Raw genomic sequence first — 110,835 nt, forward strand, 5'->3', positions numbered from 1 at the left:
CGCCGGGATGTGCGAGGTCGTGGTATCGGGAAAGTACTCTTGAATGCCCTGTTGGCCGAGGTAGAAGCACGCGGATTCTGGAAAGTCCTTTCTCGGATTTTCACCTTCAACGAGGCGAGCCTCGCGCTCTGCCGCTCCTGCGGGTTCAGACAGGTAGGCGTCTACGAGAAACACGCTTGCCTGGAAGGCCGCTGGCTGGACTGCGCCATCGTCGAGCGGGTCATCTCTTCGAATCAACCTGCCTCTGGAGAATCAGCATGAGCCTGACTGACCTTCCCGTTGTCGTTATTGGCGCCGGCCCAGTTGGACTGGCCGCTGCTGCCCACCTCCTGGCTCGTGATCTGAATCCGCTGGTCATTGAGGCAGGAAATCAGGCTGGAGCAAGCATCAGCCAGTGGGGGCACGTCAGCATGTTTTCGCCCTGGGAATACAACGTAGACAAGGAGGCGGCCAAGCTTCTGGCCGCGACTGGCTGGGAAGCTCCGCGTCCTGACACATATCCCACCGGGCGCGAGCTGTTGGATCGCTATCTCCTTCCGCTCGCTGCTCTTCCGGTGATCCGGGAGCGGACACGTCTGAATACTCGCGTCCTCGCGGTGAGCAAGGCAGGGGCTGATGCGCTGAAAACCAAGGGGCGTGCCGCTTCACCGTTCCTAGTGCGCATTGCTGGCCCCAACGGTGAACAGGACATCCTCGCTCGCGCCGTGATCGATGCCTCCGGTACCTATGAAACTCCGAACTGGATGGGCGCCTCGGGTATTCCCGCATTGGGCGAGCTGGAAGCAAGCTCGCATATTGCCTATGGCATTCCCGATGTAACCGGCGGTGCACGTGAGCGCTATGAGAGCCGCCGTGTACTGGTCGTGGGTGGCGGCCACTCCGCCTTCAACGCCCTGCAGGATCTGGTTGGACTGCTCGGCACCAAGGTGTTCTGGGGCATCCGTGGCCACTCTCTGGAGAGAATTCTGGGCGGTGGTGCCAACGACAAGCTCGCCGAGCGCGGCAACCTGGGCCTTCGAATTCGAGCCTTGCTCGAACAGGAAAAGATCACTCTGTTCCAGGGCATATCGATCAACCGGGTTGATGCCACTGGCCAAGGACTCGTCGTTCACAGCAATGGCGAAAAACTGCCGGAAGTCGACGAAATCATCGTAGCCACGGGCTTCCGGCCCAACCTTCAGCTGCTGGGCGAGCTAAGGCTGGCAATTGATCCTGCCACTCAAAGCCCAACCCAACTGGCCCCGCTGATTGATCCGAACGAGCACAGCTGCGGGACGGTTCGCCCACATGGCATCGATGAACTCTCTCATCCTGACGAGGGGATTTTTATTGTCGGAATGAAGAGCTACGGCCGGGCCCCTACCTTCCTGATGCTAACGGGCTACGAGCAAGTTCGCTCTGTAGCGGCAGGGCTCGCGGGCGACTGGGAAGCTGCTCGGCGTGTCGAGCTCGAACTACCCGAAACGGGAGTCTGCAGCCTTCAGTTCGAAGAACAGGAGCAGTCGTCGAGTTGCTGTGCACCCGCAGCACCGGCGCAGGCCAGTTGCTGTGGTACGCAAGAGTCTCCCGCTGCAGTTGTGGCCCAGAAATCGACCTGCTGCACACCAACGAGTCGCTCATAAGAACTCGTTTCCCATCGACGCTTCGCCGGCGTGCCCTTGATCAAAACCGGCGAAGCGAAGCTGGCATATAACAACCACAAGCCTTGGTGCTCTTTGACTTTTCATCAGTCGTCATTGGAGAACCAGCATGCATCTCATCCAGATATACGATCCCGCCTTGTGCTGTAGCACAGGCGTTTGCGGGGTTGAAGTGGATCAGTCCCTTGTCACCTTCGCGAGTGATGTCGAGTGGGCAATCCGGCAAGACGCCAATGTTCAGCGTTTCAATCTGGCGCATGAGCCTCAGGCCTTTGCTGAGCAATCCGCTGTTCGCGACTTCTTGCAGCGTTCCGGCCAAGGCAGCCTGCCGTTGACCCTGGTGGATGGCGAAATCGTTATGGCAGGCCGCTATCCGTCACGCACCGAGCTGGCTCACTGGGCCGCCGTTCAAGCCTCACCCTCTACGGACTCGGAGAGCAACGGATGCTGCTCTTCTGGTCGTTGCTGCTGATAGGAGGATTCCATGCAATTTCTTCAATCCCCACCCCGCTTCCTCTTCTTCACTGGCAAAGGCGGCGTCGGCAAAACATCTATCGCCTGCGCTGCTGCCGTCCAACTGGCCGGCGAGAACAAGCGCGTTCTGTTGGTCAGCACTGATCCAGCGTCCAATGTGGGCCAAGTTTTCAGTACGGAAATCGGCAACAAGGTCACCGAGATCAGGGAAGTCCCCCGTCTCGCTGCACTGGAAATCGATCCCCAGCAGGCAGCTCAGGCATACCGCGACAGAATTGTCGGGCCGGTGAAAGGTGTCCTGCCCGAAGACGTCGTGAAAGGTATCGAGGAGCAACTTTCCGGAGCCTGCACCACTGAGATCGCAGCCTTCGATGAGTTCACCTCACTGCTCACCGATGACGCGCTGATCGCTGAATTCGACCACATCATTTTTGACACCGCGCCGACTGGGCACACCATCCGCCTTCTGCAGCTTCCTGGAGCCTGGAGCGGCTTCTTGGAGAGCGGTAAGGGCGATGCCTCCTGTCTGGGGCCTCTCGCAGGGCTGGAAAAGCATCGCGCCCAGTACAAGGCGGCTGTAGCAGCGCTGGCTGATCCCGTACGTACTCGCCTCATACTCGTTGCACGAGCCCAAAATGCTGCGCTTCGCGAAGTTGCGCGCACCCATGAGGAGCTTGCCGATATCGGCTTGAAGCAGCAGTACCTGGTGGTGAATGGCGTGTTGCCGGCCGCCGCTGCAGAAGGCGACGAGCTTGCCGCCGCCATCTACCAGCGGGAGCAACAGGTTCTAGCGAAAATACCGGAGGTACTTCGTAGCCTTCCGCTCGATCAGGTGGCACTCAAACCCTTCAACCTGGTGGGGCTCGATGCGCTGAAGCACCTGTTCCTTGATGTGGCCATTGGGCCAGTCACGGAGACCGAAACGAACACCGAGCTGCACCTACCGAAGCTGTCGCCGCTCGTTGATGACATCGCCGCCGAAGGGCACGGTCTGATCATGCTGATGGGCAAAGGCGGTGTAGGAAAGACCACCATGGCCGCAGCGGTGGCAGTCGACCTGGCCCGCAGAGGCCTTCCGGTGCACCTCACGACTTCTGACCCGGCAGCGCATCTCGCGGAGACGCTTGAAGGCGTCATGGAGAACCTCACGGTCAGCAGAATCGATCCTCAGGCAGAGACCGAGCGATACCGTCAGCACGTGCTCAAGACAAAAGGCGCCAGTCTCGATGCGGAAGGCCGTGCCCTGCTGGAGGAAGACCTGCGGTCGCCCTGCACCGAAGAGATCGCCGTGTTCCAGGCCTTCTCCAGAGTCATCCGGGAAGCTGGCAAGAAGTTCGTCGTGATGGATACGGCACCCACAGGACACACCCTGCTTCTACTGGACGCCACAGGGGCCTATCACCGCGAGATTGTCCGCCAGATGGGCGACACGAAGGTGGGCTATACCACGCCGATGATGCAGTTGCAGGATCCGAAGCAGACCAAGGTGCTCCTGGTAACGCTTGCCGAAACCACCCCCGTTCTGGAGGCGGCCAACCTGCAGGACGATTTGCGCCGCGCAGGAATCGAGCCATGGGCTTGGGTGATCAACAACAGCGTCGCGGCAGCAGCGCCAAGATCCGCATTGCTGCTCAGAAGAGCAGAGAATGAGCGCCGCGAGATCAATGCGGTTGCTACCAAGCACTCTTCCCGCTACGCGGTTGTCCCGCTGCTGAAAGATGAACCTGTCGGCATAGATCGTCTGCAATCGCTGGTCGGACACAGCTAAAGGCTGCGCCGAGCACCACCAAGGCTGAGAGGCTTCTGGGGTGCTCGGCACTAATGTCGAGTCAAACGTGGCAGTAGACGACCTATTGCCCCAACCTCGCCCCAACAAGTCACGTCAGGCTCTCTGCTCCAAACGTCGCCTCACGGCAACCGTCACAGAATCGTCACTTGAAATTTATGCGGAAAAACGTATATTCGAAAAAACATATACGTTCGAGCACTCAGAGATGACTGACAAAATCCGCGTCCTGTTTATTTGTACCGCTAACGCCGCTCGCTCCCAACTTGCGGAAGCGCTGCTTCGGCATACCGACAGTGAGCACTTTGAGGCTTTCAGTGCTGGCACTCAGCCGGGAATGATCGATCCGCGAACCTATGCGGCCCTCGATCATCTCGCCATCGATACCAGCGGACTGCGCAGCAAATCCATCGAAGAGTTCGCAGGTGAACGCTTCGACTACGTCATCACCCTTTGCGACAAAGCCGCTCAGGAATGCCAAACCCCTCCAGGGGCTGGCGAGGCATTGGAATGGAACTTCGAAGACCCGGTGACCAGCAATCACCACGACGCCTTCCGTCACACGCTTCACGAGATTCACGAGCGCATCAAGATGTTCGTCCTTGTGAAGACCAAACACTGAGAACCGCCATGACTGACTCCCTGACTCCGACCCAGGTTTTCAAATGCCTGGCTGACGAAAACCGCATCCGGATGATGCTGTTGATCGCTCGCGAGGAAGAACTCTGCGTCTGCGAACTGACCTGTGCCCTGGATGAAAGCCAACCGAAGGTTTCTCGCCACCTGGCTCAGTTGCGTACCTGTGGGCTACTGGAAGACCGCCGGCAAGGCCAGTGGGTGTACTACCGACTGCATCCAAACCTGCCCGCCTGGGTACGCGAGATTCTCGTAACGACGCTTGAGGCCAACCGCCATTGGTTGAGCACGAGCTCCAAGCGACTGGACACCATGGGCGACCGCCCCGAGCGTGTTGCTGCCTGCTGCTGAAGACTGCCGAGAAGATTCGATGAAAGTTCTGTTCCTCTGCACCGCCAATAGCTGCCGAAGCATCTTGTCTGAGGCTGTCTTCAATCACTTGGCCCCGGCCGGCATGAAGGCGTACAGCGCCGGTAGCCAACCCAAGGGGGAAGTGAATCCGCTGTCCATCACAGCCCTGCAGCGCGCCGGCATCGCCACTGATGGTCTAAGCAGCAAGTCCACCGACTCACATGCCGACCTGGCACCGGACTTCGTAATCACCGTCTGCGACAAGGCAGCCGGCGAGGCGTGTCCCGTGTTCTTCGGGCCCGCTGTGAAGGCCCATTGGGGACTTGCCGACCCGTCCGATCTGCAAGGTAGCGAGGAAGAGATGGATGCTGCCTTCGATGCCACGCTCGAGCACATCAAGCAGCGCATCTCGGCGTTTCTCGCACTGCCCTTTGAACAACTCGATGCCGCCCAGCTGAAGGCAGAACTGGCACGCATCGGCACGCTCTGAAGCTACGGAGACCCATCATGAGCAAGAGTCGTCTTTCTTTCCTGGATCGCTACCTGACGATCTGGATCTTTCTCGCCATGGGGCTTGGTATAGCGCTCGGCAGTTTCTTTCAGGGGCTGCCGGCTTGGCTCAACAGCCTGTCAGTGGGCTCGACCAATATCCCCATCGCCATTGGCCTGATCGTCATGATGTATCCGCCATTGGCGAAGGTGAAATACGAGGAGCTGCCGCAAGTCTTCAAGGACAAGCGCATTCTTGCCTTGTCACTGATTCAGAACTGGGTGATCGGCCCGGTACTGATGTTCGTGTTGGCCGTGGTGTTCCTCTCCGACAAGCCCGAGTACATGACGGGGTTGATCCTCATAGGCTTGGCGCGTTGCATCGCCATGGTGCTGGTGTGGAACCAGATCGCGGGCGGTAATAACCAGTACGTTGCGGGCCTGGTCGCCTTCAACAGCATCTTCCAGATTCTGTTCTTCAGCGTGTACGCCTGGATCTTCCTGGGCGTGTTGCCGCCCCTGTTCGGCCTGGAAGGCAGCGTCATTGAAACGAGCTTCGTCGACATCGCGCAGTCGGTACTGATCTACCTGGGCGTCCCGTTCCTGGCTGGCTTCCTGACCCGGAAAATCCTGATCAGCCGCAAGGGTGCAGCCTGGTACCAGGATCGCTTCATTCCGAAGATCAGCCCTCTGACGCTGGTAGCTCTGCTGCTGACCATCGTTGCGATGTTCAGCCTCAAGGGCGACATGGTGTTGCAACTGCCGTTGGACGTGTTGCGTATCGCGATCCCGCTGACCATCTACTTCGTGGTGATGTTCTTCATCAGCTTCTGGATGGGCAAGCTGCTGGAGGCCGACTACCCACGCACCACCGCGCTGGCGTTCACCGCCGCGAGCAACAACTTCGAACTCGCCATTGCCGTGGCCATCGCCACCTTCGGCCTAGCCTCCCCCGTCGCCTTTGCGACCGTGATCGGGCCGCTGGTTGAAGTACCTGTACTGATCTCTCTGGTCGGCGTTGCCTGGTGGCTCAAGCGTCGCTGGTTCGATCAAGCCTCTGGCGCCCTTTCCCAGGAGTGAAATCATGGCCAATGACCATATCCCCAATATCGACAGCGAACTGATCGATCTGCCGTCCCCGGACAAACTGGCTATTGAGCAGAAATCGACTCACAAACCGCGCATCCTCCTGCTGTACGGATCGACGCGCGAACGCTCCTTCAGCCGTTTGCTGACCGAGGAGGCCGCTCGCTTGCTGGAGCACTTCGGAGCCGAGACGCGGATTTTCAATCCGTCAGGTCTGCCGCTTCCGGACGATGTGTCCGATGACCATCCCATGGTCAAAGAACTGCGTGACCTGGTGCTCTGGTCGGAAGGCATGGTCTGGTGCTCGCCGGAGCGCCACGGCGCCATGACAGGAGCGTTCAAGTCGCAGATCGACTGGATTCCGCTGAGCATGGGCGCCGTGCGCCCCACTCAGGGCAAGACCCTGGCGGTGATGCAGGTCTGTGGCGGTTCGCAGTCGTTCAACGCCGTTAACCAGATGCGCGTGCTTGGCCGTTGGATGCGCATGTTCACCATCCCCAACCAGTCCTCCGTACCCAAGGCCTACCTGGAGTTCGACGAGGCAGGTCGCATGAAGCCTTCTCCGTTCTACGACCGAGTCGTCGACGTGATGGAGGAACTGGTGAAGTTCACCCTGCTACTGCGTGATCGCGCCGACTACCTGGTCGACCGCTACTCCGAGCGCAAGGAGTCGGCGGAAGAGCTATCCAAACGTGTCAATCAACGATCCATCTGAGGCTTTCTGAACGTGCAATCGCATCCGTATTCCGTTCTTACCGCGTCCGATATGAGCGGCCAACTGATCTTCACTCCGTGCCCCGGCACCAAGGACACGTCGGTGTCCGAGGCGCTGGCCACGCTTCGCGATGCCGGCGCGGTAGCTCTGGTGACCCTGATGCCAGAAGAAGAACTGCTGCAGAACGAAGTCGATCTACTTCCCGAGGAATGCCAACTGCAAGGGATCGAATGGTTCCACCTGCCCGTGGAGGATGACCAGGCGCCCGGTGAGGCTTTCTCCACAGCGTGGGAAGCCAATCGAGATCGCCTCAAGGAGCTGGTCAATGGCGGCCAGAAGATCGCCATCCACTGTAAGGGCGGCTCTGGTCGCACAGGCCTGATCGCAGCCCAGCTGTTGATCGAGTGCGGCATGTCCATGCGCGAAGCCGTTGCCCAGGTACAAGCGCTTCGGCCCCGTGCGATTCAGCACCCTGCACACATTAACTACATCAGCCAGTTCGACAAAAAATCGCCGAACGCTCGCTAACCGCACTCGAGAACAAAAACATGGCCATCAAAGTAGGCATCAATGGTTTCGGACGTATCGGTCGCCTGGCGCTGCGCGCGGCATGGGACTGGCCTGAATTTGAGTTCGTACAGATCAATGACCCGGCGGGCGATGCTGCGACGCACGCACACCTGATCAACTTCGACTCGGTTCACGGTCGTTGGCATCACGAAGCGAGCTCCGACGGTGACTCGGTGGTTATTGGTGGTAAGCGCATCAAGATCACGGCGAACAAGGCCATCGCTGACACTGACTGGTCGGGCTGCGATCTGGTCATCGAGGCCAGTGGCAAGATGAAGACCGTTGCCGTGCTGCAGGCCTACCTGAATCAAGGTGTGAAGCGCGTTGTCGTGAGTGCGCCGGTCAAGGAAAAAGGTGCGCTGAACGTCGTTATGGGCGTCAACCAACACCTGTTCGACCCGGCTCAGCATCGCATCGTGACGGCAGCCTCCTGCACCACCAACTGCCTCGCGCCGGTGGTTAAGGTGATCCACGAAAACCTTGGCATTCGCCATGGTTCGATCACCACTATCCACGACCTGACCAACACCCAGAGCATCCTGGATCAGCCGCACAAGGATCTGCGTCGTGCTCGTGCGTCCGGTATGAGCCTGATCCCCACCTCTACCGGATCCGCCACCGCGATTGCGGAGATCTTCCCGGAGCTGCGCGGCCGCCTGAATGGCCACGCTGTTCGCGTCCCGTTGGCAAACGCTTCGCTAACCGACTGCGTCTTTGAAGTAGAGCGGGAAACCAGCGTGGACGAGGTCAACCAGTTGCTCAAGCGCGCCGCCGAGAACGAGCTGAAGGACATCCTCGGCTACGAGGAGCGCCCGTTGGTTTCCATCGACTATCGTACCGACCCGCGCTCCTCGATCATCGACGCACTTTCGACCATGGTTGTGAACGGCACGCAAGTGAAGCTGTATGCGTGGTACGACAACGAATGGGGCTACGCCAACCGCACTGTCGAACTGGCGAAGCTGGTCGGCCTGGCTGGCTGAAGGAGCAGGGCTCGATCATGAAGGCGCTATCGTCGCTCTCACCAGAAGTTCGCCAGTACCTGCTGGTAACGGGCAACTACTGGGCTTTCACGCTCACCGATGGCGCCTTGCGCATGCTGGTGGTACTCCACTTCCATTCTCTGGGGTACTCGCCGCTACAGATCGCAGCCCTGTTCCTGTTCTATGAGTTCTTCGGTGTCGTCACCAATCTGGTTGGCGGTTACCTGGGGGCGCGGCTGGGACTGAACCGCACCATGAACATCGGACTCGCCATGCAGGTCGTGGCGCTGCTGATGCTCACCGTGCCGTCTGCCTTGCTCACGATACCGTGGGTTATGGGAGCCCAAGCGCTCTCCGGGATTGCCAAGGATCTCAACAAGATGAGCGCCAAGAGCTCGATCAAGCTCCTGGTTCCGGACGCGCAGCAAGGCAAGCTCTACAAGTGGGTGGCGATCCTTACAGGCTCGAAGAATGCGCTCAAAGGCGTGGGCTTCTTCCTGGGTGGCGCGCTGCTGGCCTTGCTCGGTTTCAAAGGCGCCGTGCTGGCCATGGCCCTGGTGCTAGCCCTCATCTGGATCGGCAGCATGCTGTCGCTGAAAAAAGACCTGGGCAAAGCCAAGGCCAAGCCCAAGTTCCGCGACATGCTCTCCAAAAGCCGAGCAATCAACATTCTCTCTGCTGCACGGATGTTCCTGTTCGGTGCTCGGGATGTCTGGTTCGTCGTCGCGCTCCCGGTCTATTTGAGCGAGACGCTGGGTTGGGACTTCTGGCTGGTCGGAGGCTTCCTTGCCGCGTGGGTGATCGGCTACGGCATCGTGCAATCCTTCGCTCCGGCATTGACCGGCAAGAAGCGCGGCCACGTCCCTGACGGTCGTGCTGCCTTCATCTGGGCGCTGATGCTTGCGGTGCTGCCGGCCGCCATCGCCCTCGGCCTAAATATGAATCTATCCGCTCAGGCCGTGCTCCTGGGTGGGCTGATGCTGTTCGGGGCACTCTTTGCCGTGAACTCCTCGCTGCACAGCTATTTGATCGTCTCGTATGCCAAGGAAGACGGCGTATCGCTGGACGTGGGGTTCTACTACATGTCCAACGCCATGGGCCGCCTGATTGGCACAGTGCTTTCAGGATGGGTATTCCAGGCATACGGGCTGGTGGCCTGCCTGTGGATCTCTGCAGCATTCGTTCTCCTGGCCGCGCTCATTTCAATCGCCTTGCCCAGGCATGCAGAGGTGGTGACCACCCCGAGCTGACAGGGGGTGTGAATGCGTGAGACTCCTGCCTTCCTAGGCAAGGCAGGCCCGAACACCTGATGCAATGTGGAGGCACATCATGAACAGGTTGATAGGGTTGCTACCGCTTCTCGTCTCCGTACTGTGGCTAAGTGCGTGCGACAAACCGAGCGAGGCCCACAAAACCGTCGCAGGGATTGAGCAACCGATTGCCGGCAGCTGGTTCGATGGTCACTGGCGGGCCGAAGCATCCTCCGCATCGAGTCCTGCCCTCCTCACGATCTCTGCAGACGGGCTGCGCTGGGGGGACTGCAAGGCCTCTGGCGACGGACAGGTCAGCATCAATGGAAAGCAGGCGACCTATGCGGTCACGGGCGGATTCGATTGCATCAGCAGGGACGCGACATTGACTGGCGTGGTGTTAACCCAACGAGGCAATTGCGAGCTTCTGTTGGAAGCGTATGCCTCCGATGTGGAGATTGAAAATGGAGCTCCCGCTATCCGGAGCAACTACCTCAAGGGTGGCTGTACGCCTTAGCGGCAAGGGGGCGTTGTGGTTTGGGTCATAAACTTCATGTGCAACTTATCGTCAGGCTGACACGTTCACCATGGCACCAAACCAGCTGCTGATCGGGAAATCGGCATTCATCGTCAGGGCGCAGTCTTTGCCCAATGGCTACAACCAGCGCCCTGGCATGACCCTGTTGCTGGCTGACGGCGAGCCGCTCGAGTTGGAGATCGATGGTTTACCAGCCGTCAGCTCGGAGGCTTGGCTGTTGGCACCCGAGATACGTCGCCGTTTCCTGCGCCCGCAGCCGCATACCAGCATCACCGTAGAGCCAAGCCACCCGTCGTATCTACGAATGTTGCGCTGGGCCCGTAGCAGCCCTGATGCGGCGCTTCGAGTCGACGTACCAGCTGGCTCTCGCTTCAGGCTGGCCTCCGCAACCACGCAGCAGACCTTCGATGACGCGTTGAATGAGTTGCTTGCTCTGCATGAGCAGCCAGAGATCACACCAAGCCCGCGCCTGGAGTATCTGTTGTCACTGGTCGAGGCATCAGGCGAAGACAGCACCGCAGAGCAGATTTGGGGAGCATTCCGGTCTCGCTATTCCAGTACCCAAGCACACTGCTCGCACTGGCTACAGGAGTCGCTCGGTTTGCCACTGCGCAAATTGCTGCTGTGGCGAAAGCTCCGGCGTGCCCTGGAGGGGCTCAATGACCCGAATGGAGCCACCGCCGTCGCTCATGAAGCAGGTTTTGCCGACTCAGCCCACCTGTCGCGCATCTGCCTGCGGACTTTCGGGCTTCGCCCTTCAGAGGCGAACAACAACAAAATCCTTCAAGTAAGCTGGCTGCAGGATTGCTGAAACTCTCCCTCACATCTTGAGGGAGACATTAGATGCCACATCTGGACACCTGGGCTGTCAGCGGCCTTCTGGTTTTACTGGGAAGCTTCGAGTTGCTCGCCGGACGCATGCTGAACAGGCGCCAATCCGACGAGCTTGCCGTTGACGCTATCAGCCTTGCCCAATTTGCACTGCTGATCAAACCAGCAATCATTGCCGGGGCTGCATTGATCCTGGCCCAACTGGCACCTGGCGCAGTTGGCCAACTGAGCACACTTCCACTTTGGCAGGCTGTTCTGCTGGTCATCATCCCTGCTGACTTCATGCACTACTGGTACCACCGACTAGGCCACACCATTCCTTTCATGTGGCACATGCATCGTACCCACCACACCGCAACGGCAATGAGCATCAGCGTTGCCTACCGGGAGAACTGGCGTTGGTTCTTGTTCATGCCGGACATCTGGTACGCCGGGGCTCTCGTCTATCTCGGCCTAGGCGAGGCGGTGCTCATCGCACACCTGATTTTCGGTTGCGCCAACGTATTGGTGCACAGCGCGTTCGCCTGGGACAAGGTGCTCTACAAATGGCGCTGGCTAGCTCCCGCTACCTGGCTGCTAGAGCGACTGGTTCAGTTGCCTAGCACGCACCGCGCACATCACGCCGAGCTTGATGAGCACGGCAAGCCGCCCCATCACAACTTCGCCCAGCTGCTGTTCATCTGGGACACGCTGTTCGGAACGGCGAATTTCACTCGCGACCGATATCCAGAGCGATACGGCATTCCGAATGATCCTGGTGATCCGTGGTGTGCCCAGCTGTGGTGGCCCTTCTGCAGGTCACGGAAAGCAGATAGTGAATACAGATGAGATCGGCAATGAGGTGTTCGGAAACGTCCGCTATGGGTCGTTAGCTGCCTGTCAGTCGCTGCCACATCCATGGCAAAAAAGTGACGCCGAAACTTCACACGTAGGCAAGATACTGAGCGCAGTTACTCCAATGGTGCGTCACATATCCATGCTGCTTGTGTTCAAGCAGCATTTTTTTGCCCAGGAACTTCGACAGACGCCCGCCCAAGGACGAAATGACACGTTCCGCTTCGACCAGCGCTTTCGCCTCAGCGGTCCCCCACTCTGTTACCAAGGGGTGCAGGTCAGCTTCATGCTGTGCCTTCAGGCACCACTGGTGACGGTCGTGCCAGTCACCCAACGCTCCTTGCAGTTGCTTCAGGCCTGACATCAACTCGGGCGGCACAGGTAGTAGCTTCGGGAACGACTCCAGAGAGTAGCGAGCGCGCTTCACCAGCAACCGAATTTCGTGGCGGTCGTGCCCAGGATCATTCAAGGCATCACTGAGTCGCCGCAATTGCTTGCCAATGCGCTTGGTCGTACGCGCCTTCAGCCCGTCACTCTGTTCAGATAGCAAGGCCAATCGGAAGGTGGCAGGCCAGTCGCTGAACGCCTCAAATAGCCGGTCGATGATGAGATGCTTGTCGAGGCTCCGATAGGACTTCGATACTGCTAGGCGACGTGCATGAGCCGCCCGCAGAAGCCCATGCGACTGCAGCTCCTCCGCCATGACCTCCAAATCTCTTATCGGCGTGGTCAGCCTGCCCGCTTCGGCGGCGGCACCGTTGAGTGTCGAACACGCTTCATTCATGCCCAGAGGGTTCAGCAAGCTTCTCAATCGTCGTAGAGCAATGCGGAAGTCGTGTAATGCTTCAGTGTCCGTCTCATAGATGATTCGGGCGTAAGCTTGATACAGATCGACCTCGATTTCCAATACTCTCGCAACGACCTTGTCAGAGAAGTTCACAAGTCGGCTCCATAAGAATGACCACTGTAATGTAGCTGCAATCTTCTTATTGGTACCTACCGCAGATGTACAGTTTAGATATTTCGCGGGGATGACCAACCGACGGATCTGCTATCTCCAGGGCCCTAAGTAGGGGTCGTCTCAGAAAACGGAAAATAAAGCACGCTAAGCCGGTTGCAGCGGCCGTAGCGGCCTGAACTTGCCCGCGCCGATCTTGGCGCTGCTGCGCCAGAGGTAATCGCCGGTCAGGTTGATGTGCTCCCAGCCGAGCGGCGACAGGTACTGCAACAGGCCGTCATCGACGGCTTGACCGTGGCCACGCAAGGCGTTCGCGGCCCGCTCCAGATAGACCGTGTTCCATAGCACGATGGCCGCCGTCACCAGGTTGAGGCCGCTGGCCCGGTAGCGCTGCTGCTCGAAGCTGCGGTCGCGGATTTCCCCCAGGCGGTTGAAGAACACGGCGCGGGCCAGCGCGTTGCGCGCCTCGCCTTTGTTCAGCCCGGCATGCACGCGGCGGCGCAGCTCGACGCTTTGCAGCCAGTCCAGGATGAACAGTGTGCGCTCGATGCGTCCCAGCTCACGCAGGGCGACGGCCAGGCCGTTCTGGCGCGGGTAGCTGCCAAGCTTCCTGAGCATCAGCGAGGCCGTCGCCGTGCCCTGCTTGATCGAGGTGGCCATCCGCAGGATTTCATCCCAATGGGCGCGGACGTGCTTGATGTTGAGCGTGCCGCCGATCATCGGTTTCAACGCCTCGTAGGTGGCATCGCCCTTCGGGATGTAGAGCTTGGTGTCGCCCAGGTCACGAATGCGCGGGGCGAAGCGGAAGCCCAGCAGGTGCATCAACGCGAAGACGTGGTCCGTGAACCCTGCCGTGTCGGTGTAGTGCTCCTCGATCCGCAGGTCGGATTCGTGATACAGCAGGCCGTCGAGCACGTAGGTCGAGTCGCGCACGCCGACGTTCACGACCTTGGTGTGGAACGGCGCGTACTGGTCGGAGATATGGGTGTAGAACGTCCGCCCTGGGCTGCTGCCGTATTTCGGATTGATGTGGCCGGTGCTCTCGGCCTTGCTGCCGGTGCGGAAGTTCTGGCCGTCCGACGATGACGTGGTGCCGTCGCCCCAATGCTCGGCGAAGGGATGTCGGAACTGCGCGTTGACCAGCTCGGCCAGTGCCGCCCCGTAGGTTTCGTCGCGGATGTGCCAGGCTTGCAGCCAGGCCAGCTTGGCGTAGGTCGTGCCGGGGCACGATTCCGCCATCTTGGTCAGGCCCAGGTTGATCGCGTCGGCGAGGATCGTGGTCAGCAACAGGTTTTTGTCCTTGGCCAGGTCGCCTGACTTCAGGTGGGCGAAGTGCCGGGTGAAGCCCGTCCATTCGTCTACCTCCAGCAGCAATTCGGTGATCTTGACGTGCGGTAGGATCATCGCCGTCTGGTCGATCAGGGCCTGTGCGGTATCGGGCACCGCCGCATCGAGCGGCGTGATCTTCAGGCCCGACTCCGTGATGATGGCGTCCGGCAGCTCGTTGGCCAGCGCCATGCGGTTGACGGTGGCGAGCTGCGTTTCCAGCAGCGTCAGCCGGTCATGCAGGTACTGGTCGCAATCGGTGGCCACGGCCAGCGGCAATTCGCTGGCCTGCTTGAGGCTGGCGAATTTCGCGGGCGGCACCAGGTAGTCCTCGAAGTCCTTGAACTGGCGCGAGCCTTGCACCCAGATGTCGCCGGAGCGCAGCGCGTTCTTCAGCTCCGACAGCGCGCACAGTTCGTAGTAGCGCCGGTCGATGCCGGTGTCGGTCATCACCAGCTTCTGCCAGCGCGGCTTGATGAACTCGGTCGGCGCGTCGGTGGGCACCTTGCGGGCGTTGTCGCTGTTCATGCTGCGCAGCACCTCGATGGCGTCGAGTACGTCCTTGGCGGCGGGCGCGGCCCGCAACTTGAGCACGTCGAGAAATTCCGGCGCGTAGCGGCGCAGCGTGGCGTAGCTCTCGCCGATGCGGTGCAGGAAATCGAAGTCCTCGGGTTGCGCGAGCCGCTGCGCTTCGGTGACGCTCTCGGCGAAAGCATCCCAGGACATGACGGCCTCGATGGCGGCGAACGGATCGCGGCCCGCTTGCTTGGCCTCGATCAGCGCCTGGCCGATGCGCCCGAACAGCCGCACCTTGGCATTGATCGCCTTGCCGGATGCCTGGAACTGCTGCTGATGCTTGTTCTTGGCGGCATTGAACAGCTTGCCCAGGATGCGGTCATGCAGGTCGATGATTTCGTCGGTGACGGTGGCCATGCCCTCGATGGCGAGCGCCACCAGGGTCGCGTAACGCCGCTGCGGCTCGAACTTCGCCAGGTCGGCGGGCGTCATCTGGCCGCCCTCGCGGGCGATCTTGAGCAGCCGGTTCTGGTGAACCAGCCGCTCGATGCCGGAGGGCAGGTCGAGCGCCTGCCACGCCTTGAGGCGTTCGATGTGTTCCAGCATGTGCCGCGAGTTCGGTTTGACCGGGGATTGCCGCAGCCAGGCCAGCCACGTCGTCTTGCCGTTGTCGCGGCGCTTGAGCAGATCGTCGAGGCGACGGCGATGCACGTCCGTCAGCGGCTCAGCCAAGGCGTCGTAGAGACGCCGGTTGGCGCGGGTAATCGCTTCGGCGCTCGCCCGCTCGACGGCGTTGAGGGCGGGCACAATGACCGACTGCCGCCGCAGGTGCTCGATCAAGGCTCTGGCCAGCACGATGCCCTTGTCGGTTTGCATGGCCAGCTCGGTCAGCAACTGGACAGCCTGCCGGTAGTGGCCAATCGTGAACGGCTGGAAGCCGAACACCGTTTGCAGCTCGACCAGGTGCTCGCGTCGGGTCTGCTCACGCTGCCCGTACTCGTCCCAGCTTTCGATGCCGACCTTGAGCTGGTTGGCGACCAGTCTCAGCAATGGCGGGAACGGTGGCTCATCAGCGCCAAGGATGACGCCGGGAAAGCGCAGGTAGCAGAGCTGCACCGCGAAGCCCAGCCGATTGGCCGGGCCGCGCCGCTGCCGGATGATGGAGAGGTCGCTTTCGCTGAACGTGTAGTGACGGATCAACTCATCCTTGGTGTCCGGCAACGCCAGCAGGCTTTCGCGCTCGGCGGCGGAGAGGATCGAACGGCGGGGCATGCGGTTTCCTTCTTCTTGAAAACGTAGGTTTGTGACAAGCCCGCCAAGGCAACCGGCGCGGCACGGGAATCAAGGCATTGCGATTCTCGAAAATAGTTCTTGAAATTCTATTCTTGATTGCATATCATCTCAACGAGTTTCGATAAGAAAGGATGCCCATGCGACCGTCTGTTGTGCTTGACATGAAGCGAAGCGCAGTGCGTGAAGCGGTAGGCCGCTTTCGCGCCGCGAACCCGCGCGTCTTCGGCTCGGTGCTGCATGGCACCGACCGGGATGGCAGCGACCTCGACCTGTTGGTCGATGCGCTGCCCGGTGCCACGTTGTTGGACTTGGGCGATTTGGAAGAAGAACTGAAATCGCTGCTCGGCGTTGACGTCGATCTGCTGACTCCCGGCGACCTGCCGCCGAAGTTCCGGGCCAAGGTGCTCGCGGAGGCGCAACCGATATGAGCGAGAACCGCCTGCCCGATTACCTCGACCACATTCAGCAGGCCGCAACCGATGCGCGCAGCTTCGTGGAAGGGATGGCCAAGGACGACTTCTTGGCCGACAAGCGCACCCAGCAGGCCGTCATCATGAGCCTGATCGTCATCGGCGAGGCGGCCACAAAGGTGATGGATGGCTACGTCGAGTTCACCCAGGCGCATGCCGACGTGCCGTGGCGCAGCATGCGCAATATGCGTAATCGCATGGCTCACGGCTATTTCGACATCAACCTCGATGTGGTGTGGGAGACGGTACAGGAATGGCTGCCGGCGTTGCTCCAGCAATTGCCCGCCGTGCGTCAGGATGCCGACGATGAAGACCGTAACGACAAAGGCATGGAGCCATGACCAATCAAGCCGCCGATGTTCGGCCCCTCTGGCGTGTTCGATCCCGCGACCTATGAGCCGCGCTCGGGCAAGACCTTCTGGATGGCCGCAACGGACGTGAGTTCGCTGGTGGGCAAGGAGGCAGCAGCCGACACGCTCATCGGCAACTGCACGACCGCACGACCAGCCTCCCGTTCAAATTCGAGTTAGAACTCATCTCCAGCCTGTCTGGGGGCACTGTGAAAGAGGGATCTCCGATGACTGTTGAATCGAGAATATTTTCTGTAGCCGAGTATGTTCAGCCGTCCGAAGGCGAGCCTATTCGTTCCGTTGTGCTTGAAACCCGAGACTCAATTATCGTGGTTTGGCATGTCCATCCCGGGCAGGAAATTGCGGCTCACATTCATCCTCACGGCCAAGACACGTGGACTGTTTTGTCGGGAATGGCTGATTACTTTCAGGGCAATGGGATTGTTCGTGCCCTCAGGGAAGGTGAGATAGCCGTGGCAAGACCGGGCCAAGTGCACGGGGCGCGAAATACAGGTACCGAGCCATTTGTGTTCGTCTCGGTTGTGGCATCAGCCAATGCCGGTTTCGTATTGGCTGAGCGATAGAGCCCAATCTCTGGAGTTGGTCCAATGAGCGGTCGGGGAGATAGGTAACAGACATGCAGCGGACACGGCTGCTAAACCAGGTCGCAAACCTCCTTGCGTCGCAGCGTGCCGCAAGCGACGCGATCAATCGAATGGGGTCGGCATGAGACTGAACACCATCCAGTTCCCGACCGCGTAGCCGCCTGTCCTGCCGATCAGGTCTTGACCATCGACGCCTGGGATCAGTCCTGAATGTTCTTGGAGACCACTACGTTATGAGCCGCAGCCGCCGCAAAACACCCATCGTCGGGCACACGACCTGCGGCAGCGAGCGCGAGGACAAGAAGCTCTGGCATCAGCGCTGGCGCACCCGTGAGCGCACGGCGCTGACCAGCGCGTCGCCCGAAGCCCTGAGCGCCCATCTGCCCCTGCTGGAAAACCAGGCCAGCAGCGTCTGGTCGATGGGCAAGGATGGCCGCTCCTACTGGCCCGTCAAGCGCCAGGCCGCCACGGCGGATCGCATCGCCAATCACAAGGGACGCAACCCGCAAGAACGCGCCTCCCTGAAAAAGCGCCTGCTGCGCAAGTGGATGAGCAAATGAAGCTCTCCTTCCATCAGCACATTGCGCTGTTCTGGATGATCGGTGCTCCGGGCGTCTTCGCGCCCGTGATCGAGAACGCCAAGCGGCCCGATGCCGGCGCCGTCATGGCGTGGGGTGTCGCGATCGTGGCGGTGATGATCCTCTTCACCCCTTTGCTGCTGCGCTGTCCACCATTCCGGCGCTGGTATGGCCGGACGGATGCGCTGTCGGAGCGGCAGCGCCAGGCGCTTGCCGAGCGCGGCCTGCGCCGCTACTACCAGACCGCTTTCGATGACGGCTACGTGCCCCGCGTGATGCCCTACGTGTGGCGCATCATCTGGACGGTCGGCGGGTTGATGGCTGTGACCGCCGTACTGCCTACCAACACCGGACGGCCAGCCTTCGATGCCTTGGTGGTCTTCTCGACCTGGTATCCGATAGGCGTGATGCTGCTGGTTTTCGCGTCGAGGCCCCTTGGCCGGTTGATTCGCCAAAGAGCACAGGAGCGGCGGAAATGAGCACGTCAACCATCGAGGCGCTGGCCAGCGCCTGGGCAAGGATTGCCGAGGAAGCGGAATTCCCCGCTGACTACGAGGGGACTGCCACACCACAAGCGCATCGGGCTAGCGAAGCTATTCAGGAGCAGATTCGGGAGCGCATCGTCGCCACCAACGACATGCGGCTGTTCAGCCTGCTGCACCTGCTGGGTCAGGCGTCGCTGCGCATGGAGCAAGCGCTGTGGCCGGAGGATTACGAGCGGATGACGCGCGAGGTTGAGGAAGCCCTGCGGCAAGCCACCGACGCCAACGCCAGATCGTACACCCACGAAGAAGTGATGCAGGCGATGCAGGAACGCATCGACCGGGCGCGAGACAAGCCATGTTGATTGGCTATGCGCGCGTCTCGACGCAGGATCAGAACCTGGAGCTGCAACGCGAAGCCTTGAGCAAGGCCGGATGTAAAAAGGTCTTCGAGGACAAGGTGAGTGGCACGCGGGCAGACCGGCCTGGCTTGGCCAAGACGCTCGAAATGCTGCGCGAAGGCGATACTTTGGTCGTCTGGAAGCTCGACCGGCTGGGCCGGTCGGTCAAGCAACTGGTCGATCTGGTCGGCGATCTGCACAAGCACGGTGTCCAGTTCAGGAGCCTCACCGACTCCATCGACACCGGCACACCATCCGGGCGGTTCTTCTTCCACGTCATGGCGAGCCTTGCCGAAATGGAGCGCGAGCTGACCGTCGAGCGCACCCGCGCCGGGCTGGAAGTCGCCAAGCAGCTCGGCCGCAAAGGCGGCCGCAAGCCGAAGATGACCGACAGCAAGATCGAGTCGGCCAAGAAGCTGCTGGCCAGCGGGGTGCCGCCCAAGGACGTGGCCAAGAACCTCGGCGTGTCCATTCCGACGCTGTACCGCTGGGTGCCAGCCTCCACGCACGCTTAGCGTGCTTTATTTTCCGTTTTCTGAGACGACCCCTAAGTAGCGCTTGCCTCAGGAGATCGCTGCTCCTACTGGCGATGCTGATCGGCAAGTTAGCTATATTCAACCCGGCACGGTTACATACCCATGTAGCGTTGGTGCTGCATCATCTGCTCCATCATCCTCTGCTGCATCCCCATGTACTGATCCATCATGTACTGGCGCTCTCTCATTTGATCCGGAGTGAGGTTCGAGTAACGTAAGCGTCTAGCTAACTCACCTTGCGTATCTGTATCACAGGCTGCACGGGTAGCTGTATCACACGCTGAACGCTTACCGTGTATCACATCGTGAACGCCCAAAAAATCAGTGCGAGACTATTACGGGTAGGCTGTTTGGGGTGATACACCGCTGTGGTTACATGCCTGCTTCAGGCTGTATCCACTGATGCGGCAGCAGTTGACTGATTTCGCTTGCCCGCTGCGTTGGTAGCCGCATGAGCACGTCCTTCAGGTAGGCGTACGGATCGTGACCGTTGAGGCGTGCTGACTGGATCAGGCTCATGATCGCAGCCGCCCGTTTGCCGCTGCGTAGTGAACCGGCAAACAGCCAGTTCGAGCGCCCCAATGCCCAAGGCCGAATCTGGTTCTCGACCTGATTGTTGTCGATGGGCACGGCTCCATCTTCCAGATAGCGCGTCAGCGCTAGCCAGCGTTTTAGGCTGTAATCCAGGGCTTTTGCCGTGGCTGATCCATTGGGCACCCGATCACGCTGGGCCAGCATCCAGTCATGCAGCGCATCGAGGATCGGTGAAGACTTTTCCTGGCGTATTCGCCAGCGTTCTTCATCGCTCATGTGCCGTGCTTGCCGCTCGATTTCATACAGCCCGGCAATGGAGTGCAGCGCCTGTTCGGCTAACTGGCTTTTGTTCGCTGAGTGCAGATCGAAAAATTTGCGGCGGGCGTGGGCCATGCAGCCAATTTCGGTGATGCCCTGCTCGAAGCTGGCCTTGTAGCCGGCGAAGTCGTCGCAGACCAGTTTGCCATTCCACTGACCCATAAAATTGCGCGCATGCTCACCTGCACGGCTTGGGCTGAAGTCATAGACCACGGCCTTCAGGTCGGCGAAGGGTGTGGTGCAGTATGCCCAGACGTAAGCCCGGTGGGTTTTCTTCTCGCCAGGGGCCAGCATTTGCACGGGGGTTTCGTCGGCATGGATCACGCCTTGCGCCAGTACCGCCTCGCGCAGGGCATCGACCAATGGTTGGAGCTGTACGCCGGTTTGTCCGACCCACTGCGCCAATGTCGAACGCGCGATAGCCAGACCCGCACGGCCAAAGATCTTCTCTTGCCGGTACAGCGGCAGATGATCGGCGTATTTGGCCACCATGACATGAGCCAGCAAGCCGGCAGTCGGGATGCCCTTGTCGATCACCTGGGCTGGTACCGGCGCCTGGATCAATGTTTCGCACTGGCGGCAGGCCCACTTGCCACGCACATGCTGTTCGACGGTGAACACGCCAGGCGTGTAATCCAGCTTTTCGCTGATGTCTTCGCCGATGCGTTGCAGCGGGCAGCCGCAGGCGCATTGAGTGTTCTGCGGCTCGTGACGGATCACAGTACGCGGAAACTGGGCTGGCAGCGGCGCGCGCTTGGGCTGTTGGCGGGGTTCAGCCGGAGCCGCCGGAGGATTGAGGGTTTTCAGTTCCGCCTCGATGGCGGCGATGTCCGTGTCGAGCAAATCATCCAGCAGGCTGCCCTGTTCAGGGCTTAGTTGCTCGCTACGCTTGGCGAACTTGTGGCGCTTGAACCAGGCGATTTCGTGGGTGAGCTGCTCGATGATGGTTTGATCACGGTGGATCTTTTTGCCCATCGCATCGACCTGCGTGAGCAACTGGGCGGCCAGTGCGCGCAGTTGCTCAGGTGTTAGTTGGTCGAGATTGGGCAAGGAAGTCATGCCGCTGATTGTGCCAGAGCAGGCGATCCGCGCAGATAAAGCGATAGGCTAATGGCCGGCGCTACAGCATTGTGATCGCACCGGCTGCACCAACCCGCTGCCAGGGTAAACCGAGCACCAAAGCCTGAAGCTGCTCGGTGTCGAGTTCAACTTCCAAGCCGCGGTGGATGCCTGGCCAGTGAAACTTGCCTTGGTTCAATCGCCGCGCGGCCAGCCAGATCCCTACACCGTCATGCACCAACACTTTCATGCGGTTGGCGCGGCGGTTGGCGAACAGATAAGCACAGTGCGGCTTCGCCGCACCGAATACCGCCACTACACGGGCCAATGCGGTTTCGGTGCCGGCGCGCATGTCCATCGGCTCGGTGGCCAGCCAGATGCGATCGATGCGAATCATGCGAGCAGCCCGCGCAGCAAGCGTGTACAGCCTTCGCCGTCCTGCACCGGCCAGTGCACCGACAGACTGCCGGCGTGGTAGGGGATTTCGATTCGTATCGTCAGCTCTTCAGAGCTGGCCTGCTCTGAAGGCAGGATGCCGAGCGGCACCGGGATAAAGCGTGCAGATACGACCGGTAGCGGCTCGCGCTGCTTACGAATCCATTTATGCACCAGGTTGGCATTGAGCCCGTGGCTGAGCGCCACGCCGGCGACGGAAGCACCGGACTGGGCGCACTCTTCGATGACCTGGGCCTTGAAAGCCTTGGGGAATGTACGGCGCTGTCGAGACACGAAACCCTCCAGAAAGTGGCTTGAAATGGTGTCCACCAAAAATAGGTGCACACCATGCCGCTATCTGGAAGAAGCGGGGAGATGGGTTCGGCGGACGGTTACCGAGTAACGCCCTTGCATCTGGCTCCATCCGTTCATGTGGCTATTTCCCATCATTTCGCTATGCATCATGTGATGCCCCATCATCCCTTTATTTCCCCAGCAGCCCATCATGCCGTCACCCCACATTTGGCTCATCATGCCCATGCTGCTCTGAATCATCGCTTGATGCTCTTGTAGCAACCTCTGGCGCTCTTGAGGATCCTTGGTCTTCTGAATTTGACTCATTTGCTGCTGCATCTTATTCAGGCGATCCTGCGCCTGAGCCATCTGCATATCGAACTGTTGGATGTCTACAGCTGGCTGTTCAATTTGAGAAGGAGCGACCTGTCCACTTTCTTGGGCAGAGAACGCAAGAGCAGAAAAAAGCGAGGTGGTGGCTACGAGAGCTTTAAGAATTCGCGTCGTCATGGCTAAGCTCCACTGGAGTGGATTGCGCAACTCGACTAGCTTGCGCAAGGAGGTTTCCTCTAGAAACCTACATCAGCCCCAGGCGTACGGATTGATATTCGTCAACGTATCCAGCTACGGAGCCTCAGCTGGAATTCTTCACTAGGTGAATCAATCATCACAGCTATGTGCAGGGGCCAGTGCTGCCTCCTCGGCGAGGTGCTGTCCGCTGTTACTTAGATGCTGAAGTATCCGGCAGTCCGCAGCTTCACGACCTTTTGCACAGCTTTTCCTTAAATCTGTCAGCTGTTTGTTGAGGGCCTGAAGGGCTGCAATTCTGGTAGCCACAAGCTCGATGTGCTCATCGATCAGTTCATTCACCCCGTTACAATCATTCTCCGGGTTATCTCGGTAGCTCAGTAATTGCCTCACCTCTTCGACTGTCATGTCGAGAGTTCGGCAGTTGCGGATAAACGCTAAGCGCTCGGCATGAGTGGGGGTATAGATGCGATAGTTTCCGCCGGTCCGCTCTGGCGGTGGCAACAACCCCGCGCTCTCATAGTATCGAATGGTCACAACCTGGCAATTTGCCCACTTCGCCAATTCGCCGATTTTCATTGCCGTCTCCAAACACAGGCTTGACTCTATAGTGACTATAGGGTGCTCACTAGGCAATGGCAGAGGAGACACCGTATGGCTAATTGTTGTTCTGACACCCCTAAGGATGGCTCCTGTAGCGGCACACCGCCGCCAAGTTGCTGCGACACGGCTTGCTTAGCGCCTTCGTTACCAGCAGCTCAGTTGAGCATGTTTCGCATTGAGCAGATGGACTGCCCCACTGAGGAGGCGCTCATCCGCAGCAAGCTCGAGAAGCTCCCACAGGTGCAGGACTTGCAGTTCAATCTCCTGAACCGCACTCTCAGCGTTCGCCATACACCTCTGGCCAATCAGGTCCTCGTCGAGGTCATCGCCTCCGTGGGCATGCGAGCGGAACCTCTCGCGACCACCGTAAGCACTCGGGTTTTAATCGCCCAAATGGACTGCCCTACCGAGCAGCAGTTGATCACCAACAAACTGTCTGGGATGCCGGGCATCGCCGCGATGCAGTTCAACCTGCTGCAACGCACCCTCACGATTAACCATGATCCGGACACGCTTGCACGGGCCCTGAGTGCAATTCGAGAGCTCGGCTTCACTCCCCAATTGGAAACAGAGGCAAAAGCATCGGCCGAAGCACCCTCGCCGGGAAAAAGTCATTGGTGGCGCCTGGGGCTGTCAGGAGTGGCGGCAGTCTCGTCAGAGATTCTCCATTTCTCCAATTTGGTACCCGAATGGGTGGTAGCGGTCATCTCCGCTGCAGCCATACTGCTTTGCGGGCTGGCGATCTATAAGAAAGGCTGGATAGCACTCAAGAATCGCAATCTCAACATCAACGCCCTGATGAGCATCGCCGTTACGGGCGCAGTTCTGATCGGCCAATGGCCCGAAGCGGCCATGGTCATGTTCCTGTTTGCAGTCGCCGAGTTAATCGAAGCCAAGTCCTTGGATCGCGCGCGAAACGCCATTCGTGGCCTGATGGACCTTGCGCCCGAGACAGCAACCATCCAGCAAGTCGATGGGCACTGGGTAGAAACGGAAGTGACCGGTATTGCAATTGGAAGTGTGGTCCGGGCGCGTCCCGGCGAGCGCATCAGCTTGGACGGCGAAGTACTAAGAGGGAACTCGACGATCAACCAGGCTCCTATTACTGGTGAGAGCCTGCCCGTGGAGAAGACCGTGGGTGATCCAGTGTTCGCTGGCACCATCAACCAAGCCGGGGAGCTGGAATATCGGGTAACGGCAGAAGCGAACCACTCCACTCTGGCACGAATTATCCATGCGGTCGAAGAAGCGCAAGGGGCTCGCGCACCAACACAACGTTTCGTTGATCAGTTCTCTCGCGTCTACACGCCAGCAGTATTCGTCTTCTCCCTGACTGTAGCGATCATGCCGCCGTTACTGATGGGCGCCGAGTGGTTCGAGTGGATCTATCGGGCCTTAGTACTCCTGGTTGTGGCCTGTCCCTGTGCGCTGGTGATTTCGACTCCTGTCACCATCGTCAGCGGCCTGGCTGCTGCTGCCCGTAAAGGCATTCTGATCAAGGGTGGCGTGTACCTGGAAGTCGGTCGCAAAATCACCTACTTGGCATTGGACAAAACTGGAACCATCACTCACGGAAAACCTGTCCAAACCGATTTTATGCCTCTAGCTGACGGAGCACCTAGAAACTATCGCGCCGTCGCGGCCAGCCTTGCGGATCGCTCAGATCATCCCGTATCACAGGCCATCGCTATGCAAGCGGCCGAACAGTTCGTGCCATTATTGAATGTAGAGGGTTTCGAAGCACTGCTCGGTCGCGGCGTCCGCGGCACGATTGATGGGCATCGTTACCACTTAGGCAATCATCGATTGTTGAATGAGCTAAGTCTCAGTTCGACGGCAATCGAGGCCGCGCTTGACTACTTGGAGCGACAAGGAAAAACGGTAGTCATTCTGTCCGATGAAACCCAGGCACTGGCGTTGTTCGCAGTAGCAGATACGGTCAAGGAGACCAGCCGTACGGCAATCGACAAGCTCCACGACCTGGGGGTAAAGACGTTGATGCTGACGGGTGATAACCCGCATACCGCAGAGACCATTGCTGCTCAGGTTGGCATCGACGAGGCAAAAGGCAGCCTGCTGCCGAACGATAAGCTCAACGCAATAGAAGCCCTCATCAAACGTCGGCACACCGTCGGGATGGTTGGGGACGGCATCAATGACGCTCCTGCGCTGGCTTGTGCCAATGTTGGCTTCGCCATGGGCGCTGCTGGCACGGATACTGCGATCGAGACCGCCGATGTCGCGATTATGGATGATGACCTGCGTAAGATACCGGCCTTCATTCAGCTCTCACGCCAGACCGCCGCTGTGCTCACGCAAAACATCGGGCTCGCCCTAGGCATCAAAGCAATTTTTCTGGTGGTCACGCTGACAGGCCAGGCCACTATGTGGATGGCCGTATTCGCTGACATGGGGGTAAGCCTGATAGTTGTCCTGAACGGCCTGCGCCTATTGCGCAAATGAGCACGGAACTTACGGTGTTCTGCACGCCGTTTTCGACGAAATCTATTTGAACGCCTGATTGGCCTTGGGGGCGCGAAATCCCCAGGCCCTATCTTCGGCCAGAGCGGCACAAATCCTCACCCAGTAGAGGCCACTGCTGCACACCCACAGCTGCCAGCACACCATGATTAAAGGCAATCAATCTTAACCAATGGATGTATTTCGCGGACGGAGCAGTCTAGCTACAAATCGACACGCATCTTTGTTCTTGTTGCCGCGGCAAATGAGTGCACATACACTGAAAGAACTATGCTTCGTCACCTCCGATTTCTTACCGCCTTGTTTCTCATTTTCTCGCTTCCCCTAACGGGGATGGCAGGATTCGAAGCACCGGCAGAACCTTGTCCGATGCAAAGCCAGGGCATGAGCCAAATGGCGGGTATGGACCAGGATTGCTGCCAGGACTCGGGTAAGATGACCGAGCATGGCAAGAAGACCTGCAAGACCGGGCAGGAATGCAAGACCAGTAGCTTGCTCCAGGTCAGCGTCCTGAAGTCTCCACACCACCCTGTAGCCCCCCAGACCCCGTCCGTCTATAACGACCTCGTCCTGAGCCAGACTCCCGCCGATCTCTGGCGACCTCCCTGCGCCTGATTCCTCTTCCGACCTGAACCCTACCCGCGGCCCTGAAGGCTGCCGGGTGGCTTGCGCTCACGCGCTGGTTTTCTAGAGGAATCCTCATCGTGACTCACGTCCGACTCCACCCCGGCTGGCTGCTGCTCGCACTGCTGCCCGGGCTGTCGGCGCAGGCGTCGTCCCTGTCACTGGACGACGCCCTGTTGCTGGCTGAACGTAACGCCCCTTCATTACTCGCACAGAGCGAGAAAGTCTCCGCGGCCAAAAGTGCCGCCATTCCCGCCGGAGAGCTGCCAGACCCCAAGCTCAACCTGGGTTTGCAGAACGTCCCCATTGAGGGGGATGAGCGCTGGAGTACTCAGCGCGACAACATGTCCATGCAGGTTGTCGGCCTGATGCAGGAGATGCCCAACAGCGACAAGCGCAAAGCGCGCATAGATACCGCGCAGGCCGCCGTCGAACGCGCTGATGCTGAAGCGGGCGTAGAGCGGCTGAAAGTCCGCAGCGCCTCGGCCCAGGCCTGGATCGCGGCCTATACGCTGCAACGCAAGCTGGCGATGTTCGACGACTTCTACCGCGAGAATCGCCTCCTGGACACCACCGTCCGCGCACGTCTGGCCGGGGGGAGCGCAAGCACAGTTGATGCGGTAGCCCCACGTCAGGAGGTAGCCCTACTCGACGAGCAAAAAGACGATCTGCTGCGCCAATCCGCCCAAGCGCGGGCGGCGCTGAAGCGGTGGATCGGCCAGGACGCGCCGCAAGACCTGAGTGGTGACTTTCCGCATTGGTCCATCGACGCCTCCCACTCGTTGCAACACCTGCATCAGCACCCGGAGCTCGCCGCCTACGAGCCAATGACCCGAGAAGCTGAAGCCCTGGTGCGCGAGGCCGTAGCGGAGAAGAAGCCGGATTGGAGCTGGGAGGTTGACTATCAGCGGCGAGGTCGCGAATTCGGCGATATGATGACGCTACAGGTGAGCTTTGACCTGCCGCTGTTCGCCGGTACCCGCCAAGATCCGAAGATCGCCGCGCGGCGCGCCCAGGTCCGGCAGCTGGAGGCCGAGCGCGAGGCGCTGGCCCGCGAGCACGAGCAGGAACTGGAGGACGACCTGGCCGAATATCGGCGCCTGCAACGGGCGGTCGAGCGCAGCAGCGCAACCCTCGTGCCGCTGGCCGAGGAGAAGGTTCGCCTGGCCACCGCCGGCTACCGAGCAGGCAAGACCGATCTCGACGAGGTAGTTAGTGCTCGCCAGCAACTGGTCGAGGCCAGGCTCAAACAGATCGACCTGCAAGGCTCCCTTGCACAGGTCGCCGCGCGTCTCTACTTCACCTATGAGGAGGGACGCGAATGAACCGCTTCCCCTGGAACACGTCCGCGCTATTGATTCTCGCATTGGCCGTCGGCGGCGCTGGCGGCTACTGGCTTGCCCGGCAGGCTCAGGTGCAGGCACCGTTGGCCTCGGCCGCCACGGAGCGCAAGCCGCTGTACTGGTACGACCCGATGGTCCCGCAGCAGCACTTCGATGCGCCAGGCAAATCACCTTTCATGGACATGCAGTTGGTGCCCAAGTACGCCGATGCTGCCAATGCCGCCGATAGTGCTCCAGCGGTGCGCATCGAGCCAGGCATCCAGCAGAACCTCGGCGTGCGCCTGGCCAGCGTCACCCGCGGCACGCTTAATCGCACGCTGCAGGTCTCCGGCGTGCTCGCCTTCAATGATCGTGATGTGGCTGTGCTGCAGGCGCGTGCCGGCGGCTTCGTCGAGCGCACCTATTCACGTGCGCCGGGTGATGTGGTGGCCGCTGGGGCTCCGATGGTCGACGTCCTGGTGCCGGAGTGGGCTGCGGCGCAAGAAGAGTTCATTGCCTTGCGTCATGCAGGCGAGCCGGCACTAATAGCGGCGGCACGACAACGCTTGCTGCTGGCAGGCATGCCGAGCGGACTTGTGCAGCAGATCGAGCGCAGCGGCAAGGTTCAGCCTGTGATCACGCTGAGCGCCCCGATTGCTGGGGTGATCCGTGAGCTCGATGTGCGCCCCGGCATGTCGCTGGTGGCCGGCGCGCCCTTGGCAAGGATCAATGGGCTGGGACATGTCTGGCTGGAGGCCGCCGTGCCGGAGGTGCAAGCGGCGGGCCTACAGGTCGGCCAGCCCGTCGCAGCCCGCCTGCCAGCCTTACCCGATCGCCCGGTGAGCGGCACCCTGGCCAGCATTCTGCCGGAGAACGATCAGCAGAGCCGCACCCTGCGACTGCGCATCGAACTACCCAATCCGGACGGGCAACTACGCCCCGGAATGACTGCCCAAGTCAGTCTGGACCTGACCGGCCAGCGCGGTGTGTTGCAGATCCCCAGTGAGGCGGTGGTCCGCACGGGCAAGCGCAACCTGGTGATGTTGGCGGAAGAGCAAGGGCGGTTTCGCCCTGTAGAGGTGCGTCTCGGCCAGGAAAACGATGGGCTGGTAGCCGTGCTGCAAGGTCTGGACGAAGGCCAGCGAGTGGTCGCCTCAGGGCAGTTCCTCATCGATTCGGAAGCCAGCCTGAAAGGTATCGAGGCGCGCACGGTGGATGAATCAAAGGCGCAGATGACGATGCCCTCTGTGCATGAAGCGGATGGCCGCATCGTGGACATCACCGCACAGGGCATGACCATCAGCCATGGTCCATTCAATACGCTGGGCATGCCCGGAATGACCATGACCTTTGCCCTTGCTCGTCCTGAACTGGCAGCCGGCCTGAAACCTGGCGATCGCATCCGCTTCGGCGTCAGCCAGAGAGATGCAGGGCTGGTAATCGAACAGCTGCGCAAGCAGGAGCAACAGCCATGATCGCGAAGCTCATACGCTGGTCGGTGGCCAATCGTTTCCTGGTACTGCTGGCCACCCTGTTCATTGTCGCTTGGGGCGTCTGGTCGCTGCGCAGCACGCCTGTCGATGCATTGCCGGACCTCTCCGACGTGCAGGTGATCATCCGCACCAGCTACCCGGGGCAGGCGCCGCAGATCGTAGAGAATCAGGTCACCTACCCGCTGGCCACCACTATGCTGTCGGTGCCCGGCGCCAAGACTGTGCGCGGGTTTTCCTCCTTCGGCGACAGCTTCGTCTACGTGCTGTTCGAGGACGGCACGGACCTCTACTGGGCGCGATCACGGGTGCTGGAATACCTGAACCAGGTGCAGTCGCGCCTGCCGCCGACTGCGAAGACGGTGCTCGGCCCGGATGCCACCGGTGTAGGCTGGATCTACCAGTACGCCCTGGTCGACCGCACGGGCCGGCATGACCTAGCCCAATTGCGAGCCCTGCAGGACTGGTTCCTCAAGTTCGAGCTCAAGACGGTGCCGGATGTCGCCGAGGTTGCCACGGTCGGCGGCATGGTTCGGCAGTACCAGGTGCTGCTCGACCCGGTGCGTCTTGCCAGCCTCGGCATTACTCAAAGCCAGGTAATCGAGGCCATCGGCAAGGCAAACCAGGAGACCGGCGGTGGCGTGCTTGAGCTCGGCGAGGCGGAGTTCATGGTTCGGGCCTCGGGCTACCTGAAGACCCTGGCGGACTTCCGCGCGATCCCCCTGCGCCTGGCCGCCAACGGCAGCCCGGTGACCCTGGGCGACGTTGCCAGCATCCAGCTCGGCCCGGAAATGCGTCGCGGTATCGGCGAACTGGACGGCGAAGGCGAGGCGGTCGGCGGGGTGATCGTCCTGCGCAGCGGCAAGAACGCCCGCGAAGCCATCACGCGGGTGAAGGACAGGCTGGAGGAGCTGAAGAAGAGCCTGCCCGAGGGCGTGGAGATCGTCACCACCTATGACCGCAGCCAACTGATCGACCGCGCGGTGAGCAACCTCGGCCACAAGCTGATCGAGGAATTCCTCGTGGTGGCGCTGGTGTGCGCGGCCTTCCTCTGGCATCTGCGCTCGTCGCTGGTGGCCATAGTCTCGCTGCCGGTGGGCGTGCTCATCGCGCTCATTGTCATGCGCCACCAGGGGATCAACGCCAACATCATGTCCCTCGGTGGCATCGCCATCGCCATTGGCGCAATGGTGGATGCAGCGGTGGTGATGATCGAAAACGCGCACAAAAGGGTCGAGGCCTGGCAGGAGAAACACCCCGGTACGCCGTTGGTGGGCGAACAGCACTGGAAAGTGATGACCGAGGCGGCGGCAGAGGTCGGCCCGGCGCTGTTCTTCAGCCTGCTGATCATCACCCTGTCGTTCATTCCGGTGTTCACCCTGCAGGCGCAGGAAGGCCGCCTGTTCGGCCCGCTGGCGTTCACCAAGACCTACGCTATGGCCGGGGCTGCCGGGCTTTCCGTGACCCTGGTGCCGGTGCTGATGGGCTACTGGATTCGCGGTCGCTTGCCCTCGGAACAGCGCAACCCGCTCAACCGTTGGCTGATCCGCCTTTACCAGCCTGCACTGGACGCGGTACTGCGCCATCCCCGGACGACACTCGCAGCCGCGGCAATAGTCTTCCTCACCGGTCTGTGGCCGCTGTCCCACCTGGGCGGCGAGTTCCTGCCGCCGCTGGATGAGGGCGACCTGCTGTACATGCCCTCCGCGCTGCCCGGCCTGTCTGCGCAGAAGGCCTCGGAGCTGTTGCAGAGCACCGACCGGTTGATCAAAAGCGTGCCGGAGGTTGCCAGCGTATTCGGCAAGGCCGGGCGCGCCGAGTCCGCCACCGACCCGGCGCCGCTGGAGATGTTCGAGACCACCATCCGCTTCAAGCCGAAGGACGAGTGGAGACCGGGCATGACCAGCGAAAAGCTGGTGGAGGAACTGGACCGTGTGGTGAAGGTGCCGGGCCTGACCAACATCTGGATTCCGCCGATCCGCAACCGCATCGACATGCTTGCCACCGGCATCAAGAGCCCCATCGGGGTGAAGGTTGCCGGCACCGACCTCGCCGAGATAGATCGCGCTGCCCAGGCGGTGGAGCGGGTGGCCAAGGGCATTCCGGGCGTAAGCTCGGCGCTGGCCGAACGCCTAACCGGCGGGCGCTACATCGACGTCGACATCGACCGCCAGGCGGCAGCCCGCTTCGGCATGAACATCGCCGACGTGCAGGCCATCGTCAGCAGCGCCATCGGGGGCGAGAACGTCGGCGAAACGGTGGAAGGCCTCGCGCGCTACCCGATCAACGTGCGCTACCCGCGCGAGTGGCGCGACTCGGTCGATGCGCTGCAGCAGTTACCGATCTACACCGCCCAAGGCGGCCAGATCACGCTCGGAAGCGTGGCGCAGGTGCGCATTAGCGAAGGTCCACCGATGCTCAAGAGCGAGAACGCTCGTCTTTCCGGTTGGGTTTACGTCGACGTGCGCGGTCGCGACCTAGCGTCGGTGGTGGCAGACCTGCGCCAAGCAGTAGAGCGCAACGTGAAGCTCGCCCCAGGTATGAGCCTGAGCTACTCCGGCCAGTTCGAATATCTGGAGCGCGCCGACGCCCGGCTCAAGCTGGTAGTGCCGGCGACCCTGGCGATCATCTTCGTGCTGCTCTACCTGACCTTCGGCCGCTTGGACGAGGCTCTGCTGATCATGGCCACGCTACCTTTCGCCCTCACCGGCGGCGTATGGCTGCTCTACCTGATGGACTTCAACCTGTCGGTCGCCACTGGGGTCGGCTTCATCGCCCTAGCCGGGGTCGCGGCAGAGTTCGGGGTGATCATGCTGGTCTACCTGAAGAACGCCTGGGCCGAATGCCCGGATGCCAGCGGTCCGGATGCACTCCTGGCGGCCATCCGCGAGGGCGCGGTGCAACGTGTACGTCCCAAGGCCATGACTGTCGCCGTGATAGTTGCCGGGCTGCTGCCGATCCTCTGGAGCAGCGGTACAGGCAGCGAAGTTATGAGTCGCATTGCCGTACCTATGGTCGGCGGCATGATCACCGCCCCTCTGCTTTCGCTTTTCGTCATCCCTGCTGCTTACTGGCTGATGCGTCGTCGTCAGTCCAGTGAGGCCGCACATTCTCACAAAGGAGTTACCGCATGAACACCCCACTCATTACCGCTGGCGCACTGATGCTCGCCCTGTCTTTTTCCGCCATCGCCGAGGATATGCCTGGCATGAAGATGGATGGAATGAAAATGGACAGCAGCCAGGCGGCTGCACCTGCCAGCGCGGAAGGCACTATCAAGGCCATCGACGGCGAGCGGCACTCCGTTACCCTCGCTCATGGCCCAGTCGCTTCATTGCAGTGGCCGCCGATGACGATGGGTTTCAAAGCGACCGAGGAGCAACTGAAAGGGCTGCAGGTCGGCGATACGGTGGATTTCGAGTTCCTCTATGAAGGCGGAGCATCGAAAATTGTGAGTATTCGGAAGAAGTAACTCTGAAATTAGGCCCAGTCGAGCAGGTATGCCGGCTGGGCTGTCCTCAAGGGCCAAACGTCAGCTATGGGTTGTGGATTCAACCGATCGACGCAACAGCCTGGTTAAAACACTCGGCAGGGGTCGAGTACCCCAGGGTCTTTCTGGGTCGCTCGTTCAACCGCCGAGCGACCTTGTCCAGCGCGTCCTGCGAGTACAGCGAGAGATCAGTTCCCTTCGGAAAGTACTGCCGTAGCAGGCCGTTGGTGTTCTCGTTCGTCCCGCGCTGCCAAGGGTTCTGTGGGTCACAAAAGTAGACCTGGATATCCGTCGCCAGAGTGAATCGCTTGTGAGCAGCCATCTCCTTGCCTCGATCCCAGGTCAGGGATTGGTAGAGCTCCTGAGGCAATCGCTGAACATTCTCGATCAGTGCATTCACCACTGTCTCGGTGTCCTTTCCATTCACTTTCACCAGCATCACATAGCGGCTGTGGCGCTCAACCAGCGTGACGATCTGACTGTTTTTGCTGCCGCACAACAAATCGCCTTCCCAGTGTCCTGGTACTGCACGATCTTCAACGATGGCCGGCCGCTCGCTGATGGAAGTCGTATCGCTGATACGGCCATGGTTACCGGTTTTCTGGGTGTGATGACGTGACCGGCGCATAGCACGACTACGGCGCAGATACTCCAGTAATTCTTTCCTCAATGCGCCACGGGCCTGGATGAAGAGGCTGCGGTAGATGGTCTCGTGCGACACCTGGTAGGCCACGTCCGGGTAAGTACGCTTCAACCACCCAGCGATCTGCTCGGGCGACCACTGGATCTGAAGCTTCTCCGCAACAAGCTGCGCCAACTTTGGGGACTGGACAAGCTTGCAAAGCTTTGGGCGACGAGCCCTGTCCCATGCCGCCTGATCAGCCTGGTTGGCGCGGTAGCTTCGGCAACCACCGTTACGATTGATCTCGCGGCTGATGGTGGATGGGGCTCGCTCCAGACACATCGCGATATGCCGAATCGACTGGCCAACGGCAAGTGCTCTCGAAATCTCCTCGCGCTCAACCAGTGTTAGCGCCAATCTGGAACGTCGTCGGGCGATTGGGCGGATGCCCCCTGTCTCCGCAAGAATCCCTTGGATCGAGGAGTGGTTCCGATCGAACAGCTGCGCAATCTGCTGGAGCGAGTCACCTGCCTTCCAGCGATCCCACATCAAGGCCTTCTGGCTTTCGGTGTAGTAGATCCGAGGTCTTTGCTTCATCTGCAACACTCCTCCTTTACACAGGGTTCAGTGTGTTGCGTTCACCGGTTGAATCCACAGTCGAAAGCCGTCCTGGATGAGGGCTGCTTCGGGGCGGATTATGGGCTTGCCTGCATCACGCGCTTCGCGATCGTCTCGAGAATCGCGGCGACGGTGGCGGGTGGCATCTGCGTGATATTGCTGTTCAGGTAGCTGGGCAGATCGTTGATGTGGACGTAGATGCCCTTGGACTCGAGCTCGTTGAGGACCATTCGGCCATCGGGCTGGAAGCTGAGGATGAAGCGAGCTGCTGCGGGTTGTTCCTATATATAGAAGCTGCGGTATATAGAAGCTGCGGTCGAAGCCAACGAGGAGCTTGATGTAACATCGACAAGACTTACTCATCGGAAGAGTTGAGAAATGGACTTCACTCCTATCACTGCGCAGATCTGGAGTGTAACGGGCTGGCTGATCCCGTTCATGCTGGTGATCGGTCTGCTCAAATCGCCCTGGGCCAAGGGGCAGATCGGCGAATTGCTGGTCAGGCTCTTTGCTCACTGGCAGCTAGATCAGTCGACCTATCGCCGCCTGCATAACGTCACGCTGAATACTCCTGACGGCACCACCCAAATCGACCACGTCTTCCTCTCGCCTTACGGCATCTTCGTGCTGGAAACGAAGAACATGAGCGGCTGGATCTTCGGCACGGAAAAGCAGGCGCAGTGGACGCAGAAGATCTACAAGCGCACCTACAAATTCCAGAACCCGCTGCGCCAGAACTACAAGCATCTCAAGGCCCTGGAAGCCACCCTGCAGGTCGATGCCGTGCATCTGCATTCGGTTATCACCTTCGTAGGCGGCAGCACGTTCATGACGGAAGTGCCGGCCTGTGTCACCCTGGGCATTGGCTTCATCGACTACATCAAGTCATTCCAGAAGCCGGTCTTTAGCCAGGCCGAGGTCGACGCCATGCTAGAGCTTCTCCAAAGCGGCCGTCGTTCGCCCTCGCTCGCCACACACCGTGAGCACCTGCAAAACCTCAAACGCCGCAGCGACCCAACTGCCGAGCGGCTGTGCCCTAAGTGTGGAAGTGCATTGGTGATCCGCACGAGAAAGGCCGGCCCGAAAGCTGGCCAGCAATTCTGGGGTTGCTCGGGGTTCCCCCGGTGCCGGATTATTCAAGATCTCTAGTGGGTGATCGACCAAAAGCAGCCTATCGCCAGCATCAGCTCTAGCAGCCAATATCATTCCTTCAAGTAGAAACGCATGGCGGTGTCTACGAAATCGGGGGCGATTCAGACCTAAGTGTCTGAGTCACGCAAGATGACTCGAACAGATGCTTGCTGATGCTTTAGACCGCCGCCATTCCTGGGTCAGTTTTTCCCTAAGGTGGCTCGCCAGTTCCTTATTTCTTCCACGCCCATCGAGTAGATCGAGGTACTGGATGTATGGGCTGGCGAAGTAGGCTGGATACACAGGATGCAGCTCTCGAAACTGCAGACTTGTGCCGACACGCTCGATGATCGTGACGTTGCTGCCTTTCTGAGCAGGCTTCATATTCAGGGCAGCCCCCAGAGTGGCCGCATACCCAGGTGGAACGATGATTTCAGCTGAGTCCACGCTGGTGAGCAACGGAGCATAGATGTTTGCCGCCGCGGCTCCAGTAAAGGCCCACGGAAAGTCGACTCCGGACGCCCTTACCAGATCGGCAAGCCGATCGATCAACGTGCGAGGATGCTCGACGAAGACATACCCGCGATTTTTGCTTACGCCTCTCTGCTGCCAATGTGCAGCCCAGTCATCCAAGAGCAGAGCCGGCTGAATGAGTCTGCGCCGCTTGGCTCTACCTGCACCTTGGGTTTCGCACCACTCGCGGCGCTCTAGCTCCTGTAAAACAACCGAACTGGTGTAGGTGGAGGCCTGTGATTGCTCTGCGAGGCCTGCCCCTGCCACCCACTGAAAGGCGTTTTTGAGCAATCCATGCACTGCACCTTCACGGGCCTCCGTGAACAGATCAATTGAGCCTGGCCGCGGTGGCGACTTCGATGGACGCTCGACGTTGATGAGCATTTTATCCGTACGCAGAAATAGACTTCCGCTGCGTTCGAAGAAGGCATAGCCCTTGGCTTTGAGTGTCGACTTCGCTCCAGGGCTGAGATGCTCTGCTGCGACCAACTTGATGAGAGTTCCTGACTTTGCATTTCCCGAGCGCAGTGCCAGTCCATCGAGGTGCCAGATCATTCCATGGATATCCCGCGGATACGCGGTTCGAATGACCTTTATCGCCACAAATGCAGGTTCTCCGGCCCACCCGATCTTGAGCAGGCCATCGAGTCGCCCTGAGGGGATGATCGTGGATCTAGCGGCTACTTGGACGCCTCCATCGATAGCATCTGTCAGGGCCTGTCTGACCAGACCAATCATCTCTCGCTCGAAGCAAGATTGCTGGTGTTTATCCGAGGAGTACGCCATCTCAGATGTAGTCGTCCTGATTGATTAGTTAGCCAGAAGAGCGAGCTAATTCAACAGTTAGTTTAGCTATTTTTCATTGATTAGCTGTACAGCTAATCAATGAAAAATAGCTAAGAAACGTGAGAATAGGTTTGCTGGCTAACGATGTATCAGACGCCTCAGGCAGCCTTACTGTGGTACCGAGCATTGGCTCGCTACCGGGCTTTGCCCATGGCCTAATCGGAGCCCAGGGAGTGCTCCTCAATCGAGGGAGGTCTACCAATCCCCTGCCTGCTGGGGCGCTCATCTGCAAGCGGCTTCAGCATCGATCCTTGGTCATCGCGACGATGGTTAGGGCCACTCCGGCTACACGCGCTAAGGCCCGCAAAGTCAGATGTTGTCGACCTCTAAAGACTTAAGCTCGCGCACGATCCTTAGCCCCATCTCTTCCGCTCCCTCACCTTCCTCTATGCGTAGATAGGTTGCAGCAAGTAGGGTCAGGGGGTGGACGGAAAGGACTCCTGCCAATTGCTCTAGCTTCTCGATCGTAGGCGCCTTCATACCCCGTTCCAGGGTACTGAGGTAAGTCCGGCTACTGACTCCGGAGAAGTCCTCTTGGGTGAGTCCTTTCCGTTTCCGGATCTGCTTTAGCGCGAGGCCGAAGGCTGTATTCAGTTCCATTTTGCCGAATCCGCAAAAGGAACGATGAAGCCCGCATGAACACTATAGGGCTACAATCTATAGTGTTCATTTCAAGCTCATGAGGGCGTTGCAATGTTCACCACATACCGTTCTGACGACGTACATCTCCAGCCCAAAGCCTCACGCGCCTACCTCTGGCCTTATGTGGAGCAAGAATTCATTTGGCCCTGGTTCTACCTGCAGATAGTCCGCTGCGAGGGCAATGAGGCTTTCCGCGGCATCATGATGATCCACCATGCGGAAGACCTGAAAGCGATCATCGATGAACAATCCCCGCTTGCTTGGCTTGAGCAGGTCCAAGTGGTCACACCTCCTCATATCAACGGTCAATCTCGATGGCTCATGGAGCCCCTGGAAGCGATCCATGTCATCGACGACAAAACTGGTTCAGAGGATGTCCTCTATATCCTCAGCAATGGCAGCAGCTACTCGATACACCTGAAGCAGCAGCCGCAAGAATACGTCGTAGTCCAGACGCTTTTCTCGGCGAAGAGAGACTTGAGAAGCTGAACGCCAACTGGTGTCTGCATCGAGCCGGAAGCGGGCGGTCATGCTGGCGAAAAGTGGCAACGATGGGGGCATTAACCTGTGGGCGGTCTAATCTCCCTATCTCTGCCAAGGTGAGCAGTGGGACTAGAGGTCTTGTCAGCACAGGGGGCGCCAGATGGAGCTTGTGTGGGCGACTGAAGATTTTGTACTCGCTGGGCAACCCTATCCGAGGTTCCCCATTCTGCTTTGGGACTCGATGGAGAGTTGCGTCCAGGCCAATCAATTCTTTCGTCACTACCTGCTTCGCGGAGCCATTGGCTCTGAGCGATCCTGGCCCAGCACCGGGCGTGCTATGTATGACTTCTTCAGCTTCCTCCAGGTCCATGAGTTGGACTGGCGCGACGTTGATCGTGGCGAAGCAAAGAGCCTTGTTGCAGCCTATCGAGACTTCTGCCGCGTCACGTGCAAACTGGCACCGAGTACCATTCGCCAACGTCTGCACTACATCTGCAAATTCTATGAGTTCGCGCTGACGGAACGGTGGGTGACTCGCCTCCCCTTCGCCTACGAAGAGCGCACCGTGAGGCGAGAACCAAGCTTCCTAGCGCATGTCGACGCCAGTGGCGGTAAGGCCATGATCAACGATGTGATGCCGCGTAGGCCCAAGGACCTGCCCAAATTCTTGAGAATGGCGGACGTCAAGGTGCTCCTCGCTACAGCGGACAACCCCCATCACCGAATGCTAATGCGTCTAGCGCTGCATGTGGGACTACGTCGCGAGGAACTCGCCACATTTCCACTGGCCTATGTCTTTAACCCAGACGAGACAGCGCGAACCGAGCGCAACCTCTGCATTCGTCTCGATCCATTCGACGGCAGCGGCATGATGACCAAGGGTCGCAAGTCGCGAGATGTTTACATCAGCCGCAACCTCATGGCCGAGCTCTATCGCTATGTGACCACAGTGCGAGGCGAGCGTGCATCGCTGAGCAAAACTCCACAACGAGCGCTGTTTCTCAACCAGTTAGGGGAACCCTATGACGATGGCGGTAAAAGCCTAAACCGGATCATCCGCAAGATCGGCAAGCGGGCCGGAATCAAGGTCCATACACACATGCTCCGCCATACCTATGCCACCTATACCTTGGCCAGCCTTCAACGCAATCCTGCGAGCGGCGTGGAGCCGCTGGTTTTCGTTCAGCGGCAACTCGGTCACGAATCGATTCAGACGACCATGGTGTATCTGCATCTGGTCAACGAAATGGCCGACTCAGCGGTGCTGGCTTATGACGACGAACTAAACGCGCTGGCAGAAGCATCCTGATGGGCAAGCGCAAAGTATTCACTAAGACCGACCTCACCATCCCGCAAGTCGAACACAGCCTCGACACGGCAGGTAGTGTGCTCATTTTCCCCGAGGTCATGCCTCCAACGAACACTAGGGTTAAATTCGGACGGAGCGCCAGTCACGCCCGGAGCTTCGAATTTGCCAAATGGTACGACGCGGGTATTGACTCTATTACCTACGCCTGCCAGCGCCAGATCGAGCGCTTCCTGGTTGGTCAGGAGGGTGAAGTCACGGGCAGTACAATAGCCAGTTACTGCATAAATGGGCTACGCCCTTTTCTTGACTATTGTGAACTACGAGCGACGGCTTTTGGCCGTGACATGACTTTAGCCGATATAAATCGTGACTTGATCGATGGCTATCTCGCTCATCTGGCCAGCTCGAACATGGCAAGTACGACTCAAAAGAGCCGTTACCAACATATCAAACCCGTGCTGCTCGCCTTGGGGAAGCGTGGCCTGATCCCACTGGTCAACGCCGGCGATGCAGCCACCTTTCCTCGTAATCCCTTCCCAAACAATAACCGTAAATTCAAAGGCGAGACGGCGCTATCCAAGAGCGAGCGGCAAGCCTTCTCGCTGGCGCTGCGGCAGGCAATCCAGCCACTCTGGGCTGACGAAGTCGCTGTGACTAGCGAACTTCTGGCCTACGCCCTGCTGATCGTGGCGTTGCACACAGGACGCAATACTTCACCGCTGCTAGAAATGAGCCGCGACTGCCTGCGCCAGCACCCAAAGGACAACATCGAATTCCTAGTACTGTGGAAACGGCGCGGCTACTCCACTAGTAAGGTGGCGCTGCGCACCAAGACAGGCGCCGAACGTCTTCTGGAGTCTACGCCGAGTGTGGGAACCAACGTGGTGGACCTGATCCACCGTGTGATGGCTCTGAGCGCCCCCCTGGATGCAGAGGCCCCGCACGACCTCAAAGGGCGTTTATGGCTATATCGCTCGCGCAGCGTAAAGACTCTTGGCCAAGTCACGGCATTGGCAGGTGGAGTGCTAGCCATAGCGATAAACCTACTCGTAGCCGAGTACGGCCTAACTGACAGCAATGGAGAGCCGCTGCGCATCAATATCTCGCGCCTGCGCAAGACCTTTGCCAACCGCATCTTCGAGCTTACCGATGGCGATTTGGCGACCACCGCCGCGGCCCTCGGCAATACCCCGCAGGTAGCCGGCCAAAGCTACCTGGCGCCCAACCAAAATTCTCGTCGCAACTGGCAGTTCATGGGCGAGGTTCTAGTGCAGGAATTGCTGACTCGGACTATCGGTGAGACCTATAGGGATACGCCAATGGGCCACTGTGTCGATCTAGAAAACGGCCAGTACGCACCGAAGCGCGAGGGCGCGACATGCATGAACTTCATGAACTGCCTGCGCTGCAAGCACTACGCGGTGACCGCCGAGGATCTGTACAAGCTCTTTAGCTTCTACTTCCGCGTGTTGGCCGAACGCTCACGCATGGAGAAGCGGCGCTGGGCACGGGAGTACGCCCACATCCCTCGCTTAATCGACCACTACATAGTGGCCGAGGGGCTACGACGTGGGATCTTCAAGGCGTCAGCCGTGGAATCTTCACGTGAGCGTGCCCGCAACCAACCACATCCATTTTGGTCGGTAGATCTGATCGACAGCCTGGACGTCTTTGCATGAGTGACAACAGCTGGATACCTATTGCCGCCCAGCCGGAAGATGTCCGTGGACTCCCCGAGTCCGAACGCAACGCCCTGCTTATCAGCGCCACACAGGTTAATGGGCAGTGGGTCATCCTCAGCCGCTATGGCGACGACATCTGGCAACTCGACGGTTTTCCCAGCAACACACCGCCCAACCGCAAACGGATGGACTTTGGCACTGTGCCGTCAGCCTTTCGGGCGGTAATGAAGGCAATGATGTACCGCTACCTACGAAGAGGTCGAAACGGGACCGGTCGGCCTAAAGGCAGCATGATTAAGCAATCCTTCTCTGAGGCACTGCAATTTCTGCGCTACCTGGAGACGCTCAAACTCGATCGCCTAAGTGCGGTTTCCCGTCTGGTCTGCGCATCCTATGTGGCCGCCTGCAGGACGCACCGTCAGACCAGGCGATCTAAGGGAATGCCGTTGTCACAGCGCGGGCTACAAGGCCGCTTCACTGCTATCGAAGCGCTCCATGACCTGAGCCAGTACACCGACGACCCGATACCTCAGCATCCCTGGCCTGAGACCTCCGCGAGGGCTATGGCAGGACTCACGGGCTCCCACAGAAAAGGCGGCAAAACGCCACTAATACCCGACGACGTGTTCTGCGTACTATTCGAGCAGGCATACAAGCAAGTTGAATGCGGCAAACAACTGCTTGACCTCCGCGATGAGCTAGATGCTCTCGCAGAGAAGCGAAAGGAACTGCCAGCCCACACCAAGTGTCGGGCTAGGAGTCACCAGTTGAGCACCCTTGGCTGGGACGGCAGTCTGGGAGCATTCAAAAGCGCACTGCACAACCTGCGCACGGCCTGTTACATAGTCCTGGCCAGCACCTCGGGCTGTCGCAATCACGAGTTGGCCCACGTACAGTCGGGCGCACACCTCCGCACTCTGGACGACGAGAGCACCGTCTACCACTGGATGCGCTCACGTTCGGACAAGACTGATACCGGCATGCACGACTGGATGATTCCCGAAGCTGGCGTGCGCGCTCTCCGGATAATGGAGCGCTGGGCCGCCCCCTATCAGGCCATGGTCGCCGCAGAGATCGAGCAGCGGCGCCGAGCCAACCCACTTGATCCAGAGATAGCTGAGGCCCAAAGGCACCGCCACGCACTATTTCTTGCCGCAGATATGAAAGTGACCACTCGGGCACGCACGCTTGGAAATGTTACTTGGAATATAAACCTCAAATTATTTGCCAAGGATTGTGGGCTGAGCTGGGATCTTGCCAGCCACCAGTTTCGCCGCAAGTTCGCCAACTATGCCGCGCACAGCCGCTTCGGCGACCTGCGCTACCTCAAGGAGCATTTTGCACACTGGTCGCTGGACATGACCTTGGGCTACGCCATGGACGACCGTTGGGGGCAGCATCTGGACCTTGAGCTTTACGAGGAGATTCAGGCGGAGTTGGAAGACATCAAACTCGGCACCGTGGATAGTTGGCTGGGTGAGGCCGTTCTGGCCGGCGGCTATGGCCGCGCACTCAAGCAGTGGCAGCGGGAACCGCAGAATCTCCTGATTTTCAAGGATCATGCCTCAATGCTGAAATCTATTGCCGAGAGCACTGCGATGCGCAGCAACGGCCATGCCTGGTGCACGGCGGACAATGGGGGATGCGTAGGCAACACGCTCGAGCGCACGCGCTGCGGCAACTGCACCCATGCAGTGATCGGCGCCCGCCACGTGGCCATCTACAAGCGATTTTACTGCGATCTGAAAGAGCTATTAGATTGCCCGGACATCGGTGAAGGCGGACGTCGGCGCGTTGAGCGCGACTTAAATCGCTGCCGTGACGTATTTGCCCAGTTGGGCATAGACTCAGAGACTTTGATTACATGATGCCCAAGGACAAGCTCGCCAACTACAAGCCGGCTGAACAACGTGAAAAGGATCTACGGCTTGCCCTCCTCCGCATCCAAAAGGGCCGTGCCCATACCAGGGAAACCAAGGTTAGCATCGCTGCTGTCGCCCGCGAGGCGGGCGTATCGACGGCGCTGATCTATAACCACTACCCAGCCATCGCTGAAGCTATTCGAGACGCACAAGGGCGCTCCAGTCGTGCCATGCGAGATGTGAAACATCAGGACTTGCTTGCCGAGCGCAAGAAGTCCAAAGCCTACCGTGAGGAGATCGCAGAACTACGGGCCAAGATCGCCCATCTCGCGTCAATCAACGAGGTGCTATTGGACGACAACCGTGTGCTTAAGGCTAAGATGGCCGACCCCAAAGTGGTCGATCTGACTACAAAGGCGCCGCACGGTTAAATTTATGTCGTCCGAGTTTGCAGTCACACACTCATTCTGCACAAAACTCCAAAAAAGTAAGATTAGGTAAGCTATTGAATTATGGATGATAAGAAACCTCTAACAGTTAGCAGGGATCCGGAAAGCCTGAGCGAACAGACGCCCGAACCCAGCGCCACCCCCTCCGCCAACCCGGCGGCCCAGCGCCAGCGCGCCAGCCAACTGGCCCAGGCCCTGCGCCACGAACTGCAGAAGGCCCTGATCGGCCAGGTCGGGGTGATCGACGACGTGCTCACCGCCCTGCTCGCCGGCGGCCACATCCTGGTCGAAGGCGTGCCGGGGCTGGGCAAGACCCTCCTGGTGCGCGCCCTGGCCCGTTGCTTCGACGGCGCCTTCGCGCGCATCCAGTTCACCCCCGACCTGATGCCCAGCGACGTCACCGGCCACGCCGTGTACGACCTGGCCAGCGAGCAGTTCAAGCTGCGCAAGGGCCCAGCCTTCACCAACCTGCTGCTGGCCGACGAGATCAACCGCGCCCCGGCCAAGACCCAGGCGGCGCTGCTGGAAGTGATGCAGGAACGCCAGGTCACCCTGGAAGGCCGCGCCCTGCCGGTGCCGCAGCCGTTCATGGTGCTGGCCACGCAGAACCCCATCGAGCAGGAAGGCACCTACCCGCTGCCCGAGGCCGAGCTGGACCGCTTCATGCTCAAGCTGCGCATGGACTACCCGCAGGAGGCCGAGGAACAGACCCTGGTGCGCCAGGTGACGCGCTCGGCGCGCAGCGACATGCTCGACGTGGCGCCGCTGCGCCCGCTGCTCAAGGACAAGGACGTGCTGGCGCTGCAGAAGATCGCCGCCGACCTGGCCATCGACGACCAGGTGCTCGACTACGCCGTGCGCATCGCCCGCACCACCCGCAGCTGGCCCGGCCTGGCCCTGGGCGCCGGGCCCCGCGCCTCCATCGCCCTGGTGCGCTGCGCCCGCGCCCGCGCGCTGCTGCGCGGCGGCGACTTCGTGATTCCGGACGACGTGAAAGGCTGTGCCCTGGCCGTGCTGCGCCACCGCGTGCGGCTGTCGCCGGAGCTGGACATCGAAGGCCTGTCGGTGGACCAGGTGCTGCAACAGCTGCTCGACCAGGTACCGGCGCCGCGCCTATGAAGCCATCGCGCGTCCTGCTCGCGCTGCTCGCCGCGCTGGCCCTGGCCGCCATCGGCCTGGGCAGCGCCACGGCCCTGGGCAGCCCGGCGCCGGCCTGGCTGCAACAGCTGTGGTGGGGCCTGCTACTGGCCCTGCTCGGCCTGGCCCTGGGCGATGCCCTGTGGCTGCGCCGCCTGCCCAGCCCGCGCCTGCAACGCCAGCTGGCCGGCAACCTGCCGCTGGGGCGCTGGAGCGAGGTGCGCCTGCAACTGCAGCATGGCTTCGATCAGCGCCTGCGGGTGACGCTGTTCGACCACCTGCCTTCGGGCATGGACTTCGAGCACCTGCCCCTGGCCGCGGAACTGCACCCGGGCGAGACCACCCTGCTCGGCTACCGCGTGCGGCCGCTGCAGCGCGGCCACTTCGTCTTCCCCCGCTGCGAGCTGGAACTGCCCAGCCCGCTGCGCCTGTGGCGCGGCCGGCGCTTCCTCGAGGTGCGCGACGAAACCCGCGTCTACCCCGACTTCGCGCGCATCTACGGCGCCGAGCTGATGGCCGTGGACCACTGGCTAAGCCGCATCGGCGTGCGCCCCGGCCAGCGCCGCGGCCTGGGCCTGGAATTCCACCAACTGCGCGAATTCCGCGACGGCGACACCCTGCGCCAGATCGACTGGAAGGCCACCGCGCGCAAACGCACGCCCATCGCCCGCGAGTACCAGGACGAACGCGATCAGCAGATTCTCTTCCTGCTCGACTGCGGCCGCCACATGCGCAGCAAGGACGGCGACCTCTCGCACTTCGACCACGCCCTCAACGCCAGCCTGCTGCTGGCCTACGTGGCCCTGCGCCAGGGCGACGCCGTGGGCCTGCAGACCTTCGCCGGCGAGCGGCCGCGCCACCTGCCGCCGGCCAAGGGCAATGCCCAGCTGGGCGCGCTGCTCAACGCCGTCTACGACCTGGACAGCAGCCAGCGCCCGGCGGACTACGCGGCCGCCGTGCAGGCCCTGCTCACACGCCAACGCCGTCGTGCCCTGGTGGTGCTGGTGACCAACCTGCGCGACGAGGACGACGAGGAACTGCTGGGCGCGGTGCGCCGCCTCGGGCGCCAGCACCGCGTGCTGGTCGCCAGCCTGCGCGAGGAAGTGCTCGACCAGTTGCGGCAGACACCGGTGCAGGGCTACGAGGAAGCGCTGACCTATTGCGGCGCCCTGGACTACCTGAACGCCCGCGCCGGCCTGCACGAGAAATTGCTGGCCAATGGCGTGCCAGTGCTGGACGCCAGGCCCAGCCAGCTGGGCCCGGAACTGGTCAGCCGCTACCTGGGCTGGAAACGCGCCGGGACGCTGTGACGGGCGCCTTGCATTGCGCGTAGGTTCCAGGGAAGCACGGATGTAGGAGCGGACTCCGTCCGCGATTGGATTCACCGGCCCCGCCGGACGTCCCGATGGCACGGCCGACGGTGGCGATGGGTATCGCTTCGCTCAACACCATCCTACGACGGCGTTTCTCCCGCACTCGTAGGAGCGGACCTTGTCCGCGATAGCCTGGCGTATCGGCGCGATTCGCGGATGAGATCCGCTCCTACGGGTCGCCCCACACGCCACGCCCATGTAGGAGCGCGCCCTGCGCGCGAATCGCGGGCAGGGCCCGCTCCTACACGTATCATTCGCGTACCGCCGATGTTTCCCTTTCCTTCACTACCGCCCAGGTCGGTTCAGCGCATCCCGCGACTCAGACCGACTCCACCTGGCGGCGAAAACTGAAATAACGGCGCAACGCTTCGACCAGCTCGACGTACTCCGCCGGCGGCGCCACCAGGCTGAAGCCGGAGTCGAAGCTGCCCGGGGTGACGTCTTCGTGGCACCACTGGCAGGTGCCGCTGAAGTCGATGTGCTGGAGCTTGCCGTCCTGCCCGGGAATCTTCAGGCGCATGTCGAATCGCCCGCCCACCAGCATCGGCAGCTGGCTGATCAGCAGCATGCCGTCCAGCGATACGTTGCCCAGGTAGCCCATGGGCTTGTCGGTGATGCTATTGAACACCTTCAGGTAGTACGGCAGCTGATGGCGCTCTATGTGTCGTTGATGACGCATAATGGCTATTCGCTATGATTTTTGCCCAGTATGACGTTGCGACCGCCCTGCGGCCAGCACTAACGGCAACCTTCGGCCACCCGCTCGGCCAGCGAGCGACGAGCGGCATCGATCTGCTCGTCGCTATAGTAGAGGCGTTCACCCTTGGTATCTGTGGAGTAGTAGCGACCTCCGCGCTGCAAGGTCGCCAACTGGTCGCGCAGGCGGTCGCACTCGGCGCCCGCCTTGGCCTGCTGCTCGGCGGCACGGCTGCGCGCCGCGGCCTGCTCCTCGCTGCGCGCCTGGTAGAACTGGCGGGTACGCTCCTCGCGCTCGCGCGTGGCGGCATCGCGCTCGACCACCTGCGGCCGGACTTCGACGCGCTGGGCGCCGGGCGGCGGGGTTTCGCTGAAATGCACCTTGCCCTGGGCATCGGTCCAGCGATAGATGTCGGCCGCTGCCAGCAAGGGGGCCAGGGCCATGCACAGGCACAGCAACGCACGCATCGCAACCTCCTCCTTGAAGGCAGCCTCTTGAGCTTAGCGAGCACCCGGGTCCGCTCAAGGCGGCAACGACCGGCGGTCAGGGACGCGCCGGCAACGGTTGGGCGGCCTCGCCCGTCAGGCGCCCATTCTGGCGCAGCGTCTCCAGGCGCGCCTTGGCGCGGTAGGCATATTCGCTGCTCGGGTAGCGGGCGATGATGAAATCGTAGGTCTGCGCCGCGTCGACGTAGTACTTCTGGCGCTCCAGGCACAGGCCGCGAAGCATCGAGATCTCCGGCTGCAGCCAGGGCCGCGCGCGGCTCTTGCGCTCGGCGCGCGACAGGTCGAGCATCACCTGCTCGCAATCGCCGCGCTCGTAGGCGCGGTAGGCGTTGTCCAGGTTCTTGTTGGTCGACCAGCTGTTGCAGCCGGTAACACTCGCCGCCAGGGCCAGGATGCACAGGGTTCGCATGGGGCATATCCTCCGTTGGGAACTGTATCGGCGCGCCTTGGCCGCGCTGAAGGGCATCACTAGACTGCGCAGGGAACCCGCCCCGGCGCCAAGGAGATGCCATGCGCTTGCACCCCGCCCTGCCCCTCGCCGTCCTGCTGGGCCTGCTGGCCGCCTGCTCGCCGACCACCCCGCTGTTCGTCGCCCAGGTCACCACCGGCGAAGTCGCCGAGTACAAGAAGCTCAAGAGCGACCGCATGACCGCCGCGGTGGAAGAGGAAGGCGACCTGCTCACCTACAGCGCCCAGGCCATCCGCGACAACCAGAGCGCCGAGGCCGAGCGGCTCTACCTCAGCGGCTACGACAATAGCCGCTACAGCCCGGACGTGCGCGCCATCGCCCTGTACCAGATCGGCCTGATCTACATGAGCCGCTACAACGACCAGCGCGACGACGCCAAGGCCCTGGACTACTTCCAGCGTATCGACCGCGAGTTCCCCGGCACCGCCGCGGCCAGCCACGCCGACGCGCGCATCCTGATGATCCGCCAGCGGGCGAAGGAGCCGGTGCAGAAGAACGCCCGCGAGCTGCTGGCCACCTGGAAGCCGCAGCAGAACCTCGACCTGAACAAGACCAGCCTCGACCCGGACATGACCCTGCTGTCGCGCCGCGCGGTGCTCAAGGACCGCGTCGCCGAGGCCGAGCAGCTGTACCTGCTGGCGGTCAACGACCCGGCCATCCCCGCCGACATCAAGCAGAAGGCGCTGTACCAGTTGGGCCTGATGTACATGGCCCCCGACAACCCGCACCCCAGCCGCGCCAAGGCCATCGGCTACCTGCGCCACCTGCTGGTGGACTACCCCGACGGCGAGCTGGCGAACAAGGCCGCGCGCCACCTGGACCAGGCGCTGAACCAGGGCGGCGACTGACGCAGGTCAAGCCGGGCCGGCTACGCTTGCACTGCAATGGCAGCAGCCAAGCGAGGAGCCGACCATGAAACTGCAGCACCTGCTGGTGGTCATCGACCCCACCCGCGACGACCAGCCAGCCCTGACCCGCGCCCAGTGGATCGCCGAACGCAGCGGCGCCAGCGTGGCGCTGCTGGTGTGCGACTACAACCCGGCGCTGGACAACGGCCTGCTGATCCCGCAGCACGAACTGGAACGGGTGCGCATCCTGCAGCAGACCGAGCGCCTGGACTGGCTCGACAAGCTGGCCGCGCCGCTGCGCCAGGCCGGCCTGGACGTGCGCTGCCACACCCGCTGGGGCAAGCCGCTGTACCGCGAGATACTCGCCGCGGTGGCCGAGCACCAGCCCGACCTGGTGCTCAAGTCCAGCAGCCGCCACGGCCTGCTCAAGCGCCTGTTCCTGACCAACACCGACTGGCAGCTGATCCGCCATTGCGAGGTGCCGCTGTGGCTGGTCCACCACGGCACCTGGGAAGGGCGCAAGCTGTGCGCCGCCCTCGACCCGCTGCACGAAGGCGACAAGCCGGCGAAGCTGGACCGCCGGCTGATCGCCACGGCGCTGGAGCTGAACCGCCGCCTGGGCCTGCACGCGAGCTACCTGCACGCCTACGTGGCGTTGCCGCAGACCCTGGCCTTCGACGCCCAGCTGCTGGGCAGCTACGACGAACACCTGAAGGCCACCGAAGCGCACCACCGCCAGGCCCTGCACATGCTGATGGCCGCCCATCCGGCCATGGCCGCCGGCGACACCCACCTGCTGCAGGGCTTCCCCGAGGAGGTGATCCCCGAGTTCGTCCGCAACCAGGGCATCGACCTGCTGCTGATGGGCGCGGTGGCCCGTGGCCAGCTGGAGAGCGCGCTGATCGGGCATACCGCCGAGCGCGTGCTGGAGGAAGTCGAGTGCGACCTGCTGGTGCTCAAGCCGGCAGGCGAACCGTCATCGGAAAAGGGGTAAGATGGCCGCCGGGCCGGCCCGGCTCCCGCCGCCGGCCCGCACGCTCGTCTTCCAAGGAGTTCCGCATGTCCGTCCGCCGCACCAAGATAGTCGCCACCCTCGGCCCAGCCAGCCAGTCCCCCGAAGTCCTCGAGCAACTGATCCTCGCCGGGATCGATGTCGCCCGCCTGAACTTCTCCCACGGCACCCCCGACGAGCACCGTGCCCGCGCCCAACTGGTGCGCGACCTGGCCGCCAAGCATGGCCGCTTCGTCGCCCTGCTCGGCGACCTGCAAGGGCCGAAGATCCGCATCGCCAAGTTCGCCAACAAGCGCATCGAACTGGCCGTGGGCGACAGCTTCCGCTTCTCCACCAGCCACCCGCGCGACGCCGGCACCCAGGAAGTCGTGGGCATCGACTACCCGGACCTGGTCAAGGACTGCGGCGTGGGCGACGAGCTGCTGCTGGACGACGGCCGCGTGGTCATGGTGGTGAAGCAGGTGAAGGCCGACGAGCTGGTCTGCGAAGTGCTGATCGGCGGCCCGCTGTCCGACCACAAGGGCATCAACCGCCGCGGCGGCGGCCTGACCGCGCCGGCCCTGACCGAAAAGGATAAGGCCGACATCAAGCTGGCCGCGAGCATGGACCTGGACTACGTCGCCGTGTCCTTCCCGCGTGACGCCAAGGACATGGAATACGCCCGCAGCCTGCTCCAGGAGGCCGGCGGCAAGGCCTGGCTGGTGGCCAAGATCGAACGCGCCGAAGCCGTGGCCGACGACGAGGCGCTGGACGGCCTGATCCGCGCCAGCGACGCGGTGATGGTGGCCCGCGGCGACCTCGGCGTGGAAATCGGCGACGCCGAGCTGGTCGGCATCCAGAAGAAAATCATCCTGCACGCCCGCCGCTACAACAAGGCGGTGATCACCGCGACGCAGATGATGGAGTCGATGATCCACAACCCGATGCCGACCCGCGCGGAAGTCTCGGACGTGGCCAACGCCGTGCTCGACTACACCGACGCCGTGATGCTCTCGGCCGAGAGCGCCGCCGGCGAGTACCCGGTGGAAGCGGTCCAGGCCATGGCGCGCATCTGCCAGGGCGCGGAGAAGCACCCGACCACCAAGAAATCCAGCCACCGCCTGGGCCAGACCTTCGAGCGCTGCGACGAAAGCATCGCCCTGGCGGCCATGTACACCGCCAACCATTTCCCGGGCATCAAGGCGATCATCTGCCTCACCGAAAGCGGCTACACCCCGCTGATCATGTCGCGCATCCGCTCCTCGGTGCCGATTTTCGCCTACTCCCCGCACCGCGAGACCCAGGCCCGCGTGGCGCTGTTCCGCGGCGTCGAGACCATCCCCTTCGACCCCGCCGCGCTGCCGCCGGAGCGCGTCAGCCAGGAAGCCGTGGACGCGCTGCTGCAACGCGGCGTGGTGACCAAGGGCGACTGGGTGATCCTGACCAAGGGCGACAGCTACACCACCCAGGGCGGCACCAACACCATGAAGGTGCTGCACGTGGGGGACCTGTTGGTCTGAGTGGGATGGTGAGTGATGGAGGCCGCCTTTGGGCGGCCTTTGTTTTTGGGGATTTCGCCGGGGGTATCGCGGCGTTGGCTCGGCTCCGTTCCCTCTCCCCAGCCCTCGGCTGCGCGCCCCGCCCTGAAGGGAGAGGGGGCCGTCCGTGCAAGTGGGAAATAATGGTTTTCGCCGGCAACACCGAAGTTGCCGGAAAGCACCGCGGTTACAGTTCGCGCCGAACCAGTCCCCTCTCCCTTCAGGGAGAGGGTTAGGGAGAGGGCAACGGCCAAGCCACACGCCAAGAACAACCGGCATACGCCCCCATCGCCACGACCGCATGGGCTTCGCAAGCTCAACCCATCCTACGAGAGCACCTCGGCGCAGCCTTCAAGTCAGTTGATCAAAACCCGGCCAGAGCCGCCCAACCCTAGTAACCACGCACCCCCGGCCCTTCCACCCCAAGCTTATCCACAGCCCTTCCCACAGTTATTGTGGGCAAGCCGCGTGCGCTGATCGCACAACCCTCTCCACCGGCCAGCTGTAGGACAATCCCAGCAAATCAGGCACTTACGAATGCCCCGGCCGGCAGCGGAACGGGCGATGGATCAAATACCGCACAACATCGCCCAACCCAGGCCCGGCGGGCGCCCGGGCAGTTGGCCCCAAGGTTATGCACAGCTCTGCCCACAGTTTCTGTGGGCAGTTGGCCAGCTCAGGCGAGGCGCGAGAAGTCCGGCTGGCGGCGCTGGGTGAAGGCGCTCAGGGCCTCCAGGGCTTCCGGCGAGCTGAGGCGCTGGACGAACAGTTCCCCCTCTTCCGCCACCACCTTGCGCAGCTCGTCCATGTAGGGCGCCTTGAGCAGGCGCTTGCTCAGCGCCAGGGCTGCCGGCGGCAGGGCCTGCAGGCTCTGGGCCACTTCGCGGGCGCGTTCGAGGGCGGCGGCGCCGTCGGCCAGGGCTTCGTTGGCTATGCCGAAGGCAACCGCCTGTTCACCGCTGAAGCCGTCGCCGCGCATCAGCAGGCTGGCGGCGCGGACGTGGCCGAGCAGGCGCGGCACCAGGAAGCTGGAGCCGAATTCCGGGCACAGGCCGAGGTTGACGAAGGGCATCTTCAGCTTGGCGCCGCGGGCGACGAAGACCTGGTCGCAGTGCAGCAGCAGGGTGGTGCCGATGCCCACCGCCGGGCCGGCCACCGCCGCCAGCACCGGCTTGCTGAACTCCATCAGCGCGCGCATGAAGCGGAACACCGGGCTGTCCTGGCCGCTGGGCGGGTACTGGAGGAAATCGTGGATGTCGTTGCCGGCGGTGAAGCACTCGGCGTTGCCGGCGATCAGCACCACGTGCACGCCGCGATCGTGCTCGGCGGCCTCCAGGGCGTCGGCCAGGGCCGCGTACATTTCCCGGGTCAGCGCGTTCATCTTGTCCGCGCGGTTCAAGCGCAGGGTCAGCAGGCCCTGCTCGCGCTCGACGAGAATCTGTTGGCTCATGGCAACTCCTTGGCAGCAGGCTGTGGCGGCCGGGCTCTGCGGCCCGGCTCAGGCGTGGGAGAGGAACAGGTCGGCCAGGGTCTGGCCGCGCGGCACCCCGGCCAGGTACAGGTGGCGGGCGAAGCGCTCGACGCTGGCGGGCTGGCCGCAGAGTAAGGCGATGCTTCGCCGCGAGACAAGGCGGAATTGCGCCAGATGCGCGTCCAGATCGGCCGGCAGCGCCAGCGCCACTTGCAGGTCGGGATGGGCCGCGGCCAGCGCCGCCAGCTCCGCCGCCAGGTAGTGCTCGACCGGCGTGCGCGCCAGGTGCAGCAGGCGGATCGGCCCCTGGTGCCCTTCGGCCAGGGCCTGGCGCAGGATGCCCCACAGCGGCGCCAGGCCGGTGCCGCTGGCCATCAGCAGCAGCGGTCGCTCCTGCCATTCGGCGTCGTAATGCAACGCGCCGCCGCGCAACTCGCCCAGGCGCAGTTCGTCGCCCACCCGCAGCTGGCGCGCCGCGTCGCAGAAGGCGCCGGGGGCCTGGCAGGCGATGTGGAATTCCAGCCAGGGCTCGGCGCCCGGCAGGCTGGCCAGGGAATAGGGCCGCGCCACCTCACCCAGCCACAGCACCAGGTGCTGGCCGGCGCGGTAGCGCAAGGGGCGTTGCGGCTGCAGGCGCAGACGCAGGATGTCCGCCGCTGGCCAATCCAGCTCGGCGACCGTCGCCGGCAGGCCGTCGCGCAGGGGGTCGAAGACCTCGACGGCGCAGTCCTCTACCACCCGACACTGGCAGGCCAGGCGCCAGCCCTCGGCGCGGCGCGCGGCGTCCAGCGCCTCGGGGCGTTCGTCGAGCAGCTCGCCGCCGCTGCAGCGCACCAGGCAGGCATGGCAACTGCCCGCGCGGCAGCTGTAGGGAATGGCGATCCCCTCGGCGCGCAGGGCATCCAGCAGGTTGCTTCCGGTGGCCACTTCCCAGTGTCGGCCGCCGGCACGCAGTTCAGGCATCGCTCTCCTCCCATGCCGCCTCGCAGCGATTGCGTCCGCTGCGTTTGGCACGGTAGAGCGCCTGGTCGGCCCGCTGCAAGGCCTCGTCGAGATCGTCGCCGCTCTGCAGCAGCGTCATGCCGGCGGAAAGGCTCAGCACCGGCACTTCCACGCCCATCGGCTCGGCCGCCGCATAGGCCTGGCGCAGGCGCTCGCAGCAGGCGGCGAGGCGGTCGCTGTCGGCCTCGGGCAGCAGCAGCACGAACTCCTCGCCGCCGTAGCGCGCCAGCACGTCGCCCTCGCGCAGGCAGGCCCGCGCCACCGCGGCGAAGGTCTGCAGCACGCGGTCGCCGGCGGAATGGCCGTGGACGTCGTTGATGCGCTTGAAGTGGTCCAGGTCGATCAGCGCCAGGCCATGGCGCTGCCCCTCGTCCAGATCGTCCAGCGCGCGCCCGGCCAGGCGCAGGAAGTGGCGGCGGTTGAACAGCCCGGTGAGTTCGTCGGTGGCCACCAGGTCTTCCAGCTGGCGCATCATCCCGCGCAGGGTGTCCTGGTGCGCCTGCAGCGCGTAGCGGCGTTGGCGCATGCGTTGGCGCAGGGCCTGCACGTAGCCGGCGAACAGCGTCAGCCAGACCAGCACGATGAACAGCACCAGCAGCTGCAGCACGGCCTGCCCGGGCAATTGCAGGCGCTGGCGGAAGGCCTCCCAGAGGTTGAGGCCGGCGAAGGCGATGAAGGCCAGGCCCGCGCAACGGGCGAACACCCGCGGCTGCAGCTGGAACACGCCGAACAGCAGGATCAGCACGTAGAGCACCATCAGGGTGCCGCGCACGCTGTCGACGTGGGCCAGGAAGAAGGTGGTCCAGACCAGCGCCACCAGCACCTGCGGCTCGGTCAGGCTGGCGTCGACGAAGCGCTGGTTGCGGCCGCTGGCGAACAGCCAGAAGAACACCGCCTGGCTGGCCACGGCGCACAGGGTGGCGGCCAGCGCCAACGCCGGGGAGCCATGGTAGAAGTCGCCGATCACGGTCAGCCAGAGCAGCAGCAGGGCCATCGCGTAGGTGCCGAGGGCCATGCCGAACCGCCTGAACAATAGTTTTTGGAGGGCGCGCTGCTTCAGCGGGGAACTCGGTGTGCTCATGGGGGCTCCATCCCGTAATGGCACTTGGCCCTCACTCTACTATCAAAGCCACAGCATGCCTAGCCGACCGGAAAGTGGGCGCTTGCCGCCCCTGCCGACCAAGGTCGGATCGCCGGCGCGTGCGCCCGGCCCTGGCACGGCGCTATACTACGGCGCCCTTTTTGCGCCGGTGCCTGACCGGACGCGTTCGGTGTACGTGGCTTAGCCGCCTGAGATTCCCGCCTGACATACCCGCCTGAAGAGGACCGTGCTCCATGGCCGTGATCAAGCAAGACGACCTCATCCAGAGCGTCGCCGATGCCCTGCAGTTCATCTCCTACTACCACCCGGTCGATTTCATCCAGGCCATGCATGAGGCGTACCTGCGCGAAGAATCGCCGGCCGCCCGCGATTCCATGGCGCAGATCCTCATCAACTCGCGCATGTGCGCCACCGGCCACCGCCCGATCTGCCAGGACACCGGCATCGTCACCGTGTTCGTCCGCGTCGGCATGGACGTGCGCTGGGACGGCGCCACCATGAGCGTCGACGACATGATCAACGAAGGCGTGCGCCGCGCCTACAACCTGCCGGAGAACGTCCTGCGCGCCTCCATCCTGGCCGACCCGGCCGGTGCGCGTAAGAACACCAAGGACAACACCCCGGCGGTGATCCACTACTCCATCGTCCCGGGCAACACCGTGGAAGTGGACGTCGCGGCCAAGGGCGGCGGCTCGGAGAACAAGTCGAAGATGGCCATGCTCAACCCGTCCGACTCCATCGTCGACTGGGTACTCAAGACCGTCCCGACCATGGGCGCCGGCTGGTGCCCGCCGGGCATGCTCGGCATCGGCATCGGCGGTACCGCCGAGAAGGCCGCGGTGATGGCGAAGGAAGTCCTGATGGACCCGATCGACATCCACGAGCTGAAGGCTCGCGGTGCGCAGAACCGCATCGAGGAACTGCGCCTGGAGCTGTTCGACAAGGTCAACCAGCTGGGCATCGGCGCCCAGGGCCTGGGCGGCCTGACCACCGTGCTCGACGTGAAGATCATGGACTACCCGACCCACGCCGCCTCGCTGCCGGTGTGCATGATCCCCAACTGCGCCGCCACCCGTCACGCCCACTTCGTGCTCGACGGCTCCGGCCCGGCCGAACTGGAAGCCCCGCCGCTGGACGCCTACCCGGAAATCGTCTGGGAAGCCGGCCCCTCCGCGCGCCGCGTCGACCTGGACAAGATCACCCCGGAAGAAGTGCAGAGCTGGAAGCCGGGCGAGACCCTGCTGCTCAACGGCAAGATGCTCACCGGCCGCGACGCCGCGCACAAGCGCATGGTCGACATGCTGAACAAGGGCGAAGAACTGCCGGTGGACCTGAAGGGCCGCTTCATCTACTACGTCGGCCCGGTCGACCCGGTAGGCGACGAAGTGGTCGGCCCGGCCGGCCCGACCACCGCCACCCGCATGGACAAGTTCACCCGGCAGATCCTGGAAAGCACAGGCCTCTTGGGCATGATCGGCAAGTCCGAGCGCGGCCCGATCGCCATCGAGGCGATCAAGGACAACAAGGCCGTGTACCTGATGGCCGTCGGCGGCGCCGCCTACCTGGTGGCCCAGGCGATCAAGAAGTCCAGGGTCCTGGCCTTCGCCGAACTGGGCATGGAAGCGATCTACGAGTTCGACGTGAAGGACATGCCGGTGACCGTGGCGGTCGACACCAACGGCGAGTCGGTGCACATCACCGGCCCGGCGATCTGGAAAGACAAGATCGCCCACAGCCTGGCGGTGGAAGTGAAGTAAGCCTTCGCTTTCGCGCCAGGAAGAAGCCCGGCCATGCGCCGGGCTTTTTCATGCCTGCGGAAACCGTAGGGCGCATAACGCCCCAGGCGTTATACGCCACCGCGCCAACGCCAACGGCGGATAACCGCGAACGGTCATCCGCCCTACGATCCGATGGGTTGGCCGATGCAGCGCGCGAAGATGCGTTCCAGCGCCCTGTAGTCGCAGAGCACTGCGTCGATATTGGCGCCAATCCACTCGTTCTCTTCCACCGCCCACCAACTGACCTCGAATCCGACGTTGACGATCAGGTGCTCGAACAGGATGCGCTGGGCCCGGCCATTGCCCTCGCGGAACGGGTGGATCATGTTGAGGTCGCCGTAATGCTCGGCCACGGCCACTATCAGTCGCTCATGCTCGTAGCCCTCGAACCAGTTGGCTCGCGCCATGGCGCGGAAGATCTTGTCGGCCTCCGGTTCGATGCGATTGACGTTGCAGAAATGGGTGTCGCGCTTGGAGATATCCACGCTGCGAATCTGCCCGGCCCAGTCGTAGAGGTCCTGGAACAGGGCATGGTGGATGCGTTTCAGGTATGCCAGGTCGTAAGGCGGCGGTTCGAAGTCGAGATGGCTGGCGGCGATTTCGGAAAGGTCGCGCTCGGCGCGGGACAGCAGGTCATCGCTGTGAAGATCGAGGCGATTGCGCAGGACGTTCGTACCCGGATAGCAGTACGGGTCCTGGCCGGCGCCGTACTTGTCCAGGCTCAGGCCTGCTTGCGGTAGGCGCGCAGGACCGCTTCGCGGCTGGGCAATTCGCGGGCGGCGTCGCTCTCAGTAACTTCGTAGCCTTCCAGACGCAGGCTGGCCGCGTAGTTGGAACGACGGGTCTTGGCGCAGTAGGCCTTCTTGGCTTCCAGGCTGGGGGTTTTCACCAGTCGATGCCTCGCTTCAGGGGCTGAAATTCCATTATACGTGAGCTGGCGCGACTTGGCCGCGTATTCCCCGGCGCGGATTCCTCCGCGATTGCGCCAAGGCGCTCTTCGTAGGATGGGTTGAGCTTGCGAAACCCATGCGGTTGCGCTGATGGGTATCGCTTCGCTCAACACCATCCTACGAAAAGCCATGCTCGCTGGATTCATACGCGATTGCGCCGAGGCGCTCTTCGTAGGATGGGTTGAGCCTGCGAAACCCATGCGGTTGCGCTGATGGGTATCGCTTCGCTCAACGCCATCCTACGAAAAGCGCCGCCCGCGGCATTCCCATGTAGGAGCGCGCCCTGCGCGCGAAATCGCGGGCAGGGCCCGCTACAGGAGCGGGGATCAGGCGCTGCGCGGCACCCGGCTCAGCTCCACGATGTTGTCGCGGCGCTGGGCCAGGTAGCGGGTGCAGCTCACGCGCAGGAAGGAGGCGAAGTTGACCACTTCGCCGCGGTAGTCCATCACCTCGTCGTAGAGCTTGGCGATCAGTTGGTTGGTGGTCATGCCGTCCACTTCGGCAATCTCCCGCAGGATGTCCCAGAACTGGTTCTCCAGGCGCAGGGTGGTGACCACGCCGCGGATGCGCAGGGACCGGGAGCGCGACTCGTAGAGGATCGGGTCGGCCTTCACGTAGAGTTCGCACATGCTCTGCCTCCTTCTTTTTTAGGCGCGCTCGCCAGTCTACAGGCTGATCTTGGTGCCGAGCACTTCGAGGAACTTCGCCAGCCACGCCGGATGCGCCGGCCAGGCCGGGGCGCTGACCAGGTTGCCGTCGACGTGGGCGGCGTCCACCGGGATGTCCACGTATTCGCCGCCGGCCAGCTTCACTTCCGGGCCGCAGGCCGGGTAGGCGCTGCAGGAACGGCCTTTCAGCACGCCGGCCGCGGCCAGCAGCTGGGCGCCGTGGCAGACGGCGGCGATGGGTTTCTTCGCGGCGTCGAAGGCTTTCACCAGTTCGATCACCCTGGCGTTCAGGCGCAGGTATTCCGGGGCGCGGCCGCCGGGGATCAGCAGAGCGTCGTAGTCTTCAGCACGAACCGTGGCGAAGTCGGCGTTGAGGGCGAAGTTGTGCCCCGGCTTCTCGCTGTAGGTCTGGTCGCCCTCGAAGTCGTGGATGGCGGTGCGCACGCTCTGCCCGGCCTTCTTGTCCGGGCACACCGCGTGGACGACGTGGCCGACCATCTGCAGCGCCTGGAACGGCACCATGGTTTCGTAGTCCTCGGCATAGTCGCCGACCAGCATCAGGATCTTCTTCGCGGCCATCGCAGCATTCCTCCGGGCAGAGGCCCGGCCATGGGTGGCCGGGCATGCCAGACAGGTTAGCCACTCCCCGCCGCGGCGGGTAATAGGCCGCTACTACACCGCCAGGCGCTGCGGCACTTCGGCCCGGACCTGGCGGGCATCCTCCAGGATCAGCTCGGCGCCCTTCTCCGCCACCATCATCACCGCCGCGTTGGTGTTGCCGGAGGTGACGTTGGGGAAGATCGACGCATCCACCACGCGCAGGCCCTCGATGCCGTGCACCCGCAGGCGCTTGTCGACCACGCTGGACTGCGGGTCGGCACCCATGGCGCAGCTGCCGCACAGGTGGTAGATGGAGCCGCAGTTCTCGCGGAAGTACTGCAGCATGGCCTCGTCGGACTGCACCGCCGGGCCTGGCAGCATTTCCTCCACGGTCACCGCCTTGAGCGCCGGGGCGTTCATGATCCTGCGGATCAGCCGGCTGCCCTGGATGGCCTCGTCGATGTCCTTCTGCGTGCTCAGGTAGTTGGGGTCGATCAGCGCCGCGTCGGCCGGGTTCTTCGAGGCGATGCGCACTTCGCCGCGGCTGGTCGGGCGGCATGGGTTGAAGCACAGCAGGAAGCCCGAGTACGGCTCCGGCTTGAGGCTGGCCTTGCTGCTCTTGGGAATCTGGTAGGACAGCGGGTTGAAGTACAGCTGCAGGTTCGGATGCGCCTGCTCGTCGTCGCTGCGGAAGAAACCGCCGCTCTGGTTGACGCTCATCGACAGCGGGCCCTTGCGGGTGAACAGGTACTCCAGGCCCAGCTTCGCCTGGCCCAGCAGCGAGCCGAAGTCGTCGTTGAGGGTGCGCACGTTGGCCTTGTAGTAGTAGCTGACGCACAGGTGGTCCTGGAGGTTCTTGCCCACCGCCGGCAGGTGCAGCACTTCCGGGATGTGATGCTGGCGCAGCAGCTCGCGGTCGGCCACGCCGGAGAGTTGCAGCAGCTTCGGCGAGTCCACCGCGCCGGCTGCCAGTATCACTTCGCGGCGCGCGCGGAATTCGCGCTGCACGCCATGCTGGCTGAGGCTCACGCCGACGGCGCGCCTGTTCTCGTCGAACAGCACGCGCTCCACCTGGGCGTGGCGCTCGATGTTCAGGTTCGGCCGGCCCAGCGCCGGGTGCAGGTAGGCGAAGCTGCTGGAGCAGCGCTGGCCGTCGCGGGTGTTGACGTCGTAGATGCCGGCGCCTTCGAAGTGCGCGCCGTTGAAGTCCTCGCTGCGTGGGTAGCCGAGTTCCTCGCAGCCCTTGAGGAAGGCGTCGCAGATCGGGTGGGTGTGGCCCTTCATCGGGCTGATGCGGATCGGCCCGCTGCCGCCGTGGTACTCGCTGTCGCCCAGCGGGTGCGATTCCAGCTTGCGGAAGTACGGCAGCACCTCCTTGAACGACCAGCCGTCGTTGCCGTTGGCCGCCCAGTCGTCGAAGTCGTGGGCCTGGCCGCGCACGTAGATCATCGCGTTGATCGAGCCGGAGCCGCCCTGCACCTTGCCGCGCGGCGCATACAGCTGGCGGCCGGCGAGCTGCTGCTGCGGCTGGCTGTAGTACATCCAGTTGAAGGTCGGGTTGTAGTAGAGCTTGGCGAAGCCCACCGGCACCTTGAACCAGGGCGAGGAATCCTTGCCGCCGGCCTCCAGCAGCAGGACGTTGTATTCGCCGGACTCGCTCAGGCGGCTGGCCAGGATGCAGCCGGCCGAGCCGGCGCCGACGATGATGTAGTCGTAAGTCATGAATCTCGTACCGCAAGTAAGGGGGCCCGCGCCGGCCGGCGCGGGCGCGGGTGTCAGCCCTTGGCCGGGGCGTTGTCCTTGACGTCGACCGGGTCCGGGCCCATCTGCAGGTGCAGGCGCTCGCCGGTGTAGGGGGAATGCCGGCACACCACGTCCATGTCCAGCTCCACGCCCAGGCCGGGCTCGCTGGAGGGGATGATGTAGCCGTCTTCCCAGTGCAGCGGTTTCTTGAGGATTTCCGCGTGGAAGCCGTCCCAGGTGCCGATGCTTTCCTGGATCAGGAAGTTCGGCGTGCAGGTCGCCAGCTGGAAGCTGGCCGCCGCGCCGATCGGGCCGTTGTACAGGTGCGGGGCGATCTGCGCGTAGAAGGCTTCGGCCATGGAGGCGATCTTCTTGCCTTCGAGCAGGCCGCCGCAGCGCCCCACGTTCATCTGCAGGATCGACGCGCCGCCGGCCTGCAGCAGGCGGAAGAACTCGTACTTGGTGGTCAGCCGCTCGCCGGTAGCGATGGGGATGCTGGTCTTGGCCGCGACCTGGCCCATGGCCTCTTCCTGGCCCGGCGGGATGGGTTCCTCGAACCACAGCGGGTCGTACTTCTCCAGGCGCCTGGCCAGGCGGATGGCCGAGGACGGCACCATCTGCCCGTGGGTGCCGAACAGCAGGTCGCACTTGCTGCCCACCGCTTCGCGGATCTTGCGGCAGAAGGTCTCGCAGCGCTCCAGCACCTCCAGCGACAGCTGGTGGCCGGAGAACGCGGTGTAGGGCCCGGCCGGGTCGAACTTCAGCGCGCTGAAGCCGAGGTTCATGTTGTGCACCGCGCATTCGGCGGCCAGGTCCGGGTCGGAGTAGTCGTACTCGCCCCGGGCGTTCTTCGGGTACAGGTAGGTGTAGGAACGCAGGCGCTCGTGGACCTTGCCGCCGAGCAGCTCGTACACCGGCTTGTTCGCCGCCTTGCCGACGATGTCCCAGCAGGCCATCTCCAGGCCGCTGACCACGCCCATCATGGTCAGGTCGGGGCGCTGGGTGAAGCCGCTGGAATAGGCGCGGCGGAAGAAGCGCTCGATGTGGTGCGGGTCCTGGTCCAGCAGGTAGCGCTGGAACACGTCCTCGATCACCGGGACCATCGCCCTGGGGTGGAAGGTGGCGGCGTAGATTTCGCCGACGCCCTCGATGCCGCAGTCGGTCTTGAGGGTCACGAACAGCCAGTACATGCCGCCGATGTGCGGCGGCGGGACGGCGACCACGTGGGTCTGCAGGGAGACGACTTTCATGCTTGGCGCGCTCTCTTGTCGATGCGTTTCTTCAGGATCAGGGTGGCGACCACGCCCAGCAGGCCCACCGCCACGACGTAGGAGAAGTAGATCTGGTAGCCGACGAAGCCGGGGAAGCGGTCGGTGATCCAGCCGTTGAGCAGCGGCAGGAAGACGTCCGGCGAATAGCCGACCAGGGAAATGATGCCGATGGCCAGGCCGGTGACGCGCAGGGGGATGTGGCAGTCGTCGAGGATGGCCCAGTACAGGCCGCGGATGGCGTAGGTCATCAGGCCGATGAAGATCACCAGGAACACCAGCACACTCAGCACGTGCAGGCTCGGCAGCAGCACCAGGCCGAGCATGCCCAGGGCCGAGAGCAGCATGGCCCAGGTCAGCACCCCGGTCTTGGAGAAGCGGTCGCCCAGCCAGCCGCCGCCGATGCCGCCGACCGGGCGCATCCACAGCTTGATGGTGGTGATCAGCCCGGCCATGGTCGCGCTGAGGCCGAAGCCGCCTTCCTGCAGGTAGGCCGAGAAGCTGTAGGTGGCCCAGAAGAAGTGGTAGCCGCAGAACACGATGGCGGTCACCAGCCACAGCTCGGGGATGCGCGCCAGGGTGCGCAGGTCTTCCAGCAGGTTGCCCTTGCCCGAGGCGGCGCGCTCGCCCTGCGCGCCTTGCGGGTCGCGCAGCATCATCAGCACCACGCCGAGGACGATGCAGCAGGCGGCATAGAGGTGGATGACCAGTTGCAGGCCCTCGGCGTTGCGCTCGCCGCGGGTTTCGGTGACGTAGGCGAACAGCGCGATGGCCACGGTGGCCAGCAGCGCCTCCACCAGCCCGCGGCCGCCGTCGAGTACTCCGAAGAAGCGGCCCTGCTCGGCCTCGCCGGCGAGCATGTTCACCCGCTTGATCAGCGAGGCCCAGAAGGTCAGCCCGGTGGTGATGCCGAAGCCGCAGAAGATCGCCAGCAGCGCCTGGAAGCCGGGCAACTGCGCGTACCACAGGCCCAGCACGCCGGTGCCCAGCAGCGAGAAGCTGATCAGGTAGCGCGGCGCGATGCGGTCGGCCAGCCAGCCGCTGGGCAGGTAGCTGACCAGGAAGGCGCTGCCGAGGATGGAATACAGGTAGCCCAGCTCGCTGTTGCCGATGGCCAGGGCCTCGAGCATGGTGCTCTGGTACACCTGGCGCAGATAGAGCATGGGGTAGATGGCGCCGGCGGCGAGCACCAGCAACGCCAGTTGCAGGTAGCGCGACAGGTTGGCGCTGGACGGAACGGCCATGGGCATGGCCTCTGCACTTATTGTTTTTTTCATCATGCGTCTCGTGGCCGGCGCTGGCACCGGCGGGTTGTCGGAAAAGCGCGGCGCGCGCCGGGCGCAGGCAGGCGCCCGGCGCGGCTCGTCAGTACTTCAGGACCACCAGGCGGGTCTGGGTGAACTCCAGCATCCCGTGCTTGCCGTCGTCGCCGCCCAGGCCCGAGCGCTTCCAGCCGGCGTGGAAGCCCTGGTAGGGGTCGGCGGGGGTGCGGTTGACGTACAGCTCGCCGGCCTCGATGGCGTTGGCCACCTTCATCGCCGTGCGGTAGTTCTCGCTGTAGAGCACCGAGGACAGGCCGAACTGGTGGTCGTTGGCCATGGCCAGGGCTTCGTCGAGGCTCTCGTAGCGCAGCACCGGCAGCACCGGGCCGAAGATTTCCTCCTGGACGATCTCCATGTCCTGGCGGCAGTTGCTCAGCAGGGTCGCCGGGTAGAAGTGGCCCGGCCCTTCCGGCAGCACGCCGCCGCATTCCAGCCGGGCACCTTCGGCCAGGGCGCGTTGCACCTTGGCATGGATTTCCTGGCGCGAACGCTCGTTGACCAGCGGGCCCATGCGGCTCGGGTCCTCGCCGCGGTCGCCGCTGCGCACCGCGGCGAGCTTGTCGCGCAGCAGGGCGAGGAAGCGGTCGTGCACGCTGGCCTGCACGTACACGCGCTCGATGGCGGTGCACAGCTGGCCGCAGTGGGTGGTCTTGGAGGCGGCGATGGCGCTGGCCGCCTGCTCCAGGTCGGCGTCGGCCTCGATGATCGCCGGGGTCTTGCCGCCCAGCTCCAGCGACGGCTTGGCGATGTTCGCCTTGCAGTAGTCGAGCACGGTGCGCCCGGCGCCGACGCTGCCGGTCAGGGTGATCATGCCCACCGCCGGGTGCTGGCAGAGCGTGGCGGCGACCTCGTGGACCATGGTCAGCACGTTGAACACGCCGGCCGGCAGCTCGGCCTCGGCGGCGGCGCGGGCGACCTCGAAGGCCGAGGTCGGGGTGTTGTTGCTCGGCCGCACCACCACCGTGTTGCCGGTGATCAGCGCCGGGGCGACCTTGCGCAGCAGGGTGTAGACCGGGTAGTTGAAGGGGATCAGGCAGGCCACCACGCCGATCGGCTCGCGTTGCAGCAGGATGGTTTCGTCGCGGGAGTCGCTGGGGATCACCTCGCCCTCGATGCGCCGCGCCCACTCGGCGTGGTAGCGGGTGATCTGCGCGGCGTAGACCGCCTCGTTGGTGGCGTCCTGCAGGCTCTTGCCGGACTCGCGGGCCAGCGCCTCGCCGATGCGTGCGGCGTTGCGCTCGATGGCCTCGGCGAAACGCCGCAGGTATTCGCCGCGCTCGATGGCCGGCAGCCTGGCCCAGTCGCGCTGGGCGCGTTGCGCGGCTTCCACGGCCTGGCGCACCTCGGCCTCGCTGGCGGCCGGCACCTCGGCGATGCAGGCCCCGGTGGCCGGGTCGGACACGGCGATGCGGGCGGCCACGGAGCCGTCGCGGAAACGGCCGTCGATGAAGTTCTGGTCAGTACGCATGGGCATTCCTGTGGTTCAAGCAGCGCGGTGGCGGAGGAACGACAGGAGCGACGCGGGGCGGGCGCTAGGCCGCGCCGGCAGGCGGGTGCGGGCAGGCATGGGAAACACTCTTGTCGTTCTTGGATGGCCAAGTTTCGACAGGCGCGGCAGGTCGGACAAACGATTAATAATGCCGGGCAACCTGCGTTTTCCGCATGTTACCCGGCGGCGTTTCAGCGCGGGCTGACGATGTGCGCGGCGCTGTCCAGGCTGCGCTCGGCCAGGCGCACCTCTTCCAGCAGCCAGTCGCGGAAGCGCTCCACGTGCTCCGGCAGTTCCTGCCCCGGGCGGCTCACCCACCAGTAGGACTGGTGGCCGTCCACCTGTACGTCGAGCAGTTGCACCAACTGCCCGGCCACCAGCTCGCGGGCCACCATCTGGCGGTCGGCCATGGTCACGCCCAGGCCGTCGATGGCGGCGCGGATGGCCATGTCCAGCAGGTCGAACTCGTAGCCGCCCTCCAGGTCGACGCCCTGGATCTTCGCCGCATCCAGCCAGTGGCGCCAGGTCAGGTAGCGCTGGTCGTCGCGGGCCAGCACGTGCAGCAGGGTCATGCCATTGAGCGGCATCCCCTGCTCCGTTTCCTCGCGCTGCGCCAGCAGGCTCGGCGCGCATACGGCGATGTGCTTCTCGTGCATCAGCAGCGAGCTGTCCAGGCCCTCCCACTCGCCGTTGCCGAAGCGGATGGCGCAGTCCAGGGTGCCGGTCTCGGCCAGGCTGTCCTGCAGGTGCGTGGTGAGGGTCACCTCCAGCCCCGGATGGGCCTCGCGCAGGCGCCCCAGGCGCGGCAGCAGCCAGCGGCTGGCGAAGGTCGGCGGGGCGTTCAGGCGCAGGCGGTTGAGGTGCTGGCGCTGCTGGATGCCGCGCACCGTCAGCTCGATGCGGTCGAACGACTGCTGCAGCGCGCGCAGCAGCATGCGCCCGGCGTCGGTCAGTTGCAGGTGGTGGTGGCGGCGCTGCAGCAGCGGCTCGCCGAGCTGCTCCTCCAACTGGCGCACCTGGCGGCTGACCGCGCTCTGGGTGACGTTGAGCAGTTCGGCGGCGCGGGTGAAGCTGCCGGTGCTGCCGGCCACCTCGAACGCCTTGAGTGCATTGAGCGCCGGGATCTTGCGCTTCATCGCTGGCCCTCCCCTCGCGCCCCCGTTGGACGCGGCATGCGCATTGGAGTATGGCAGCGGCCGCGGAGTCACCGCGGCCGCAAGGGCTCCTCACTCAAAACCTGTTTACGACCTCGCGAGCTAGAGCAGAACAAGGCGAAGACAGGCGAGGAAGCGGAGTTTAGGCCGCTAAATGAGCATTCCTCGCCTGTCTTCAACGCAGTTATGCCGACGCGCAGCAGGTCGTAGACAGGTTTTCAGAAGTAATAACCGACGTTGGCGTACAGCTGGTTCTCCCAGTGGTCGGTGCCACCCTGGGCCAGGCTGTCGGTGTAGCTGCTGCCGCCGATGTAGGGGTCGTTGCGGCCGTTGAGCCATTCCACGGCGATGTAGAAGGAACGCACTGAGAACGAGGTGCCGAGGATGAAGCGCTCGGAGGCGTCGAAGCCGCTGGCCGACTTGTCGAAGCGGCTGTAGTTGCCGTACACCTTCAGGCCGCTCACCCAGCCGCCGACGAAGGTGCCGGGGAAGCTGTAGCTGAGGTCGCCGACGTAGAGGTTGCCGCGGCTGGCGACGTTGAAGGTGCCGTCGTAGCCGCCGAAGCTGACCACCTCGTCGCTGCCCGGGTTGCGCGGCGACATCTGCTGGCGCCCGGCCTGCAGCTGCACGCCCCAGGGGCCGTTCTGCCCCAGGTAGTGCAGGGCGTAGGCGTTGCGCCGGCCGGCGTCGTGGGTGTCCTTGTTCTCCAGGCGCGAAGTCAGGGCCGACACGCCCACCTCGGACTTCCAGTCGCCCAGCTGCAGCGAGCGCGCCAGGCGCGCGACCACGATCTGCCGTTCCTGGTTGCGGGTGCCCTCGGGCACGTAGTCGTCGGCCGAGGTCACCACGGTGGAGTAGGTGCTGCCGTTGCTGGTGCCGCGCCCCGGCCAGGCCGGGCGGCCGTACAGGCCCGCCTGCAGGTTCCAGTCGCCCTGCTGCTGGATGTACTTGGCGCCCACCGCCGAGACGTCCTCCAGGCCCACCACGTTGCCGAGGGTCTCGTAGAAGGTGCTGCCGAAGAACGGCTGCAGGCCGAAGGGAATCTGGTTGAGGCCGACCTGCACTTGGCGCTCGGCGTCGAAGCGGTAGCCGACCCAGGCGTACTCGGCGAAGGCGACGTCGCCGATGTGATCGGTGTACTGGTAGGGGTACTGCTTGCCGTAGAAGCGGTAGCGCGCCGCGCCTATCCAGCTGTCGGAGGTATAGGTGGCGCGCAGCATCAGGGTGTCGAAGCCGGCCTTGTCGATGTCGCGGTCCGGGTCGTGGTCGAAGCGCGCGCGGATGGCGCCGCCGACGTCGAGTTCGTCCGTCACCGGCACCGCCAGGGCGGCGGCGCTGCAAGTCAGCAGGACGGGAAACAGCAGGTGCGCACAGCGGCGCGGCAGGGGAAATCTGGCCACAATGAAAAGCCTCGGCGAAGTTCTTGTCGTTATTCGGCGCACCGGCGCGGACACTCCCCCCACACCTTGTGCGCGGCCGAAACTAGCCCCTGGCGCGAGCCGCGCACAAACGACTAAATCGCCGGGCGAACCGGAGAAAAACGCATGTTTGCAGGACCGGCCCCGGCGCTAGAATCGGCGCACCACGACCAGCCCGCGCGCGCCACCCCGCGCGCCCTTTCGGAAGCCGCCCCATGCGCAGCCTGCCGCCCCTGAACATGCTCCGGGTCTTCGAGGAAGTCGCCCACCACCGCAGCTTCAACCGCGCCGCCGAGGCGCTCAACGTCACCCAGGGCGCGGTCAGCCGGCAGATCAAGCAACTGGAGGACTACCTGGGCGTCAGCCTGTTCGTGCGCACGCCGCGCGGCCTGACCCTCACCGAGACCGGCAGCGCCCTGGCGCCGCACCTGGGCGAGGCCTTCGACCGCATCGAGCGCGCCCTGCAGGCGGTGCGCGTGCCCAACCTGCGCCAGCGCCTGCGCATCCTCGCACCGCCGACCTGGGGCACGCGCTGGCTGTCGCCGCGGCTGCGCAGCTTCCTCCAGCGCTACCCGGACATCAGCCTGAGCGTGACCAACGCCCAGGACGCGGACAACCCCGGCGAACTGGACTGCCGCATCCGCTTCGGCCTGGAGGCCGCCGCCCACTGCCACAGCCAGTTGCTGGTGATGGAACGGCACATCGCCGTGGCCAGCCCGGAGCTGTTCGACGGCGAACGCCCGCCGGAGCTGCACGCCCACCCGCTGCTGCACATCCTCCACGAAGGCAAGCGCCTGAAGGTCTGGGAGAACTGGCTGGAAGCCGTGGGCCGCAACGACGTCGACGCCGGCAGCGGCATCGAGTTCAGCACCCTCGACCAGGTCATCCACACTGCCCTGGCCGGCGGCGGCCTGGCGGTGATCGACCGGCAGATGATCGAACGCGAACTGGCCGCCGGCAGCCTGCTGCCGATCACCCCGGTGGAAGTGCTCGGCCCCTATGGCTACTGGCTGGACATCCCCGCCGACAAGCGCGGCCTGTCCAAGGTGCAGCGCTTCCAGGACTGGCTGGAACTGATGAGCAACCCCTAGCCGTTTTGAGGATTTGCCGACAGCTTCGCCCCTCGCGTGGAAATCTCCCCCGTCCGACTCGGAGGAATTGCACAGACCTTGCCGCTCCTCCCAAAGGCATGGCGGTCCAAGATCATGCGCTGGAGTCCGCCCCCGCTCACGGACGCCGGAAATCGCCACCGCAAGGACCCGATCATGTCTATCAAGCACACACTGAACCTGCTGGACGAGCGACTGCTGAAGGAGTTGCTCGACGCAGCCCAGGAAGCCCTGAACGATACCGCCACCGCCAAGCGCGTCGCCCACGTACTGGGCGTGGAACCCGCGCGGGTCCACGCCCTGGCCAACGTCGCCCTGGGCCTATCGCAGGCGGACGACGAACGCGCCCACGACGTCGGCACCCTGCGCCAGCTGGACGACCTCACCCGGCGCATCCGCGGGCTGATGAGCCCCTAAGGCCACGCGGCCGTCTCCCGGTGCCTAGCAGCCCTGGAGGGCACCCTCGGCGTGGCCCTCTTCGACCAGGCGCCTGGAGCAGGACATCCCCCGACCGTAGGGCGCATAACGCGAAGCGTTATCCGCCGTTGCCGGATGGCACCTCCAGAACAGCCTGAGGTGCCTAGCGGTATCTACTTACGGATGCCGGTAGCTGGGGGCCGCCCGCTCGAATCCTGATGGGCAAGCTCTTCAAAAAGAGGCGCTGTCGGATACACCAGGCGTAACCGGTCCATATCGGAAGATTCGAAACCCAGCGACTTGTAGTACCTTGCCGCCGCCTCATCCTTGGCGTCGACTGCCAGGAAAGCGATACCGGCATGCTTCGACATTGCATAGAGGCGGCGAAATACATCAGCGAGTAGTCGTTGCCCCAACCCCTGCCGTTGGCACGACCTATCCACTGCCAGACGACTCAGCAGCACTGCCGGAAGCGGATAGCGCGGGAGCCGTTTCCGCTCCTGCTCGGCCACGTCCTCGAGGCGAACCGACGTACTCGCCAGCGTGTAGTACCCGAGGAGCGTTCGCTCCCTTCCCAGCGCCAGGAATGTCCTGGACAGATGGCGCTTCTGATCCTGGGAGGCGTATTTGACGATGTAGTCGTTGAGGTCTGGAGAGACGCAGTCAAACGTCCTGCGGTTCACCGACTTGTCGAAGTCGACAGTGATGAAATCCATTCATTCTTCTTAGCGCCAGCAGTCAGCGCAGCGAGAGGATCTTCTTCAAGGCCTTGTTAGCCTTCGGTGGGTTCTCCAGCATGTCCAGTGCCCGTCGGACATTCAGAACCGTCTCACCACAAGCTGCGAATCGATCGGTATCCCGTGACGCATCCCTCGCCTGGAGCGATGCCACGTGCATCGGCTCATGACCTCTCACCGCTTCGGACAAGGCGCTCGCAATCCGACTGCTGCTGTATTGGAAACTCCGCATGGCATGATTGTATGGCTCGATATGTTCCGCCACGATTTCCGGGCTTTTCATGTCCGCGGCACGAATGATGGCGGCATAGAGATTCTTCTGCTCTTCCTCGTCGTCCAGATGGACATGCAGGTAGCGTCCGGTCTCTTCAGGATCGGTAACAGGCACTTCAATGGGAACAGCTCCGGGCTGGATAGCCTTTCTTTCCTTCCCTGTCTTCGCTTTTGCAGTCATGAGCACCTCGTGCAGTGCTCAATTATTGCACAAGCTCATACAGCGCATGCATCCCCGCTCCATGTCCGAAACGTCCCGATCGGGAATGGGAGAAAAGCCATTTCGCCTCCCAACCTGAACAGGGAGCCCCTTCACCGCAGGCTCCCTGACACGGCCGGCTAGAGTACTGCCATCACCTTCGCCGCCGGCTGCGCCGGCCCCGCCTCGCCTTCGCCCCTGCCGGCGTCGGTCAGCGTCAGGTACTTGGTCTCCGGCGCCCAGGCCATGGAGATCAGCGCGCCGAACAGGAGGATGCCGGCGAGGATGGCCATGGTCGGGTTGAGGCCGATGCCGGCCACGCTGACCGGCAGCAGGAAGGTGCTCAGCGCCGAGCCCAGGCGGCTGGCGGCGGTGGCCAGGCCGATGCCGCCGGCGCGCACCTCGGTGGGGAAGCTTTCCGCCGGGTAGACGCCGACCAGGTTGCTCACCGCCGAGAGCACCAGGGTGAACAGGCCGAAGGTCGCCACCATCAGCCAGGCCAGGCTGCCGGGCAGCAGCACCAGCAGGAAGAGCGCGGCGGAGAGGATCAGGAAGGAGCCGATGAGGAAGCCGCGGCGGGTGAATTTAACCGTGCACCAGATGCCCAGCAGGGCGCCCACCACCAGCAGCGCGTTGAGCAGCATCTCGGTGCCGAAACCCTCGGCCAGGCCCATCTTCTGCAGGATCGACGGCAGGAAGGTGTAGATGGCGAAGTACGGCATGACGATGCAGATGAAGAACAGGCAGTTGAACGCGGTGCGCTTGCGGTACTGCGCGCTGAACAGCTGGCGGAAGCCGCCCTTGTGCTCCTCGGCGATCTCGTCGTCGAGCACCACGTGCGCGCCCAGGTGCTTGCGCACTATGGCCCGCGCTTCTTCCACACGGCCCTTGTGCACCAGCCAGCGCGGCGATTCCGGGGTGCCGATGCGGGCGATCAGGATCATGGCGGCGGGGATCGCCGAGGATGCCAGCATCCAGCGCCAGGCGTCGTCGCCCAGGCCGAGCATGGCGGTGCCGACGAAGGTGGCGGCGACGTAGCCGAAGGTCCAGATCACGCTGAAGGAGCCCAGCAGCACGCCGCGGTGCTTCTTCGGCGAGAACTCGGCGAGCATGGCGTGGCCGACGCTGAAGTCGCCGCCCAGGCCGATGCCGATCAGCACCCGGCAGAGGAACAGTTGCAGCGCCGTCTCGGCGAAGAACTGCAGCAGCGAGGCCAGGGTGATCAGCACGAAGCTGATGAGGAAGATTTTCTGCCGCCCCAGGTGGTCGGAAATCCAGCCGAAGAACAGGCTGCCGAAGAACAGGCCGAGCAGCGCCGAGCTGCCGATCAGGCCCTGCCAGAAGGGGTCGAGGTTCAGTTGCGGGTTGATCAGGGTGAAGGCGATACCGATCAGCCCGAGGATGTAGCCGTCGGTGAAGTGGGCGCCGAAGGTGAGGCCGGCGATCTTGATGTGGAACCTGCCGATGGGCAGGTCATCGATTCTGACTGTGTTACCCGACATGATCGTCTCCGAGTTTTTTCTTGTTGTCTGAACGGAAGGATGACCGCCGCACCGGTCGGGGCGGCGGCGGTTGGCGGAACTCCTTAGCGGCGTGGCCGCGGCTGCATGCGGGGCGGCGTCAGTCGGACAGGCCGCCGAGCAGCAGGTACTTGATCTCCAGGTAGTCGTCGAGGCCGTATTTGGAGCCCTCGCGGCCCAGGCCGGATTCCTTGATGCCGCCGAAGGGCGCCACCTCGGTGGAGATGATCCCTTCGTTGATGCCGACCATGCCCGCCTCCAGGCCCTCGGCCATGCGCCAGACGCGGCCGATGTCGCGGCTGTAGAAGTAGGCGGAGAGGCCGTAGGGCGTGTCGTTGGCCAGGCGCAGCGCCTCGGCCTCGTCGCGGAAGCGGAAGCAGGCGGCCACCGGACCGAAGGTTTCCTCGCCGGCAATGAGCATCCCGGCGTTCGCCTCGGCCAGCACCGTGGGCTCGTAGAAGGTGCCGCCCAGGGCATGACGCTGGCCGCCGCAGAGCAGCCGGGCGCCCTTCTCCAGGGCATCGCCGACGTGCTGCTCGACCTTGGCCAGGGCCGCTTCGTTGATCAGCGGGCCCTGCTCGGTGTCGCCTTCCAGGGCGTTGCCCACGCGCAGCGCGCGCACCGCTTCGGCGAGCTTGGCGGTGAAGGCTTCGTACACCTCGTCCTGCACGTAGAAGCGGTTGACGCACACGCAGGTCTGCCCGGTGTTGCGGAACTTCGAGGCCATGGCGCCGCGCACCGCGGCGTCCAGGTCGGCGTCGGCGAAGACGATGAAGGGCGCGTTGCCGCCCAGTTCCAGGGAGACCTTCTTCAGGGTGTCCGCGGCCTGGCGCATCAGCAGCTTGCCGGTGCGGGTGGAGCCGGTGAACGACAGCTTGCGCACCACGCCCGAGGCCTGCAGCGCGCCGCCGATGGCCGGGGCGTCGCCGGAGACGATGTTGAACACCCCGGCGGGGATGCCCGCCTGCTCGGCCAGCACGGCCAGGGCGAAGGCCGACAGCGGCGTCTCTTCCGAGGGCTTGAGGATCAGCGTGCAGCCCGCCGCCAGGGCCGGGCCGACCTTGCGGGTGACCATGGCCAGGGGGAAGTTCCACGGGGTGATGGCGGCCACCACGCCGATCGGCTGCTTGGTGACGACGATGCGCGCGTCGGTCTTGGGCGAGGGGATCACGTCGCCGTACACGCGCTTGGCTTCCTCGGCGAACCATTCGAGGAAGCTCGCGGCGTAAGCCACCTCGCCCTTCGCCTCGGCCAGCGGCTTGCCCTGCTCGCGGCTGAGCAGGCGCGCCAGTTCGTCCTGGCTGGCCAGCATCAGTTCGGCCCAGCGGCGCAGGCGCGCCGCGCGCTCCTTGGCCAGCAGAGCGCGCCAGGCCGGCAGGGCGCGCTCGGCGGCGGCGATGGCGGCGTTGGTTTCCTCGGCGCCGCCGCGCGGCACCTCAATGACCACCTCGCCGGTGGCCGGGTTGCGTACCGCGTAGGTCGGGCCGCCGCTGTGCCACTGTCCGTCGATGTAGTGGCCGGCTTTCAGCAGTGCGCTCATGCCACGGCCTCCGTCAGCGAAAAGGTCTCGCGCATCGGCCGGGCCACGCGGAGGATGCGCTTGCCGGCGGTGTAGTCGTTGATCAGGTCGCAGGGTGTGTAGTTGCGCTCCAGTTCGTAGAGTTCTTCCTCGTCCAGGCGCGTCTCCAGGGCGGCCAGGGCGCTGTCGAACTGCGCCGTGGTGTCGGCGCCGACCAGCATGCAGTCCACGCCGGGGTGATTGAGCACCCAGGCCTGGGCGACCTGCGCGTTGCTCACGCCGCGGCGCCGGGCCACGCGCTGCACCGAGCGGGCGATCTCGAAGGAGGCCTCGTCGGCGTACATCTGCTGGGTGAAGAAATCGGTCTGGTTGCGCGTGGATTGCGCATCGCCGGTCAGCAGGCCGCGGGCCAGCGGGCTGAACACCGAGACGCCGAGGCCCTGGTCGCGGCAGAAGGGGATCATCTCGCGTTCTTCCTCGCGGTAGGCGCAGTTGAGCTGCAGCTGCATGTTGATCGGCTTGACCCAGCCGTTGCGCTCGCAGGCCATGAGGATTTTCGCCAACTGCCCGGTGAGCATGGTGGACACGCCGATGTAGCGGGCCTTGCCGGCGCGGACGATGTCGTTCAGCGCGCCCATCGCCTCTTCCACCGGGGTGTTCAGGTCATAGAAATGCAGCATGTAGATGTCGACGTAGTCCATGCCCAGCCGGGCCAGGGAGGCGTCGATGCTGTCCAGGATGTGCTTGCGCGAATGGCCGCTGGCGTTGATGCCCTGGCGGGTGCCGTAGCCGACCTTGGTGGTGACCACGATGTCCTCGCGGCGCACCAGGCGCTTGAGGATGCGCCCCACCACTTCCTCGCCGACACCGGCGGAGTAGAAGTCGGCCAGGTCGATGAAGTTCACCCCGGCGTCCAGCGCGTGCTTCACGATCGGTTCGCTGCGCTGTTCGTCGAAGATCCACGGCTTCCAGTCCGGGGTGCCCATGTTCATGGTGCCCAGGCACAGCTTGGAGACCTGCAGGCCGGAGTTGCCGAGACGGATGTATTGCATGGCGGCGACCTCAGGCTTTGGGGGTGTAGAAGGGGTTGGCGATCTGCCCGACCACGTCGGCCAGCTGCGCGCGCTCGGGCTTGCAGGCCAGCGCCGCGCGGATGGCGGTGCGGCAGGCGTTGTAGTTGTTCAGGTAGACGGCATCCAGGTCGTCGCAGGCCGGGTTGACCCAGTTGGCGGTGACGATGGCCCACTCGTCCTCGGCTTCGGCCGGCAGGGTGCCGTCCAGCAGGGCCTCGGTGACGGCCTTGGCGATGCCGGCCTGGGACGCGCCCCAGGTGGCGTTGGCGTGCAGGTCGCCGCCGATCGGGGCCTTGTTCACGTAGAGGGTCATCGGCTTGACCGGGAGGTTCGGCTGGGCGATCACCATGAACGGGCAGTGGCCCTGGCTGGGCGAGGCCAGGCTGCCGGCGAAGGCCTGGCCGGCGGGGCCGTTGCGCGGGCCGAGCAGGATGTTGATGTGCGCGGCGTTGACGCCGGGGCCTTCGAAGCCTTCACCGATGTAGAGATCGAGCTGTTTCATGGGTACCTCGTGGGATCGTCAGGGCGAGCGGGGGCGCGGACCGCGAAGGTCCGGGCGCAGGGCTGCGGGGCAGCCGGGTTCAGTAGGCGGTTCGCGACGGGGTTGGAGGAGGAACGAGCGGGAAGCGGGAAAGCAGCGGGAGGAATGAAGGCATGGCGCAATCGCTCGTTGTTGTTGTCGGGAGCCGTTGCGCGATTTTTTAGCACCGGCCCGTTGCGGGCCGGTAAGCATAAAAACTCAAGGAGCTATGAGTTCAACTCATAACCTGGAGGGGTTCAGATGCCGACCTTGTCCAGGGCCTTGCCGACACCTTCCCAGAAGCGCCGTTGGCGCCGCACCTCGTAGCCGCTGGCGGCGATCTGCGCCGGTTCCTGGACCAGGCGGGTGCTGGCGATCTCGGGCTCGGCCAGGCGCGCTTCGATCAGTTGCAGCGGGCCGTCGCCCTCGCTGTGGCTGCGCTTGGCGGGCACGCGGTCCTCGTCGTAGCGCAGGTAGTAGACGCCGCCGGCCTTGGCTTCGAGCATGAAGCTGGAAATACGGGTGAAATCCAGCGGGCCGTCGGCGAAGAAGGTCCAGAAGCTGCCGAACAGCGGCCGGCGCATTTCCAGCTTGAAGCTGCCCGGTTCGAACTCCAGGGCCAGGTAGCCGTTGCTCGGCAGGCTGCCGATCAGCTCGTTGTTGAGGAACAGGCCGGGGGCTTCCAGTTCCTCGTCGGCCCACTGGTTCTGCGGGCGGTAGAGGTAGACCAGGGCATGCTGCGCGTCGCCGGGTCGCAGCGGCGCGAAAGCCTGGCCGTCGGTGGCGCCGAAGAAGGCGCCGGGGGAACTGCAACCGGCCAGCAGCAGGAGAACCAGGCCCAGCAGCGATCGCAACATGCGTCAGTCCCTTCTTGTGGTCATGCCGTGAGCATAACCAGCGCCGGCCGCCGGGCCACCCGCCGAAAGTCCGGGTGGCGGCGCCTCAGGGCAGCGTGGCCGGGCGCCTCTGCGCCGCCTGCGGTAACAGGTGACGCACCAGCCACTTCCGAGTGGGTACCACCAAGCGCTCCTGGAACAGCACGCAGCTGACCACCATGAACAGCAGGAACAGCGGGTACAGCCACAGCGACAGCTGCTGCTCGGTGGCCGCGGTGATGCAGTAGGCCCAGTCGGCCAGGCAGTCGCCCGGCGCGCGGATCAGCTTCTCGGCGCGGGAGAACAGGGTGAACAGCGGCACGTGCAGGGCGAACAGCGACAGCGAGGCCGCCCCCAGGCGCGGCGACCAGTGGCGGATCGCCGGGCTGTGCGGGTCGCGCGGCAAGGCGCTGATGTACACCAGCACCAACTGCGCCGGCAGCAGCAGGCCGTTGTGCAGCAGGAAGTACCAGTGCCGCGCGCCCTGGGTGTAGAGGTAGTCGGCGGCGAGGAAGTTGGCCACCACGAAGGCGCCCAGCGCCAGCACCGCGCCGGTGCCGGGCAGGCGGCCGCTGTCCTTGTGCTCGCGGAACAGGCCGTAGGCGAGGATGCCGCCGAGGAACTCCGGCAGGCGCAGGATCGGGTTGCGGTGCAGCAGGCCGGTCCAGGGCATGCCGTACTGCTGGTGCAGCGCCAGCAGCAGCGGCGGCACCAGGTACAGCAGCCACAGCGCCAGCAGCGCCCGCCGCTTGTTGCCGATGCGCATCAGCCGCGGCGCCAGCGCCGGGAAGCAGAGGTAGAAGAAGAACAGCGTGGACAGCGACCAGAGCGGCGCGTTGAAGGTCAGGTACAGCGGGTTCCAGGCCTGCAGCATGGTCAGCTGGAGGATGCTGTTGAGCAGCAGCTCGCGGTCGCTCATCCAGTGGCGGAACAGCTCCGGGTGGCTCTGGCCGAGGCGCTCGTGGGTGTCGTAGACCACGAAGCGCGGGGTGGCCTGGTCCAGGTCCGGGCCGATGCCCAACTGGCTGATCAGCAGCAGCACGCCGATGGTCAGCAGGATCGAGAAGATGTGGATCGGGTAGAGGTTGGAGAAGCGCTTGGTGAGGAAGCTGCGCGGGCTCTCGCGCAACTGGCCGTCGGTGACGTAGACGTGGGCCAGGAGGAAGCCGGAGAGCACGAAGAAGGTGCTGGTGGCGAAGAAGCCCAGGCTGGTCAGCTCGTCCAGCCCGCGGAACTTCTGCTCCGCCGGGTAGGCATGGAGGGTGTGGTAGACCACCACGTATATCCCGAGCAGGAAGCGCAACCACTCCAGCCCGATGAACCTTTCCTTGCCGCTCTTGTTCACGACCTTGCTCCCGTTCTCCCCGGGGTGCCTGCCCCGGCGGACTGCTCAACGGCGACGATCGAGGAAGTTCACCACCACCCGGTCGAGCCAGCCCCACAACCGCTGGTGCAGGCGCATCCACAGGGAGCGGCCGTGCCACAGCGTGAAATCGATCTCCCGGCTGGCGGCGAAGTCGGCGATCAGGCAATCGGCCACCGCCGCCGTGAAGTCGGCGTCCAGTATCTCGATATTGGCATCCAGATTGAACCGCAAGTTCCAATGATCGAAGTTGCACGAACCGACGCTCGTCCAATCGTCCACCAGCACCACCTTCATGTGCAGGAAGCGCGGCTGGTATTCGAAGATGCGGATGCCGGCGCGCAGCAGGCGCGGGTAATAGCGCTGCCCAGCATAGCGCACGGGGGCGTGGTCGGTGAGCCGGCCGGTCAGCAGCAGGCGCACCTCCACCCCGCGCCGCGCGGCCTTGCGCAGGGCCCGGCGGACCTTCCAGGTGGGCAGGAAATATGGCGTGGCCAGCCAGATGCGCTGCTGCGCGCCGTTCAGGCTGCGCACCAGCGACTGCAGGATGTCGCGGTGCTGACGGGCGTCGGCGTAGGCCACCCGGCCCAGGCCGCTACCGCCCACGGGCGTGGGCGGCAGGCGCGCCGGCGGCAGCATCTGCTGCGGGCGCCAGGCCTTGGCCTGCAGGCAGGCATGCCACTGGCGCTCGAACAGCACCAGCCAGTCGGCCAGCACCGGGCCCTGCATTTCCACCATCACCTCGTGCCAGGCGCTGGCGTTCTCCGGCACCGACCAGAACTCGTCGGTAGCGCCGGCGCCGCCGACGTAGCCAACATCCTGGTCCACCAGCAGCAGCTTGCGATGGTCGCGGAACAGGTTGCGCCAGCCGCCGCGCCAGCGCAGCGGGTTGTACAGGCGCAGCTCGCCGCCGGCCTCGCGCAGCCGGCGGCCCCAGGCGCTGCCCAGGCGCAGGGCGCCGAAGCCGTCGAACAGGCAGCGCACCGCCACGCCGCGGCGCAGGGCGTCGATCAGGGTTTCCAGCAGCAACTCGGAACAGGTGCCGCCCTCCACCAGGTACAGCTCCAGGTCCACCTGGCGCTGCGCCCGGGCGATGGCCGTGAGCATGCTCGGGAAGAAGTCCTCCCCGTCCACCAGCAGGGCGAAGCGGTTGCCGCTGCGCCAGGGGAAGACCGGCCCGCTCACCGCTGGGCGAAGATCAGCACGGCGCCCACCGGCACCGCCAGGTTGATGGTCTGCAGGCCGGCGAGCTTGCGCAGTTGCTCCACGCCCGGCGTCAGGCCGAAGTCGGCGGCGTCGAGGATCAGCGGCGACAGCGTCACCACCTGGAAGCGCCGTTCGTCCAGGCGCGTCACCAACACCTCGGCGCGGTAGGCGCGGCTGGCGCCGTGCAGGTCCAGGCGCAACGGCAGCGGCATTTCCAGCTGCGCGCCGTTGGCCAGGCCGAGGATCGGCCCCAGGTCCAGTTGCGCCTCCACGCTGGCCTCGGGGTAGCGTTCGGTCTCGAACAGCAGCTCGCGGATGCGCTCGTCGCGCAGCGGCACGCCGCTGAGCACCGAGTCCAGCTCGATGCGCAGGCTGGCCTTGCCGTGGTCGTCGACGCTGCCGTGCATGACCAGGAAGCGGTTGTTGTCGGCGCCGGCGGCGCCGCGGCCGGTGACGAAGTTCAGCCGCGAGGACTCGTAGTCGAGGTACCAGGCCGCCTGGGCGGAGGCGGCGAAGCAGGCCGCGAAGAGGAAGGCGAACAGCGAGCGCATGAAATCCCTTACATGGAAAACGGCTGGATCAACGGCCAACGATAGCCGCCCGCCGTCGGCTTGCAAACCGGCCGGCGAGCCCATTGGGCAGGCGGCAGCGCCATTGGTTCAGACGTAGGGCGTATAACCGTTCGCGGTTATCCGCCGATACACCAAGGCCACAGCCAACGCCCAGGTCAACCCAGACGCCGCCGGGAACCAAGGCCAAGCGGCGGATAACGCCGTAGGCGTTATCCGCCCTACGGCTGCGGCAGCAGCCGGCAGCCCTCGCGCGGGCCGAGCCAGGCGGCGGTCTGGGTGCTGCCCAGGCCGCTGGCGGTCACGCGCTTGTGCTCGGCGTCGTCGAGGAAGGCGCTGGTGGGCACGTACTGCTTGGTGTAGCCCTGGCAGTACTCGGCGCTGTTGCCCATGACGTAGCGGCAGGAGCAGTACTCCTTGGCCGTGTAGGCGCCGATGATCGGCGGGAAGGACTCCAGGTGCACGCGGTTGGCCCAGGCCCAGCCGGCCAGGGCGACCAGCGCCAGGAGCAGCAGGCTGAGCAGCGGGTGGCGGCGGATCATGGCTTGGCCTCCGGCTGGGCGAAGGCCGCGAGGGCCCGCTTGAGGAAGTCGTCGTGGCGGTAGCTGCCGTCGCGGTCGTCGGCGTAGCGCACGATCACCAGCTTCTGGTCGGGCAACACGTAGAGCGCCTGGCCCCAGTGGCCGAGGGCGGCGAAGGCGGTTTCCGGGGCGTTCGGCCAGGGCAGGCCGGCGCCGGCCGGGGCGCGGTTGAGCCACCACTGGCCGCCGGGCACGCCGTCGCTGGCATCTTCCGCGCTCGGGCGGTAGTTGGCGAACGGCGTGAGGGCGAACTGCATCCAGGCCTGGGGCAGCAGCTGGCGCTCCTTCCAGCGTCCGCCGCGCTGCATCAGCAGGCCGATGCGCGCCAGGTCGCGGGCGCTCATGTAGGCGTAGGAGGAGCCGACGAAGGTGCCGCTGGCGTCGCGTTCCCACACCGCCGAGCGGATGCCCAGGGGCTCGAACAGCGCGGTCCAGGGGTAGTCCGCGTAGGCGTCGCCGACCATCTGCTTGAGGCTGGCGGCGAGCACGTTGCTGTCGCCGCTGGAGTAGCGGAAGCGCTGGCCCGGCTCGGCGTCGGCGGGGAAGCCGGCGACAAAGCCGGCCATGTCGTCGCGGCCGCGGGTGTAGAGCATGGCCACCACCGAGGATTTCAGCGGGGCGTATTCGTAGTCTTCTTCCCAGGCCAGGCCCGAGGCCCAGTTGAGCAGGTGGCGCATCTTCACCTGCGGGTGCGCGGCGAAGGGCGCGAAGTGCTGCGCCACCGCGTCGTCCAGCTGGAAGCGGCCCTCGCCGTAGGCCACGCCGAGCACGCAGGCCATGATGCTCTTGCTCATCGACCAGGCCAGGTGCGGGGTTTGCGCGCGGGTCGGCCCGGCATAGCGTTCGTAGACCAGTTGACCGTCGCGGATCACCACCACGGCGTCGCTGCGCACGCCCTGGCGGGTGGCGTCGTCGCGCGCCGGGAAGGCATAGGCCTCGAAGGCCTGCAACGCCGGGCCACTGGGCGTGGGGCCGGACTGCCAGTCGGCGTCCGGCCAGGTTTCCGCGTGGGCCGGCGCCAGCAGGCACAGGCCGGCGGCCAGGGTGAGGCCACGCAGCAGCGGGCGCAGGGAGGGCATGGGCATCGGCGGGCCTCTTGTCGTCAGCTCCGGCGGAACCCTAGCACGCTGCCATGACGGCTATAAGCGCCGATCACGCCGGAATGGCGGACGGATTCAGCGCGGCACCTGGTAGTCGGCCGGGCCGAGCAGGTCCATGCCGCATTCCAGGCCGCTGATCCAGTCCAGGAAGGCGTCGATCATCGGCCTCCCGACGAAGGGCCGGCCGTGCTGCGGCACCATCATCTGCACGTCCAGGCCGCGCACCATGTCCGCCCACAGCCGGCACACCTTCTTGCTGGCCATGTAGCGGCGGTGGAAGCCGAGCATGTGCGGCAGGTGCTCGGCGAAGTCCTGCACCGGGCTGGCGTCGTCCACCAGGGAGGCGCCCATGTCGCCGGAGAAGAGGAGGCGGCTGACCGGGTCGTAGATCTGGAAGTTGCCCACCGAGTGCAGGAAGTGCGCCGGCAGCACCTTCAGCTGGCAGCGCCCGAGGTTCAGCAACTGGCCGCGGTCGGGCACGGCGATGACGCGGTCGTAGGTGGAGATGCCGTGGCTGACCGCCAGGTAGCTGGCCGTCAGGTGCGGCAGGAAGCGCGCCCAGAGCTTGGAGCAGACGACCTTGGCGCGGGTGTGCAGCAGCCACTTGTCCAGCGCGGCGATGATGTCCGGGTCCTGGTGCGAGGCGAAGATGTAGTCCAGGTCCTGCAACGGCATCAGCTTCGACAGTTCCAGCGACAGCGGCGTGTAGGTCAGGTCGCCGCCCGGGTCGAGCAGCAGGTACTGGCCGTGGTCGACGATGAGGAACTGGTTGGACTGCACCCCGTCGCCACTGACGAGGTCGTCGAAGCACAGGCATTGGTGGGTGCCGTTGTCGAACAGCACTATGGGTTCGCGACGCATGGAGCTTCCTGCGGGTCATGCCGGTGGGGCGGCGGAATGTCGCGCAGGGTACCCAGGCGCGCGCGCCGGCCTCACTGACCTGGGTCAAGCCCCAGTGCCGCCCAGGCCTTGTCCAGGCGCCTGGCGCGGGCGCTGCCGCCCAGGGCGAGCACCGCGCGGTCGCGCTTCCACAGCTGCGCCCAATGCTCCGGGCCCTGGCCGATGGCGGCGTCCAGCGCCGGGGTCAGGGCGTCGAACTGGGCGAACAGGCCGCCCAGCAGCAGGTGCGTCGCCGTGTCGCCCACCGGGTGCCGCGCCACTTCGGCGCAGCCGGCCAGCAGCCCGGCCAGGCGCAGGGGCAATTCCCGCGGCCAGCGGCTGGCCAGGCCCACGCCGTACAGCCAGGCCAGCAGCGCGGCCATCACGTGCAGGTCTTCCAGGCCGCGGAACGGCTTGCTGTAGGCGTCCCAGCCGTCGCCCGGCAGGCGCTCGCAGTGGGCGCCCTCGAGGATCAGCCGGGCGTGGGGGATGTCGGGGATCAGCGGCATGACCGGCATCGGCTCCAGGCGCGCGCCGGGGGCTCCGGCCAGCACCACGGTCATGGCCAGGCGCGGGGCCTCGCCGTCCGGCTCGTCGCGCGCGGCCACCAGGTACCAGGCGGCGCTGTCGGCGGCGGTGGCGAAGTCCTTGCGGCCATGCAGGGTCAGGCCGTCCAGGCGGGTGGCCAGGTCCGCCGGGCGCAGGCTCTTGCCCTCGCTGACGCAGAGCGCGCCCAGCCCGACCGGGGCCGCCGGCCACAGGGCGCGCAGGGCCGCCTGGTAGCCGCCGAGGAAGGCCAGGCCGGGGGTGGCCGCCAGGCGCCCGGCGAGCACCGCCAGCTCCAGCGGCCCGGCGCCTGCGGCGCAGGCCAGCAGTTCGGCGTACCAGTCCTCCAGCGCCAGGCCGGCGGGCAGTGGCTCCAGGGGGCCGAGCAGGCGGTTCCAGGGCATGGGGCGATCCTCATCGGGGGTGGTGTTGTCATACAAGCATCACGCCAGGGTCACAAGCGTGACACCGCCGCTTCCTAGCCTGAGCTTGCACAACAAAGGCGACCGGCCGCAACCCGCCTGGCCGGCCCATGGAGGCCTCCGCATGAGTCAGACCGCCCACGCCTGCGACACCCCGCGCGAAGAACGCCGCCTGAAAGCCGTGCGCCTGCGCGGCGCCCGCGCCCTGCGCGAAGCCCAGGCCCTGCGCTTCCGCGTCTTCAGCAGCGAATTCGAGGCGCGCCTCAAAGGCGCCGAGCTCGGCCTGGACCTGGACGACTACGACAGCCACTGCCAGCACATCGGCGTGCGCGACCTGGCCAGCGGCGCCCTGGTGGCCACCACCCGCCTGCTCGACCACCGCGCCGCCGAGCGCCTGGGACGCTTCTACAGCGAAGAGGAATTCCACCTCGACGGCCTGGCCGAGCTGCAGGGCCCGGTGCTGGAGATCGGCCGCACCTGCGTCGACCCGGCCTACCGCAACGGCGCCACCATCGCCGTGCTCTGGGGCGAGCTGGCCGAGGTGCTCAACGAGGGCGGCTACCGCTACCTGATGGGCTGCGCCAGCATCCCCATGCGCGACGGCGGCATCCAGGCCCTGGCGGTGATGCAGCGCCTGCGCGAGCGCTACCTGTGCCGCGAGAACCTGCGCGCCGAGCCGAAGACGCCGCTGCCGGCGCAGGAACTGCCGGACAACCTCACCGCCGAGCTGCCGCCGCTGCTCAAGGCCTACATGCGCCTGGGCGCGAAGATCTGCGGCGAGCCCTGCTGGGACCCGGACTTCCAGGTCGCCGACGTGTTCATCCTGCTCAAGCGCGACGAGCTGTGCCCGCGCTACGCCCGCCACTTCAAGGCGGCCGTGTGATGCGCGGCGCCTGGCGAAGCGCCCGCCTGCTGGCGGTGATCGGCCTGGGCCTGGCGCTGGCCGCCGGGGTGGCGCTGCTCGAACGCCTGCCCGGCTACGACTGGACCGCCCTGCGCCAGAGCCTGACGCGCTGGTGGCTGGCGCGCCTGCGCCGCGCCCTGCCGCTGCGGGTGAAGGTCTACGGCGAGCTGCCCCAGGGCCCGGCGCTGTGGGTCAGCAACCACGTGTCCTGGCTCGACATCCCGCTGCTCGGCGCCCTGGCCCCGCTGACCTTCCTGTCCAAGGCCGAGGTGCGCCAGTGGCCGCTGGCCGGCTGGCTGGCGGAAAAGGCCGGCACCCTGTTCATCCGCCGCGGCTCGGGCGACGGCAGCCGCCTCGGCGAGCAGATCGCCGGGGCCCTGCAGCTGGGCCGCTCGACGCTGATCTTCCCGGAAGGCACCACCACCGACGGCCGCGGCCTGCGCAACTTCCACGGGCGCCTGCTGGCCGGCGCCGTCCAGGCCGGGGTGCCGCTGCAGCCGGTGGCCCTGCGCTACCTGCGCGACGGCGAGCCGGACCACCTGGCGCCCTTCATCGGCGACGACGACCTGCTCAGCCACCTGCTGCGGCTGCTGCGCAACGACCGCGGCTGCGTGGAGATCCACCTGCTCGCGCCGCTGCCCAGCCTGGGCCGCGACCGCGCCCAGCTGGCGCAGCAGGCCCACGCCGCCATCGGCACGGTGATCTACGGGGAAGTCGCTCGGGACCAGGCGCTGGCCGCCTGAAAGAGCCTGAAAGAGAAAGTCGAACCTGCCGGGCGCCACGGCTGGCAGGTTCCGCCCCGGACGGCGGCGCAGGCTTGAACTCCAACCGGAAAGCACGGCGCCCGCCATTGGCGGGCGCCGTCGCTCCAGCGGCGCGCAGGGCCTGCGCCGCGCCGTCCTACACGCCGGTTTCCGGCGGCACGACCAGGATGTCGCAATCCAGTTCGCGCAGGGCGTAGTCGGCAACACTGCCGATCAGGGCACGCTTGATCCCACCCATGCCCCGGGTACCCATCACCAGCAGGTCCGGCCGGTGCTTTTCGGACATGCGCTCCAGCACGTTGCCCGGCAGGCCGACGGCGACCAGTTGCTCGTCGATCCAGGGTTCCAGTTGCTGGTCGCGGAGGAACGCCTTGAACTCGTCCACCGCCTGGCGCGTCTCGGTGCCGACGAACTCGTCGATGCGTTCCTCGCTGACCCCGGAGTACTGCATCATGCCCTTGGCCAGCGGGCTGAAGGCATAGATGGCGCGGCGCACCGCGCCCTGCAGCAGGCCCAGGCGCTCGGCGACGCGCACCGCGTTGGCCGAGGCCGGCGAGGTGTCCAGCGCCAGCAGCAGGTCGCGGTATTCGCCGACCGCCGGCTGGTTGACCATCAGCACCGGCAGCTTGCCGGCGCGCACCACGCGTTCCACCGTGGTGCCGACGAAGATGTCGCGCAGCACGCTCTTGCGGTGCGAGCCCATCACCAGCAGGTCGACGTCCTCCTCCAGCGCGCAGCTGACGATCTTCTGGTTCGGGTCGCCGACCTCGACGCGGATGCGCGGGCAACCGCCGCCCAGGGCGGTGAGTTCGACCAGGCGCGCCTCCAGCAGCAGCCGGACCTGCGTCGCCTCCTGCTCGACCAGCGCCACCGGCTGGTCCTCGTCCACCACGCAGAGCACCGTCCACGGGCAGCCGAAGCGCTTGGCCAGGGCGCCGGCGCGTTGCAGGGCCTTCTCCGAGCGCGAAGACAAATCCGTGGCGATCATCAATGATTTGAGCATGCTGCACCTCCCTCTCCGTCGTGGGTTCTATTGCATCCTTTCATGGCTTTCCTACGTTTGATGCATATCAAGCCGGGGGCGATCCCCAGGCAGATTGTCGCGCCGCCCGGCCAGCGCCAGCAGTTGCGGGTAGAACGCGCGGAAGTCGTCGCTCAGCGGCTGGTAGCGCTCGGCCAGTTCCTCCCAGGCGCCGTCCAGCAGGCCCGGGCGCGACAGCCGGCGGGCCATGCCGGCGAGCACGTCCTGCAGCACCGTGAACTCGCGGTAGCTGCCCAGCCAGTCCTGCGCCGCCATGCGCGGGGCGATGCGCGCCAGGCGCTCGGGCAACTGCGGGGTGGTGTTCAGTACACCATAGACGCGGCGGGTGAATTCGCTGAGCGGCTCGTTGCTGAATGTGTCCCAGTCCCGCGCCAGGCAATGGTCGAAGAACACGTCCAGCAGCACGCCCGCCAGGCGCCGCCGCTCGGCGGGAAAGCGCAGCTTCGCCGCCAGGACCAGGGGATGGCTGTCAGTGAAGGCATCGATGCGCCGGTGCAGGCGGATGGCCGCCTCGATGTCCGCCGGCCAGCGCCCGGCCAGCGGCCCCTTGACGAAATCGCCGTAGAGGCTGCCGAGCAACTGCGCCGGCTGCGAACCGCCGAGGTGGAGATGGGCGAGGTAGTTCATGGCCCAAGCTTAGCGCGAAACCCGCGTCGCCGGGATGCCGGGCAAGGCCCGCGGATTTGCCCGCAAGGCCCGTCTCTGCTAGTGTCGCCGGGTTCCGAATACCCCGCCGAGATGTCCCCATGGCCCGCAAGAAAGCCGTCGATTTCGAACAGTCCCTCGCCGAACTGCAAACCCTGGTGGAACGCCTGGAGAGCGGTGAACTGTCCCTGGAGGACTCGCTCGGCGCCTTCGAGCAGGGCATCCGCCTGACCCGCGAATGCCAGGCGGCGCTGAGCCAAGCCGAGCAGAAGGTGCAGGTGCTGCTGGAGCGCGACGGCGAGCTGAGCGAGGCGCCGTTCGACAGCGAAGGCGAAGACACATGATCGCAGCCTACCAGGCGCGCTGCCAGGCGCGCGTAGACGCCGCCCTGGAAACCCTGTTCACCCCGCCCCGCGAAGACCTCCAGCGCCTCTACCGGGCCATGCGCTACAGCGTGGTCAACGGCGGCAAGCGCGTGCGCCCGCTGCTGGCCTACGCCGCCTGCGAAGCCCTCGGCGGCGACCCCGCCCGGGCCGACGGTGCGGCCTGCGCGGTGGAGCTGATCCACGCCTACTCACTGGTCCACGACGACCTGCCGGCGATGGACGACGACGACCTGCGCCGCGGCCAGCCGACCACCCACATCGCCTTCGACGAGGCCTGCGCCATCCTCGCCGGCGACGGCCTGCAGGCGCTGGCCTTCGAAGTGCTGGCCGAGGCCCGGCTGAACCCGCAGGACGCCGAGACGCGCCTGGCCATGGTCACCGCCCTGGCCCACGCCGCCGGTTCCGCCGGCATGGTCGGCGGCCAGGCCATCGACCTCGAGGCGGTGGGCCGCAGGATCGACCAGGCGGCCCTGGAAACCATGCACCGGCACAAGACCGGCGCGCTGATCGAAGCCAGCGTGCGCCTCGGCGCCCTGGCCAGCGGCCAGGCCGACGCCGAACGCCTGGAGGCCCTGGCCCGCTACGCCGGAGCCATCGGCCTGGCCTTCCAGGTGCAGGACGACATCCTCGACGTGGAAAGCGACACGGCTACCCTGGGCAAGACCCAGGGCAAGGACCAGGCCCACGACAAACCCACCTACCCCGCCCTGCTCGGCCTGGAAGCCGCCAAGGCCTACGCCCTGGCCCTGCGCGACCAGGCCCTGGCGGCCCTGGAAGGCTTTGGCGAGGGCGCCGAGCCGCTGCGGGAGCTGGCTCGCTATATCGTCGAGCGGCGTAGCTGAGGGGTCGGCGGTACGGGCCAGGCGGCGAGGGGTCGGCGAAGTCCGCAACCCTCACCCCAGCCCTCTCCCAGAGGGAGAGGGGGCCGTCCTGAGTGGGTGGATAACACAGCGTCAGCCGGCAGGTTCCGCGGTTATGCGCCGTAGGCCAATTGCACCGGGATGTCCGGTGTGGCCGGTGAGTCCGCTCCTACGGTTCCAGGAAGCACGGCTTTTCGTAGGATGGCGTTGAGCGAAGCGATACCCATCAGCGCAACCGCATGGGTTTCGCAAGCTCAACCCATCCTACGAAGAGCACCTCGGCGCAAGACAGTTGCTCCTACGGTTCAGGGAAGCACGGACGTAGGAGCGGACTCCGTCCGCGATTCGGCGCATAACGCCGCATGGATTTCCAGAGAAACATCCGCGCGCACCGGAACGCCCCTTGGAAGGCCAAGCGCTCTGGCCCAAGGCCCACAGGCAAAACCACCCCCTCCCCCAACCAAACAGCACCCCCACCTTGCTTGGGCCTGTCAGAAGCATCAGGTAAACTGCCGCATCTTTGCCTCTCATAACGATCAGCCTGATGCCCACGACGTTCCACGAGATCCCCCGCGAGCGCCCCGCCACCCCCCTGCTCGACCGCGCCAACACGCCGGTCGAGCTGCGCCGGCTGGGCGAGGCGGAGCTCGTCAGCCTCGCCGACGAACTGCGCCAGTACCTGCTCTACAGCGTCGGCCAGACCGGCGGCCACTTCGGCGCCGGCCTGGGGGTGATCGAGCTGACCATCGCCCTGCACTACGTCTTCGACACCCCGGACGACCGCCTGGTGTGGGACGTCGGCCACCAGGCCTACCCGCACAAGATCCTCACCGGCCGCCGCGAGCGCATGGGCACCCTGCGCCAGAAGGACGGCCTGGCCGCCTTCCCGCGGCGCTCGGAGAGCGAGTACGACACCTTCGGCGTCGGCCACTCCAGCACCTCCATCAGCGCCGCGCTGGGCATGGCCATCGCCGCGCGCATGCAGGGCTCCGGGCGCAAGTCGGTGGCGGTGATCGGCGACGGCGCGCTGACCGCCGGCATGGCCTTCGAGGCGCTGAACCACGCCTCCGACGTGCAGGCCGACATGCTGGTGATCCTCAACGACAACGACATGTCGATCTCGCACAACGTCGGCGGCCTGTCCAACTACCTGGCCAAGATCCTCTCCAGCCGCACCTACAGCAGCATGCGCGAGGGCAGCAAGAAGGTACTCTCGCGCCTGCCCGGCGCCTGGGAGATCGCCCGCCGCACCGAGGAATACGCCAAGGGCATGCTGGTCCCCGGCACCCTCTTCGAGGAACTGGGCTGGAACTATATCGGCCCCATCGACGGCCACGACCTGCCCACGCTGATCGCCACCCTGCGCAACATGCGCGACCTCAAGGGCCCGCAGTTCCTCCACGTGGTGACCAAGAAGGGCAAGGGCTTCGCCCCGGCCGAGGCCGACCCCATCGGCTACCACGCCATCACCAAGCTGGAGCCGGCCGGCGCTGCGCCGAAGAAGGCCGGCGGGCCGAAGTACTCCAACGTCTTCGGCCAGTGGCTGTGCGACATGGCGTCGCAGGACCCGCGCCTGGTCGGCATCACCCCGGCGATGAAGGAAGGCTCTGACCTGGTGGCCTTCGCCGAGCGCTTCCCGGAGCGCTACTTCGACGTCGCCATCGCCGAGCAGCACGCCGTGACCCTCGCCGCCGGCATGGCCTGCGACGGCATCAAGCCGGTGGTGGCGATCTACTCCACCTTCCTGCAACGCGGCTACGACCAGTTGATCCACGATGTCGCGGTGCAGAACCTCGACGTGCTCTTCGCCATCGACCGCGCCGGCCTGGTCGGCGAGGACGGCCCGACCCACGCCGGCAGCTTCGACCTTTCCTACCTGCGCTGCATCCCCGGCATGCTGGTGATGACCCCCAGCGACGAGGACGAACTGCGCAAGCTGCTGACCACCGGCTACCTGTTCCAGGGCCCGGCGGCGGTGCGCTACCCGCGCGGCAGCGGGCCGAACACCCCGATCGACCCGACGCTTGCGCCGGTGGAGATCGGCAAGGGCGTGCTGCGCCGCCAGGGCAAGGCCGGCAAGGTCGCCATCCTGGCCTTCGGCGTGCAGCTGGCCGAGGCCCTGCAGGTGGCCGAGCGCTTCGACGCCACGGTGGCCGACATGCGCTTCGTCAAACCGCTGGACGAGGCCCTGGTGCGTGAGCTGGCCGACAGCCACGAACTGCTGGTGACAATCGAAGAAAACGCCGTGATGGGCGGCGCCGGCGCCGCGGTCGGTGAGTTCCTCGCCCGCGAGAACCGCCAGCAGCCGCTGCTGCACCTGGGCCTGCCGGACTACTACGTGGAGCACGCCAAGCCGGCGCAGATGCTCGCCGAATGCGGCCTGGACGCCGCCGGCATCGAGCGCGCCATCGCCGAGCGCCTGGCCCTGCTGGCCACCTCCGCGCCCGAGGCCTGAGCCCCGGCGCGCGGCGTCAGCCCAGCAGCGCCAGCGTGTCCAGGGCGATCATCCGTTCCTCGGCGGTGGGCACCACCAGCACCCGCGGCGAGCCGGGCTGGTGGATTTCCCGGCAGCGGCCGCCCACGCAGGCCGCGTTGGCCGCCTCGTCGACGGCGAAGCCGAGGAACCCCAGGTGGGCCAGGGTCCTGGCACGCACCAACACCGAGTTCTCGCCGATCCCCCCGGTGAACACCAGGCCGTCGATGCGCGGCATGGCGCAGCCCATCGCCGCCAGGGACTTGGCCAGGCGGTAGCAGAACACCTCGATGGCCAGGGCCGCGCCCGCGTGGCCCCGGGCGCGCGCCTGTTCCAGGGTGCGCATGTCGTTGGACAAGCCCGACAGGCCGAGCAGGCCGCTGTCTTCGTTGAGCATCCTGTCGACTTCCTCGATGGTCCAGCCCAGGCTGCGGATCAGGTGGCCGTGCAGGTTGGGGTCGACGTCGCCGCTGCGCGTGCCCATCACCAGGCCCTCCAGCGGCGTCATGCCCATGCTGGTGTCGCGGCTGCGGCCGTTGACGATGGCGCAGGTGGAGCAGCCGTTGCCCAGGTGCGCCGACAGCCAGCAGCTGTCCTCCGGCGGCAGGCCGCACAGGGTGGCGGCGCACTGGCTGACGTAGCGGTGGCTGGTGCCGTGGAAGCCGTAGCGGCGCACGCCGAAATGCCGGTACAGCCTTTCCGGCAGAGCGTAGCGGTAGGCGTGCTCGGGCAGGCTCTGGTGGAAGGCGGTGTCGAACACCGCCACCTGCGGCAGTTGCGGGTACAGCGCCAGGGCGGCCTCGATGCCGGCCAGGGCGCCGGGGTTGTGCAGCGGCGCCAGGGCGACGGTGTCGCGGATGTTCTGCATGACCTGCGGGTCGATGCGGCAGGCCTGGCTGAAGTGCTCGCCGCCATGCACCACGCGGTGGCCGATGCCTTGCAGGCGCCCTTCGGCGGCTACCTGCACCAGCGGCAGCAGGCGCGCCAGGGCCTGGCGGTGGTCGGCGTTCGGCAGGGCGAGGTCGACGCGGCCGCCGGCGTCGACGATGCGCAGGCTGGCCTGGGGCGTGCCCAGGCATTCGACGATGCCGCTGGCGCGGAACTCGGGGGCGCTTTCGTCGACCAGGGCGAACTTGATCGACGAACTGCCGCAGTTGATGACGAGGATGCTTCGGTCGGACATGGAAGGGTTTCCTGCAGGACAAGGGAGAGCCCGGCGCGCCGCGCCGCCCCGGACCGCGAAGGGCCGGGCGCGGGCGCGCCGGGGAGAAGAGGTGCGGCCTACCAGGCCGCGCTCAGGCGTTCGCGGTTGGCCAGGGTGGCCGAGGGCCGCTCGCCGAAGAGCCGCTGGTAGTCGCGCCCGAACTGCCCCATGTGCCAGAAGCCCCAGGCCATGGCGGCGTCCTGCACGGTCGCGTAGGGCGAGTGGGGGCTGCCCAGCTCGCGGTGCACGGCGTTCAGGCGCACGGCCTTGAGGTAGTGGATGGGGCTGCGCCCGAGCACGTCCAGGAAGCAGTTGCGCAACGTGCGCTGGCTGACGTGCAGGAGCCGGCAGAGCTCCAGCGCGCTCACCGGTCGGCTGGGGTTGTCCAGCACGTATTCGCGCGCCCGGGCGACCACCCAGTGCTTGCGCAGCAGGGTGCGGGAGCAGGCGTGGCGCGCAGGTTCTGCGCCCTGCAACAGGTCCAGCAGGCAGAGCAGCAGGTCGTGGTTCAGCTGCCGCGCCACCGCGGGCTCGCGCAGGCTCAGCGGCTCGACCTGGGCCAGCGCCAGCGCGGCGCGCATGAAGTCGCACAGGCGCCGCCGGGCGCCGGGCTCGACCTGCAGCAGGCGCGACTCATCCAGCAGCAGGCCGAGGTGGCGCAGTTCCTCCAGCTCCAGGTGCTCCAGCAACGCCTCGCGCTCCACCACCAGGCCGAGGATGTTGTAGTCGTCCGGGGTGCTCAGCTCGAACTCGCGGCCGCCCGGGCGCACGGCGATGGCCTGGGCGTCGATGCAGTCGCGGCCGATGTAGCCGACGTCCTTGTCGCCGTAGGGGATGCCGAACCAGAAGGCGCCGGGCCAGACCATGCAGGACTGGTGCAGCGCGTGGCTGGTGTATTCGCGGAAGAACTGCAGGCCGTCGAGCCAGACCTCGGTCAGCTCGCCGCGGAAGGGCCCGGGGTCGAGCTGGTCGTAGAGTTGCTGCCAGGCGGTGATGTTGCAGGCGTGGGCGTAGACGTCGCGGGTCTGCCGCCGGCGCACGCCGTCGCAGTGGCCCAGGGGTTCGTCCAGCCTGCCCGGCGTGTCGTCGCACGCCCAGAGGTGATGCAGATCGATTGCGCTTTTCTTGTCCGACATGACGTCTTGCCCGATAACTTCAGGGACCCGCGCGAGCGGGTCGGGTTTCGTCATGCAAGGCACGGTCAAGTGGGTGCTCTATGGCTACCTCACACTGTGGAGGATTGCTCAGAGCAGGTGTTGCCACAGGTCAAGGTGCGGCCTGGGCACGGTCATGCCGTGGACCAGCAGCCCCTTTTCCCCGGCGCTGGCGCAGGCCACCCGCACCGCCGCCTCCACGTCGGCGACCTCGCCGGTCAGCACCAGGTAGCACTTGCCGCCGATGCCGAAGGCCATGTGCACGCGCACCAGGGTGACGTTGGCCGCCTTCACCGCGGCGTCGGCGGCCTCGATGCAGGCCGCCACGCTGAAGGTTTCCACCACCCCCAGCGCGCGCGGCCGCTCCACCGGGTTGACGCCGCTGATGGCCGGCAGCACCGACTCGTGGATGTTCGCCAGGACGAACTGGTCCACCAGCATCTGCCCGCCCTCGGCCGCGCCGACCTGCACCGCCTGGCGCACCGCGGCGACCTCGCCGCCGACCATGGCGATGTACTTGCCGGGGCAGATGGTCTTGGCCGCCAGCAACTGCACGTCGGCGCTCTTCAGCATCAGGTCGGCGAGCTGCACGCCGCGGGCGATGCTGGTCAGTTCGATCAAACCTATGGCGTGGTGCATCAGGCTTCTCCTGGCGGGTTGGCGACGAGGCGGACGTGGCTGTCGCCGACCTCCGCCACGCGGCCGGCGATGCTGGCGTGCAGCGGCACGCCGAGTTGTCCTTCGGGCGCTTCGGCGATGCATTCGCCCAGCGCCACCTGCTGGCCCACGGCGACGCAGGGCCGGGCGGCCACGCCGATGTGCTGGCGCAGCGCCAGGCGCACTTCGGCGGGGTGATGTTCCTGCGCCAGCAATGGCGCCTTGTGGTTATAGGCCTGCAACTCCAGGCGCGAGACCAGGCGGCTGACCGGCAGCAGGCGGTATTCGGCCATGGGGTCGGCGCCGCGCAGTTCGCCCTGGTAGCGGGCGCCCTCTTCGCGCAGGCGGGCCTTGAGCGCCTGGTTCAGGCGCATCGGCGAGATTTCCACCGGACAGGCGTAGGCCTCGCAGATGCCGCATTCGGAGCAGGTCAGCGCCGACAGCAGCACGCTGGGCTGGGCGACGTGCTGGTAGTTGGTGGCGCGCACGATCAGGTGCGGCGGCAGCTCGTGGCCGATCATGTGCCGCGGGCACAGCTCGGTGCACAGCGTGCACTGCTCGCACACCGAGCGGGCCATGGCCAGCACCGAGTCCATGCTCTGCCGGCGGCGGCGCACCAGCAGGTGGTCGTCCGGCAGCACCAGCAGGCCGCCGGTGGTCTTGCTGACCGGTTCGCCGAGGTCGTCCAGCAGGCGCCCCATCATCGGCCCGCCGTTGATGAAGGCCGGGCGTTCCAGGGTGCTGCCGCCGGCCAGGGCCAGGGCCTCGCGCAGCGGCGTGCCCAGCGGCAGGCTGAGGGTCAGCGGCTGGCGCACCGCGCCGTTCACGGTCAGGGTGCGGTGGGTCACCGGCAGTTGCAGCTCCACCGCGCGGCCGACGTTGATCAGCGTCTGCACGTTGCTCACCACCACGCCGATGGCCAGCGGCAACGCCGCCGGCGGCACGCGCCGGCCGGTGGCCAGCCAGATGGTGATGACCTCGTCGCCGGCCGGGTAGACGTCCGGCAGTATGTGCAGGCGCACGCGCTCGGGCAGCAGCGGCTGCAGGCGCTCGATGGCAGCGCGGTACTTGGCCTTGAGGGCGATGATGCCTTCCTTCGCGCCGGTGGCGGCCATGCCGTGGAGCAGGCCCTTGAGCAGCCATTCGGCCTGTTCCACGGCGAGCTGCTGGTCGACCTTGAGCAGGGGCTCGCACTCGGCGCCGTTGACCAGGTAGATCTCCGCCTCGGCCTTGAGCTTGACGTGGGTCGGGAAGCCCGCGCCGCCCGCCCCCACCACGCCGGCGGCGAACACCCGGCGGCGGATTTCCCCGGCGTCCAGGGCCTCGACGGCGATCATCGCGGCGCCCCTCCCGGCAGGCGGTAACGGCTACTGCGGCGGCGCAGCCGGCCCTGGGCGAAGAGGCCTTCCAGCCAGGCCCGGGCCTGGGCCACCGGGATGTCGAAGGCCGCCGCCACCTCGCTGGCGCTGTAACCGTGCTTGCGCCGGGCGAGCAGGCCGAGCAGCGCCTCCTGCGGGGCCGGCGCCGGGGCCGGGCCTTGCCCGGCGTCCAGCAGACTGCCCAGCAGGTAGGCGGTGTCGTCTTCCGGGCGGCCGATCTCCTTGCGGCCGACCAGGCAGCCGCGCCGGGTGGCCAGCGCCGCGCCGGCGTCCAGCGCGGCGCGGCAGGCGGCCAGGTCGCCCTCCACCACCAGGGTGACCAGCGCCGGGTTGGTCACGGCCTGGCGCAGCAGGCGCACCGACGCCGCCTTGAGCATGGCGTCGGCGGCCTCTATGCCGCAGGCCAGGCCCCTGACTTCCAGCAGGCCCAGGGCATCGATCATGGCGCTCACCTCCTCAGGCCCGCTGGATGGGGTTGCGGGCGATCTCCAGCACCGCCTCGGAGAAGGCGTTGCAGGCGGCGCGGCAGGCCGCCTGGCTGCCGGCGAGGAAGGCCGCCGAGTAGTTGGTTTCCGAGGGCGGCGGCACGTAGGTCACCAGTTGCACGTCGGCGGCCTTGAGCGCGGCGTCGATGCCGTAGGTGGCCTCCAGCGGCGGCGCCACCAGGTAGGCGATGGGGTCGCCCAGGGCGATGCCGGCGCCGGCCGACAGGTAGCTGCCGGTGCGCGATACCACGTGAGCGAGGAAGGCCACGCTGTGGGCGTCGTCGGCCCAACGGAAGCTCGGGCCGGCCTCGATCACCTCGTTCATGGCGTCGAGCCCGGCGCGCACCTCGGCGGGGTTGGGGCCGCCGAGCATGATCAGCACCTCGCCGGCGGTGGACGAAGGCCCGTTGGCCGCCCCGGCGTACAGCGAGCGGCCGTACACCACTTCCACCTGGGCCTGCTTGGTGGCCTCGTCGGCGGCGATGTAGGCGACGTCGTCGGAGTCGACGCTGATCAGCCCGAGGCTGCGGATGTGCTCGCCCACCTTCAGCTCGCGGCGGAAGTCTTCCTGCAACGAGGCGATCAGGCGCATGGCCGTGACGCTCGGTTTGATCGGATCGAGAATGCTCATGTCGGGTTGCTCCTCAGCAATGGGCTCAGCGGTTCAGGGCGATGCCGGAGGCCTGTTTCTCCAGCATCCGCCGGGCCAGGTCGACGATCACCGCCGCCGCTTCCACCGGTGGCGTGCCGCCGCGGTGGATGTTCGAGATGCAGGTGCGGTCGGCCTCCACTGTGCCGGCCAGGGTCGGCTTGTACACCGCGTAGCAGGACAGGCTCTCGGACTGGCCCAGGCCGGGGCGCTCGCCCACCAGCAGGATCACCACCTGGGCGCCGAGCAGTTCGCCGATCTGGTCCTCGACCTTGACCCGCCCGTAGCGCACGAAGAACGGCGTGCCGACGTCCAGCCCGGCGTTCTTCAGGCCCTCCAGCAGCGGCGGGAGGATTTCCTGGAAGTTCACCGTCACCGCGTCGGTGGACAGGCCGTCGGAGATCACCACCTGCACCTGCGGGTTCTTCTTGCACTCGGCGAGCAGGGTCGCCACCGCCTTTTCGCTGAGGCGGCGGCCCATGTCCGGGCGGGTCAGGTACTGGTCCTTGGTGTCGATTTCCGACTGCACTTCCAGCAGGCCCTGCTGGGCCACCCACTCGGCGGGCACCTCCTTGAGCACGGTGTCCTTGGAGCGCGAGTGGTCGGCGAGGAAGCGCAGCAACGCCTGGGTGCGCGGGCGCACGCCGGCGCGGCCCAGGCACACCCGCGCGGCGGTGGCCTTGCGGAATTCCTCCAGCACCTCGGGGCGCTGCGGGGCCTGGACGCCGATCCACTGGCGGGCCTGTTCCGAGCCCAGGTCCCAGGCGCACAGGCCCTCTTCCACGGCGCTCGGCGCCGCTGCCGGAACGCCAGGCGCCGCCGGCGCGGGGCGGGCCTGGAGTTCATTCAATACCGAACGGACGATGTCCTCGATCTGCTGCTGATGCATGTCGCTTCCCTCAGAAGAAAATGGATGGATCGCCGGCGCGGGCGGTCAGCCGGCCGTCGCTCATCAGGCCCATGCGTTCGAGCCAGCGCTCGAACTCCGGCGCCGGGCGCAGGCCCAGCAGCTGGCGGATGGTGGCGGTGTCGTGGAAGGCGTTGGTCTGGTAATTGAGCATGATGTCGTCGCCCATCGGCATGCCGATGATGAAGTTGCAGCCGGCGGTGGCGAGCAGGATCATCAGGTTCTCGTTGGAGTTCTGGTCGGCGTCGGCGTGGTTGGTGTAGCAGCAGTCGCAGCCCATGGAGATGCCGCTGAGCTTGCCCATGAAGTGGTCTTCCAGGCCGGCGCGGATGATCTGGCGGTCGTTGTACAGGTACTCCGGGCCGATGAAGCCGACCACGGTGTTGACCATGAAGGGGTCGAAGTGCCGGGCCAGGCCGTAGTTGCGCGCTTCCATGGTCAACTGGTCGGCGCCGTAGTGGGCGCCGGCGGACAGCGCCGAGCCCTGGCCGGTCTCGAAGTACAGGCAGTTGGGCCCGGCGATGCGGTTGTACTCGGCGCCCACCGCGCGCGCCTCCTCGAGCATTTCCAGCTCCACGCCGAACTCGCGCAGGCCCTTCTCGCTGCCGCAGATGCTCTGGAAGATCAGCCCGCCCGGCGCGCCGCGGCGGATCGCCTCCATCTGCGTGGTGACGTGGGCCAGCACGCAGCCCTGGGTGGGGATGGCGAACTTGTCGATGGCCTCGTACACGGTGTGCAGCACGCGGGTGAGGTTCTCGACGTTGTCGGTCACCGGGTTGACGCCGATCACCGCGTCGCCGATGCCGTAGGACAGGCCCTCGTACATCTGCGCGGCGATGCTCTGCACGTCGTCGCGGGTGTCGTTGGGCTGCAGGCGCGCGCTGAAGCGCCCGGGCAGGCCCATGGTGTTGTTGGCCTTCTTCACCACCGGCATGCGCTTGGCGGCGTAGATCAGGTCGGCGTTGGAGCAGATCTTCGCCACCGCCGCCACCACCTCGGAACTCAGGCCCTTGCGCAGGAAGGCGATGTCGTCGGCGCCGGTGTCGTCGGCGAGGATGTATTCGCGCAGCTCGCCGATGCGCCACTGGGCGATGCGCGCGTAGGCGCTCTCGTTGATGCCGTCCTGGATCAGCCGGGTGACGCTGTCCTCCTCGTAGGGGATCACCGGGTTCATGCGCACGTCGGCCACCGTCAGCTCCGACAGCACCTGCTTGGCCGCCACCCGCTCCTGGGCGGTGCCCGCCGCCACGCCGGCGAGCACGTCGCCCGAGCGCGGCTCGTTGGCCTTGGCCAGGACCTCCTTGACGTCCTTGAACTGATAGGTCTTGCCGAACAACTGGGTCTTGAGTTTCATCACACCACCTCAGGAAGGGAAAGCCAGTGACTTGACGGTGACCGGAAGGATCTCGCCGTCGAACAACGGGCTGCCGATATCGATGTAGTCGCCATCGCTGGTCGCCACCTCGTCGATGACCGCCAGGGCGCGGCCAGCCAGGCGCGGCTGCAGGAGCATGCCGAGGACCTTGCCGAGGTCCTGGGCGGCCACCACCAGCAACGGATGGGCTTGGGATTCATGGCGCTGGAAGCCGGCGAGTTCTTCCACGCAGCGCTGGATGGCCCGGTAGGCCACCGGCAGGTCCGCCGGCAGGGCCAGGGCGTAGAGGTCTTCGTCGGCGCGCAGGTCCATGCGCAGCAGGTTCTGCCGCCAGCCGTCGGCGAGGCCCGCGCCCTGGCCGGCGGCCCAGTCGGTCGCGCAGGGCACCACCGGCACGTTGCGCATCGGCAGCTGCATTTCGCGCAGCCAGATGGTGCTGCCGGACAGCGACAGGCTGTGGGCGCCGGCGCCGATCACCGTGGCGCGCACGGTCTGCTTCGGCTCGGCCAGCGGCAGGCGCCGGAAGCCGGGGTCCTCGTGCAGCGCCGCGGCCAGCAGCGGGCCGATGTCGCCGTAGCGGAACGGCGCCTGCTCCGCGCCGTGGTAGAAGCATTCGCCGACGCCGCCGGAGAGGGTCAGCGCCTGCAGCCGGCCCGCCGCCGGCAGCGGCTCGGTCATCAACAGTTCCCGGGCCAGCGGCGAAAGCGCGCCGTCGATCACTTCGTAGAGCAGCGCCGCCATGCGCCGCGCCACCGTGCGCAGTTGCTCGCTGGACAGCGCCTGCGGCTCGCCACCGAACAGCTCGCGGCAGATCGCCCGCGCCGGCCCGTGCAGGCGCAGCAGCGCGCCGCGGCTGTCGGTTTCCACCAGGCGCCCGCCGACGTTCAGGCAGGCCGAGCCGATCACCCGGCCGGCCTCGAACAGCACGTAGTTGGCGGTGCCGCCGCCGATGTCGATGTTCAGCACCCGCCCGGCGCAGGCGGCGGACAACTCCGCCGCGCCGGCGCCGCGCCCGGCGATCACCGATTCCAGGTGCGGCCCGGCGCTGGCGACCACGAAGTCGCCCAGCCGCTCGGCCAAGCGCAGCACCGCCGGGCGGGCGTTGCGCGCCTTGGAGGTCTCGCCGGTGATGATGATGGCGCCGGACTCCACCTGCGCGGGCTCCAGGCCCGCGGCGCGGTACTGTTCGAGGATGAAGGCGAGCAGCTCGTCCTCGCGCAGGCGGCCCTCGAAGTCGATCGGGGTGAAGGCCACCGGGCTGACGTAGGTGACCTCCCGCGCGGCGAACTCGTAGTGCGGCACCTGGGACAGCGAGGCACGGTTGACCAGCACCAGGCGCGAGAAGATCACCTGGGTGGTGGTGGTGCCGACGTCGATGCCGACGCTGCGCAGCTCGCGCCTGCTCATGGCCGCGCCCTACTCGGCCCGCTGCAGGTCGGCGTCGGGCAACGCCACCGGCTCGGGCTGGGCTTCGGACCTGGGCGCGATGAGCATGGCCACGGCCACCGCGGTGATGCCGCCGAACAGCTTGCCCACCAGCATCGGGAAGATCATCGCGGACATGTTCGCCGCGGTGAAGCCGAGGTGGTCGCCCAGGGCGAAGCCGGCGGACACGGCGAAGGCGCAGTTGATGATCTTGCCGCGCGCATCCATCTTGCCGAACATGCCGAACATCGGGATCACGTTGGCCAGAGTCGCCACCATGCCGGCGGCGGCGTCCTTGTTCATGCCCAGCAGGCCGCCGACTTTCATCAGCGGGGTGCCGAACCAGCGCGTCAGCAGCAGCACCATGGGGTAGGCGCCGAGCAGCACGCAGGCGATCGAGCCGATCACTTCCATGGCGCGCATCACCGCGCCGGGCTCGTCGCCTTCGCTCATGAATATCGGGTCCAGCCCCGGGATCAGCGTCCAGCCCACGGTGAACTCCACCACCGCGGCGGCCAGGCCGAGGGTGATCAGCCCCACCAGCAGTTTGGCGAACACCTCGAAGCCGGCGATGATCTTCTCCGGGCAGAACTTCAGGCCCAGGGCGATCAGCGCCGCGACCACCAGCACCGGGATCATGTTGATGAGGATCATCGCCAGCGAGAAGCTCACCGGCTCGCCGTTGACCTCGATGCCCGAGTACATCGCCACCAGCCCGCCGGCGATGCAGCCCAGGGGCACGGTGACGATCCCGGCCAGGGTGCCCAGGGCCAGGTAGCGGCGGTCGGCGGGGTCGATGATGCCCAGCGCCACCGGAATGATGAACACCAGGGTCGGGCCCATCATGGCGCCGAGGATCAGCCCCGAGTACAGCCAGGCGGCGGTGTCGCCGCCGGCCAGCTCCTTGGCCAGGGAGAAGGCGCCCATGTCGTTGGCCAGCAGGGTGCCGGCGAACATTGCCGGGCTCGCCCCGACGCTCTCGTACAGGGGGATCACCAGCGGCCCCAGCAGGTTGGCCAGCACCGGCGCCAGGGCGGTGATGCCGACCATGGCCAGGCCCAGCGCGCCCATGGCCATGAAGCCTTCTTCGAACTGCCCGCCGGAGCCGCCGATGCCGCGCCCGAGCCAGCCCAGGCCGAGATGGCCGAGGACCTTCTCGGAGCCGCCGAACTGGCTGAATACCCGGTCCACCGCCCCGATCAGCAGGAAGACCATCATCACGTACAGGATGATTTCGTTGATGCTCATGACAACTGCTCCTGAACAGAATTGTTTCCTTGCTGGCAGGCGCCTCGGCGCTGCCAGGCGTCCTGGTAGATCGCGACGATCTGTTGCGCGCAGGCGCTGCGCGGGTTGCCGGCCAGGCAGATGTCCTGCAGGGCCACCTCGGCCAGCGCAGCGAAGTCCTCGCGGCGCACGCCGTGGGCCTGCAGGTCGCGGCCGGCGGCGCCGACTTCGTCGATCAGGCGCTGCACCGCGGCGATGCTGCGTTCGGCATCCAGGCTTTCGCGGCTGAGGGCATGGCCGATGTCGGCGTAGGCGCGCTTGCACACCAGCTGGTTGAAGCGCATCACCGCCGGCAGCATCAGGGCGTTGGCCTGGCCGTGGGGAATGCCGTAGCGCGCGCCGAGGGGGTGCGCGGTGGCGTGGCACAGGCCCAGGCCGGAATTGGAAAAGGCCATGCCGGCCATGTACGAGGCGAGCATCATCGACTCGCGGGCGCCGACGTTGCCGCCCTGCCCCACCGCCAGCGGCAGGGCCTCGCCGATCAGCGCCACGGCGCGCAGGGCCAGGCCCTGGGTCAGCGGCGTGGCGCTCGGCGCGACGTAGGCTTCGATGGCGTGGGTCAGCGCGTCGATGCCGGTGGCGGCGGTCACCGCCGGCGGCACTCCGAGGGTCAGGCAGGCGTCGATGATCGCCAGGTCGGGAATCAGGTCGGTGTGCACCAGCACCTGCTTCAGGTGCCGCTGGCTGTCGGTGATCACCGCCACGTTGGTGGCCTCGGAGCCGGTGCCGGCGGTGGTCGGCACGGCGATCAGCGGCACGCGCCGGCGCAGCGCCGGGCCGTCGCCAAGCTCGCTCACCCGGCGTTCCGGGTTGGCCGCCAGCAGCGCGGTGGCCTTGGCCGCGTCGAGCACCGAGCCGCCGCCGAAGGCCAGCACGCCGTCGCAGTCGGCGGCCAGCAGTTGCCGGCCGGCGGCCTCCACCACTTCGCTGTGCGGCTCGCCGCCGGCGTAGACCAGGCATTCGCAGCCCAGCCCGGCGTCGTCCAGCGAGCGCAGCAGGCCCTGGTCCAGCGCCTGTTCGTGCAGGCGGCCGTCGACCATTACGAACAGCCGGCGGATGCCCAGCGCCGCGCAGGCCTCGCCGGCGCGCACGGTGGCGCCGGGGCCGATGTAGGTGCTGGGCGGCACGCGGAATTCGCGCACCGCGCGGGCGTTGAGCATATCCAGGGCGCGATAGATCACCCGGCCGACGTCCTGCTCGTGCATGTCAGCGTTCCTCCTCGGCTTGCAGGCCGCAGGCGGCGATGGCCAGCGGCGTGGTGAACAGCGGCGGCGCGGGCAGGATCACCCGCTGCGCGGGGAAGGCCGCGGCGAACAGCGGCTGTACGCCGGGCAGGGTGCAGGAGCCGCCGGACAGGTAGATGGCGTCCACGTCCTGGCCTTGCAGGTGCGTGTGGACGATGTCGGCCATCTTTTCGAACACCGGGCGCACCAGCGGCCACAGGATCTGGCCCTCCTCGCGCTTGCGCCGTTCGGCCATCTCCAGCGACACGCCGAGGTGGCCGGCCAGCACCAGGCTGACGTGATGCCCGCCGGTGGGTTCGTCGGCGGAATAGGTCACTTCGCCGTCGTGCACCACGGCGACGCCGGTGGTGCCGCCACCGATGTCCACCACCGCGGCGCGGTCCAGGCGCAGCATCCGCGCCACCGCCGAGGGCTCGTCGATCACGTGGGAAACCTCCAGGTCGACGGCCTCCAGCACGTGAGTGGAAATGCCCGGTTCGGTGCCCGGCGGGTACGAGGTCGCGGCGCGCTGGAAGCACACGCCCAGTTGCCGCTCCAGGCTTTCCACCTGGCTGCGCACCAGCTTCACCGCGCCGAAGAAGTCCCAGACCACGCCGTCGCGCACCACGTCGGCCCAGTCCAGGCGCACCGCCACCGGCAGCGCCTGGGCGTCGAGCACCACCGAGACCACGGCGCTGGTGCCCAGGTCGATGCCCAGGCTCAGCGGTCCGCGGTCGCCCGGTTGCGCGACGGGGTGCGCCAGGCAGTAGGCGGCGCGTTCCAGGCGCGGCAACAGCCAGTTTTCGAGATCGCGTTGCATGGCCGCCTCAGACGATCCGCAGGTGGTCGACCATGACGCAGCGGCGCAGGCGCACGAAGGTGCGCGCCGAGGTCACGCCCTCGCCGGTCGGCGTGGTGATGGTCATGGTGGTCCAGCCCTCGCCGCCGAAGCCCAGGCCGGCCAGGCACGGCCCGTTCTTGACGAAGATGCTGGTGTCCATGGCGTTGGCCATGCGATCCAGGTGGTCGAGGTTGCGCGAGTGCATGGCCGCCGTGTGGTGGCAGCCGCCCTCCAGCTTCACGGCCAGGGCGATGGCCTGGTCGACGTTGGCCACGCGCACCATCGGCAGCACCGGCATCATCATCTCGGTGATGGCGAAGGGGTGGTCGGCGGCGGTTTCCAGCAGCAGCAGGCGCGTCTGCTCCGGCACCTGCAGGCCGATGGCGGCGGCGATCTTCGCCGCGTCGCGGCCGACCCAGTCGCGCGAGACGCTGCCGCGCCCCTGCTCGTCGACCTTCGGCAAAAGCAAGGGCAGCAGTTGCTGGCCCTGGGCGGCGCTCAGCTCCACGACCTGGTGCTTGAGCATCTCGGCCTTGAGGGCGTCGGCCACGCTGTCGACCACGATCAGCACCTTCTCGTCGGCGCAGATGATGTTGTTGTCGAACGAGGCGCCGAACACGATGTCGCGCGCGGCGCGGGCCAGGTCGGCGGTCTCGTCCACCACCACCGGCGGGTTGCCGGCGCCGGCGGCGATCAGGCGCTTGTCGGTGTGCTTGCGCGCGGCTTCCACCACCGCCTCGCCGCCGGTCACCACCAGCAGGCCGATGCCCGGGTAGCGGAACAGCCGCTGGGCGGTCTCGATGTCCGGGCGCTGCACGGTGGTGATCAGGTTGGCCGGCGCGCCGGCTTCGACCATGGCCTCGTTGAGCAGGCTGACGGTGCGCTGCGACACCCGCTTGGCCGCCGGGTGCGGGGCGAACACCACGCTGTTGCCGGCGGCGATCATGCTGATGGCGTTGTTGATGACGGTGGCTGCCGGGTTGGTCGAGGGCGTCACCGAGGCGATCACGCCCCAGGCCGCGTTCTCGATCAGCGTCAGCCCGCGGTCGCCGCTGAGCACCTGCGCCTGCAGGCATTCGCTGCCGGGGGTGTGGCGGGCCTGGGCGATGTTCTTGGCGGTCTTGTCGGCCACCCGGCCCATGCCGGTTTCCTCCACCGCCAGCTCCGCCAGTTCCTGGGCGTGGCGCTCGCCGGCGGCGCGGATGGCGGCGATGGCCCGGTCGCGCATGGCCACCGAGCGCAATGCCTTCTGCGCCTGCGCGGCGGCGGCCACGGCGGCGTCCAGTTCGACGAACACGCCGGGGGCGCAGGTCGCGCCCGGCGATGCGACAGCGGCCGTGGAGGTCGCCCCTATCGAGGCGAGCACCGCCTTGACCACCTGTTCGATTTCCTTCGGGTTGATGTCCACGTCGTGCCTCACAGAATTCAGGGATGAGCCGGGCCACTCCACCTGGCGCGGGCCGGTGGAGGACGCTTGTCGTGAATGACCGCCGGGGGCGGGCCTATTTGCGGTAGAGCAGGCTGCCGTCGAGCACCGCTTCGTCGACGATGCCGACCACACACAGGTCGATCGGCGCGCGCACCTCGGCCAGGGCCTGGCGCGCGGCGCTGCCGCCGGCCAGCATCACCCACTCGCCGTTGCCGGCGCCGAGGCTGTCGCTGGCCACGTGCCGTTCACCGTCGGGGCGGCCGGCGCGGTCGAGCATCTCGACCAGCAGCAGCCGGTCCAGGCCCACGCCCGGATGCTTCACGGTGCACACCACCTGCCCCACGACAATCGCCAGTTTCATCGCCTGTTACCTCATCGGGCCGCGTCCTTCGCGGTATACGCATGGATCCTCGGTGGCGGCGCCCGGAACCCGCAGGGCGGGCTCGGGCGCCGCTCGGACGGTCGCGGCGGGCCGCTCAATCCACCGGGCGATCCGCCGCCAGCTTGATCGGAAAGACCTCTTCCAGGTCCGAATGCGGACGCGGGATCACCTGCACCGAGACCACTTCGCCGACGCGCTGCGCGGCGGCCGCGCCGGCATCGGTGGCCGCCTTGCAGGCTGCTACGTCGCCACGGACCATCGCAGTGACCAGGCCACCGCCGATCTGCTTGACGCCCACCAGCTTCACCCGGGCGGCCTTGACCATGGCGTCGGAGGCCTCGATCAGCGCCACCAGGCCCTTGGTTTCGATCATGCCTAATGCTTCCATCTCACTCTCCTCGAACAATCGATCGCCCTTCGCAGGGCCTCTTCGGAGTGGCTAGCCACTCGCGTTACCCCCGGACGGCGGGGGCCGCCGTCCGGCTCAGGCGACTCGCCCGACAGCCTCGGCGCCGCCGGCCATCTTGTTGGCCAGCAGCACCGTCTGGATCATTTCCTCGCTCGTGCAGCCGCGCGACAGGTCGTGCAGCGGCGCGTTCATGCCCTGCAGCATCGGGCCGATGGCGTTCATGCCGCCGAGCCGCTGGGCGATCTTGTAGCCGATGTTCCCGGCCTCCAGGCTGGGGAACACGAACACGTTGGCCGCCCCGCCCAGCGGGCTGCCGGGCACCTTCGCCGCGGCCACCTCGGGGACGAAGGCGGCGTCGAACTGGATTTCGCCGTCGACGCACAGCTCCGGCCGGCGCTCGCGCACAAGCTCGCAGGCCTGGCGCACCGCCTCGGCGTCGGCGTGCCTGGCGCTGCCGTGGCTGGAGAACGAGAGCATCGCCACCCGCGCCGGCTCGCCGGTCACCTGCTCGAAGCTGGCCGCCGAGGCCAGGGCGATGTCCGCCAGTTGCTCCACCGTCGGCCGCGGCACCACGCCGCAATCGGCGAAGGCCAAGGGGGCGCCGCCGTCCGCTGGCAGCATGAAGAACACCGAGGACAGCGTGCGGTTGCCCGGCGCCAGGCCGACCACCCGCAGGCCGGCGCGCAGCACGTCGGCGGTGGCGCTGAGGTTGCCGGCGATGCACAGGTCGACCTGGCCGGCCGCCAGCAGCGCCGCGCCGAACCACAGCGGGTCGTGCAGTTGTTCCAGGGCCTGCTCGGGGCTGAGCTTGTCCTGGCGCCGGGCCAGGTCCTGGGCGAAGCCGTGCAGCCAGGGCGAGCGCGCGGGGTCGATCAGCCCGAGGTCGCCCAGGCGGATGTGCCGCTCCAGGCAGTAGCCGCGCAGGGCGAAGGGGTTGCCCAGCAGCAGCGGCTCGGCCAGGCCCTCGGCCTTGAGGAACTGCGCCGCCTCGATGGCGCGGCGGTCCAGGGCGTCGGGGAAGACCACCCGCGGCGGGTTCTGCCGGGCGGCCCGGCGGCAGTCGTCGAACAGTTTCATGGGGCCTCTCCCTGCACGCGCCGGCTCAGTTCCGCGGCGCTCGGCCAGGGTTGCCCGCGCAGGTGCAGCAGGCTCAGCAGCATGGCCACGTAGAGCGCGCTGGACAGCCGGTTGAGGGCGTGCAGCAGGTCCGCGCGGCGCAGCTTGAAGCCGGCCTCCATGAACACCTGGGCGGCGCAGATTTCCACCTCGCGGACCTTGGCCCGCAGCAGGTTGAGCAGCGCCGGCGCGCGGCCGTGGCCGCACTCGGGCACCAGGTGGTCGTGGCCCAGGTATTTCAGCGGCGCGTGGGACAGGCGGTGCAGCACGGCCTGGTCGAGCCCGCCGACGGCGAACCCGGCCAGCTCCTCGTCCAGCACGTCGGCGCGCATCAGCTGGCCGAGCAGCGAACGGATGTCGGCCAGCCAGGCGGCCAGCTCGGCCGGCTCCGGCAGCTCCACCTGCAGCCACACCGCCAGGGCGATGGCCGCGTCCAGCTGGGCGCGGAACTGCAGGCGCGGGTCGTTCTTGGCCACCAGTTCGTGGGCGTTCAGATGGGTCATGCCGGCGGGTTTGTCGGCCGGCGCCGAACCGCACAGCTGGCAGGTCGCGGCGACGCGCCGGGCGCTGCCGGTCAGCCCGTGCACCGCCTGCAGGCACGGCGCGCCGTCCGCGTCCGGCTCTTCGGTCGCCCGGTACAGGCGGCCCTGTTCGTCATGGAACTTCAGCGACAGGTGGCGCTCGTCGATCAGCGCGCGGGCGGCGGGGGTCAACCGCGCGTCGGCGGGCAGCCGCAGCTCGGTGCCTTCGCTCAGGCCGTGGCGCTCGCGCAGCCAGCTTTCGGTGATGAAAGTGCTCATGGCCGCCTCACTGTTCCTGCCAGTTGGCCGGCCAGGCCACGTAGAGGAAGCGCACCCGGCTGGGGGTGCCGAACTCGATGGCGCTACCCTTGGGAATGAACAGCAGGTCGCCGGGCTGGCCCACCAGGGTCTCGCCGTTCTGGCGGATGTGCAGCTCGCCCTCCAGCACCAGGTCCACTTCGTCGTAGTTCAGCGTCCAGGGGAAGAAGGCGTTCTCCCACTGCATGAAGCCGGCGCCCATGCTGCTGCCGTCCTCGGCGCCGACCACGTCGGTGATGCCGATCTGGTATTCGCCCGGCACGCCTTCCAGGCGGCCGAAGCGCACGCTGCCGCCCTTCACCAGCTTGATCCCGCCGGCGCCGGTGCGCGCCTCGAAGGCCGCCCGGGCCACGCAGGCGCCGCCCTGTTGCGCGGCCTTGCGCACCAGTTGGTCGACCAGTTGCGCGTCCACTTCGGCGGGCAGCCGCGCCAGCACCTCGGCGCGAATCCGCGCCAGCTCGTCCTCGCTCGGCCCGGCCGCGGCCGGTTCACTCGCGGCCGCCGCCGGCTCGCCGGCCACCCGCTCGACCAGCGCCAGGCCAGCCTGCTCGGCGACCGTGCGCGCCTCGGGGGTGACGATGCAGCGCGGCAGCTCCACGGCCAGGGAACTCTGCCCGGCGGCGATGGCTTCACGGATGTCGTTGGCGGTAATCAGCTTCTTCATCTCAACAGGTCCTCGATCGGATTCCGTGCGTTCAGCAGCGCGCGCAGGCGCTCGATGCTGGCGGGGTCGTCGCTGGCGGTGTGGACGATCGCGCCGTCGATGCCGTGGGCGCGCAGCAGGCGCTCGATGGCGGGCAGGTCGACGCCGGGCAGGTCGCACTTGCTGATCACCCCGATCAGCCGCTTGCCGGCGTGGATGTCCAGCAGCCCGGGCGGCAGCCGGCACTCCGTCGCATCGGCGGGGTGCACGTAGACCAGGGTGTCGACGTCGTCGGTGCTGGTGATCAGCGCGCGATACAGGCGCGGGTGGCTGACGAATTCGCCGGGGGTGTCCAGTGCGCCGCCGGGGCCGTAGTCCAGCGCCTGGGTCTTGCGCGCCGCTTCGGGATTGCCGCACAGGGCGTTGAACAGGGTGGTCTTGCCGGCTCCGACGCCACCGATGAGGGCATAACGCGGCGCGTCCATGGTCAGCTCCTGGTCACCGGGCAGACGCTGTAGTCCAGCAGCCGGCCGAGGGCGGCGCAGGTCTGCGCCAGCGCCTCCTCCACCGCGCCGACGCTGCCGTGCAGCACCAGCGCGCCGCTGAAGCGGTCGAGGAAGCCGATGCGCACGTCGGCGGCCTTGGTGGCGAAGTCGCCGGCGATCATCGCGGTCTCGCCCGGGGTGAGGGTCATGATGCCGATGGCCTGCGCCCCGGGGACGCCGATCTTGCTCGACAGCTCCTCCTGGGGATGCGCGATCAGGTGCGCCAGGGTCACCTGCTTGCCCGGGACGAATTCCTGGATGATGCGCTCTTTGGACACGTGCTCCCCTCCTCTACTGCTTAGGAAGCTAACAAGTGCCCGGACGGCGGCCCTATCAAAATCCGGCAAAGTTTTCCGCCGCCCCGAAAGACCAGAAAACTCCTACAAAAACCGGCTGGAACGCCCGCGCGGCGCCGCATTGGCGGCTGCTGGCCGGAGCTTTCCGGCCGCGGTTCGCAGCGTGCTGAGTGACTTTGTCGCAGCCGCCGCAAAGCGCCCGGGCGCAGGCGGGGCGCCGCCATGGACGTGACGGGCCGCAGAGGAAAGGGACGTCTGACGGACAGGTTCCGCATCGGCCCGACTTGCCCGGCCGCCGCGTTGTTCGTAAGGTGCGCACGTTTTCGTTCGAGGTAACGGGAAGCAGGTGAAAGGCCTGCGCTGCCCCCGCAACGGTAACCGACCGCAGGCCTTGCGCCTGCCGCGCTCCAATCCGCCACTGTGCGCCACGCATGGGAAGGCCGGGAGCGTGCGAGTCGGCAGCCCGGAGACCGCCCTCGACACGCATGACAGGTGTTGCGGAGGGCCGCACCTTCAAGCGCGGCCACTCCCGCCCTTGCCAGCCCTCCTCGAAAGTCCACTTTTGAGGAACCCCAGCGATGAAACTTTCCCGTCTTGCCCTGGCCGTCGCCGTGCTGCCCGCGGCGGCCTTCGCCGGCGACGATGCCGAACAGGCCTACCAGCTGCCGTCGATGGTCATCACCTCGGCGCGTCAGGCCGAACCCCGCGGCCAGGCCACTGCGGCCAACACCGTCTTCACCCACGACGACATCGAGCGCCTGCAGGCGCGCAGCGTGCCCGAGCTGCTGCAGCGCGTACCCGGCGTGCAGCTGAGCAACGCCGGCGGCCTGACCAGCTACTTCCTGCGCGGCACCAACCCCGGCCAAACGCTGGTGCTGGTGGACGGCCAGCGCATCGCCTCGGCCAGCAGCGGCATCGCCCGCCTGGACTACCTGAGCATCGACAACATCGAGCGCGTGGAAGTGACCCGCGGCCCGCGTTCGGCGCTGTACGGCGCCGACGCCATCGGCGGGGTGATCCAGATCTTCACCCGCCGCGGCGAAGCCGGCCTGCACCCGCAAGTGCGCCTGGCCGCCGGCAGCAACGGCACCTTCCAGCGCAGCGCCTCGCTCGCCGGCGGCGACGAGCGCACCCGCTTCGACCTCGGCGCCAGCCTCGACGAGAGCCGCGGCTACGACTACACCCGCGACAACGTCGGCGCCGACAGCGACCACGACGGCCAGCGCAACAAGGCCGTGCACCTGAACCTGGACCACCGCCTGAACGACGACTGGAAGGCCGGCTTCAGCCTCAACGACCAGCGCGGCGACAGCGAATACGACGACGCCTACAGCTACGCCCCCGCCGAGCCCCACGACGAGTTCCGCGTCAGCAGCTACAGCGGCTACCTCGAAGGCCAGCTGACCTCGATGTGGAACAGCCGCGTGGAGCTGGGCCGCAGCTTCGACCGCAACAAGGCCGTCGGCGCCGCCGAGGTGTGGAACAACGGCACCCTGGAAACCACCCGGCATTCGGCCAGCTGGCTCAACCGCCTGCAGTTGGACGCGCGCAACCAGCTCGCCCTGGGCGCGGACTGGTACGAGGACAAGGTCGAGGGCAGCACCGCCTTCGCCGAGGACAGCCGCACCAACCACGCCTTCTTCGCCCAGCACAGCTTCAAGGGCGAGGCCTTCTCCACCGAGCTGGGCCTGCGCCACGACGACAACGAGCGCTACGGCTCGCAGAACAGCTGGAACGCCGCCGTCACCCTGCCGGTAGGTGACAACCAGAGCTGGATCGCCAGCTACGGCGAGGGCTTCCGCGCGCCGACCTTCAGCGACCTCTACTACCCCGGCGCCAGCAACCCGGACCTGAAGGCCGAGACCTCGAAGACCTACGAGCTGCAATGGCGCGGCGACTTCGCCGGCACGCACCTGGAGGCCGCGCTGTACCGTACCGAGGTGGACGACCTGATCGCCTGGGACAGCGCCAGCAACATGCCGCAGAACATCGCCAGGGCGCGCATCGACGGCTTCGAGGCCAGCCTGGCCCGTGAGGTCCTCGGCTGGCAGGCCAACCTCGGCCTGAGCATCATCGACCCGCGCGACCGCGACACCGGCCACACCCTGCCGCGCCGCGCCCGGCGCACCCTGAGCCTGGACCTGGACCGCCAGTTCGGCGCCTTCGGCGTCGGCGGCACCTGGCGCGCGCTGAGCAACAGCTACGCCGACGCGGCCAACCAGGACCGCCTGGGCGGCTACGGCGTGCTCGATCTGCGCGGCAGCTGGCAGTTCAGCGAAACCCTGCGCTGGGACCTGAAGCTGCAGAACCTGCTGGACCGCGACTACGCCCGCGCCAGCTACCAGCGCCCGACCGATCCCATGGGTTTCCCCAGCGAAACCCTGCACTACAAGGAAGCCGGCCGCACCGCGCTGCTGGCGTTGACCTGGACGCCGGAGTTGTAGCCATCGCGGGCAAGGCCCGCTACGAAGAGCACCTCGTCACGGCCCAGTAGGGGCAACTGTCTTGCTGACCGCGCCGAGACGCTCTTCGTAGGATGGGTTGAGCCTGCGAAACCCATGCTGCCGTGGTGATGGGTATCGCTTCGCTCAACCCATCCTACGACGGCGTTTCTCCGCACTTCGAACGGACCTGGTCCGCGATAGCCGGAACCACCGGCGCGTTTCGCGGATGAATCCGCTCCTACGCAACCCCACCCACGCCATTCCAATGTAGGAGCGCGCCCTGCGCGCGATTTCGCGGGCAGGGCCCGCTCCTACAGGTTGCCGTGAAGCATGGCATTCTCCCCCGTAGGAGCGGATTCATCTGCGATTCCGCCGGCAGGGCGGACGGCGCCCAGGCCAACCTCGGCGCCGCCGGGGATCGCCATTAAGCGGCGGATAACGCGGAGCGTTATTCGCCCTACGCATTAGCCATGCTGCACGGCATGTCCCCGTTGGGACAACTTGCGCCGAGGCGCGCTTCGTAGGATGGGTTGAGCCTGCGAAACCCATGCTGCCGTGATGATGGGTATCGCTTCGCTCAACCCATCCTACGACGGCGTTTCTCCGCACTTCGAACGGACCTGGTCCACGATAGCCGGAACCACCGGCGCCATTCCAATGTAGGAGCACACCCTGCGCGCGATTTCGCGGGCAGGGCCCGCTCCTACAGGTTGCCGTGAGGCATGGCATTCTCACCCGTAGGAGCGGATTCATCCGCGATTCCGCCGGCAGGGCGGAGGCGCCCAGGCCAACCTTGGCGCCGCCGGGAATCGCCGTTAAACGGCGGATAACGCGGAGCGTTATTCGCCCTACGCATTCGCCATGCTGCACGGCATGTCCCCGTTGGGACAACTCGCGCCGAGACGCTCTTCGTAGGATGGGTTGAGCCTGCGAAACCCATGCTGCCGTGGTGATGGGTATCGCTTCGCTCAACCCATCCTACGACGGCGTTTCTCCGCACTTCGAGCGGACCTGGTCCACGATAGCCGGAACCACCGGCGCCATTCCAATGTAGGAGCGGATTCATCCGCGATTCCGCCGGCAAGGCGGACGGCGCCCAGGCCAACCTCGGCGCCGCCGGGGATCGCCGTTAAGCGGCGGATAACGCGGAGCGTTATACGCCCTACGCCAACACCCCGGCCAGGCGCCCCAGGGCTGCGCAATCCGCGGCGTGCCAGTCGCTCAGTTCCGGCCAGGGGTTTTCCGCCAGGTTGACCAGCGCCGTGTAGCTGCCCGCCGCGCGGCCGCATTCCAGGTCGAAGCGGTAGTCGCCGACCATCAGCATGTCTTTGGGCTGCACGCCCCAACGCTCGGCCAGATGCAGCAGGCCGTCCGGGTTGGGCTTGGGCCGGGCTTCGCCGCGGCCGAGGATGTCGCCGCTGGCGAAGCAGTCGCCCAGGCCGATGGCCTGCAGGGTCACCAGCGCCAGCTCGTGGGCGTTGCGGGTGAGGATGCCGAGGCGGTAGCCGGCCTCGTGCAGCGCGCGCACCAAGTCCACCGCGCCGGGCGCGGCGGTGGAGGCCAACGCCAGCTCGCGTTCGTGCTCCAGCAGCCAGGCGTGCTTGGCC

Annotated in this window: 111 protein-coding genes and 1 riboswitch (2 of these 112 only partly in view); of the genes, 47 read left to right on the forward strand and 64 right to left on the reverse strand. The window is 65.5% G+C overall.

Features of this window, described 5'->3' with window-relative positions:
* The 15 genes from IG194_RS09280 to IG194_RS09350 form a co-directional block, all read left to right on the forward strand.
* Window positions 1-261, forward strand: the 3' portion of a protein-coding gene (locus IG194_RS09280) for an arsinothricin resistance N-acetyltransferase ArsN1 family A (RefSeq protein WP_058487514.1). The gene continues 255 nt to the left of window position 1, outside the view; the window shows 261 of its 516 coding nt (coding positions 256-516); its start codon lies beyond the left edge, outside the window; it ends in the stop codon at window positions 259-261.
* Window positions 258-1,622 carry an FAD-dependent oxidoreductase gene (locus tag IG194_RS09285; RefSeq protein ID WP_058487515.1) on the forward strand — a complete coding sequence of 455 codons (1,365 nt, stop codon included), beginning with the start codon at window positions 258-260 and terminating at the stop codon, window positions 1,620-1,622. The genes IG194_RS09280 and IG194_RS09285 overlap by 4 nt, the downstream gene beginning before the upstream one ends.
* Window positions 1,623-1,749: 127 nt before the next feature.
* The gene (arsD, locus tag IG194_RS09290; RefSeq protein WP_082996185.1) at window positions 1,750-2,112 is read left to right on the forward strand and encodes an arsenite efflux transporter metallochaperone ArsD; all 363 of its coding nucleotides are present in this window, start codon (window positions 1,750-1,752) and stop codon (window positions 2,110-2,112) included.
* Window positions 2,113-2,124: 12 nt separating this feature from the next.
* Window positions 2,125-3,882, forward strand: a complete 1,758-nt coding sequence (gene arsA, locus IG194_RS09295; protein ID WP_058487516.1) for an arsenical pump-driving ATPase — start codon at window positions 2,125-2,127, stop codon at window positions 3,880-3,882.
* A 226-nt stretch (window positions 3,883-4,108) separates the two neighbouring features.
* Window positions 4,109-4,522, forward strand: coding sequence for an arsenate reductase ArsC (locus tag IG194_RS09300; protein ID WP_058487517.1), 414 nt, complete (start codon window positions 4,109-4,111; stop codon window positions 4,520-4,522).
* An 8-nt stretch (window positions 4,523-4,530) separates the two neighbouring features.
* Complete coding sequence (locus IG194_RS09305) at window positions 4,531-4,887, forward strand: metalloregulator ArsR/SmtB family transcription factor (protein ID WP_058487518.1); 357 nt, start codon at window positions 4,531-4,533, stop codon at window positions 4,885-4,887.
* 19 nt (window positions 4,888-4,906) lie between these two features.
* Window positions 4,907-5,377 carry an arsenate reductase ArsC gene (locus IG194_RS09310; protein ID WP_058487519.1) on the forward strand — a complete coding sequence of 157 codons (471 nt, stop codon included), beginning with the start codon at window positions 4,907-4,909 and terminating at the stop codon, window positions 5,375-5,377.
* A gap of 17 nt (window positions 5,378-5,394) precedes the next feature.
* Window positions 5,395-6,456, forward strand: a complete 1,062-nt coding sequence (gene arsB / locus IG194_RS09315) for an ACR3 family arsenite efflux transporter (protein WP_058487520.1) — start codon at window positions 5,395-5,397, stop codon at window positions 6,454-6,456.
* Window positions 6,457-6,460: 4 nt separating this feature from the next.
* A complete protein-coding gene (gene arsH, locus IG194_RS09320) occupies window positions 6,461-7,177 on the forward strand; it encodes an arsenical resistance protein ArsH (RefSeq protein WP_192353646.1) in 717 nt (238 codons plus the stop codon).
* Window positions 7,178-7,228: 51 nt separating this feature from the next.
* Window positions 7,229-7,705: a cyclin-dependent kinase inhibitor 3 family protein gene (locus tag IG194_RS09325; protein WP_058487522.1), complete on the forward strand. Its 477-nt coding sequence runs from the start codon at window positions 7,229-7,231 to the stop codon at window positions 7,703-7,705.
* 20 nt (window positions 7,706-7,725) lie between these two features.
* Entirely contained in the window at window positions 7,726-8,730 is a 1,005-nt protein-coding gene (locus IG194_RS09330; RefSeq protein WP_058487523.1) for an ArsJ-associated glyceraldehyde-3-phosphate dehydrogenase, read from the forward strand.
* A gap of 17 nt (window positions 8,731-8,747) precedes the next feature.
* A complete protein-coding gene (arsJ, locus tag IG194_RS09335; RefSeq protein WP_058487524.1) occupies window positions 8,748-9,980 on the forward strand; it encodes an organoarsenical effux MFS transporter ArsJ in 1,233 nt (410 codons plus the stop codon).
* A gap of 79 nt (window positions 9,981-10,059) precedes the next feature.
* Entirely contained in the window at window positions 10,060-10,497 is a 438-nt protein-coding gene (locus tag IG194_RS09340) for a hypothetical protein (RefSeq protein WP_058487525.1), read from the forward strand.
* Window positions 10,498-10,567: 70 nt separating this feature from the next.
* Entirely contained in the window at window positions 10,568-11,329 is a 762-nt protein-coding gene (locus tag IG194_RS09345) for a helix-turn-helix domain-containing protein (RefSeq protein WP_058487526.1), read from the forward strand.
* A 32-nt stretch (window positions 11,330-11,361) separates the two neighbouring features.
* Window positions 11,362-12,177 (forward strand): sterol desaturase family protein, encoded by an 816-nt coding sequence (locus tag IG194_RS09350; RefSeq protein ID WP_058487527.1) that lies wholly within the window; start codon window positions 11,362-11,364, stop codon window positions 12,175-12,177.
* 94 nt (window positions 12,178-12,271) lie between these two features.
* Here the strand turns inward: IG194_RS09350 and IG194_RS09355 are convergent, their stop codons facing one another.
* Window positions 12,272-13,123 (reverse strand): CHAD domain-containing protein, encoded by an 852-nt coding sequence (locus IG194_RS09355; RefSeq protein ID WP_058487528.1) that lies wholly within the window; start codon window positions 13,121-13,123, stop codon window positions 12,272-12,274.
* 165 nt (window positions 13,124-13,288) lie between these two features.
* Entirely contained in the window at window positions 13,289-16,255 is a 2,967-nt protein-coding gene (locus IG194_RS09360) for a Tn3-like element ISPa38 family transposase (RefSeq protein WP_003100881.1), read from the reverse strand.
* A gap of 158 nt (window positions 16,256-16,413) precedes the next feature.
* On the opposite strand from IG194_RS09360, the gene IG194_RS09365 reads away from it, so the two are divergent.
* The 7 genes from IG194_RS09365 (at window position 16,414) to IG194_RS09395 (ending at window position 19,677) form a co-directional block, all read left to right on the forward strand.
* Window positions 16,414-16,704, forward strand: a complete 291-nt coding sequence (locus IG194_RS09365; protein WP_001247892.1) for a nucleotidyltransferase family protein — start codon at window positions 16,414-16,416, stop codon at window positions 16,702-16,704.
* Window positions 16,701-17,087, forward strand: a complete 387-nt coding sequence (locus IG194_RS09370) for a DUF86 domain-containing protein (RefSeq protein ID WP_003100872.1) — start codon at window positions 16,701-16,703, stop codon at window positions 17,085-17,087. Before IG194_RS09365 ends, IG194_RS09370 begins: the two co-directional genes overlap by 4 nt.
* A gap of 236 nt (window positions 17,088-17,323) precedes the next feature.
* Window positions 17,324-17,680: a cupin domain-containing protein gene (locus IG194_RS09375; protein WP_003465043.1), complete on the forward strand. Its 357-nt coding sequence runs from the start codon at window positions 17,324-17,326 to the stop codon at window positions 17,678-17,680.
* Between the two features lie 254 nt (window positions 17,681-17,934).
* The gene (locus tag IG194_RS09380) at window positions 17,935-18,261 is read left to right on the forward strand and encodes a hypothetical protein (RefSeq protein WP_003100858.1); all 327 of its coding nucleotides are present in this window, start codon (window positions 17,935-17,937) and stop codon (window positions 18,259-18,261) included.
* Window positions 18,258-18,758 carry a hypothetical protein gene (locus IG194_RS09385; protein ID WP_003100856.1) on the forward strand — a complete coding sequence of 167 codons (501 nt, stop codon included), beginning with the start codon at window positions 18,258-18,260 and terminating at the stop codon, window positions 18,756-18,758. The genes IG194_RS09380 and IG194_RS09385 overlap by 4 nt, the downstream gene beginning before the upstream one ends.
* Window positions 18,755-19,126, forward strand: a complete 372-nt coding sequence (locus IG194_RS09390; protein ID WP_003100853.1) for a hypothetical protein — start codon at window positions 18,755-18,757, stop codon at window positions 19,124-19,126. The genes IG194_RS09385 and IG194_RS09390 overlap by 4 nt, the downstream gene beginning before the upstream one ends.
* A complete protein-coding gene (locus IG194_RS09395; protein ID WP_003100847.1) occupies window positions 19,120-19,677 on the forward strand; it encodes a recombinase family protein in 558 nt (185 codons plus the stop codon). Before IG194_RS09390 ends, IG194_RS09395 begins: the two co-directional genes overlap by 7 nt.
* Window positions 19,678-20,070: 393 nt before the next feature.
* Here IG194_RS09395 and IG194_RS09400 read toward each other — a convergent pair whose 3' ends face one another.
* From IG194_RS09400 to cadR, 5 genes are all read right to left on the reverse strand, one after another.
* A complete protein-coding gene (locus IG194_RS09400; RefSeq protein WP_023911545.1) occupies window positions 20,071-21,609 on the reverse strand; it encodes an IS66-like element ISSal1 family transposase in 1,539 nt (512 codons plus the stop codon).
* Window positions 21,610-21,670: 61 nt separating this feature from the next.
* Window positions 21,671-22,006: an IS66 family insertion sequence element accessory protein TnpB gene (gene tnpB, locus IG194_RS09405; RefSeq protein ID WP_003156940.1), complete on the reverse strand. Its 336-nt coding sequence runs from the start codon at window positions 22,004-22,006 to the stop codon at window positions 21,671-21,673.
* A complete protein-coding gene (gene tnpA / locus IG194_RS09410) occupies window positions 22,003-22,338 on the reverse strand; it encodes an IS66-like element accessory protein TnpA (protein WP_023911066.1) in 336 nt (111 codons plus the stop codon). The genes tnpB and tnpA overlap by 4 nt, the downstream gene beginning before the upstream one ends.
* A 60-nt stretch (window positions 22,339-22,398) precedes the next feature.
* On the reverse strand, window positions 22,399-22,896 hold the full coding sequence (locus tag IG194_RS09415) for a hypothetical protein (RefSeq protein WP_176707156.1): 498 nt from the start codon (window positions 22,894-22,896) through the stop codon (window positions 22,399-22,401).
* Window positions 22,897-22,998: 102 nt separating this feature from the next.
* The gene (cadR, locus tag IG194_RS09420; protein ID WP_082996253.1) at window positions 22,999-23,445 is read right to left on the reverse strand and encodes a Cd(II)/Pb(II)-responsive transcriptional regulator; all 447 of its coding nucleotides are present in this window, start codon (window positions 23,443-23,445) and stop codon (window positions 22,999-23,001) included.
* Window positions 23,446-23,520: 75 nt separating this feature from the next.
* On the opposite strand from cadR, the gene IG194_RS09425 reads away from it, so the two are divergent.
* The 5 genes from IG194_RS09425 to IG194_RS09445 all read left to right on the forward strand — a co-directional run bounded on the left by IG194_RS09425 (window position 23,521) and on the right by IG194_RS09445 (window position 32,858).
* Window positions 23,521-25,932, forward strand: coding sequence for a heavy metal translocating P-type ATPase (locus IG194_RS09425; protein WP_412535748.1), 2,412 nt, complete (start codon window positions 23,521-23,523; stop codon window positions 25,930-25,932).
* 722 nt (window positions 25,933-26,654) lie between these two features.
* Window positions 26,655-27,899, forward strand: a complete 1,245-nt coding sequence (locus IG194_RS09430) for a TolC family protein (RefSeq protein ID WP_058487531.1) — start codon at window positions 26,655-26,657, stop codon at window positions 27,897-27,899.
* A complete protein-coding gene (locus IG194_RS09435; RefSeq protein WP_058487532.1) occupies window positions 27,896-29,371 on the forward strand; it encodes an efflux RND transporter periplasmic adaptor subunit in 1,476 nt (491 codons plus the stop codon). The genes IG194_RS09430 and IG194_RS09435 overlap by 4 nt, the downstream gene beginning before the upstream one ends.
* A complete protein-coding gene (locus tag IG194_RS09440) occupies window positions 29,368-32,520 on the forward strand; it encodes an efflux RND transporter permease subunit (RefSeq protein ID WP_058487533.1) in 3,153 nt (1,050 codons plus the stop codon). The genes IG194_RS09435 and IG194_RS09440 overlap by 4 nt, the downstream gene beginning before the upstream one ends.
* Window positions 32,517-32,858, forward strand: coding sequence for a copper-binding protein (locus IG194_RS09445; protein ID WP_058487534.1), 342 nt, complete (start codon window positions 32,517-32,519; stop codon window positions 32,856-32,858). Before IG194_RS09440 ends, IG194_RS09445 begins: the two co-directional genes overlap by 4 nt.
* 79 nt (window positions 32,859-32,937) lie before the next feature.
* On the opposite strand, the gene IG194_RS09450 is transcribed toward IG194_RS09445, so the two are convergent.
* Both IG194_RS09450 and IG194_RS09455 read right to left on the reverse strand, forming a co-directional pair.
* Entirely contained in the window at window positions 32,938-34,095 is a 1,158-nt protein-coding gene (locus tag IG194_RS09450; protein WP_058487535.1) for an IS30 family transposase, read from the reverse strand.
* Window positions 34,096-34,193: 98 nt separating this feature from the next.
* Window positions 34,194-34,346, reverse strand: a complete 153-nt coding sequence (locus IG194_RS09455; protein WP_160329392.1) for a hypothetical protein — start codon at window positions 34,344-34,346, stop codon at window positions 34,194-34,196.
* Between the two features lie 148 nt (window positions 34,347-34,494).
* Here IG194_RS09455 and IG194_RS09460 point away from each other — a divergent pair, with 148 nt between their 5' ends.
* Window positions 34,495-35,265 carry a nuclease-related domain-containing protein gene (locus IG194_RS09460; protein ID WP_058487536.1) on the forward strand — a complete coding sequence of 257 codons (771 nt, stop codon included), beginning with the start codon at window positions 34,495-34,497 and terminating at the stop codon, window positions 35,263-35,265.
* Between the two features lie 123 nt (window positions 35,266-35,388).
* Here the strand turns inward: IG194_RS09460 and IG194_RS09465 are convergent, their stop codons facing one another.
* Together IG194_RS09465 and IG194_RS09470 are read right to left on the reverse strand one after the other, a co-directional pair.
* Window positions 35,389-36,498, reverse strand: coding sequence for a type IV toxin-antitoxin system AbiEi family antitoxin (locus IG194_RS09465; RefSeq protein ID WP_082996255.1), 1,110 nt, complete (start codon window positions 36,496-36,498; stop codon window positions 35,389-35,391).
* A gap of 417 nt (window positions 36,499-36,915) precedes the next feature.
* On the reverse strand, window positions 36,916-37,206 hold the full coding sequence (locus IG194_RS09470) for a helix-turn-helix domain-containing protein (RefSeq protein ID WP_058487537.1): 291 nt from the start codon (window positions 37,204-37,206) through the stop codon (window positions 36,916-36,918).
* A gap of 93 nt (window positions 37,207-37,299) precedes the next feature.
* On the opposite strand from IG194_RS09470, the gene IG194_RS09475 reads away from it, so the two are divergent.
* The 7 genes from IG194_RS09475 to IG194_RS09505 all read left to right on the forward strand — a co-directional run bounded on the left by IG194_RS09475 (window position 37,300) and on the right by IG194_RS09505 (window position 45,480).
* A complete protein-coding gene (locus tag IG194_RS09475) occupies window positions 37,300-37,737 on the forward strand; it encodes a hypothetical protein (protein ID WP_058487538.1) in 438 nt (145 codons plus the stop codon).
* 154 nt (window positions 37,738-37,891) lie between these two features.
* Window positions 37,892-39,040 carry a tyrosine-type recombinase/integrase gene (locus IG194_RS09480; RefSeq protein WP_058487539.1) on the forward strand — a complete coding sequence of 383 codons (1,149 nt, stop codon included), beginning with the start codon at window positions 37,892-37,894 and terminating at the stop codon, window positions 39,038-39,040.
* Complete coding sequence (locus IG194_RS09485) at window positions 39,040-40,719, forward strand: hypothetical protein (RefSeq protein WP_058487540.1); 1,680 nt, start codon at window positions 39,040-39,042, stop codon at window positions 40,717-40,719. The genes IG194_RS09480 and IG194_RS09485 overlap by 1 nt, the downstream gene beginning before the upstream one ends.
* On the forward strand, window positions 40,716-42,590 hold the full coding sequence (locus tag IG194_RS09490; RefSeq protein WP_058487541.1) for a hypothetical protein: 1,875 nt from the start codon (window positions 40,716-40,718) through the stop codon (window positions 42,588-42,590). The genes IG194_RS09485 and IG194_RS09490 overlap by 4 nt, the downstream gene beginning before the upstream one ends.
* Window positions 42,587-43,015, forward strand: coding sequence for a DUF6262 family protein (locus IG194_RS09495; RefSeq protein ID WP_058487542.1), 429 nt, complete (start codon window positions 42,587-42,589; stop codon window positions 43,013-43,015). The genes IG194_RS09490 and IG194_RS09495 overlap by 4 nt, the downstream gene beginning before the upstream one ends.
* A 126-nt stretch (window positions 43,016-43,141) precedes the next feature.
* Window positions 43,142-44,152, forward strand: coding sequence for an AAA family ATPase (locus IG194_RS09500; protein ID WP_009615810.1), 1,011 nt, complete (start codon window positions 43,142-43,144; stop codon window positions 44,150-44,152).
* A complete protein-coding gene (locus IG194_RS09505; protein WP_058487544.1) occupies window positions 44,149-45,480 on the forward strand; it encodes a DUF58 domain-containing protein in 1,332 nt (443 codons plus the stop codon). The genes IG194_RS09500 and IG194_RS09505 overlap by 4 nt, the downstream gene beginning before the upstream one ends.
* A 382-nt stretch (window positions 45,481-45,862) precedes the next feature.
* Here the strand turns inward: IG194_RS09505 and IG194_RS09510 are convergent, their stop codons facing one another.
* The 3 genes from IG194_RS09510 to IG194_RS09520 all read right to left on the reverse strand — a co-directional run bounded on the left by IG194_RS09510 (window position 45,863) and on the right by IG194_RS09520 (window position 47,155).
* Entirely contained in the window at window positions 45,863-46,222 is a 360-nt protein-coding gene (locus IG194_RS09510; protein WP_009615807.1) for a PilZ domain-containing protein, read from the reverse strand.
* A 59-nt stretch (window positions 46,223-46,281) separates the two neighbouring features.
* The gene (locus tag IG194_RS09515) at window positions 46,282-46,707 is read right to left on the reverse strand and encodes a DUF4124 domain-containing protein (RefSeq protein ID WP_009615806.1); all 426 of its coding nucleotides are present in this window, start codon (window positions 46,705-46,707) and stop codon (window positions 46,282-46,284) included.
* Between the two features lie 76 nt (window positions 46,708-46,783).
* On the reverse strand, window positions 46,784-47,155 hold the full coding sequence (locus IG194_RS09520; RefSeq protein ID WP_043273299.1) for a tetratricopeptide repeat protein: 372 nt from the start codon (window positions 47,153-47,155) through the stop codon (window positions 46,784-46,786).
* A gap of 101 nt (window positions 47,156-47,256) precedes the next feature.
* Between IG194_RS09520 and IG194_RS09525 the strand changes: the two genes are divergently transcribed.
* From IG194_RS09525 to pyk, 3 genes are all read left to right on the forward strand, one after another.
* Entirely contained in the window at window positions 47,257-48,063 is an 807-nt protein-coding gene (locus IG194_RS09525; RefSeq protein ID WP_043273300.1) for a tetratricopeptide repeat protein, read from the forward strand.
* A gap of 64 nt (window positions 48,064-48,127) precedes the next feature.
* Window positions 48,128-49,057 carry a universal stress protein gene (locus tag IG194_RS09530; protein ID WP_058487545.1) on the forward strand — a complete coding sequence of 310 codons (930 nt, stop codon included), beginning with the start codon at window positions 48,128-48,130 and terminating at the stop codon, window positions 49,055-49,057.
* A 65-nt stretch (window positions 49,058-49,122) separates the two neighbouring features.
* A complete protein-coding gene (pyk, locus tag IG194_RS09535) occupies window positions 49,123-50,574 on the forward strand; it encodes a pyruvate kinase (RefSeq protein ID WP_043314080.1) in 1,452 nt (483 codons plus the stop codon).
* 694 nt (window positions 50,575-51,268) lie between these two features.
* On the opposite strand, the gene IG194_RS09540 is transcribed toward pyk, so the two are convergent.
* Genes IG194_RS09540 through IG194_RS09550 form a run of 3 tightly spaced genes read right to left on the reverse strand, consistent with a single transcriptional unit; the run spans window position 51,269 to window position 54,146 of the window.
* Window positions 51,269-52,042, reverse strand: a complete 774-nt coding sequence (locus IG194_RS09540; RefSeq protein ID WP_058487546.1) for an enoyl-CoA hydratase-related protein — start codon at window positions 52,040-52,042, stop codon at window positions 51,269-51,271.
* A 48-nt stretch (window positions 52,043-52,090) separates the two neighbouring features.
* The gene (locus IG194_RS09545; protein ID WP_058487547.1) at window positions 52,091-53,026 is read right to left on the reverse strand and encodes an iron-sulfur-binding ferredoxin reductase; all 936 of its coding nucleotides are present in this window, start codon (window positions 53,024-53,026) and stop codon (window positions 52,091-52,093) included.
* On the reverse strand, window positions 53,019-54,146 hold the full coding sequence (locus IG194_RS09550; protein WP_043273307.1) for a sensor domain-containing diguanylate cyclase: 1,128 nt from the start codon (window positions 54,144-54,146) through the stop codon (window positions 53,019-53,021). The genes IG194_RS09545 and IG194_RS09550 overlap by 8 nt, the downstream gene beginning before the upstream one ends.
* Before the next feature lie 254 nt (window positions 54,147-54,400).
* On the opposite strand from IG194_RS09550, the gene IG194_RS09555 reads away from it, so the two are divergent.
* Window positions 54,401-55,924, forward strand: coding sequence for a fumarate hydratase (locus IG194_RS09555; RefSeq protein WP_058487548.1), 1,524 nt, complete (start codon window positions 54,401-54,403; stop codon window positions 55,922-55,924).
* Window positions 55,925-56,067: 143 nt separating this feature from the next.
* On the opposite strand, the gene IG194_RS09560 is transcribed toward IG194_RS09555, so the two are convergent.
* The 10 genes from IG194_RS09560 to IG194_RS09605 all read right to left on the reverse strand — a co-directional run bounded on the left by IG194_RS09560 (window position 56,068) and on the right by IG194_RS09605 (window position 66,539).
* On the reverse strand, window positions 56,068-56,664 hold the full coding sequence (locus IG194_RS09560) for a putative adenosine monophosphate-protein transferase Fic (RefSeq protein ID WP_058487549.1): 597 nt from the start codon (window positions 56,662-56,664) through the stop codon (window positions 56,068-56,070).
* A 2-nt stretch (window positions 56,665-56,666) separates the two neighbouring features.
* The gene (locus IG194_RS09565) at window positions 56,667-56,834 is read right to left on the reverse strand and encodes a YhfG family protein (protein ID WP_009615782.1); all 168 of its coding nucleotides are present in this window, start codon (window positions 56,832-56,834) and stop codon (window positions 56,667-56,669) included.
* A gap of 387 nt (window positions 56,835-57,221) precedes the next feature.
* Entirely contained in the window at window positions 57,222-57,524 is a 303-nt protein-coding gene (locus tag IG194_RS09570) for a ribbon-helix-helix domain-containing protein (protein ID WP_009615780.1), read from the reverse strand.
* Between the two features lie 36 nt (window positions 57,525-57,560).
* Window positions 57,561-58,142, reverse strand: a complete 582-nt coding sequence (locus IG194_RS09575; RefSeq protein ID WP_058070321.1) for a DJ-1/PfpI family protein — start codon at window positions 58,140-58,142, stop codon at window positions 57,561-57,563.
* A gap of 93 nt (window positions 58,143-58,235) precedes the next feature.
* Window positions 58,236-59,885 (reverse strand): GMC family oxidoreductase, encoded by a 1,650-nt coding sequence (locus IG194_RS09580; RefSeq protein ID WP_058487550.1) that lies wholly within the window; start codon window positions 59,883-59,885, stop codon window positions 58,236-58,238.
* 53 nt (window positions 59,886-59,938) lie between these two features.
* On the reverse strand, window positions 59,939-61,156 hold the full coding sequence (locus IG194_RS09585) for a mandelate racemase/muconate lactonizing enzyme family protein (RefSeq protein ID WP_058487551.1): 1,218 nt from the start codon (window positions 61,154-61,156) through the stop codon (window positions 59,939-59,941).
* On the reverse strand, window positions 61,153-62,451 hold the full coding sequence (locus IG194_RS09590; RefSeq protein ID WP_281444135.1) for an MFS transporter: 1,299 nt from the start codon (window positions 62,449-62,451) through the stop codon (window positions 61,153-61,155). Before IG194_RS09590 ends, IG194_RS09585 begins: the two co-directional genes overlap by 4 nt.
* 88 nt (window positions 62,452-62,539) lie before the next feature.
* The gene (gene aldA / locus IG194_RS09595; protein WP_058487553.1) at window positions 62,540-63,964 is read right to left on the reverse strand and encodes an aldehyde dehydrogenase; all 1,425 of its coding nucleotides are present in this window, start codon (window positions 63,962-63,964) and stop codon (window positions 62,540-62,542) included.
* Between the two features lie 212 nt (window positions 63,965-64,176).
* Complete coding sequence (locus IG194_RS09600) at window positions 64,177-65,121, reverse strand: LysR substrate-binding domain-containing protein (protein WP_058487554.1); 945 nt, start codon at window positions 65,119-65,121, stop codon at window positions 64,177-64,179.
* 236 nt (window positions 65,122-65,357) lie between these two features.
* Window positions 65,358-66,539: a hypothetical protein gene (locus IG194_RS09605; protein ID WP_051879288.1), complete on the reverse strand. Its 1,182-nt coding sequence runs from the start codon at window positions 66,537-66,539 to the stop codon at window positions 65,358-65,360.
* A 233-nt stretch (window positions 66,540-66,772) separates the two neighbouring features.
* Here IG194_RS09605 and IG194_RS09610 point away from each other — a divergent pair, with 233 nt between their 5' ends.
* Together IG194_RS09610 and IG194_RS09615 are read left to right on the forward strand one after the other, a co-directional pair.
* The gene (locus IG194_RS09610) at window positions 66,773-67,648 is read left to right on the forward strand and encodes a LysR substrate-binding domain-containing protein (RefSeq protein ID WP_009615764.1); all 876 of its coding nucleotides are present in this window, start codon (window positions 66,773-66,775) and stop codon (window positions 67,646-67,648) included.
* 174 nt (window positions 67,649-67,822) lie between these two features.
* The gene (locus tag IG194_RS09615; RefSeq protein ID WP_009615762.1) at window positions 67,823-68,083 is read left to right on the forward strand and encodes a hypothetical protein; all 261 of its coding nucleotides are present in this window, start codon (window positions 67,823-67,825) and stop codon (window positions 68,081-68,083) included.
* A gap of 173 nt (window positions 68,084-68,256) precedes the next feature.
* On the opposite strand, the gene IG194_RS09620 is transcribed toward IG194_RS09615, so the two are convergent.
* The 14 genes from IG194_RS09620 to IG194_RS09685 form a co-directional block, all read right to left on the reverse strand.
* Window positions 68,257-68,799 (reverse strand): GNAT family N-acetyltransferase, encoded by a 543-nt coding sequence (locus IG194_RS09620; RefSeq protein ID WP_024128431.1) that lies wholly within the window; start codon window positions 68,797-68,799, stop codon window positions 68,257-68,259.
* A 22-nt stretch (window positions 68,800-68,821) separates the two neighbouring features.
* Window positions 68,822-69,274: a hypothetical protein gene (locus IG194_RS09625; protein WP_009615760.1), complete on the reverse strand. Its 453-nt coding sequence runs from the start codon at window positions 69,272-69,274 to the stop codon at window positions 68,822-68,824.
* Window positions 69,275-69,432: 158 nt separating this feature from the next.
* A complete protein-coding gene (locus tag IG194_RS09630; RefSeq protein ID WP_058487555.1) occupies window positions 69,433-70,794 on the reverse strand; it encodes an MFS transporter in 1,362 nt (453 codons plus the stop codon).
* Between the two features lie 118 nt (window positions 70,795-70,912).
* Window positions 70,913-72,352: an NAD-dependent succinate-semialdehyde dehydrogenase gene (locus IG194_RS09635; RefSeq protein WP_058487556.1), complete on the reverse strand. Its 1,440-nt coding sequence runs from the start codon at window positions 72,350-72,352 to the stop codon at window positions 70,913-70,915.
* On the reverse strand, window positions 72,349-73,383 hold the full coding sequence (locus tag IG194_RS09640) for an aldo/keto reductase (protein WP_058487557.1): 1,035 nt from the start codon (window positions 73,381-73,383) through the stop codon (window positions 72,349-72,351). Before IG194_RS09640 ends, IG194_RS09635 begins: the two co-directional genes overlap by 4 nt.
* A gap of 10 nt (window positions 73,384-73,393) precedes the next feature.
* A complete protein-coding gene (fae, locus tag IG194_RS09645) occupies window positions 73,394-73,906 on the reverse strand; it encodes a formaldehyde-activating enzyme (RefSeq protein WP_009615752.1) in 513 nt (170 codons plus the stop codon).
* A 275-nt stretch (window positions 73,907-74,181) separates the two neighbouring features.
* Window positions 74,182-74,781 carry a DUF2846 domain-containing protein gene (locus IG194_RS09650; RefSeq protein ID WP_058070332.1) on the reverse strand — a complete coding sequence of 200 codons (600 nt, stop codon included), beginning with the start codon at window positions 74,779-74,781 and terminating at the stop codon, window positions 74,182-74,184.
* Between the two features lie 85 nt (window positions 74,782-74,866).
* A complete protein-coding gene (locus IG194_RS09655; protein WP_058070333.1) occupies window positions 74,867-76,144 on the reverse strand; it encodes an acyltransferase family protein in 1,278 nt (425 codons plus the stop codon).
* A gap of 45 nt (window positions 76,145-76,189) precedes the next feature.
* Window positions 76,190-77,269 (reverse strand): phospholipase D-like domain-containing protein, encoded by a 1,080-nt coding sequence (locus tag IG194_RS09660; RefSeq protein WP_099049138.1) that lies wholly within the window; start codon window positions 77,267-77,269, stop codon window positions 76,190-76,192.
* A 74-nt stretch (window positions 77,270-77,343) separates the two neighbouring features.
* On the reverse strand, window positions 77,344-77,919 hold the full coding sequence (locus tag IG194_RS09665) for a YceI family protein (RefSeq protein WP_058487559.1): 576 nt from the start codon (window positions 77,917-77,919) through the stop codon (window positions 77,344-77,346).
* A gap of 239 nt (window positions 77,920-78,158) precedes the next feature.
* Window positions 78,159-78,479 (reverse strand): hypothetical protein, encoded by a 321-nt coding sequence (locus tag IG194_RS09670; protein ID WP_058487560.1) that lies wholly within the window; start codon window positions 78,477-78,479, stop codon window positions 78,159-78,161.
* Entirely contained in the window at window positions 78,476-79,603 is a 1,128-nt protein-coding gene (locus tag IG194_RS09675) for a serine hydrolase domain-containing protein (RefSeq protein WP_058487561.1), read from the reverse strand. Before IG194_RS09675 ends, IG194_RS09670 begins: the two co-directional genes overlap by 4 nt.
* A 90-nt stretch (window positions 79,604-79,693) precedes the next feature.
* On the reverse strand, window positions 79,694-80,479 hold the full coding sequence (locus IG194_RS09680; RefSeq protein ID WP_058487562.1) for an MBL fold metallo-hydrolase: 786 nt from the start codon (window positions 80,477-80,479) through the stop codon (window positions 79,694-79,696).
* Between the two features lie 71 nt (window positions 80,480-80,550).
* On the reverse strand, window positions 80,551-81,447 hold the full coding sequence (locus IG194_RS09685) for an acyl-CoA/acyl-ACP dehydrogenase (RefSeq protein ID WP_058487563.1): 897 nt from the start codon (window positions 81,445-81,447) through the stop codon (window positions 80,551-80,553).
* A gap of 142 nt (window positions 81,448-81,589) precedes the next feature.
* Between IG194_RS09685 and olsB the strand changes: the two genes are divergently transcribed.
* Both olsB and IG194_RS09695 read left to right on the forward strand, forming a co-directional pair.
* Window positions 81,590-82,348: an L-ornithine N(alpha)-acyltransferase gene (gene olsB, locus IG194_RS09690; protein ID WP_058487564.1), complete on the forward strand. Its 759-nt coding sequence runs from the start codon at window positions 81,590-81,592 to the stop codon at window positions 82,346-82,348.
* The gene (locus tag IG194_RS09695) at window positions 82,348-83,112 is read left to right on the forward strand and encodes a lysophospholipid acyltransferase family protein (RefSeq protein WP_058487565.1); all 765 of its coding nucleotides are present in this window, start codon (window positions 82,348-82,350) and stop codon (window positions 83,110-83,112) included. The genes olsB and IG194_RS09695 overlap by 1 nt, the downstream gene beginning before the upstream one ends.
* Before the next feature lie 157 nt (window positions 83,113-83,269).
* Here the strand turns inward: IG194_RS09695 and IG194_RS09700 are convergent, their stop codons facing one another.
* Both IG194_RS09700 and IG194_RS09705 read right to left on the reverse strand, forming a co-directional pair.
* Window positions 83,270-84,136, reverse strand: coding sequence for a universal stress protein (locus IG194_RS09700; RefSeq protein ID WP_009615728.1), 867 nt, complete (start codon window positions 84,134-84,136; stop codon window positions 83,270-83,272).
* A 51-nt stretch (window positions 84,137-84,187) separates the two neighbouring features.
* Window positions 84,188-84,802 carry an ACP phosphodiesterase gene (locus IG194_RS09705; RefSeq protein WP_058487567.1) on the reverse strand — a complete coding sequence of 205 codons (615 nt, stop codon included), beginning with the start codon at window positions 84,800-84,802 and terminating at the stop codon, window positions 84,188-84,190.
* A 119-nt stretch (window positions 84,803-84,921) separates the two neighbouring features.
* Between IG194_RS09705 and IG194_RS09710 the strand changes: the two genes are divergently transcribed.
* The 3 genes from IG194_RS09710 (at window position 84,922) to dxs (ending at window position 88,521) form a co-directional block, all read left to right on the forward strand.
* On the forward strand, window positions 84,922-85,164 hold the full coding sequence (locus IG194_RS09710) for an exodeoxyribonuclease VII small subunit (RefSeq protein ID WP_058487568.1): 243 nt from the start codon (window positions 84,922-84,924) through the stop codon (window positions 85,162-85,164).
* Complete coding sequence (ispA, locus tag IG194_RS09715; RefSeq protein WP_058487569.1) at window positions 85,161-86,048, forward strand: (2E,6E)-farnesyl diphosphate synthase; 888 nt, start codon at window positions 85,161-85,163, stop codon at window positions 86,046-86,048. Before IG194_RS09710 ends, ispA begins: the two co-directional genes overlap by 4 nt.
* Before the next feature lie 562 nt (window positions 86,049-86,610).
* Entirely contained in the window at window positions 86,611-88,521 is a 1,911-nt protein-coding gene (dxs, locus tag IG194_RS09720; RefSeq protein ID WP_058487570.1) for a 1-deoxy-D-xylulose-5-phosphate synthase, read from the forward strand.
* 16 nt (window positions 88,522-88,537) lie between these two features.
* On the opposite strand, the gene IG194_RS09725 is transcribed toward dxs, so the two are convergent.
* The 20 genes from IG194_RS09725 to eutS all read right to left on the reverse strand — a co-directional run bounded on the left by IG194_RS09725 (window position 88,538) and on the right by eutS (window position 106,766).
* Window positions 88,538-89,722, reverse strand: a complete 1,185-nt coding sequence (locus IG194_RS09725; protein ID WP_043273338.1) for an acetate/propionate family kinase — start codon at window positions 89,720-89,722, stop codon at window positions 88,538-88,540.
* Between the two features lie 98 nt (window positions 89,723-89,820).
* The gene (eutR, locus tag IG194_RS09730) at window positions 89,821-90,879 is read right to left on the reverse strand and encodes an HTH-type transcriptional regulator EutR (RefSeq protein WP_064987577.1); all 1,059 of its coding nucleotides are present in this window, start codon (window positions 90,877-90,879) and stop codon (window positions 89,821-89,823) included.
* Between the two features lie 108 nt (window positions 90,880-90,987).
* Window positions 90,988-91,536 (reverse strand): BMC domain-containing protein, encoded by a 549-nt coding sequence (locus IG194_RS33285; RefSeq protein WP_058487572.1) that lies wholly within the window; start codon window positions 91,534-91,536, stop codon window positions 90,988-90,990.
* Window positions 91,536-92,891: a 4Fe-4S dicluster domain-containing protein gene (locus IG194_RS09740; RefSeq protein ID WP_058487573.1), complete on the reverse strand. Its 1,356-nt coding sequence runs from the start codon at window positions 92,889-92,891 to the stop codon at window positions 91,536-91,538. The genes IG194_RS33285 and IG194_RS09740 overlap by 1 nt, the downstream gene beginning before the upstream one ends.
* Window positions 92,888-93,376: a BMC domain-containing protein gene (locus tag IG194_RS09745; RefSeq protein WP_058487574.1), complete on the reverse strand. Its 489-nt coding sequence runs from the start codon at window positions 93,374-93,376 to the stop codon at window positions 92,888-92,890. The genes IG194_RS09740 and IG194_RS09745 overlap by 4 nt, the downstream gene beginning before the upstream one ends.
* Window positions 93,377-93,389: 13 nt before the next feature.
* The gene (gene eutL / locus IG194_RS09750) at window positions 93,390-94,049 is read right to left on the reverse strand and encodes an ethanolamine utilization microcompartment protein EutL (protein WP_009615714.1); all 660 of its coding nucleotides are present in this window, start codon (window positions 94,047-94,049) and stop codon (window positions 93,390-93,392) included.
* 25 nt (window positions 94,050-94,074) lie between these two features.
* Window positions 94,075-94,956 carry an ethanolamine ammonia-lyase subunit EutC gene (eutC, locus tag IG194_RS09755; RefSeq protein ID WP_058487575.1) on the reverse strand — a complete coding sequence of 294 codons (882 nt, stop codon included), beginning with the start codon at window positions 94,954-94,956 and terminating at the stop codon, window positions 94,075-94,077.
* 10 nt (window positions 94,957-94,966) lie between these two features.
* The gene (locus tag IG194_RS09760) at window positions 94,967-96,328 is read right to left on the reverse strand and encodes an ethanolamine ammonia-lyase subunit EutB (protein WP_043273343.1); all 1,362 of its coding nucleotides are present in this window, start codon (window positions 96,326-96,328) and stop codon (window positions 94,967-94,969) included.
* 9 nt (window positions 96,329-96,337) lie between these two features.
* The gene (locus IG194_RS09765) at window positions 96,338-97,756 is read right to left on the reverse strand and encodes an ethanolamine ammonia-lyase reactivating factor EutA (RefSeq protein ID WP_058487576.1); all 1,419 of its coding nucleotides are present in this window, start codon (window positions 97,754-97,756) and stop codon (window positions 96,338-96,340) included.
* Between the two features lie 9 nt (window positions 97,757-97,765).
* Window positions 97,766-99,022: an ethanolamine utilization protein EutH gene (eutH, locus tag IG194_RS09770; protein WP_058487577.1), complete on the reverse strand. Its 1,257-nt coding sequence runs from the start codon at window positions 99,020-99,022 to the stop codon at window positions 97,766-97,768.
* Window positions 99,019-100,266 carry an iron-containing alcohol dehydrogenase family protein gene (locus tag IG194_RS09775; protein WP_058487578.1) on the reverse strand — a complete coding sequence of 416 codons (1,248 nt, stop codon included), beginning with the start codon at window positions 100,264-100,266 and terminating at the stop codon, window positions 99,019-99,021. The genes eutH and IG194_RS09775 overlap by 4 nt, the downstream gene beginning before the upstream one ends.
* A gap of 1 nt (window position 100,267) precedes the next feature.
* Window positions 100,268-101,104, reverse strand: a complete 837-nt coding sequence (gene eutJ, locus IG194_RS09780; protein WP_009615705.1) for an ethanolamine utilization protein EutJ — start codon at window positions 101,102-101,104, stop codon at window positions 100,268-100,270.
* 7 nt (window positions 101,105-101,111) lie between these two features.
* Window positions 101,112-102,533 (reverse strand): aldehyde dehydrogenase family protein, encoded by a 1,422-nt coding sequence (locus tag IG194_RS09785; protein ID WP_198763844.1) that lies wholly within the window; start codon window positions 102,531-102,533, stop codon window positions 101,112-101,114.
* A gap of 94 nt (window positions 102,534-102,627) precedes the next feature.
* Complete coding sequence (gene eutN / locus IG194_RS09790) at window positions 102,628-102,915, reverse strand: ethanolamine utilization microcompartment protein EutN (RefSeq protein WP_009615703.1); 288 nt, start codon at window positions 102,913-102,915, stop codon at window positions 102,628-102,630.
* Between the two features lie 115 nt (window positions 102,916-103,030).
* Window positions 103,031-103,324 (reverse strand): ethanolamine utilization microcompartment protein EutM, encoded by a 294-nt coding sequence (gene eutM, locus IG194_RS09795; RefSeq protein ID WP_009615702.1) that lies wholly within the window; start codon window positions 103,322-103,324, stop codon window positions 103,031-103,033.
* A 96-nt stretch (window positions 103,325-103,420) separates the two neighbouring features.
* On the reverse strand, window positions 103,421-104,422 hold the full coding sequence (locus IG194_RS09800) for a phosphate acetyltransferase (protein ID WP_058487579.1): 1,002 nt from the start codon (window positions 104,420-104,422) through the stop codon (window positions 103,421-103,423).
* On the reverse strand, window positions 104,419-105,261 hold the full coding sequence (gene eutT / locus IG194_RS09805) for an ethanolamine utilization cob(I)yrinic acid a,c-diamide adenosyltransferase EutT (RefSeq protein WP_009615698.1): 843 nt from the start codon (window positions 105,259-105,261) through the stop codon (window positions 104,419-104,421). The genes IG194_RS09800 and eutT overlap by 4 nt, the downstream gene beginning before the upstream one ends.
* A gap of 7 nt (window positions 105,262-105,268) precedes the next feature.
* Window positions 105,269-105,964, reverse strand: a complete 696-nt coding sequence (eutQ, locus tag IG194_RS09810; protein WP_043273352.1) for an ethanolamine utilization acetate kinase EutQ — start codon at window positions 105,962-105,964, stop codon at window positions 105,269-105,271.
* A complete protein-coding gene (locus IG194_RS09815; protein WP_058487580.1) occupies window positions 105,961-106,428 on the reverse strand; it encodes a EutP/PduV family microcompartment system protein in 468 nt (155 codons plus the stop codon). The genes eutQ and IG194_RS09815 overlap by 4 nt, the downstream gene beginning before the upstream one ends.
* 2 nt (window positions 106,429-106,430) lie before the next feature.
* Window positions 106,431-106,766 carry an ethanolamine utilization microcompartment protein EutS gene (gene eutS / locus IG194_RS09820; RefSeq protein WP_009615694.1) on the reverse strand — a complete coding sequence of 112 codons (336 nt, stop codon included), beginning with the start codon at window positions 106,764-106,766 and terminating at the stop codon, window positions 106,431-106,433.
* 310 nt (window positions 106,767-107,076) lie between these two features.
* Window positions 107,077-107,278: riboswitch (cobalamin riboswitch) on the forward strand.
* Between the two features lie 84 nt (window positions 107,279-107,362).
* On the opposite strand from eutS, the gene IG194_RS09825 reads away from it, so the two are divergent.
* Window positions 107,363-109,228: a TonB-dependent receptor domain-containing protein gene (locus IG194_RS09825; protein WP_064987576.1), complete on the forward strand. Its 1,866-nt coding sequence runs from the start codon at window positions 107,363-107,365 to the stop codon at window positions 109,226-109,228.
* Window positions 109,229-110,390: 1,162 nt separating this feature from the next.
* Here IG194_RS09825 and IG194_RS09830 read toward each other — a convergent pair.
* Window positions 110,391-110,835: the 3' portion of an HAD family hydrolase gene (locus tag IG194_RS09830; protein WP_043273354.1), read on the reverse strand. It continues 155 nt past the right edge of the window; the window shows 445 of its 600 coding nt (coding positions 156-600); its start codon lies beyond the right edge, outside the window — the gene reads right to left on this strand; the stop codon is at window positions 110,391-110,393.

This window comes from Pseudomonas sp. ADPe (assembly GCF_014843515.1).
Taxonomy (GTDB): Bacteria; Pseudomonadota; Gammaproteobacteria; order Pseudomonadales; family Pseudomonadaceae; genus Pseudomonas; species Pseudomonas citronellolis.

What these genes read in the sequence shown, in the direction of transcription:
- IG194_RS09285 (WP_058487515.1), top strand. Translation starts at nt 258, where the DNA reads ATGAGCCTGACTGACCTTCCCGTTGTCGTTATTGGCGCCGGCCCAGTT.
- arsD (WP_082996185.1), top strand. Translation starts at nt 1,750, where the DNA reads ATGCATCTCATCCAGATATACGATCCCGCCTTGTGCTGTAGCACAGGC.
- arsA (WP_058487516.1), top strand. Translation starts at nt 2,125, where the DNA reads ATGCAATTTCTTCAATCCCCACCCCGCTTCCTCTTCTTCACTGGCAAA.
- IG194_RS09300 (WP_058487517.1), top strand. Translation starts at nt 4,109, where the DNA reads ATGACTGACAAAATCCGCGTCCTGTTTATTTGTACCGCTAACGCCGCT.
- IG194_RS09305 (WP_058487518.1), top strand. Translation starts at nt 4,531, where the DNA reads ATGACTGACTCCCTGACTCCGACCCAGGTTTTCAAATGCCTGGCTGAC.
- IG194_RS09310 (WP_058487519.1), top strand. Translation starts at nt 4,907, where the DNA reads ATGAAAGTTCTGTTCCTCTGCACCGCCAATAGCTGCCGAAGCATCTTG.
- arsB (WP_058487520.1), top strand. Translation starts at nt 5,395, where the DNA reads ATGAGCAAGAGTCGTCTTTCTTTCCTGGATCGCTACCTGACGATCTGG.
- arsH (WP_192353646.1), top strand. Translation starts at nt 6,461, where the DNA reads ATGGCCAATGACCATATCCCCAATATCGACAGCGAACTGATCGATCTG.
- IG194_RS09325 (WP_058487522.1), top strand. Translation starts at nt 7,229, where the DNA reads ATGAGCGGCCAACTGATCTTCACTCCGTGCCCCGGCACCAAGGACACG.
- IG194_RS09330 (WP_058487523.1), top strand. Translation starts at nt 7,726, where the DNA reads ATGGCCATCAAAGTAGGCATCAATGGTTTCGGACGTATCGGTCGCCTG.
- arsJ (WP_058487524.1), top strand. Translation starts at nt 8,748, where the DNA reads ATGAAGGCGCTATCGTCGCTCTCACCAGAAGTTCGCCAGTACCTGCTG.
- IG194_RS09340 (WP_058487525.1), top strand. Translation starts at nt 10,060, where the DNA reads ATGAACAGGTTGATAGGGTTGCTACCGCTTCTCGTCTCCGTACTGTGG.
- IG194_RS09345 (WP_058487526.1), top strand. Translation starts at nt 10,568, where the DNA reads ATGGCACCAAACCAGCTGCTGATCGGGAAATCGGCATTCATCGTCAGG.
- IG194_RS09350 (WP_058487527.1), top strand. Translation starts at nt 11,362, where the DNA reads ATGCCACATCTGGACACCTGGGCTGTCAGCGGCCTTCTGGTTTTACTG.
- IG194_RS09360 (WP_003100881.1), bottom strand. Translation starts at nt 16,255, where the DNA reads ATGCCCCGCCGTTCGATCCTCTCCGCCGCCGAGCGCGAAAGCCTGCTG.
- IG194_RS09365 (WP_001247892.1), top strand. Translation starts at nt 16,414, where the DNA reads ATGCGACCGTCTGTTGTGCTTGACATGAAGCGAAGCGCAGTGCGTGAA.
- IG194_RS09370 (WP_003100872.1), top strand. Translation starts at nt 16,701, where the DNA reads ATGAGCGAGAACCGCCTGCCCGATTACCTCGACCACATTCAGCAGGCC.
- IG194_RS09375 (WP_003465043.1), top strand. Translation starts at nt 17,324, where the DNA reads ATGACTGTTGAATCGAGAATATTTTCTGTAGCCGAGTATGTTCAGCCG.
- IG194_RS09380 (WP_003100858.1), top strand. Translation starts at nt 17,935, where the DNA reads ATGAGCCGCAGCCGCCGCAAAACACCCATCGTCGGGCACACGACCTGC.
- IG194_RS09385 (WP_003100856.1), top strand. Translation starts at nt 18,258, where the DNA reads ATGAAGCTCTCCTTCCATCAGCACATTGCGCTGTTCTGGATGATCGGT.
- IG194_RS09390 (WP_003100853.1), top strand. Translation starts at nt 18,755, where the DNA reads ATGAGCACGTCAACCATCGAGGCGCTGGCCAGCGCCTGGGCAAGGATT.
- IG194_RS09395 (WP_003100847.1), top strand. Translation starts at nt 19,120, where the DNA reads ATGTTGATTGGCTATGCGCGCGTCTCGACGCAGGATCAGAACCTGGAG.
- IG194_RS09400 (WP_023911545.1), bottom strand. Translation starts at nt 21,609, where the DNA reads ATGACTTCCTTGCCCAATCTCGACCAACTAACACCTGAGCAACTGCGC.
- tnpB (WP_003156940.1), bottom strand. Translation starts at nt 22,006, where the DNA reads ATGATTCGCATCGATCGCATCTGGCTGGCCACCGAGCCGATGGACATG.
- cadR (WP_082996253.1), bottom strand. Translation starts at nt 23,445, where the DNA reads ATGAAAATCGGCGAATTGGCGAAGTGGGCAAATTGCCAGGTTGTGACC.
- IG194_RS09425 (WP_412535748.1), top strand. Translation starts at nt 23,521, where the DNA reads ATGGCTAATTGTTGTTCTGACACCCCTAAGGATGGCTCCTGTAGCGGC.
- IG194_RS09435 (WP_058487532.1), top strand. Translation starts at nt 27,896, where the DNA reads ATGAACCGCTTCCCCTGGAACACGTCCGCGCTATTGATTCTCGCATTG.
- IG194_RS09440 (WP_058487533.1), top strand. Translation starts at nt 29,368, where the DNA reads ATGATCGCGAAGCTCATACGCTGGTCGGTGGCCAATCGTTTCCTGGTA.
- IG194_RS09445 (WP_058487534.1), top strand. Translation starts at nt 32,517, where the DNA reads ATGAACACCCCACTCATTACCGCTGGCGCACTGATGCTCGCCCTGTCT.
- IG194_RS09450 (WP_058487535.1), bottom strand. Translation starts at nt 34,095, where the DNA reads ATGAAGCAAAGACCTCGGATCTACTACACCGAAAGCCAGAAGGCCTTG.
- IG194_RS09455 (WP_160329392.1), bottom strand. Translation starts at nt 34,346, where the DNA reads ATGGTCCTCAACGAGCTCGAGTCCAAGGGCATCTACGTCCACATCAAC.
- IG194_RS09460 (WP_058487536.1), top strand. Translation starts at nt 34,495, where the DNA reads ATGGACTTCACTCCTATCACTGCGCAGATCTGGAGTGTAACGGGCTGG.
- IG194_RS09465 (WP_082996255.1), bottom strand. Translation starts at nt 36,498, where the DNA reads ATGATTGGTCTGGTCAGACAGGCCCTGACAGATGCTATCGATGGAGGC.
- IG194_RS09470 (WP_058487537.1), bottom strand. Translation starts at nt 37,206, where the DNA reads ATGGAACTGAATACAGCCTTCGGCCTCGCGCTAAAGCAGATCCGGAAA.
- IG194_RS09475 (WP_058487538.1), top strand. Translation starts at nt 37,300, where the DNA reads ATGTTCACCACATACCGTTCTGACGACGTACATCTCCAGCCCAAAGCC.
- IG194_RS09480 (WP_058487539.1), top strand. Translation starts at nt 37,892, where the DNA reads ATGGAGCTTGTGTGGGCGACTGAAGATTTTGTACTCGCTGGGCAACCC.
- IG194_RS09485 (WP_058487540.1), top strand. Translation starts at nt 39,040, where the DNA reads ATGGGCAAGCGCAAAGTATTCACTAAGACCGACCTCACCATCCCGCAA.
- IG194_RS09490 (WP_058487541.1), top strand. Translation starts at nt 40,716, where the DNA reads ATGAGTGACAACAGCTGGATACCTATTGCCGCCCAGCCGGAAGATGTC.
- IG194_RS09495 (WP_058487542.1), top strand. Translation starts at nt 42,587, where the DNA reads ATGATGCCCAAGGACAAGCTCGCCAACTACAAGCCGGCTGAACAACGT.
- IG194_RS09505 (WP_058487544.1), top strand. Translation starts at nt 44,149, where the DNA reads ATGAAGCCATCGCGCGTCCTGCTCGCGCTGCTCGCCGCGCTGGCCCTG.
- IG194_RS09510 (WP_009615807.1), bottom strand. Translation starts at nt 46,222, where the DNA reads ATGCGTCATCAACGACACATAGAGCGCCATCAGCTGCCGTACTACCTG.
- IG194_RS09515 (WP_009615806.1), bottom strand. Translation starts at nt 46,707, where the DNA reads ATGCGTGCGTTGCTGTGCCTGTGCATGGCCCTGGCCCCCTTGCTGGCA.
- IG194_RS09520 (WP_043273299.1), bottom strand. Translation starts at nt 47,155, where the DNA reads ATGCGAACCCTGTGCATCCTGGCCCTGGCGGCGAGTGTTACCGGCTGC.
- IG194_RS09525 (WP_043273300.1), top strand. Translation starts at nt 47,257, where the DNA reads ATGCGCTTGCACCCCGCCCTGCCCCTCGCCGTCCTGCTGGGCCTGCTG.
- IG194_RS09530 (WP_058487545.1), top strand. Translation starts at nt 48,128, where the DNA reads ATGAAACTGCAGCACCTGCTGGTGGTCATCGACCCCACCCGCGACGAC.
- pyk (WP_043314080.1), top strand. Translation starts at nt 49,123, where the DNA reads ATGTCCGTCCGCCGCACCAAGATAGTCGCCACCCTCGGCCCAGCCAGC.
- IG194_RS09540 (WP_058487546.1), bottom strand. Translation starts at nt 52,042, where the DNA reads ATGAGCCAACAGATTCTCGTCGAGCGCGAGCAGGGCCTGCTGACCCTG.
- IG194_RS09545 (WP_058487547.1), bottom strand. Translation starts at nt 53,026, where the DNA reads ATGCCTGAACTGCGTGCCGGCGGCCGACACTGGGAAGTGGCCACCGGA.
- IG194_RS09550 (WP_043273307.1), bottom strand. Translation starts at nt 54,146, where the DNA reads ATGAGCACACCGAGTTCCCCGCTGAAGCAGCGCGCCCTCCAAAAACTA.
- IG194_RS09555 (WP_058487548.1), top strand. Translation starts at nt 54,401, where the DNA reads ATGGCCGTGATCAAGCAAGACGACCTCATCCAGAGCGTCGCCGATGCC.
- IG194_RS09570 (WP_009615780.1), bottom strand. Translation starts at nt 57,524, where the DNA reads ATGTGCGAACTCTACGTGAAGGCCGACCCGATCCTCTACGAGTCGCGC.
- IG194_RS09575 (WP_058070321.1), bottom strand. Translation starts at nt 58,142, where the DNA reads ATGGCCGCGAAGAAGATCCTGATGCTGGTCGGCGACTATGCCGAGGAC.
- IG194_RS09580 (WP_058487550.1), bottom strand. Translation starts at nt 59,885, where the DNA reads ATGACTTACGACTACATCATCGTCGGCGCCGGCTCGGCCGGCTGCATC.
- IG194_RS09585 (WP_058487551.1), bottom strand. Translation starts at nt 61,156, where the DNA reads ATGAAAGTCGTCTCCCTGCAGACCCACGTGGTCGCCGTCCCGCCGCCG.
- IG194_RS09590 (WP_281444135.1), bottom strand. Translation starts at nt 62,451, where the DNA reads ATGAAAAAAACAATAAGTGCAGAGGCCATGCCCATGGCCGTTCCGTCC.
- aldA (WP_058487553.1), bottom strand. Translation starts at nt 63,964, where the DNA reads ATGCGTACTGACCAGAACTTCATCGACGGCCGTTTCCGCGACGGCTCC.
- IG194_RS09600 (WP_058487554.1), bottom strand. Translation starts at nt 65,121, where the DNA reads ATGAAGCGCAAGATCCCGGCGCTCAATGCACTCAAGGCGTTCGAGGTG.
- IG194_RS09610 (WP_009615764.1), top strand. Translation starts at nt 66,773, where the DNA reads ATGCGCAGCCTGCCGCCCCTGAACATGCTCCGGGTCTTCGAGGAAGTC.
- IG194_RS09615 (WP_009615762.1), top strand. Translation starts at nt 67,823, where the DNA reads ATGTCTATCAAGCACACACTGAACCTGCTGGACGAGCGACTGCTGAAG.
- IG194_RS09620 (WP_024128431.1), bottom strand. Translation starts at nt 68,799, where the DNA reads ATGGATTTCATCACTGTCGACTTCGACAAGTCGGTGAACCGCAGGACG.
- IG194_RS09625 (WP_009615760.1), bottom strand. Translation starts at nt 69,274, where the DNA reads ATGACTGCAAAAGCGAAGACAGGGAAGGAAAGAAAGGCTATCCAGCCC.
- IG194_RS09630 (WP_058487555.1), bottom strand. Translation starts at nt 70,794, where the DNA reads ATGTCGGGTAACACAGTCAGAATCGATGACCTGCCCATCGGCAGGTTC.
- IG194_RS09635 (WP_058487556.1), bottom strand. Translation starts at nt 72,352, where the DNA reads ATGAGCGCACTGCTGAAAGCCGGCCACTACATCGACGGACAGTGGCAC.
- IG194_RS09640 (WP_058487557.1), bottom strand. Translation starts at nt 73,383, where the DNA reads ATGCAATACATCCGTCTCGGCAACTCCGGCCTGCAGGTCTCCAAGCTG.
- fae (WP_009615752.1), bottom strand. Translation starts at nt 73,906, where the DNA reads ATGAAACAGCTCGATCTCTACATCGGTGAAGGCTTCGAAGGCCCCGGC.
- IG194_RS09650 (WP_058070332.1), bottom strand. Translation starts at nt 74,781, where the DNA reads ATGTTGCGATCGCTGCTGGGCCTGGTTCTCCTGCTGCTGGCCGGTTGC.
- IG194_RS09660 (WP_099049138.1), bottom strand. Translation starts at nt 77,269, where the DNA reads ATGCTCACGGCCATCGCCCGGGCGCAGCGCCAGGTGGACCTGGAGCTG.
- IG194_RS09665 (WP_058487559.1), bottom strand. Translation starts at nt 77,919, where the DNA reads ATGCGCTCGCTGTTCGCCTTCCTCTTCGCGGCCTGCTTCGCCGCCTCC.
- IG194_RS09670 (WP_058487560.1), bottom strand. Translation starts at nt 78,479, where the DNA reads ATGATCCGCCGCCACCCGCTGCTCAGCCTGCTGCTCCTGGCGCTGGTC.
- IG194_RS09675 (WP_058487561.1), bottom strand. Translation starts at nt 79,603, where the DNA reads ATGCCCATGCCCTCCCTGCGCCCGCTGCTGCGTGGCCTCACCCTGGCC.
- IG194_RS09680 (WP_058487562.1), bottom strand. Translation starts at nt 80,479, where the DNA reads ATGCGTCGCGAACCCATAGTGCTGTTCGACAACGGCACCCACCAATGC.
- IG194_RS09685 (WP_058487563.1), bottom strand. Translation starts at nt 81,447, where the DNA reads ATGCCCTGGAACCGCCTGCTCGGCCCCCTGGAGCCACTGCCCGCCGGC.
- olsB (WP_058487564.1), top strand. Translation starts at nt 81,590, where the DNA reads ATGAGTCAGACCGCCCACGCCTGCGACACCCCGCGCGAAGAACGCCGC.
- IG194_RS09695 (WP_058487565.1), top strand. Translation starts at nt 82,348, where the DNA reads ATGCGCGGCGCCTGGCGAAGCGCCCGCCTGCTGGCGGTGATCGGCCTG.
- IG194_RS09700 (WP_009615728.1), bottom strand. Translation starts at nt 84,136, where the DNA reads ATGCTCAAATCATTGATGATCGCCACGGATTTGTCTTCGCGCTCGGAG.
- IG194_RS09705 (WP_058487567.1), bottom strand. Translation starts at nt 84,802, where the DNA reads ATGAACTACCTCGCCCATCTCCACCTCGGCGGTTCGCAGCCGGCGCAG.
- IG194_RS09710 (WP_058487568.1), top strand. Translation starts at nt 84,922, where the DNA reads ATGGCCCGCAAGAAAGCCGTCGATTTCGAACAGTCCCTCGCCGAACTG.
- ispA (WP_058487569.1), top strand. Translation starts at nt 85,161, where the DNA reads ATGATCGCAGCCTACCAGGCGCGCTGCCAGGCGCGCGTAGACGCCGCC.
- dxs (WP_058487570.1), top strand. Translation starts at nt 86,611, where the DNA reads ATGCCCACGACGTTCCACGAGATCCCCCGCGAGCGCCCCGCCACCCCC.
- IG194_RS09725 (WP_043273338.1), bottom strand. Translation starts at nt 89,722, where the DNA reads ATGTCCGACCGAAGCATCCTCGTCATCAACTGCGGCAGTTCGTCGATC.
- eutR (WP_064987577.1), bottom strand. Translation starts at nt 90,879, where the DNA reads ATGTCGGACAAGAAAAGCGCAATCGATCTGCATCACCTCTGGGCGTGC.
- IG194_RS33285 (WP_058487572.1), bottom strand. Translation starts at nt 91,536, where the DNA reads ATGCACCACGCCATAGGTTTGATCGAACTGACCAGCATCGCCCGCGGC.
- IG194_RS09740 (WP_058487573.1), bottom strand. Translation starts at nt 92,891, where the DNA reads ATGATCGCCGTCGAGGCCCTGGACGCCGGGGAAATCCGCCGCCGGGTG.
- IG194_RS09745 (WP_058487574.1), bottom strand. Translation starts at nt 93,376, where the DNA reads ATGATCGATGCCCTGGGCCTGCTGGAAGTCAGGGGCCTGGCCTGCGGC.
- eutL (WP_009615714.1), bottom strand. Translation starts at nt 94,049, where the DNA reads ATGAGCATTCTCGATCCGATCAAACCGAGCGTCACGGCCATGCGCCTG.
- eutC (WP_058487575.1), bottom strand. Translation starts at nt 94,956, where the DNA reads ATGCATCAGCAGCAGATCGAGGACATCGTCCGTTCGGTATTGAATGAA.
- IG194_RS09760 (WP_043273343.1), bottom strand. Translation starts at nt 96,328, where the DNA reads ATGAAACTCAAGACCCAGTTGTTCGGCAAGACCTATCAGTTCAAGGAC.
- IG194_RS09765 (WP_058487576.1), bottom strand. Translation starts at nt 97,756, where the DNA reads ATGAGCAGGCGCGAGCTGCGCAGCGTCGGCATCGACGTCGGCACCACC.
- eutH (WP_058487577.1), bottom strand. Translation starts at nt 99,022, where the DNA reads ATGAGCATCAACGAAATCATCCTGTACGTGATGATGGTCTTCCTGCTG.
- IG194_RS09775 (WP_058487578.1), bottom strand. Translation starts at nt 100,266, where the DNA reads ATGCACGAGCAGGACGTCGGCCGGGTGATCTATCGCGCCCTGGATATG.
- eutJ (WP_009615705.1), bottom strand. Translation starts at nt 101,104, where the DNA reads ATGCAACGCGATCTCGAAAACTGGCTGTTGCCGCGCCTGGAACGCGCC.
- eutN (WP_009615703.1), bottom strand. Translation starts at nt 102,915, where the DNA reads ATGAAACTGGCGATTGTCGTGGGGCAGGTGGTGTGCACCGTGAAGCAT.
- eutM (WP_009615702.1), bottom strand. Translation starts at nt 103,324, where the DNA reads ATGGAAGCATTAGGCATGATCGAAACCAAGGGCCTGGTGGCGCTGATC.
- IG194_RS09800 (WP_058487579.1), bottom strand. Translation starts at nt 104,422, where the DNA reads ATGAAACTGTTCGACGACTGCCGCCGGGCCGCCCGGCAGAACCCGCCG.
- eutT (WP_009615698.1), bottom strand. Translation starts at nt 105,261, where the DNA reads ATGAGCACTTTCATCACCGAAAGCTGGCTGCGCGAGCGCCACGGCCTG.
- eutQ (WP_043273352.1), bottom strand. Translation starts at nt 105,964, where the DNA reads ATGAAGAAGCTGATTACCGCCAACGACATCCGTGAAGCCATCGCCGCC.
- IG194_RS09815 (WP_058487580.1), bottom strand. Translation starts at nt 106,428, where the DNA reads ATGGACGCGCCGCGTTATGCCCTCATCGGTGGCGTCGGAGCCGGCAAG.
- IG194_RS09825 (WP_064987576.1), top strand. Translation starts at nt 107,363, where the DNA reads ATGAAACTTTCCCGTCTTGCCCTGGCCGTCGCCGTGCTGCCCGCGGCG.